This window comes from Haliea sp. E17, from assembly GCF_048323675.1.
Taxonomy (GTDB): Bacteria; Pseudomonadota; Gammaproteobacteria; order Pseudomonadales; family Halieaceae; genus Mangrovimicrobium.
The window spans coordinates 626,523-741,865 of the sequence record NZ_JBLWFK010000002.1; the positions used below are offsets into that span (position 1 = coordinate 626,523).

93 protein-coding genes and 3 tRNA genes (2 of these 96 cut by a window edge) are annotated in these 115,343 nt (G+C 62.4%); 42 read left to right on the top strand and 54 right to left on the bottom strand.

Annotation, left to right across the window (positions count from 1 at the left end; all coding sequences use genetic code 11):
- From ACNKU3_RS05950 to ACNKU3_RS05960, 3 genes are all read left to right on the top strand, one after another.
- Positions 1 to 1,212, top strand: the 3' portion of a protein-coding gene (locus ACNKU3_RS05950) for an OmpP1/FadL family transporter (protein ID WP_418258499.1). The gene continues 6 nt to the left of window position 1, outside the view; 1,212 of the gene's 1,218 nt are visible here — the last part of the coding sequence; its start codon lies beyond the left edge, outside the window; it ends in the stop codon at positions 1,210 to 1,212.
- Between the two features lie 110 nt (positions 1,213 to 1,322).
- Positions 1,323 to 2,201, top strand: a complete 879-nt coding sequence (locus ACNKU3_RS05955) for a hypothetical protein (RefSeq protein ID WP_418258500.1) — start codon at positions 1,323 to 1,325, stop codon at positions 2,199 to 2,201.
- Positions 2,198 to 3,373 carry a BamA/TamA family outer membrane protein gene (locus ACNKU3_RS05960; RefSeq protein ID WP_418258501.1) on the top strand — a complete coding sequence of 392 codons (1,176 nt, stop codon included), beginning with the start codon at positions 2,198 to 2,200 and terminating at the stop codon, positions 3,371 to 3,373. Before ACNKU3_RS05955 ends, ACNKU3_RS05960 begins: the two co-directional genes overlap by 4 nt.
- A 72-nt stretch (positions 3,374 to 3,445) precedes the next feature.
- Here the strand turns inward: ACNKU3_RS05960 and ACNKU3_RS05965 are convergent, their stop codons facing one another.
- The 3 genes from ACNKU3_RS05965 to ACNKU3_RS05975 all read right to left on the bottom strand — a co-directional run bounded on the left by ACNKU3_RS05965 (position 3,446) and on the right by ACNKU3_RS05975 (position 6,272).
- Positions 3,446 to 4,468 (bottom strand): HAD family hydrolase, encoded by a 1,023-nt coding sequence (locus ACNKU3_RS05965; RefSeq protein ID WP_418258502.1) that lies wholly within the window; start codon positions 4,466 to 4,468, stop codon positions 3,446 to 3,448.
- Positions 4,469 to 4,526: 58 nt separating this feature from the next.
- Positions 4,527 to 5,222 (bottom strand): hypothetical protein, encoded by a 696-nt coding sequence (locus ACNKU3_RS05970; protein ID WP_418258503.1) that lies wholly within the window; start codon positions 5,220 to 5,222, stop codon positions 4,527 to 4,529.
- 132 nt (positions 5,223 to 5,354) lie between these two features.
- Positions 5,355 to 6,272 carry a LysR family transcriptional regulator gene (locus ACNKU3_RS05975; RefSeq protein ID WP_418258504.1) on the bottom strand — a complete coding sequence of 306 codons (918 nt, stop codon included), beginning with the start codon at positions 6,270 to 6,272 and terminating at the stop codon, positions 5,355 to 5,357.
- A 123-nt stretch (positions 6,273 to 6,395) separates the two neighbouring features.
- Here ACNKU3_RS05975 and ACNKU3_RS05980 point away from each other — a divergent pair, with 123 nt between their 5' ends.
- From ACNKU3_RS05980 to ACNKU3_RS06000, 5 genes are all read left to right on the top strand, one after another.
- On the top strand, positions 6,396 to 7,619 hold the full coding sequence (locus ACNKU3_RS05980; protein WP_418258505.1) for an acyl-CoA dehydrogenase family protein: 1,224 nt from the start codon (positions 6,396 to 6,398) through the stop codon (positions 7,617 to 7,619).
- 4 nt (positions 7,620 to 7,623) lie between these two features.
- A complete protein-coding gene (locus tag ACNKU3_RS05985) occupies positions 7,624 to 8,409 on the top strand; it encodes an SDR family NAD(P)-dependent oxidoreductase (protein ID WP_418258506.1) in 786 nt (261 codons plus the stop codon).
- Positions 8,410 to 8,572: 163 nt separating this feature from the next.
- Positions 8,573 to 8,992 carry a hypothetical protein gene (locus ACNKU3_RS05990; RefSeq protein WP_418258507.1) on the top strand — a complete coding sequence of 140 codons (420 nt, stop codon included), beginning with the start codon at positions 8,573 to 8,575 and terminating at the stop codon, positions 8,990 to 8,992.
- Positions 8,993 to 9,422: 430 nt separating this feature from the next.
- Positions 9,423 to 10,388 (top strand): FHA domain-containing protein, encoded by a 966-nt coding sequence (locus ACNKU3_RS05995; RefSeq protein WP_418258508.1) that lies wholly within the window; start codon positions 9,423 to 9,425, stop codon positions 10,386 to 10,388.
- 117 nt (positions 10,389 to 10,505) lie between these two features.
- On the top strand, positions 10,506 to 12,875 hold the full coding sequence (locus ACNKU3_RS06000; protein ID WP_418258509.1) for a protein kinase domain-containing protein: 2,370 nt from the start codon (positions 10,506 to 10,508) through the stop codon (positions 12,873 to 12,875).
- A gap of 21 nt (positions 12,876 to 12,896) precedes the next feature.
- Here the strand turns inward: ACNKU3_RS06000 and ACNKU3_RS06005 are convergent, their stop codons facing one another.
- Complete coding sequence (locus ACNKU3_RS06005; RefSeq protein WP_418258510.1) at positions 12,897 to 13,376, bottom strand: hypothetical protein; 480 nt, start codon at positions 13,374 to 13,376, stop codon at positions 12,897 to 12,899.
- Positions 13,377 to 13,591: 215 nt separating this feature from the next.
- Complete coding sequence (gene sohB, locus ACNKU3_RS06010) at positions 13,592 to 14,647, bottom strand: protease SohB (RefSeq protein WP_418258511.1); 1,056 nt, start codon at positions 14,645 to 14,647, stop codon at positions 13,592 to 13,594.
- A gap of 175 nt (positions 14,648 to 14,822) precedes the next feature.
- On the opposite strand from sohB, the gene nhaB reads away from it, so the two are divergent.
- The gene (gene nhaB, locus ACNKU3_RS06015; RefSeq protein ID WP_418258512.1) at positions 14,823 to 16,325 is read left to right on the top strand and encodes a sodium/proton antiporter NhaB; all 1,503 of its coding nucleotides are present in this window, start codon (positions 14,823 to 14,825) and stop codon (positions 16,323 to 16,325) included.
- A gap of 16 nt (positions 16,326 to 16,341) precedes the next feature.
- Here the strand turns inward: nhaB and dnaQ are convergent, their stop codons facing one another.
- From dnaQ to ACNKU3_RS06030, 3 genes are read right to left on the bottom strand one after another with little or no spacing between them, the layout of a single operon-like run.
- On the bottom strand, positions 16,342 to 17,079 hold the full coding sequence (dnaQ, locus tag ACNKU3_RS06020; RefSeq protein ID WP_418258513.1) for a DNA polymerase III subunit epsilon: 738 nt from the start codon (positions 17,077 to 17,079) through the stop codon (positions 16,342 to 16,344).
- Between the two features lie 23 nt (positions 17,080 to 17,102).
- Positions 17,103 to 17,534: a ribonuclease HI gene (gene rnhA / locus ACNKU3_RS06025; protein ID WP_418258514.1), complete on the bottom strand. Its 432-nt coding sequence runs from the start codon at positions 17,532 to 17,534 to the stop codon at positions 17,103 to 17,105.
- The gene (locus tag ACNKU3_RS06030) at positions 17,531 to 18,337 is read right to left on the bottom strand and encodes a class I SAM-dependent methyltransferase (protein ID WP_418258515.1); all 807 of its coding nucleotides are present in this window, start codon (positions 18,335 to 18,337) and stop codon (positions 17,531 to 17,533) included. Before ACNKU3_RS06030 ends, rnhA begins: the two co-directional genes overlap by 4 nt.
- A gap of 92 nt (positions 18,338 to 18,429) precedes the next feature.
- Between ACNKU3_RS06030 and gloB the strand changes: the two genes are divergently transcribed.
- On the top strand, positions 18,430 to 19,203 hold the full coding sequence (gloB, locus tag ACNKU3_RS06035) for a hydroxyacylglutathione hydrolase (RefSeq protein WP_418258516.1): 774 nt from the start codon (positions 18,430 to 18,432) through the stop codon (positions 19,201 to 19,203).
- 168 nt (positions 19,204 to 19,371) lie between these two features.
- Positions 19,372 to 20,673 carry a LysM peptidoglycan-binding domain-containing protein gene (locus ACNKU3_RS06040; RefSeq protein ID WP_418258517.1) on the top strand — a complete coding sequence of 434 codons (1,302 nt, stop codon included), beginning with the start codon at positions 19,372 to 19,374 and terminating at the stop codon, positions 20,671 to 20,673.
- Here the strand turns inward: ACNKU3_RS06040 and ACNKU3_RS06045 are convergent.
- From ACNKU3_RS06045 to ACNKU3_RS06055, 3 genes are read right to left on the bottom strand one after another with little or no spacing between them, the layout of a single operon-like run.
- Positions 20,655 to 21,377 carry an NAD-dependent deacylase gene (locus ACNKU3_RS06045; protein ID WP_418258518.1) on the bottom strand — a complete coding sequence of 241 codons (723 nt, stop codon included), beginning with the start codon at positions 21,375 to 21,377 and terminating at the stop codon, positions 20,655 to 20,657. The two genes, ACNKU3_RS06040 and ACNKU3_RS06045, sit on opposite strands and share 19 nt — an antisense overlap.
- 15 nt (positions 21,378 to 21,392) lie before the next feature.
- A complete protein-coding gene (locus ACNKU3_RS06050) occupies positions 21,393 to 24,713 on the bottom strand; it encodes a UvrD-helicase domain-containing protein (RefSeq protein WP_418258519.1) in 3,321 nt (1,106 codons plus the stop codon).
- Positions 24,710 to 27,397 carry a PD-(D/E)XK nuclease family protein gene (locus ACNKU3_RS06055; protein WP_418258520.1) on the bottom strand — a complete coding sequence of 896 codons (2,688 nt, stop codon included), beginning with the start codon at positions 27,395 to 27,397 and terminating at the stop codon, positions 24,710 to 24,712. Before ACNKU3_RS06055 ends, ACNKU3_RS06050 begins: the two co-directional genes overlap by 4 nt.
- Before the next feature lie 123 nt (positions 27,398 to 27,520).
- Between ACNKU3_RS06055 and ACNKU3_RS06060 the strand changes: the two genes are divergently transcribed.
- On the top strand, positions 27,521 to 28,588 hold the full coding sequence (locus ACNKU3_RS06060; protein WP_418258521.1) for a 3-deoxy-7-phosphoheptulonate synthase: 1,068 nt from the start codon (positions 27,521 to 27,523) through the stop codon (positions 28,586 to 28,588).
- A gap of 72 nt (positions 28,589 to 28,660) precedes the next feature.
- Here ACNKU3_RS06060 and nfuA read toward each other — a convergent pair whose 3' ends face one another.
- A complete protein-coding gene (gene nfuA / locus ACNKU3_RS06065; protein WP_418258522.1) occupies positions 28,661 to 29,236 on the bottom strand; it encodes a Fe-S biogenesis protein NfuA in 576 nt (191 codons plus the stop codon).
- Positions 29,237 to 29,673: 437 nt separating this feature from the next.
- On the opposite strand from nfuA, the gene metH reads away from it, so the two are divergent.
- Both metH and ACNKU3_RS06075 read left to right on the top strand, forming a co-directional pair.
- Complete coding sequence (gene metH / locus ACNKU3_RS06070) at positions 29,674 to 33,363, top strand: methionine synthase (RefSeq protein WP_418258523.1); 3,690 nt, start codon at positions 29,674 to 29,676, stop codon at positions 33,361 to 33,363.
- A gap of 14 nt (positions 33,364 to 33,377) precedes the next feature.
- Entirely contained in the window at positions 33,378 to 33,608 is a 231-nt protein-coding gene (locus ACNKU3_RS06075) for a DUF2970 domain-containing protein (RefSeq protein WP_418258524.1), read from the top strand.
- A gap of 29 nt (positions 33,609 to 33,637) precedes the next feature.
- On the opposite strand, the gene ACNKU3_RS06080 is transcribed toward ACNKU3_RS06075, so the two are convergent.
- On the bottom strand, positions 33,638 to 33,760 hold the full coding sequence (locus ACNKU3_RS06080) for a methionine synthase (protein ID WP_418258525.1): 123 nt from the start codon (positions 33,758 to 33,760) through the stop codon (positions 33,638 to 33,640).
- A gap of 195 nt (positions 33,761 to 33,955) precedes the next feature.
- Here ACNKU3_RS06080 and ACNKU3_RS06085 point away from each other — a divergent pair, with 195 nt between their 5' ends.
- Genes ACNKU3_RS06085 through ACNKU3_RS06095 form a run of 3 tightly spaced genes read left to right on the top strand, consistent with a single transcriptional unit; the run spans position 33,956 to position 37,266 of the window.
- Positions 33,956 to 35,611, top strand: coding sequence for a nitrite/sulfite reductase (locus ACNKU3_RS06085; RefSeq protein WP_418258526.1), 1,656 nt, complete (start codon positions 33,956 to 33,958; stop codon positions 35,609 to 35,611).
- A complete protein-coding gene (locus ACNKU3_RS06090; RefSeq protein WP_418258527.1) occupies positions 35,604 to 36,038 on the top strand; it encodes a DUF934 domain-containing protein in 435 nt (144 codons plus the stop codon). Before ACNKU3_RS06085 ends, ACNKU3_RS06090 begins: the two co-directional genes overlap by 8 nt.
- Before the next feature lie 55 nt (positions 36,039 to 36,093).
- Positions 36,094 to 37,266: a cation:proton antiporter gene (locus tag ACNKU3_RS06095; protein ID WP_418258528.1), complete on the top strand. Its 1,173-nt coding sequence runs from the start codon at positions 36,094 to 36,096 to the stop codon at positions 37,264 to 37,266.
- A gap of 432 nt (positions 37,267 to 37,698) precedes the next feature.
- Here the strand turns inward: ACNKU3_RS06095 and ACNKU3_RS06100 are convergent, their stop codons facing one another.
- On the bottom strand, positions 37,699 to 38,628 hold the full coding sequence (locus ACNKU3_RS06100) for an electron transfer flavoprotein subunit alpha/FixB family protein (RefSeq protein WP_418258529.1): 930 nt from the start codon (positions 38,626 to 38,628) through the stop codon (positions 37,699 to 37,701).
- A complete protein-coding gene (locus ACNKU3_RS06105) occupies positions 38,628 to 39,377 on the bottom strand; it encodes an electron transfer flavoprotein subunit beta/FixA family protein (protein ID WP_418258530.1) in 750 nt (249 codons plus the stop codon). Before ACNKU3_RS06105 ends, ACNKU3_RS06100 begins: the two co-directional genes overlap by 1 nt.
- 269 nt (positions 39,378 to 39,646) lie before the next feature.
- On the opposite strand from ACNKU3_RS06105, the gene ACNKU3_RS06110 reads away from it, so the two are divergent.
- The gene (locus ACNKU3_RS06110) at positions 39,647 to 41,299 is read left to right on the top strand and encodes an electron transfer flavoprotein-ubiquinone oxidoreductase (RefSeq protein WP_418258531.1); all 1,653 of its coding nucleotides are present in this window, start codon (positions 39,647 to 39,649) and stop codon (positions 41,297 to 41,299) included.
- A gap of 75 nt (positions 41,300 to 41,374) precedes the next feature.
- On the opposite strand, the gene ACNKU3_RS06115 is transcribed toward ACNKU3_RS06110, so the two are convergent.
- The 20 genes from ACNKU3_RS06115 to ACNKU3_RS06210 all read right to left on the bottom strand — a co-directional run bounded on the left by ACNKU3_RS06115 (position 41,375) and on the right by ACNKU3_RS06210 (position 60,462).
- The gene (locus tag ACNKU3_RS06115) at positions 41,375 to 41,887 is read right to left on the bottom strand and encodes a DUF1285 domain-containing protein (protein ID WP_418258532.1); all 513 of its coding nucleotides are present in this window, start codon (positions 41,885 to 41,887) and stop codon (positions 41,375 to 41,377) included.
- Between the two features lie 28 nt (positions 41,888 to 41,915).
- Positions 41,916 to 43,100 (bottom strand): phosphoglycerate dehydrogenase, encoded by a 1,185-nt coding sequence (locus ACNKU3_RS06120; protein WP_418258533.1) that lies wholly within the window; start codon positions 43,098 to 43,100, stop codon positions 41,916 to 41,918.
- Positions 43,101 to 43,119: 19 nt separating this feature from the next.
- Entirely contained in the window at positions 43,120 to 45,003 is a 1,884-nt protein-coding gene (locus tag ACNKU3_RS06125) for a SurA N-terminal domain-containing protein (RefSeq protein WP_418258534.1), read from the bottom strand.
- A 139-nt stretch (positions 45,004 to 45,142) separates the two neighbouring features.
- Positions 45,143 to 45,418, bottom strand: a complete 276-nt coding sequence (locus ACNKU3_RS06130) for an HU family DNA-binding protein (RefSeq protein WP_418258535.1) — start codon at positions 45,416 to 45,418, stop codon at positions 45,143 to 45,145.
- Positions 45,419 to 45,613: 195 nt separating this feature from the next.
- Positions 45,614 to 48,025 (bottom strand): endopeptidase La, encoded by a 2,412-nt coding sequence (lon, locus tag ACNKU3_RS06135; RefSeq protein ID WP_418258536.1) that lies wholly within the window; start codon positions 48,023 to 48,025, stop codon positions 45,614 to 45,616.
- 129 nt (positions 48,026 to 48,154) lie between these two features.
- On the bottom strand, positions 48,155 to 49,447 hold the full coding sequence (clpX, locus tag ACNKU3_RS06140; protein WP_418258537.1) for an ATP-dependent Clp protease ATP-binding subunit ClpX: 1,293 nt from the start codon (positions 49,445 to 49,447) through the stop codon (positions 48,155 to 48,157).
- A 110-nt stretch (positions 49,448 to 49,557) separates the two neighbouring features.
- Positions 49,558 to 50,199, bottom strand: coding sequence for an ATP-dependent Clp endopeptidase proteolytic subunit ClpP (gene clpP / locus ACNKU3_RS06145; RefSeq protein WP_418258538.1), 642 nt, complete (start codon positions 50,197 to 50,199; stop codon positions 49,558 to 49,560).
- Positions 50,200 to 50,270: 71 nt separating this feature from the next.
- Positions 50,271 to 51,596 carry a trigger factor gene (gene tig, locus ACNKU3_RS06150; RefSeq protein ID WP_418258539.1) on the bottom strand — a complete coding sequence of 442 codons (1,326 nt, stop codon included), beginning with the start codon at positions 51,594 to 51,596 and terminating at the stop codon, positions 50,271 to 50,273.
- Between the two features lie 84 nt (positions 51,597 to 51,680).
- Positions 51,681 to 51,765 (bottom strand) — tRNA-Leu (locus tag ACNKU3_RS06155).
- A gap of 531 nt (positions 51,766 to 52,296) precedes the next feature.
- Positions 52,297 to 52,650 carry a PilZ domain-containing protein gene (locus tag ACNKU3_RS06160; RefSeq protein WP_418258540.1) on the bottom strand — a complete coding sequence of 118 codons (354 nt, stop codon included), beginning with the start codon at positions 52,648 to 52,650 and terminating at the stop codon, positions 52,297 to 52,299.
- A gap of 18 nt (positions 52,651 to 52,668) precedes the next feature.
- Complete coding sequence (holB, locus tag ACNKU3_RS06165) at positions 52,669 to 53,661, bottom strand: DNA polymerase III subunit delta' (protein WP_418258541.1); 993 nt, start codon at positions 53,659 to 53,661, stop codon at positions 52,669 to 52,671.
- Positions 53,658 to 54,305 carry a dTMP kinase gene (gene tmk / locus ACNKU3_RS06170; RefSeq protein WP_418259025.1) on the bottom strand — a complete coding sequence of 216 codons (648 nt, stop codon included), beginning with the start codon at positions 54,303 to 54,305 and terminating at the stop codon, positions 53,658 to 53,660. Before tmk ends, holB begins: the two co-directional genes overlap by 4 nt.
- An 11-nt stretch (positions 54,306 to 54,316) precedes the next feature.
- Positions 54,317 to 55,354 (bottom strand): endolytic transglycosylase MltG, encoded by a 1,038-nt coding sequence (gene mltG, locus ACNKU3_RS06175; RefSeq protein WP_418258542.1) that lies wholly within the window; start codon positions 55,352 to 55,354, stop codon positions 54,317 to 54,319.
- Positions 55,348 to 56,193: an aminodeoxychorismate lyase gene (pabC, locus tag ACNKU3_RS06180; RefSeq protein ID WP_418258543.1), complete on the bottom strand. Its 846-nt coding sequence runs from the start codon at positions 56,191 to 56,193 to the stop codon at positions 55,348 to 55,350. The genes mltG and pabC overlap by 7 nt, the downstream gene beginning before the upstream one ends.
- On the bottom strand, positions 56,193 to 57,434 hold the full coding sequence (fabF, locus tag ACNKU3_RS06185) for a beta-ketoacyl-ACP synthase II (protein ID WP_418258544.1): 1,242 nt from the start codon (positions 57,432 to 57,434) through the stop codon (positions 56,193 to 56,195). Before fabF ends, pabC begins: the two co-directional genes overlap by 1 nt.
- 102 nt (positions 57,435 to 57,536) lie before the next feature.
- Positions 57,537 to 57,773: an acyl carrier protein gene (gene acpP / locus ACNKU3_RS06190; RefSeq protein ID WP_135443995.1), complete on the bottom strand. Its 237-nt coding sequence runs from the start codon at positions 57,771 to 57,773 to the stop codon at positions 57,537 to 57,539.
- A gap of 151 nt (positions 57,774 to 57,924) precedes the next feature.
- A complete protein-coding gene (fabG, locus tag ACNKU3_RS06195) occupies positions 57,925 to 58,668 on the bottom strand; it encodes a 3-oxoacyl-ACP reductase FabG (protein ID WP_418258545.1) in 744 nt (247 codons plus the stop codon).
- Positions 58,669 to 58,695: 27 nt separating this feature from the next.
- Positions 58,696 to 59,637 carry an ACP S-malonyltransferase gene (fabD, locus tag ACNKU3_RS06200; protein WP_418258546.1) on the bottom strand — a complete coding sequence of 314 codons (942 nt, stop codon included), beginning with the start codon at positions 59,635 to 59,637 and terminating at the stop codon, positions 58,696 to 58,698.
- A gap of 190 nt (positions 59,638 to 59,827) precedes the next feature.
- Complete coding sequence (gene rpmF, locus ACNKU3_RS06205; protein WP_418258547.1) at positions 59,828 to 60,010, bottom strand: 50S ribosomal protein L32; 183 nt, start codon at positions 60,008 to 60,010, stop codon at positions 59,828 to 59,830.
- A gap of 2 nt (positions 60,011 to 60,012) precedes the next feature.
- On the bottom strand, positions 60,013 to 60,462 hold the full coding sequence (locus ACNKU3_RS06210) for a YceD family protein (RefSeq protein ID WP_418258548.1): 450 nt from the start codon (positions 60,460 to 60,462) through the stop codon (positions 60,013 to 60,015).
- A 188-nt stretch (positions 60,463 to 60,650) separates the two neighbouring features.
- Here ACNKU3_RS06210 and ACNKU3_RS06215 point away from each other — a divergent pair, with 188 nt between their 5' ends.
- Positions 60,651 to 61,244 carry a Maf family protein gene (locus ACNKU3_RS06215; protein ID WP_418258549.1) on the top strand — a complete coding sequence of 198 codons (594 nt, stop codon included), beginning with the start codon at positions 60,651 to 60,653 and terminating at the stop codon, positions 61,242 to 61,244.
- Here the strand turns inward: ACNKU3_RS06215 and ACNKU3_RS06220 are convergent.
- A complete protein-coding gene (locus ACNKU3_RS06220) occupies positions 61,241 to 61,882 on the bottom strand; it encodes an HAD family hydrolase (RefSeq protein WP_418258550.1) in 642 nt (213 codons plus the stop codon). The genes ACNKU3_RS06215 and ACNKU3_RS06220 overlap by 4 nt on opposite strands.
- A 7-nt stretch (positions 61,883 to 61,889) precedes the next feature.
- Complete coding sequence (gene rluC, locus ACNKU3_RS06225) at positions 61,890 to 62,840, bottom strand: 23S rRNA pseudouridine(955/2504/2580) synthase RluC (RefSeq protein ID WP_418258551.1); 951 nt, start codon at positions 62,838 to 62,840, stop codon at positions 61,890 to 61,892.
- A 610-nt stretch (positions 62,841 to 63,450) separates the two neighbouring features.
- Here rluC and rne point away from each other — a divergent pair.
- The 10 genes from rne to trmA all read left to right on the top strand — a co-directional run bounded on the left by rne (position 63,451) and on the right by trmA (position 74,783).
- Positions 63,451 to 66,378 carry a ribonuclease E gene (gene rne / locus ACNKU3_RS06230; protein ID WP_418258552.1) on the top strand — a complete coding sequence of 976 codons (2,928 nt, stop codon included), beginning with the start codon at positions 63,451 to 63,453 and terminating at the stop codon, positions 66,376 to 66,378.
- A 137-nt stretch (positions 66,379 to 66,515) separates the two neighbouring features.
- A tRNA-Ser gene (locus tag ACNKU3_RS06235) sits at positions 66,516 to 66,603 on the top strand.
- A gap of 357 nt (positions 66,604 to 66,960) precedes the next feature.
- Positions 66,961 to 70,362 (top strand): ammonium transporter, encoded by a 3,402-nt coding sequence (gene amt, locus ACNKU3_RS06240; protein ID WP_418258553.1) that lies wholly within the window; start codon positions 66,961 to 66,963, stop codon positions 70,360 to 70,362.
- 161 nt (positions 70,363 to 70,523) lie between these two features.
- On the top strand, positions 70,524 to 71,198 hold the full coding sequence (locus ACNKU3_RS06245) for a Bax inhibitor-1/YccA family protein (protein WP_418258554.1): 675 nt from the start codon (positions 70,524 to 70,526) through the stop codon (positions 71,196 to 71,198).
- Between the two features lie 63 nt (positions 71,199 to 71,261).
- Entirely contained in the window at positions 71,262 to 71,654 is a 393-nt protein-coding gene (gene tusD / locus ACNKU3_RS06250) for a sulfurtransferase complex subunit TusD (protein WP_418258555.1), read from the top strand.
- Position 71,655: 1 nt separating this feature from the next.
- The gene (tusC, locus tag ACNKU3_RS06255) at positions 71,656 to 72,027 is read left to right on the top strand and encodes a sulfurtransferase complex subunit TusC (protein WP_418258556.1); all 372 of its coding nucleotides are present in this window, start codon (positions 71,656 to 71,658) and stop codon (positions 72,025 to 72,027) included.
- Between the two features lies 1 nt (position 72,028).
- Complete coding sequence (tusB, locus tag ACNKU3_RS06260) at positions 72,029 to 72,319, top strand: sulfurtransferase complex subunit TusB (RefSeq protein WP_418258557.1); 291 nt, start codon at positions 72,029 to 72,031, stop codon at positions 72,317 to 72,319.
- 3 nt (positions 72,320 to 72,322) lie between these two features.
- Positions 72,323 to 72,640, top strand: a complete 318-nt coding sequence (locus tag ACNKU3_RS06265; protein ID WP_418258558.1) for a TusE/DsrC/DsvC family sulfur relay protein — start codon at positions 72,323 to 72,325, stop codon at positions 72,638 to 72,640.
- A 5-nt stretch (positions 72,641 to 72,645) separates the two neighbouring features.
- Positions 72,646 to 73,674, top strand: a complete 1,029-nt coding sequence (locus ACNKU3_RS06270; RefSeq protein ID WP_418258559.1) for a glycosyl transferase family protein — start codon at positions 72,646 to 72,648, stop codon at positions 73,672 to 73,674.
- Positions 73,674 to 74,783 carry a tRNA (uridine(54)-C5)-methyltransferase TrmA gene (trmA, locus tag ACNKU3_RS06275; RefSeq protein WP_418258560.1) on the top strand — a complete coding sequence of 370 codons (1,110 nt, stop codon included), beginning with the start codon at positions 73,674 to 73,676 and terminating at the stop codon, positions 74,781 to 74,783. Before ACNKU3_RS06270 ends, trmA begins: the two co-directional genes overlap by 1 nt.
- Position 74,784: 1 nt before the next feature.
- Here trmA and ACNKU3_RS06280 read toward each other — a convergent pair whose 3' ends face one another.
- On the bottom strand, positions 74,785 to 75,684 hold the full coding sequence (locus ACNKU3_RS06280; protein ID WP_418258561.1) for a hypothetical protein: 900 nt from the start codon (positions 75,682 to 75,684) through the stop codon (positions 74,785 to 74,787).
- Between the two features lie 3 nt (positions 75,685 to 75,687).
- Positions 75,688 to 76,314, bottom strand: coding sequence for a dUTP diphosphatase (locus ACNKU3_RS06285; RefSeq protein WP_418258562.1), 627 nt, complete (start codon positions 76,312 to 76,314; stop codon positions 75,688 to 75,690).
- Between the two features lie 215 nt (positions 76,315 to 76,529).
- Between ACNKU3_RS06285 and corA the strand changes: the two genes are divergently transcribed.
- From corA to ACNKU3_RS06320, 7 genes are all read left to right on the top strand, one after another.
- A complete protein-coding gene (gene corA, locus ACNKU3_RS06290; RefSeq protein ID WP_418258563.1) occupies positions 76,530 to 77,483 on the top strand; it encodes a magnesium/cobalt transporter CorA in 954 nt (317 codons plus the stop codon).
- Positions 77,484 to 77,704: 221 nt separating this feature from the next.
- On the top strand, positions 77,705 to 78,706 hold the full coding sequence (locus ACNKU3_RS06295; protein WP_418258564.1) for an ABC transporter permease: 1,002 nt from the start codon (positions 77,705 to 77,707) through the stop codon (positions 78,704 to 78,706).
- The gene (locus tag ACNKU3_RS06300) at positions 78,706 to 79,776 is read left to right on the top strand and encodes an ABC transporter permease subunit (protein ID WP_418258565.1); all 1,071 of its coding nucleotides are present in this window, start codon (positions 78,706 to 78,708) and stop codon (positions 79,774 to 79,776) included. The genes ACNKU3_RS06295 and ACNKU3_RS06300 overlap by 1 nt, the downstream gene beginning before the upstream one ends.
- A gap of 14 nt (positions 79,777 to 79,790) precedes the next feature.
- On the top strand, positions 79,791 to 81,737 hold the full coding sequence (locus tag ACNKU3_RS06305; RefSeq protein WP_418258566.1) for an ABC transporter substrate-binding protein: 1,947 nt from the start codon (positions 79,791 to 79,793) through the stop codon (positions 81,735 to 81,737).
- 7 nt (positions 81,738 to 81,744) lie between these two features.
- Positions 81,745 to 82,722 (top strand): ABC transporter ATP-binding protein, encoded by a 978-nt coding sequence (locus tag ACNKU3_RS06310; protein ID WP_418258567.1) that lies wholly within the window; start codon positions 81,745 to 81,747, stop codon positions 82,720 to 82,722.
- Positions 82,719 to 83,693 carry an ABC transporter ATP-binding protein gene (locus ACNKU3_RS06315; RefSeq protein ID WP_418258568.1) on the top strand — a complete coding sequence of 325 codons (975 nt, stop codon included), beginning with the start codon at positions 82,719 to 82,721 and terminating at the stop codon, positions 83,691 to 83,693. The genes ACNKU3_RS06310 and ACNKU3_RS06315 overlap by 4 nt, the downstream gene beginning before the upstream one ends.
- 37 nt (positions 83,694 to 83,730) lie before the next feature.
- Entirely contained in the window at positions 83,731 to 85,434 is a 1,704-nt protein-coding gene (locus ACNKU3_RS06320; protein ID WP_418258569.1) for a DUF885 family protein, read from the top strand.
- A 197-nt stretch (positions 85,435 to 85,631) separates the two neighbouring features.
- On the opposite strand, the gene ACNKU3_RS06325 is transcribed toward ACNKU3_RS06320, so the two are convergent.
- Positions 85,632 to 85,719, bottom strand: a tRNA-Leu gene (locus tag ACNKU3_RS06325).
- Between the two features lie 128 nt (positions 85,720 to 85,847).
- Between ACNKU3_RS06325 and ACNKU3_RS06330 the strand changes: the two genes are divergently transcribed.
- Positions 85,848 to 88,808: an AsmA-like C-terminal region-containing protein gene (locus ACNKU3_RS06330; protein ID WP_418258570.1), complete on the top strand. Its 2,961-nt coding sequence runs from the start codon at positions 85,848 to 85,850 to the stop codon at positions 88,806 to 88,808.
- 85 nt (positions 88,809 to 88,893) lie between these two features.
- On the top strand, positions 88,894 to 90,246 hold the full coding sequence (locus tag ACNKU3_RS06335) for a sodium-dependent transporter (RefSeq protein ID WP_418258571.1): 1,353 nt from the start codon (positions 88,894 to 88,896) through the stop codon (positions 90,244 to 90,246).
- Here ACNKU3_RS06335 and ACNKU3_RS06340 read toward each other — a convergent pair.
- Positions 90,243 to 90,701, bottom strand: a complete 459-nt coding sequence (locus tag ACNKU3_RS06340; RefSeq protein ID WP_418258572.1) for an LEA type 2 family protein — start codon at positions 90,699 to 90,701, stop codon at positions 90,243 to 90,245. The two genes, ACNKU3_RS06335 and ACNKU3_RS06340, sit on opposite strands and share 4 nt — an antisense overlap.
- A 156-nt stretch (positions 90,702 to 90,857) precedes the next feature.
- Here ACNKU3_RS06340 and ACNKU3_RS06345 point away from each other — a divergent pair, with 156 nt between their 5' ends.
- Complete coding sequence (locus ACNKU3_RS06345; RefSeq protein ID WP_418258573.1) at positions 90,858 to 91,823, top strand: YbgA family protein; 966 nt, start codon at positions 90,858 to 90,860, stop codon at positions 91,821 to 91,823.
- On the opposite strand, the gene ACNKU3_RS06350 is transcribed toward ACNKU3_RS06345, so the two are convergent.
- On the bottom strand, positions 91,820 to 92,713 hold the full coding sequence (locus ACNKU3_RS06350) for a TIGR01777 family oxidoreductase (RefSeq protein ID WP_418258574.1): 894 nt from the start codon (positions 92,711 to 92,713) through the stop codon (positions 91,820 to 91,822). The two genes, ACNKU3_RS06345 and ACNKU3_RS06350, sit on opposite strands and share 4 nt — an antisense overlap.
- Positions 92,714 to 92,804: 91 nt before the next feature.
- On the opposite strand from ACNKU3_RS06350, the gene ACNKU3_RS06355 reads away from it, so the two are divergent.
- On the top strand, positions 92,805 to 93,626 hold the full coding sequence (locus ACNKU3_RS06355) for an NAD-dependent protein deacetylase (protein ID WP_418258575.1): 822 nt from the start codon (positions 92,805 to 92,807) through the stop codon (positions 93,624 to 93,626).
- Between the two features lie 23 nt (positions 93,627 to 93,649).
- On the opposite strand, the gene ACNKU3_RS06360 is transcribed toward ACNKU3_RS06355, so the two are convergent.
- On the bottom strand, positions 93,650 to 94,525 hold the full coding sequence (locus tag ACNKU3_RS06360) for an MBL fold metallo-hydrolase (protein WP_418258576.1): 876 nt from the start codon (positions 94,523 to 94,525) through the stop codon (positions 93,650 to 93,652).
- A 183-nt stretch (positions 94,526 to 94,708) separates the two neighbouring features.
- Between ACNKU3_RS06360 and ACNKU3_RS06365 the strand changes: the two genes are divergently transcribed.
- The gene (locus ACNKU3_RS06365; RefSeq protein WP_418258577.1) at positions 94,709 to 96,100 is read left to right on the top strand and encodes an MFS transporter; all 1,392 of its coding nucleotides are present in this window, start codon (positions 94,709 to 94,711) and stop codon (positions 96,098 to 96,100) included.
- Positions 96,101 to 96,167: 67 nt separating this feature from the next.
- Complete coding sequence (locus tag ACNKU3_RS06370; protein WP_418258578.1) at positions 96,168 to 96,785, top strand: nuclear transport factor 2 family protein; 618 nt, start codon at positions 96,168 to 96,170, stop codon at positions 96,783 to 96,785.
- Positions 96,786 to 96,794: 9 nt separating this feature from the next.
- Here the strand turns inward: ACNKU3_RS06370 and ACNKU3_RS06375 are convergent, their stop codons facing one another.
- The 11 genes from ACNKU3_RS06375 to ACNKU3_RS06425 all read right to left on the bottom strand — a co-directional run.
- Entirely contained in the window at positions 96,795 to 98,054 is a 1,260-nt protein-coding gene (locus ACNKU3_RS06375) for a lipase family protein (RefSeq protein WP_418258579.1), read from the bottom strand.
- 87 nt (positions 98,055 to 98,141) lie between these two features.
- Positions 98,142 to 99,101 (bottom strand): hypothetical protein, encoded by a 960-nt coding sequence (locus ACNKU3_RS06380; RefSeq protein WP_418258580.1) that lies wholly within the window; start codon positions 99,099 to 99,101, stop codon positions 98,142 to 98,144.
- A 26-nt stretch (positions 99,102 to 99,127) separates the two neighbouring features.
- A complete protein-coding gene (locus ACNKU3_RS06385; protein WP_418258581.1) occupies positions 99,128 to 101,530 on the bottom strand; it encodes a hypothetical protein in 2,403 nt (800 codons plus the stop codon).
- A gap of 60 nt (positions 101,531 to 101,590) precedes the next feature.
- Positions 101,591 to 103,441: a GMC family oxidoreductase gene (locus ACNKU3_RS06390; protein ID WP_418258582.1), complete on the bottom strand. Its 1,851-nt coding sequence runs from the start codon at positions 103,439 to 103,441 to the stop codon at positions 101,591 to 101,593.
- Between the two features lie 23 nt (positions 103,442 to 103,464).
- Positions 103,465 to 105,981, bottom strand: coding sequence for a c-type cytochrome (locus ACNKU3_RS06395; RefSeq protein WP_418258583.1), 2,517 nt, complete (start codon positions 105,979 to 105,981; stop codon positions 103,465 to 103,467).
- Positions 105,982 to 106,531: 550 nt separating this feature from the next.
- Positions 106,532 to 107,257 carry a DNA/RNA non-specific endonuclease gene (locus tag ACNKU3_RS06400; protein ID WP_418258584.1) on the bottom strand — a complete coding sequence of 242 codons (726 nt, stop codon included), beginning with the start codon at positions 107,255 to 107,257 and terminating at the stop codon, positions 106,532 to 106,534.
- A 157-nt stretch (positions 107,258 to 107,414) separates the two neighbouring features.
- Positions 107,415 to 108,122: a hypothetical protein gene (locus ACNKU3_RS06405; protein ID WP_418258585.1), complete on the bottom strand. Its 708-nt coding sequence runs from the start codon at positions 108,120 to 108,122 to the stop codon at positions 107,415 to 107,417.
- A gap of 592 nt (positions 108,123 to 108,714) precedes the next feature.
- Positions 108,715 to 109,908 (bottom strand): hypothetical protein, encoded by a 1,194-nt coding sequence (locus ACNKU3_RS06410; protein ID WP_418258586.1) that lies wholly within the window; start codon positions 109,906 to 109,908, stop codon positions 108,715 to 108,717.
- A gap of 105 nt (positions 109,909 to 110,013) precedes the next feature.
- Positions 110,014 to 112,305: an arylsulfatase gene (locus ACNKU3_RS06415; protein WP_418258587.1), complete on the bottom strand. Its 2,292-nt coding sequence runs from the start codon at positions 112,303 to 112,305 to the stop codon at positions 110,014 to 110,016.
- Positions 112,306 to 112,725: 420 nt separating this feature from the next.
- A complete protein-coding gene (locus ACNKU3_RS06420) occupies positions 112,726 to 114,558 on the bottom strand; it encodes a DUF3604 domain-containing protein (RefSeq protein WP_418258588.1) in 1,833 nt (610 codons plus the stop codon).
- Between the two features lie 229 nt (positions 114,559 to 114,787).
- On the bottom strand, positions 114,788 to 115,343 hold the 3' portion of the coding sequence (locus ACNKU3_RS06425; RefSeq protein ID WP_418258589.1) for a hypothetical protein. 278 nt of this gene lie beyond the right edge of the window; only the last 556 of its 834 coding nucleotides appear in the window; its start codon lies beyond the right edge, outside the window — the gene reads right to left on this strand; it ends in the stop codon at positions 114,788 to 114,790.

Consider the following 115,343-nt stretch of genomic DNA (forward strand, 5'->3'; position numbering starts at 1 on the left):
AAATACCACCTCACGGCCGCCATGGCACTTGCCAGCCTCGCCAACATTCCGCACAGCCTGGCCGGTGGCCTGTGGCTCAATGAATTCGGCGATTTCGCCGGTGGTCGCGCCTCTGCGGGCGCCGCCGCGGGCGTCGACGAACCGAGCACGCTCCTGCACAACCCCGCCAGCGTCACCCGCCTCAAGGGCAGCCAGTTACAGGTGACCGGCGCGGCACTGCTGCCGTCGCTCAAATTCGACCAGACCAGCGATCCCGCCGGCGGCCCGGGCGGTGGCGATGGCGGCGATGCCGGGGTTCTCTCCCCCGCCGGAGGCCTGTTTTACGTGCACGATACCCAGAGCGACAGGTGGGGCGCAGGCATGTATTTCAGCGGGCTGGCGGGCATTGGCCTGGACTACGACAAGGACTGGGTGGGCCGCTACCAGGCAATCGACAGCAGCCTGCTGATCGCAACCTTCGCCCCCACCGCCGCCTATCGCGTGACTGACCGGCTGTCCCTGGGCGCCTCGATGCAATGGTATTTTGCGTCACTGGACACGGGCCTGCGGATTCCCAACCCGTTGCCTGGGCGCGAGGATGGCACCGCCCGTCTCGACGGCACCGACAGCGAGGTCGCCTACACCCTGGGCCTGCTGTACCAGTTTTCCGACAGCACCCGCCTCGGCATCAAGTACCAGAGCGAAATGAGCCCGGATTTTGACGGCAATCTTTCTCTCAAGAAACTGCCGGTTGAAGTAGACACCAATACCAGCCTGACGATGGCGCAGTTTGTCCGCGTCGGGCTCTACCATCAGTTCACTGACAAGCTGGCGCTGGACCTGACCCTGGGCTGGGATGACTGGAGCGCCATGGACGAGGTATTTGTCAGCGTCGCCAACACCGGTGCCGGCCTCGACCGCAACGCACGGGACACCCAACAGGTGGCCGTGGGCATGGAGTATGTGGTCACCGAGCGCTGGACCATGACCGCGGGTGTCTCCTATGATACCAACCCCATGGATGCCGATTACCGCACTGCTGATATGCCGCTGGACCGCCAGATACACGTCGGGCTGGGTAGCCAGTACATGTACAGCGATGAACTCAGTCTCTCCGGGTATCTCAATTACGCCGATCTCGGCGAGGCCCGTATCACCACCCCCACTTGGCAGGGCAAATACGACACCTCAGTTATCTACCAGGTAGGCGTCAGCGCGCGTTGGCATTTCTGATTTCCCCCGCCTCTCCTGCCATCGGGATCAGGAATGCCATAACCGGATGCCTGTGGTTTGCGGCTGCCGCGCTGTTCCTCCCTTTTCAGGCCGCAGCCGATGACGGCCTGATGGCGCGGCAGACCAGGGCCTTCGAGGAAAGTGAATTCATCTTCGCGCGCTCCGGTTCCAACGTACCGTTTCCGCCGCTGGCCTTCGCCGGCGTCAGCCACTACGGCGATGCCCGGGTGGAAAGTGACTCCCGTGGCACGAAGTTCGATTACGACCTGACCACCGCGACCCAGGCCGCGGCCCTGCCCCTGCTGCTCGGGGAGCGCGATGCGCTGATCATCGGCGAATACGTGAGCTGGTCGGAGTTCCGCGTGCGCGACGGCGGTGACGGCAAATTCAATGTCGCCAGTGTCGGCCTGCCGCTGGGCTGGCTGCGCCAGGTAAACAACGACTGGCAGGCCGCCGCCTTCGTCTTCCCACTGGCGCACAAGGCGGACTTCGACGACGCGGAGTGGAGCTGGCAGTACATGGGCGGCGTGTTTGGCCGCTACGTACAGAGCGAGCGGCTGTGGTGGGCCTTTGGCTTCTACGCCGACATCGCGCCCGATGACAATTTCTACATTCCCTACCTGGGAGCGACCTGGGCCTTCGACGACCACTGGACGCTCAGCGCCATCATGCCCTGGCCGGCGGTACTCTACGCGCCCAGCCAGGACTGGCTGTTCCGCATTGGTGTCTCCCCGTCGGGCGCTTCCTGGTCGGTCTCGCCCCAGGGAACGCAGGACGACGTGGCCCTCAACCTCGACGCCTGGGACCTGGGAGTGAGCGTAGAGCGCCGCCTGACCGGGGGTATCTACGCCAGCCTGGAGACAGGAATCGGCGGTTTTCGCGGCCTGCGCCTCGATTCGGGCAGCCTGGAAGATACCGATTTCAGCGTGCATTCCAGCCCGTATATCCAGCTCGATATCAAATTCCGGCCCGGGGTGTGGGCACCATGAAAAAATACTTCCCGCTGGTCATTGCGGGCATCCTCGGCGCGGCCATTGCGCAGGCAGACTTTTCCGGGGACTACCTGACCGACCCGGAGGACGGCAACGTCGATGTCAGCCGTTTCCTGACCGATGTACCGCTGGGGTTCCTGCCGATTCCCAACCTGATTACCGAACCCGCGGTGGGTACCGGCCTTTCCCTGGGCGCCCTGTTCTTTCATGAATCCGCGGAACAGCGGCAGCAGCGCACTGCCCACCAGGCCATGCTGCCGGCCAACATCACACTGGCCGGCGGGGCCTATACCGAGAACGGCACCTGGGGCGCGGGGCTCGGCCAACTGGGCTTCTGGCGCAGGGATACCATCCGCTACCGCGGCTTCCTGGCCTATGTTTCTCCCAACCTGGACTTCTATTCCTTTCCCGGCATAGGAAACCTGCCGCGGCCGATCGAACTCAACCTGGAGGGACCGATCGTCTTCCAGGACATCAAGTTCCGCGTCCCCGACACCCGGATTTTTGTCGGTGCGCGACAACTGTACCGCAAGGTGGAAGCATCCCTGGCCAGTTCCCCGGATCTCTCGGCGCTGCCGCCGCCAATCCTGGACTATTTCAGGACCCACCTGAAAACCAGCTTCACCACCTCGGGGCTGGGCGCGGTCATCGACTACGACAGCCGTGACAATCCCTTCAACCCCCAGCACGGCTATTACTACAGTGCCAATTACACGATTTTCGACGGGTCAATCGGCAGCGACGTCGACTACGACAGCTACCAGCTGAGCGGCCTGAACTTCTGGGAACTCGGCGACAAGTGGAACCTCGGGCTGCGGCTTGACCTGGAAGGCGTTGAGGCGCCCGGCGGCGAACGCCTGCCCCCCTATGTGCCGCCTTTCATCGACATGCGCGGCATTCCGAAATCCCGCTACCAGGGCACCGCCATCGCGGTCACCGAGGTGCAACTGGATTACAAGCTGAGTTACCGCTGGAAGGTCGGTGTCTTTACCGGCCTCGGGCGCGCCGCCAACAGCTGGGGGGACATCAGCAATGCCGACAACGTGGACAGTTACGGCACCGGCTTTCGCTACCTGATTGCCCGCCGCTACGGCTTTGTCATGGGTATCGACGTCGCCCGCGGCCCCGAGGACACCGCGGTGTATATCCAGGCCGGCTCCACCTGGTAAGCCGGCCGCGGCGTCAGCCCGGCCGACCATGAACGGCGCAGCGTCTTGTGCGCCAAACCCCGCATCATCGGCTCAGTCCGCTTGCGCGGGCGGATAGACCTGCTTCCAGTCCTTCTTCATGTCCACCACCAGCCAGCCCTGCTCCGGCGCCGCGTCCAGCGCCTTGTCGAGCTTGCCCATGGCGGATTGGCGGTCATAGGCGAATTCGCGCTCCCCGTCGGTGTGGTGGACGATCAGGCCAAAGCGCGGGGTTTTGTCGTCGGGTCCTTCGGCGATGGTCGTGTATTCGAGCATCTGCATGTCCCCATCGGAGTTTCCCGCGGCGAAAATCGGACGGCGGCCAATGTGCCGGTAGATGCCGACCGGCTTGCCCGCCTTGTCGTCGACCAGGGTGATCTTGCCTTCCTTCACGATGGTGGGAACCCCGTCGCGCATTTCAAAACGGGCGTCGGCGGTTGAACCGATGACCTGCTCGGGCGGCACACCGTAGCGCTGCTCCGCAAACACCCGGATAAAATCGATACCACCGCCGGAGACTATGTACACCTTGAAATCGTTGGCGCGCAGGTAGTCCATCAGCTCCAGCATGGGTTGGAACACCATGTCCGTATATTGCATGCCTGTGGTGGGGTGGCGCGCTGAAACCAGCCATGCCGATACCTCGCTGGCAAAGTCATGGGCAGTGACGTTGGCGTGCGGCACCATCAGCATTTTCAGCAGCGGCCCTTCGCCGCCGGCCAGCATCCCGTGAATATCCCCGGCCAGCGCGCTTTTGAAAGGTTCCTGCTGCTGCCATTCCGGGTGGGACGGGGCCATCTTGCGAATCTGGTCGAGGGCCCAGATACCCTGGAAGTACAGGGGCTGTTCGCTCCACAGGGTACCGTCGTTATCGAACGTGGCGATACGCTGTTCCGCAGGCACGAAACCCGGTGACGCTGTATCGGATACTTTCTCCACGAAGGCAATGATGGCAGTTTTTGCACCGCCATCCTGCCAGGAAGCCAGCGGTTCGTCTCCCCAGGCCAGGACCGGCAGCAGCAGGCACAGTAATGGCAGGATACGTATTTTTCTGACAAGGCTTGCAAACACTGACATGGGGAAATTCCTCGACTCCTGAAAGGAACCCGGGCGCCGGTCTCGGCGCCCGCAGGTGTTACTGGGCAGCAGCGGTGACCTTGTCCAGCCCGTCGCGCAGTTCTTTCCCCCAGCGGTTGAGAATGCGCTGGGCATCGGCGCGGTTGGTGACCGAGTTGGTCCACTGCAGTTGCATGTCGTCGAAGTCCTTCTGCCGATCGACGATACGGTAGAGCACATCCCCGGTGGTGGCGTCTTTCAGCTCCAGCAGCAGGGTCATTTCCCCGGACTGCGTGGTATAGCTGCGACTGATTCCCGGGCTCATGATGTCCGGCGCGTTGATATCCAGGTTGATGATGGCCGGCGCCAGTACGAGAACTTCCTCGCCTTCGGTGAACTCCTCCACCAGGGTATAGGGCGGCGGCGCCTGCAGTGCCTTGGTAAAGGTCTCTGTGCACATCTCGCCCAGCTGGGTCTTGATCCGGTCGACGTCTTTCTTGGTGACCCTGTTGGTGAGGTCAATGCGGTTCTGGTTCTGGTCGCGCAGCCAGTTCTTGCGGAAGGCTACTTCACAGGGGGCGACGCCGTAGGTTTTGTAGATGCTGAGATCCGCGCCCGGCTTTTTATAGACGGTGGCAAATTTCGCTTCCGGCACCGGCTCCAAGCCGTCAAAGGTGACACCGGCCGGCGGCTTTTGCTCCGGAGCGGCACAGGCAGTGACACCGACACAGACCGCCAGTGCCAACGCCTTCAAGTTGAAAATGGTCTTGTTCATGTAGCTTCTCCTGATTTTGGTGGCAGCAAGGCTGCTGCGATGGCCGAATGCTGCAGGGCGAGGTGCCAGAAGATTAGACTACGCCGGATATACCGGCAATTTACCTCTACTCGATACCTCTTCCACACCAACTCAGGCAGCGCCTGTACCAAAGACTCCGGTCCTGCCGCCAAGTTCAACCAGGCACTCGCGCATCCAGCGGTTGCCGGGATCATCTTGTGCCCCGCGGGTCCAGTAGAGGTTCAGCACCAGGGGATCGATAGTGAAAGGTGGCTCCAGCATCGGCCAGCCGGAGCCCGCCAGCACGACCTCCGGGACTGTCCACAGCAGGTCGCTGTCCTCGGCGATGGTCCGCGCCGCGGCGTAGTGCTGCACCCGGATCGGCACCCTGCGCCGCTGCCCCATGGCGTGCAGCGCAATGTCGGCGTGGCCGCGCCCCCGCGGGCGACCGGAGACATGCACATGCCCGGCGGCGAGATAGGCCGCGAGGGAAAGTTTCCTCCCGGCCAGGGGGTGACCGGGGCGCATGGTCACCACGTAGCGCAGGCTCGCGAGGCGCTGTTGCTCCAGTTCCCGGGCATTGACCTGGGGCGAATCCACCAGCAGGTCGATATCGCCGGCCTTGAGGGCCTCCACGGCCTTCTCCCGGCTGGCATAAAAACTGGTGATAGTGACGCCGGGAGCCCTGGCGGCAACCAGGCGGTAGAGTTCCGGCAGCCAGAGAGTCTGGCCGAGGTCGTTCAGGCCCAGGCGAAACTGCTTTTCCGACCGCGCCGGTTCGAAGCGCGCCCCCGCCCCGGTGGATTTCTGCAGCAGGGCCAGGGCGCGCCGTACATCGCCAATCACATTGTCGGCCACCGGGGTCGGCTGCATGCCCTGGGGGGTGCGAACAAAGAGCTGGTCATCGAAGTTGCGCCGCAGGCGCCCCAGCGCGTTGCTGACCGCCGGCTGGGTCAGGTGCAATAACTGGGCGACCCGGGTTACGCTACGCTCCCGGTAGATGGCCTCGAAGACCACGAACAAGTTGAGATCCATCCTGTCCAGACGCATGGCACGGGCCCCTATTCATTAACTCAATCTATGTTAATGCATTAGAAAAATAAATTGGAGTGATTTAGAAGCGAGGCCTATCCTCTATCCCAAGAGCCTGATCGCAACCAATGGAGACATCCCATGTACCAATTCAGCGACCGTTCGTTAGAACTGCAAGAACAACTGCAGGCATTCATGGAAGAAAATGTCTACCCGAATGAAAAAGCCTACGCAGACTACCTGCACCACGCAGACAACCGCTGGGCCCCGATTCCCCTGATGGACGAGTTGAAGGACAAGGCCCGCAGCGCCGGCCTGTGGAACCTGTTCGTACCGCCCTCGCTGGCGCAGTTCGTTGATCACGAGGGACTCAGCAATTTCGATTATGCGCCGCTGGCGGAAATCATGGGGCGGGTACTGTGGTCGCCGGAAATCTTCAACTGCAACGCGCCCGACACCGGCAACATGGAAGTGTTCATGAAGTACGCCACACCCGAGCAGCAGGCGCGCTGGCTGACGCCACTGCTGAATGGCGAAATCCGCTCCTCCTACGCCATGACCGAGCCGCAGGTCGCCTCCTCCGATGCCACCAACGTCGAACTGAGCATCGCCCAGGAAGGTGACGAGTGGGTGCTCAACGGCCGCAAGTGGTTTATCACCGGCGCCATGAACGAACGTACCCAGATCTTCATCGTGATGGGCAAGTCGGACCCGGACAACGCCAGCCGTCACCTGCAGCAGAGCCAGGTGCTGGTGCCGCGGGGTACGCCAGGGCTCGAGATCGTCCGGCCCCTGACGACTTTCGGCTACGACGACGCGCCGATCGGCCACGCCGAACTGCGCTTCGACAATGTCCGTGTGCCGCTGGAAAACATTCTCCTGGGAGCTGGCCGGGGCTTTGAAATCGCCCAGGGGCGCCTCGGCCCGGGACGTATCCATCACTGCATGCGCCTGATCGGTATCGCCCAGCGCTCGCTGGAACTGGCCTGCGCCCGCTCGGTCAGCCGCACCACCTTCGGCAGGACACTTGCGCAGCACCAGTCGGTAAAGGAAGATATTTCCCGCTGTTATTCCGAAATCGAAATGGCGCGACTGCTGGTACTGAAAACCTGCGCGCGCATGGACGAGGTCGGCGCCAAGGCCGCGATGGACCTGATCGCCGCGAGCAAGACCAGCGTGCCGCTGATGATGCAGCAGGTGATCGACCGCTGCATGCAGATCCACGGCGCCGGCGGCTTCACCGAGGACTACTGCATGGCCGAAGGCTTCAACTACGCCCGCTGGTGCCGCCAGGCGGACGGCCCGGACCAGGTACACCAGATGGCGCTGGGCAAGATGATCATCCAGCGCTACGCAGGAGAATAGGCCGATGAGCCCCGACACCACTGCCCTGCCCGACATGCGGCTCACCGGCAAGACCGTTCTGGTCACTGGCGCATCGAGCGGTCTGGGCGCGCATTTCGCCCGGGTCGCCGCCGCGGCGGGCGGCCGGGTAGCGGCCGCTGCGCGGCGCAAGGACCGGCTGGACGCCCTGATCGAGTCGATCGAAGCCGCCGGCGGTGAAGCGCTGGCTGTGGCTATGGATGTGACTGACCCGGCCAGCGTGGACGCCGGGCTGGATACCATTGAAAAGGCTCTCGGTGGCATCGATGTCCTGGTCAATAACGCCGGCGTAGCCGCGCCCGCCTACAGCCTGAAGGTCGAAGAGGCCAGTTGGGATTTCATCATGGATACCAACCTCAAGGGTGCCTGGCGCGTCGCCCAGGCGGTGGCCAAACGGGCAGTGGCCGGGAAGCGCAGTTGCAGCATCGTCAACATCGCTTCCATCCTCGGCCTGCGGGTCGGATTCGGGGAGTCCGTTTACGCAATATCCAAAGCCGCCGTGGTGCAGATGACCCGCACCCTGGCGATGGAACTCGCGCCCAAAGGGGTGCGGGTCAACGCCCTGTGCCCGGGTTATTTCGCCACCGAGATGAATACGGAATACCTGCACTCCGAGGCCGGCCAGGCCTTCCTCAAGCGCACACCGGGCGGTCGGGTCGGCGAATTACACGAACTGGACGCGCCCCTGCTATTGCTCGCCAGCGACGCCGGCTCCTTCATCAACGGGGTCGCGCTGCCAGTAGACGGAGGGCATCTCGTCAGTTCGCTCTAGAGGGTACGCTACTCTGGAAAAACTGCGATTCCGGGTCTACAGTTACGCAATGTAATCTCCGGTAATTGAGCGCCAGGTGTTGGAGAAGGACACTTCGCACTGAGGACGACTGATGTGCCGGAGATAATAGCCCCGAGTACGGATACTGGAGGTGGGGAAAGCAATGATCATCAGCCTGGATATTCCATCCGACAAACATGTTGAGCATATGTTTCGCCGTTATCCGCGTGCGGTTTACGGCCTGGCCTTTGCTTACGTCCCGGACAGCGACTACTGCGGTTACCTGGCCCAGGGCGAGGATCTCTACCTGACCGGTCACGGCACACCCCAGTCCATCGGCCATCCCGAGGGCAGGCCGCGATTCGAACCCGGGGACCTGTGCCACTGGCTGCGCCAATCCGTGCTGCCCTGCGGCTACTTCGGCGACCTGTATATCGCGGCCCCCGGATGCACCGCCGGATTCCTCGCCGCGCTGCGGGATTCCCTGGGCTACCGGCACGAGGGCCGCGTATTCGGCCACTTCGACCCGGCACTGTCCTCCCTGCCAACCCCCGTATCCTCGAACTGGGTCAGCGCTGCCTGATCCCGTCGTCCGGCGGGATCAGGCGCACCCGCCCTGCTCGCCAGGCGCCAACCCCTGACTTCACTCCGCAGCGTGTATCCAGCAGTGGCGCTCCTCGCCAGGCAGGCGCGAGGACAGCTCTCCCGGACTGCCACTTCCCACCATATCGGGTAAACCTCAATACGCTCGCGGGACCACCAGATTGCAGGCAAAAAAAAGGCGGCCAATCCGGGCCGCCAAATTCCGCGTGAAGTGCAATCCCATGCACAGGTGTAATGTGCCCCATCTGGCCTGAAACTTCGATTACCACGAATTACACAAATGGCTTGCGGGATAGATTCATTTGATCTATTTTTTCCAAGTCCTTGAATATTTGAGCATTTAACCTTACCACGACTGGGTGCCACCGGCTTTGCAGCGGTGCCTCTACCCGTCCGGCAGCAGTGCATCCATGGCGCAAATTCACGATCTACAAACCCGTCAGCTCCACCCCCTGCGGTCGCACCATACATTTGGCCGCTGCCCGCAGCGCTCGGATACCGTCATCAACAACCCGATCACCTCGCGCATCCACATCGCGCTGGAATGGGATGGCGAGCGCTGGAACGCCAGGGACCTGAGCAAGAACGGCACCTGGCTGGGACGCCGGCGCCTGGTGGCCAACGAAAGCACGCCCCTGGCCCGCGGCGATATCCTGCACCTCGGCGCTCCGGAATTGCCGGGACTGCAACTGGTGGACGACGCCCCGCCGGAATCGCAACTCGTCGGGCTCAACGGGGCACCCTCCCGCCCGCTGAAGTCCTATACCTTCCTGCCCGACGCCGATTCCCCGGAAGCCGTGGTTTTCTACTCATTCCAGCGCCATGCGTGGATGGTGCACCCGGTGCAGCAGGACGGTGCCCAACAGGAAGAACGAACCCTGGGACACGGGGACGAGATCAGTTACGCGGGCGAATGCTGGCAGGTCTTCCTCACCGATACCGGGCAGATGACCGAGTTGAACATCGCCCCGCTGAATCACCTCGACGATATCGAGTTTGTGTTCAACCTCAGCCAGGACGAGGAAAACACTGCGCTGCGCCTGCTCATGGGCAACCAGCAGATCGACCTTGGCGAGCGCTCCCACCACTACCTGCTGGTGCACCTGGCGCGACTCAAGGCTACCCAGGCTGAAGCGGGTTTCGACAGCGACAGCCTGGGCTGGGTGGATAACGAGCAACTGCGGCGGGACCTTGGGCTCGACATGTCCCATATCAACATCATGATCTTCCGCGCCCGCAAGCAGATCGCGGAAAACCTCGCCAGCGAACTCGACTCCGAATTACTGGTCGAGCGCGGCAAGGGGCGCGTGCGCTTCGGCGGCTCCCGCTTCAAGATTTTCAAGGGTTCGAAACTGGCCTACAGCCTGCCCGGTTGAGGTTCCCCCCCCCGGTCACTGAAGAATCTCCTGTTATTTCAATTGCCTGCACGGCCGTTCGATGAAGCAGCCGGAAATTTCGGTTACTATGCCGCGTATACCGCGTGAGAGTTGCAGATGAACGACCAGGCTATCCCGCCGCAAATCGGGAAGTACAGGATTGTACGCCCGCTCGGTAGGGGGGGGATGGGACAGGTCTACCTCGCTGAAGACACCAGGCTTGAACGCCAGGTAGCCATCAAGTGCCTGCGGCCGGAACTCAACCAGGCCCACTGGCAGGAAAACCTCAAGCGGGAAGCCCTGGTGCTCGCCCGGCTCAACCACCCCAACATCGTGCAGATTCACGACATTGTCGAATTCGATGATTCCGTGGCAATCGTTACCGAATACGTAGAAGGCCGGAACCTGCACATCACCCTGCGCGAACGCAATCCGGGTTATGCCGAACGCACCCGGTGGCTGGCGGAAATTTCCGCTGGACTGGCCGCAGCGCACGCCCAGGGTATCAGCCACAACGACCTGAAACCGGAAAATATCCTTATCGGCGCGGGGAACGATGCCAAGATCAACGATTTCGGCATCGCCAGCACCGATTCCGACCTCAGCGAGGACATCCTGGCCCTCGGGCACCTCGCCCAGGAGTTGGTAGCGGATAGCGCCGACACCAGCCCGCTGCTCGGCAATCTCGTGCAGCGGATGCTCTCGCGGCGCAAGGGTCAACGCCCCGGCGCGGAAGAAGTGGCAGCGGAACTGCGCTACATCTGGCTGGAAACCACCCAAACCGAAACCCCCTTGCCCCCCAGCATGATCCGGCCACCCCGCTCCCGCGGCAGGCGCTGGTTTGCAGTGGCGCTGGCGACTATCCTGTTAATCGCCCTGGCGGCCTACCTTGGGGTACATGAGCAGGCCGGAGCCGGCAAGAGCACCTACGTCGCGGTGCTGCCCGCCCGCCTCGATATCGACGCGGAGAGCGATTCCCGGCAATACGCCCTGCTCGCTTCCAGTGTGCAGCAGGGACTCTACCAGGCAGTGATGCAGACGCCGGGGTACTCGCTGGTGAGTCCCTCCGAGGCGGGACGGCAAACCGGCTCGCCCGCTGAAACCGCGGCCGCCCTGAATGCGGACGAAATACTGGTGCCCCAGTTGAAGTGTGTCTTCAAGCACTGCGAACTCAGCACGGAGCGCCTGATAGGACCGGAATTCCAACTGGCGAACCAGCGCACTACGGCCCTGCTGCCGGAACTGACACTGGAGGCCTACCAGATTGCGGCGCGACAGTGGAATTACCTGACCGGATTAACTGCAACCGATGGTAGTGACAGCCAGTCGATCAGCGAAGAGGACTATCGGCAATTCCTGCAACTGTACGAGGGTTCGCACTATGGCGAAATGTCGCTGGAAAACGTAATCACGTCACTCGATACACTTTTCAGTGGGGGGGTACGATTTATGCCCGCCACAAACCTTTATGTCTATGCCGCACTGGAACTCTTTCACGATACCGGAGAATCCACTTACCTGGCTCATGCACAGGATGTCCTGAGAGACGCGGAACGCTGGTCAGGCGACACCATCCTGCTGCATCGTTCCTGGTTCCATGTGGCGCTGGAAAGCGGTGACTTCACAGCAGCAGAACACGAAATCGTGCAACTGAGAAGGTTGGGCGCCGATGAAGCTTATGTGCTTGCACTTGAAGGCGACCTGTTCATGCGGCGGGGACAATTTGCAACTGCGGCCGAGTACTACAGCTCAGTACTGAAGTTACGCCCTACCAAAGTGATGTACCATACCGCAGCTCTTGCGTTCTACTACACCGGAGACGACGAAACCGCGCTTGCACTGATCAACAGTGCGCTCGATGAATACATCGATGACGGGAAGTTTACTAACCTGAAGGGACTGATCCTGCTGGATCGGGGAGAACTCGACGCGGCCATAGCAGAATTCGAAACCTCCATCGACAGACGGCCACGGCCTGCTGGTTATTCAAATCTCGGCCTGGCCCACCTGCTGCGCGGTGACTACCGCGAAGCTTACGAGAATTTCACGCGAGCGGTCGACATTGGCGATGACGGCAGGACGCTAACACTTACTTTAAACCTGGCCGATGCGTTAATGCTGTTGGGCGAGCAGGAAGAAGCAAAGGCCCTCTACTACTCCCTGGTAACAGATTACAGGACAGAGCCGGATTCGGTCCGGGTATCCGATGTCGCCCAGGCTCTTGCACATCTGGGCGAATTCCAGGCAGCCATCCAACTGATCGATGACATCAATGAAAAGAGTTCGGAGACCTATTTTTCAGCTGCACTGGTCTACTCACTGGCCGGCCAATCCCTCGCGGCAATTGCCAAGATCGACCAGGCATTGCAGGCGAACATGGGTTTTGTCTGGTTCAGCTTTCCCTGGTTCGACAAGCTGTGTGCCGAACCTGCGTTTGCGCAAATGATGACAAACGCAGGCGATCCATCTCGCTGCACTGACCTGTGATCATTCCAGCTGCCTTACGGCTTAATTGCCACCCCGGTTGGTACTGCCACCGGGATCCTCTGACGAGAAAATCTGGCATTCACCACTGACCTTGTCCTGGCGAATGGCGAGGAAGGAAAAAGCGAAATCCTCCGCCTGATCGCCCAGGCAGCTCACTGTCAGGGTGAGTGTCTTGCCGTTATTGGAAATCGCCGGCGAGATGCGATCCAGGTAATCTTCCTTGCCGTCGCAATACATCAGGCCATCGCCGAAGAAGCGCCAGTTGTAGCCACCGGCGTTGGATGAGGGAGGAATGCTGAAAACCAGTACCATCTTCTCGATCTGGCGTTCAGCCTTGCTCGAATTCTTGGAGAAAATCATGTCCAGCGTATCGACCTCCACGGGAGGCTTGGCGGTGACGTTGGTCATTTTCCACGGTTGCGCTTTGCTGTTACCGGGGGGCAACGGCTCCACGTTGATTTCACAGACGCTGCTTCCGCCCTGCGGGATAATAAAGTCCATTTAGTCAGACTCCTGAGTCAAAGGTAAAAGTGATGCGGAATGCGCGGCGAACGGTGTTGTGGAAGCAAACGCATTCCACTGCACTCTCTGGCGGTGCTTGCCGTTTCGACACAGGAGTTACTTTGTAGCCAAGAATGGGGAGCTTGGCAAACCGGACCGCCAGATACCGGGAGCTGAATCACACTTCCGGTCCGGGACGACGCCATGGCGGGAACTTACAGCGGCGGTCGCTCCCTGCCCTGCTGCCATATTTTCAGGAAGCTGCGCTCCAGGGCGTTCTCGGTGGCCATACCGAGCTTTTCCTGCCAGTTCTTTTTCTGCACGAAGCGCAGCTCAAAGACATCCCGGTCTTTCAGCTGGGACTGGATAAAGTCGTCGGAGGTCTGGATTGCATCGACCAGGCCGTTTTCCACCGCCTTCGAGCCGTACCAGGTTTCACCGGTGGCCACGGCGGCGATGTCCAGTTGGGGGCGGTTGCCAGACACGAAAGTCTTGAACAGGTCGTGGGTTTCCTCCAGTTCCTGCCTGAACTTCTCCCTGCCCTGTTCGGTGTTCTCGCCGAACATGGTCACCGTGCGCTTGTATTCCCCCGCGGTGAACAACTCGAAATCGATATCGTGTTTCTTCATCAGGCGGTTGAAGTTGGGCACCTGGGCCAGCACGCCGATCGAGCCGATGATGGCGAAGGGCGCGGCGATAATCCGGTTGGCCACACAGGCCATCATGTAACCGCCGCTGGCGGCGACCTTGTCCACCGCGGCGACCAGGGGGATGCCCGAGTCGCGCAGGCGCTGCAACTGGCTGGCGGCGAAGCCGTAGCCATGGACCATGCCGCCGGGGCTTTCCAGCCGGACCACGACCTCATCGCCTTCACGGTACTGGGCAATAACGGCGCTGATCTCTTCGCGCAGGTGCTCAGCGGCGCTGGCCTTCATGTCGCCATCGAAATTCAATACAAAGAGGCGTTGGCGGGCCGGCGTGGCGTCGCCATCACCCTTCTTGCCGCCCTTCTCCTTGGCTTTTTTCTTCTCGGCTTTTTTCTCCGCCTTGTGCAGGGTTTTCAGCTCCTGCTCCTCGAGCACCACTTCGCGGATGGCGTCGCCAATCAGGCGGTACTTTTCGTTCAGCTTGTGGACTTCAATATGCCCTTCGTGCTGCTCCGCCTTGCTGCGCTGGCCGATCGCGACAATACCGCCGACGAGGATAAGTACTGCTGCGACCAGGGTAACAGCCTGGGCCAGAAACAGCCCGTATTGATAGATGTAGTCCAAGCTCCACTCCATGTTTACGCTGACACCACCCCCCTCCAGGGGGGCGACCGGCTATGGTAAGTGGCCACAGGGCCATGGGCAAGCGCGTGCCGCGGCAAATAATTCGCGCGGAATTGTTAACACGCGGGCTTTTTCGCGTATTATCCGGGGCGGGGTTTTTTGAATTTCGGCAGTCATGAAAGAAAGCATAATCAGCGCCCTGTGGCGCAACTTCCTGGGCCCGTCGCCCGTCTGGTACAAGCAGACTATCGTCGCCTTCCTGGTACTCAACCCGCTGCTCCTGTGGACAGCCGGGCCGTTTATCACCGGCTGGGTGTTGATCGCCGAGTTTATCTTCACCCTCGCCCTGGCGCTGCGCTGCTACCCCCTGCAACCGGGTGGCCTGCTGGCGCTGGAGGCCGTGCTCCTGGGGATGACCTCCCCCGAGTCCGTCTACCACGAGGCGGTACTCAATTTTGAGGTGATCCTGCTGCTGATGTTCATGGTGGCCGGCATTTACTTCATGAAGGAGCTGCTGCTGTTTGTCTTCACCAAGATTCTCCTCAAGGTGGAATCGAAGATCCTGCTGTCCCTGCTGTTCTCGCTGGTCGCCGCATTCCTGTCCGCCTTCCTCGACGCGCTGACGGTTACCGCGGTGCTGATCAGTGTCGGTGTGGGCTTCTTCTCGGTCTATCACAAGGTGGCCTCGGGCAAGGGGCTGCCGGACGAGCACGATCACTCCCAGGACGAAAGCGTCCAGGACACCCACCGGGCAGACCTCGAACAGTTCCGTGCCTTCCTGCGCAGCCTGCTGATGCACGGTGCGGTTGGCACGGCCCTCGGCGGCGTCTGTACCCTGGTCGGAGAGCCGCAGAACCTGCTGATCGCCACGGTCGCGGGCTGGGATTTCGTTACCTTCGCCAAGTACATGGCGCCGGTCACCATGCCGGTACTGTTCTGCGGCCTGAGTACCTGCATGCTGCTGGAATTGACCGGCAAGTTCGGCTACGGCGCAAAACTGCCCTCCAGCGTGCGCACGGTGCTCGCTGATTTCGAGGCCCGTCAGTCGTCCCAGCGCAACCCGCGCACCAATGCCCGCCTGGCGGTGCAGGCGGTAGTGGCGGTACTGCTGGTGGTTGCCCTGGCCATGCACTGGGCGGCTGTCGGCCTCGTGGGCTTGATGGTCATGGTGCTGCTCACCGCATTCAACGGGGTCACCGAGGAGCACCAGATCGGCCATGCCTTCGAAGAGGCCCTGCCGTTTACCGCGCTGCTGGTGGTGTTCTTCGCCATCGTCGCGGTGATCCACGACCAGCACCTGTTCCACCCGGTGATCGAGGCAGTGCTGGCGATGAACGCGGAAATCCGGCCGACCATGTTCTTTATCGCCAACGGCCTGTTGTCGATGATCAGCGACAACGTGTTCGTGGCCACGGTCTACATCAGCGAGGTCAAGGCCGCGCTGGACGCCGGCACCATCACCCGGTTGGAGTTCGACCACCTGGCGGTGGCGATCAACACCGGCACCAACCTGCCGAGTGTTGCTACCCCCAATGGCCAGGCGGCATTCCTGTTCCTGCTGACCTCCGCACTGGCCCCGCTGATCCGGCTGTCCTATGGGCGCATGGTGATCATGGCCTTCCCCTACACCATCGTCCTCGGCGGCGTGGGCTTGCTCTGCGTCAAGCTTTTCCTCTGAGTTGATCCCCTGAACTTCAGGAACTGGCCGGCTCCGCCGCCAGTTCCTGCCACAGTACCCTGCCACTGCCGGCGCGAATCGCATCCAGCTGGGCCTGGTGGGCGGCGAGTTCCTCGGCGCTGGCGCGCAATACCGGCAGGGGCGCGCGCCCGGCGTCCAGGCGCCGGATGCCCTCCCCGCCCGCGGCTCCGCCCTCGGCACCGTTATCGGCCCCCTCGGAGAGCTGCAGGGTGGTCTGGCCGCCGGTCATTGCCAGGTAGACATCGGCAAGGATCTCGGCATCGAGCAATGCGCCGTGCAGGTCGCGCTGGGAATTGTCCACCCCGTAGCGCCCGCAAAGGGCGTCGAGGTTGTTGCGCTGGCCCGGGTGCCGGCTGCGCGCCATCACCAGGGTGTCGATGACCTCGCAGAGGCCCTCCAGTGCCGGCTGACTGCCGTCCCAGCGCTGCAATTCGCTGTTGAGAAAGCCCATATCGAAGGGCGCGTTGTGAATGATCAGTTGGGCGCCGCGGACGAACTCGAGAAAGTCCAACGCCACCTGGTCAAAGCGCGGCTTGTCGGCGAGGAACTCGTTGGTGATGCCGTGAACCTCGATGGCGCCCTGGTCGATTTCCCGATCGGGCCGGATATAGCGATGGAAGTGGTTGCCGGTCAGGCGCCGGTTATCGATCTCGACACAGCCGATTTCGATGATCCGGTGTCCCTGGGAGACCTCCAGGCCAGTGGTTTCTGTATCCAGTACGATTTGTCGCAACGACGCGTTCCTTATCCGGTGTCCTACAGTTCGTCTATGCCGCGGTTGGCCAGTTGGTCGGCCAGTTCGTTTTCACGGTGCCCGCTGTGCCCCTTCACCCAGTGCCAGTCCACCCGGTGCCGCTGGTTCTGTTCGTCCAGCAGTTGCCAGAGGTCGGCGTTCTTGACCGGTTTTTTCGCGGCGGTCTTCCAGCCGCGGCGCTTCCAGTCCGGCAGCCAGCTGGTGATGCCGTTGCGCACGTAGACCGAGTCGGTGGTCAGGACCACCTCGCAGGCCTCCTTCAGGGCCCGCAGGCCCTCGATGGCCGCGCGCAGCTCCATGCGGTTATTGGTGGTGTGCTGTTCGCCGCCGTAGAGGGATTTTTCATGCTCGCCAAAGCGCAGCAGTACACCCCAGCCACCGGGGCCGGGATTGCCGCGACAGGCCCCGTCGGTAAAGATTTCGACCCGTTTCAATGCAGTACCGGCCCGCTTTTCTTGCGCGAGGCCGTTTTGCCCGCCTGGGTAAGACCTGTGGTGGCGCCCGGTGAAGACACCGGGCTGGTTACGCCAAGACCGATAAAGCGCTCGCGCCGGCGGGCGAGCCGCGGGCGCTGGCTGGCGCCCACCTGCTTGATGGCGTGAACGAGGTAGATGCCACCCATGGGCAGGCCCACCTGGGCACACCAGTCGTTCAGCCCCTCCAGCGCCGCGCGCAGGCGCCCCTGGCCGGCCGGCGCCAGGTGATAGTGGTAACTGGTGCTTTCGACCTCACAGCCCAGCAGGTTCAGCCAGTCAGTGAGGCGGCGCACGCTGACCGGGCTCTGCTCGCGCCAGGGCGAACGCGGCGCAAGTGCACGCAGGCGCTGTAGCAGGCCCGACCCACTGTAGGGGTTCCAGCCGGTGAGGAAAAGCTGTCCCTGCGGGGTCAGCACCCGGTGCAGCTCGCGCAGTACCTGGTGGGGATTGGGGGAAAATTCCAGCGCGTGGTGGGCGATGATCACATCCACGCTGTCGCTTTCCAGCGGCAGTTCGTCGCCGGCGCAGACCAGCCCGATGTCTGTGCCGCCCTGCTCGCTGGCGCGGATACGGTGGTGAATGCGGCACTCGCCGAACAGCGGGCCGCACTGCACGGGCCCGGTCTGCAGGATATGGTAACCGAAGGCGGTATCGAGCCGCGCATCGAGGCTCGCCTGCAACCGGGACAGCAGGTAGGCGCCGCGTTCGCCGCGGTACCAGGTTTCCAGCGCTGCCGAAATCTCGCTAAACTGTTCTGTCATATCCGTGGTGGCTGTCGTTGCGGGCGCGAAAATTACGCCGCGAATTCCAGCCGCCATGTTACTGCATTCCGACATGATTGAAACGCCTGACCATGCTCCAGATTCGACCAATTCCCGCGTTTGACGACAACTACATCTGGCTGATTACCCGCGAGGGGCACACAGGCGCCTGCGTCGTGGACCCCGGGGATGCCGCGCCGGTCGAGGCCGTGCTGCAGCGTGAGGGCCTGCAGCTGGACACAGTGTTTATCACCCACCACCATTTCGACCATGTCGGCGGACTAGCGCGTTTGATCGAGAGGTACGCGCCGCTTGTCTACGGGCCGGACAACCCCGCCATCGCCGGCATCGGGCAGGCGCTGCATGCCGGTGACGCGATCACCCTGTTCGGCGCCGAATTCCGGATTCTCGAGGTTCCCGGACACACCCTGGACCACATTGCCTATTTTCACCCGGGTAACGCCCCGGTCCTGTTCTGCGGCGACACCCTGTTCGCCGGCGGCTGCGGGCGCCTGTTCGAGGGAACCCCGGCCACCATGTACGCATCTTTGCTGTCCCTGGCGAAACTTCCCCCGCAAACCCGGGTCTATTGTGCCCACGAGTACACTCTGGCCAACCTGCGCTTTGCGCGCGCCGTGGAACCGGGCAATTCAGCCCTGGCCGATCGCGAGCGCAGGGCCCGGCAGTTACGCGAAAACGCGGAGCCCACGGTACCGTCGACGATTGCCGAGGAGCTGGCTACCAATCCGTTCCTGCGCTGTGAGGCCGCATCGGTCATCGACAGCCTGCGCACAGCGGCTCGCCTGCAGGGCACTCGCGCCGAGGAGGTGTTCGCCAGCGTGCGGGCGTGGAAGGACAGTTTCTAGACTTTTTCCCAGGCATTGCTGGCCGGGTATTACCCGGGGGACTAAAGTACTTCAGTCTAGAAATTACTTGAACAAAGCAAGAAGAGAACTAGACCTATTAATATCAGATACTTAAACAAGATATTTGCAGTAATTTCTATTGCGATTCTGGCCGTAGGTTGCCAGTCTGTGCCGCAGTCCAAGTCGCCCCCGGTGGCCCAGGCGGCGCAAACCCGGGCACCGGCGCGGGTACAGAAGACGGCGCCGCGCAGCGCCGGCTCGAAGAACGGTGACAGCACCAGCCCCGAAGTGGACACGCCCGGGGATGACCTGTGGGACCACGTGCGCGACGGCCTGACCTGGCAGGACATCGAGGGACCGGGAGTCGAACAGGCGCGCAGTCGCTACCTGTCCCAGGACCAGTACCTGCCGATGATCAGCGAGCGCGCGGCGCTCTACCTGCACTACATCGTCGCCCAGGTCGAAGCCCGCGGCATGCCGATGGAACTGGCATTGCTGCCGATCGTCGAGAGCACCCTCGACCCCTTCGCAACCTCTGCCTACCGCGCCGCCGGGCTCTGGCAGATCATGCCCGCCACCGGGGAACATCTCGGCCTGGAACAGGACTGGTGGTTTGACGGCCGCCGCGATATCCGCGCTTCCACGCAGGCGGCGCTGGATTACCTCGAATACCTGCATACCAACCTGGACGGCGACTGGCTGCTGGCGCTCGCCGCCTACAATGCCGGCCAGGGCCGTGTCCAGGCGGCCATGGAAAGCAACCGTCGCAAGGGCAAGCCCACCGACTACTGGTCGCTCTCGCTGCCGCGGGAAACCCGCAAGTTCGTACCCCGCCTTATCGCCATCAGCCAGATCGTCGCCGACCCGGACCACTACGCGGTGGAACTGCCGGCACTGGACAATGCCCCGGCGTTCCGCGTGGTGGCGACCGGCGGCCAGATTGAAATGGCCCAGGCGGCCGCGCTGGCCGACGTCGACCTCGGCACCCTGCGCGCCCTGAACCCCGGGCAACTGCGCTGGGCCACCTCACCGAGCGGCGCACAGGAACTGCTGCTGCCGGTGGACGCCGCGCCCGGCTTTGAATCCCGGGTCGCCGAACTGGATACCGGTAGCAGGGTGCGCTGGCGCCACTACCAGATTCGCCGCGGCGACAGCCTCATCGAGATAGCCCGCCGCTTCGATATCCAGGTCGGCACCCTGCGCGCCGCCAACCAGCTCAAGGGCAGCTTCATCCGCGCCGGTGACACCCTGCTGATTCCCTACGGCAACAACTGGGCCGGCAGCCTGGCCATGCAGGCCGACCAGGGCCGCACCCGCAGGGGATACCGGGTAAAACGCGGGGATTCCCTCTACCGCATCGCCAGCCGCTTCCAGGTGAGTATCGACGACATCATCGACTGGAACTCGCTGGACCCCGGGGCCTACCTGCAGCCCGGGCAGCAACTGACTCTCTATGTCGAGGGCGGTTGAACCAGTATCTCCTCCACCAGTTCCCCCACCAGTTCACCCGCCAGCCCTACCCGGTGCTGGTGAAATACCGATGAGGTCTCGCTGCTGTCGCGGTTGACCTCGATGGTGTAAGCGCCGAAGGCGCGCGCCCCCCGGACAAACCCCGCCGCCGGGTAGACCGTGCCGGACGTTCCGATCGCAATGAACAGGTCACAGGCAGCGAGCTTGCGCTCGATCAGGTCCATTTCGTAGGGCATTTCCCCAAACCAGACGATGTCCGGGCGCAAGCCGCCTCTGCCGGCGCAGCGCTCGCAGGCGGTCGCGGCGTCAAAGGCCTCCCGGGTGGCATAGCGCGACCCGCAGGCCAGGCACCAGGCACTGCGCAACTCGCCGTGCATGTGGCAGACCTGGCTGCTGCCGCCGCGCTCGTGCAGGTCGTCCACGTTCTGGGTCACCAGGAAGACATCGCCGCGGTGTTCCCTCTGCAGGCGGGCGATGGCGCGGTGTGCGGGATTGGCGTCCACCTCGTTCAGCTGCAGGCGGCGGGCGTTGTAAAAGCGGTACACCAGTCCCGGGTCGCGGGCGAAGGCTTCCGGCGTGGCGATGGTCATCGGATCGTGGTTTTCCCACAGGCCGCCGGAATCGCGAAACGTCGACAGCCCCGACTCGGCGGACACCCCCGCCCCGGTCAGGATGACAATATTCCCGGCGTGATCCAGGCGCATAGGGTCTCCTCCCCCTCAGGTATCCAGTTCCGGCAGGTGCTGCAGCAGCCCGAGCCGGGTGAAGTACAGTGCACAGCGCAGGGGCTCGCTGCCGAGCTGGGCGAGACAGTCCCGGTAGCCCTGCAACTGCGGCAAATAGCGCGACTTCTCGTGGGCCAGGAAATCCTCCAGCGAAGCGCCCTCCCCGGGAACACTGCTCTTGTAGTCGATCACCCAGCGCTCGCCGCTGTCGCGATCGATGAAGGTGCGGTCGATGACAATGTCTTTCACCCCCTCGCAACTGCGCCAGGTCAAGGCCAGCTCACACTGCGCGTCGCGCTGCCCCGCGTCCAGCAGCCAGCGGCCCCAGCGCTGGTCCCCGAGGGTGCGCTGCAGGCTCTCGCTGACCCGCTCTGCTGCCTGTTCGAGCAGGACGCCGTGCAGGCCCGCCTGGGCGAGGTGATAGCGGCCGAGTGCCAGCAGTTCCCCGGGCAGGGTTGCGGGCAGTGGCGAACGCTGCGCGAGGTGTTCGAGCAGCAGGTGGGTAACCGTACCGACATGCCGGTCGCTGCGGTTGCGCGCCGCGGCCGGCAGGTTCGGCAGCGCCAGCGGCGTCACGCGCGGCGCCTGCGGCGGATTCTGCAGGCGCCGCAGCGGCAGGCTGCGGGCTTCCTGCCCGCCGACCTGGATGCCGCTGTGGACCTGCATGGCGGCCTCGAACTGCGGCCAGATCGGCGCCAGCAGGCTGCCTTCCGCCGGGGGCCGGAGCTCCACCGGACCGCCCGCTTCCGCGGCGTCTTCCCGCAGGGTCGCGGTCAGGGTGAGGCGGCGGATGGCCCGGGTCGTGCCCACGTAGAGCAGGCGGGCGATTTCGTGGCGGTTCTTTTCCCTGCGGGCCTGCTTGAGGTAGTTGTACAGCCCGGGCGCAGCGCTCGGGCTGTGGTCGTCGGCGGCCAGCAGGAAGCCGCTGTGCCCGTCGCGGGCGTTGAATTCGTCCCACAGCAGGATCTCCCGCGCTTCGCCGCGCTGCAGGCGCGACAGGGCCGGCATGATCACCCAGTCGAACTCCAGGCCCTTGGCCTTGTGCAGGGTCATCACCTGGAGTTTGGCCTCCGCCGCCGCCCCCGGTGCGAACAGCCGCGCGATGCGCTCCTCCAGCCACGCCGGATCGAGTCCGACGCCTTCGCGCTCCGCTGCGTCCATCAGCTGGAAAAAGTGCGCCGCATCGTAGAGGTGGCGGGCATCCGGCAGGCAGGCGGGGCCGCCGAGATACTGCCAGAGCTGCTCCAGCCAGACCCGCAGGGCCAGCCGGTCGCGTTTTTCCCAGCCCCACTGCAGGCAGCGGGCAACCCGCTCCAGGCGCTCCCGCCCCTGCGCGGAAAGCCCGGCGGGGAGCTCGCCGCGCAACAGGGCGGCGGGAAGATTGTCGGCGGCCTCGGCGAGACAGCGCAGGTCGCGCAGTTCCAGCGCGCACCAGGGCGCGCGCAGCAGGGCGAACCAGGCCAGCCGGTCCCCCGGGTTGGCGAAGGCGCGACACAGGGTCAGGAGATCGACCACCGCCGGCGAGTTCGCCAGCGCGTCCATATCCTGCGCCGCGAAGGGAATCCCCCGCTGGCGCAGCTGCTGCACCAGCGGGCCGAGCTGGGCGCGGGTGCGGCCGAGCACGGCGATCGAGCGGATACTGTCGTCCTCCAGCGCACCCGCGATCTGCTCCGCCAGCCACTGGGCCTCCTGCCCGGCGGCATCCTCGCCGTGGAACGCGTGCATGTCGGTGGCCGGACCGGCTCCGGGCGGGCGCACCGCAGTGGCGGGGCTGAAGCCCACGGTGCCGCGGCGCAATTCCCCCTGCGCCGGGAACACCTCGGCGAAAGTGGCATTTACCCAGTCGACCACGCCCTGTTCCGAGCGGAAATTGCAGCGCAGCGCCAGCGGTTCCGGCAGCAGGCCGTTGAAGCCCTGTTCAGCGGCCTTCTGGAACAGGCCGACATTGGCGTTGCGGAAACCGTAGATGGATTGCATACCGTCACCGACGATGAACAATGTGCGCGGGTTGTCCGGCCGCTCGCCATTGTGCTGGGCCCAGTCGCGGGTCAGCCGCTCGACCAGCCGGTACTGCAGATTCGAGGTATCCTGGAACTCGTCCACCAGGATGTGCTCGATCCGGTAGTCCAGCCGCAGTGCCAGTTCGGTCGGCGCATCGTCCTCGCCAAGGGCGTCGAGGGCGGACACTGCCACCTGGGTATGATCGACCACACCGCGGCGCGCAAACACCAGCAGCAGGCAGGCGGACAGCAACGGCAGTACGTGGGAGAGGTGCAGCACCAGCTGCCAGGAGTCCGCGTTCTCGTCCATGCCCGGCAACCAGGCCAGGCGTTGCAGGACCTGCGCCAGGCCGGGCGCGGCCTCGCCCATTTCCTCCAGCATGGCAGTGAAGTCATCCTTGTTGGCCTTGTTGAGCCCGCCGCCAGCGGGGAAACCGTTGCGCTTGTCCACCTTCTGGCGCAAATCGCCGTCGGCCTTCAGCAGCATGCGGCCGAGCGCACGCCAGCTCTCGAGCTGGTCGGCGGCGGCCGCGGGAAACGCCGCCGGCACCGGCTGTTCCAGGTTGCCCTGGGCGAACTGGAACAGGGGAAACAGCCGGTCCAGCCAGGGCGCCAGGGCGTCGCCGATATCCGCCAGTTCCTCCGCCACCAGCACCGCCACGGTTTGCCGCAGGCGCTGTTCGGCATCGCGGGCGCCGCGACCGGTCTCCACGTACTCCAGCCACTGCTCCCGCTTGCCCAGCATGCTGGTCAGCAGGCCGGCCAGCCGGTCCCAGTTGTTGTCGAAATGCAGCAGCAGGGCGTCGAGGTCGGCGCTCTCGGCGCGCGCACTGCCCGCCAGGGAAAACAGCTCGGTTACTGCCTCGCGGTACAGGGGGGATACGTCATCCTTGACGCTGGCGCGGCCGCCGAAGCCACTGAGCACCGGCATGTGCTGGGACAGCGAGGCGCAAAAACCGTCGATGGTGCGGATATTGAACCGGCCGATATCCCGGGTCAGTTCCAGCCCCAGTGCCCTGCCGTGCTGCAGCGCGGCCAGGGCGAGATCGCGGGTCTGCTGCTGGTGGGGGCTGTCGACGGGCACATTGGCCTGCGCCGCTTTCAGGGCGTCGACCACCCGCTCCAGCATCTCGGCCGCGGCCTTGCGGGTAAAGGTGATGGCCAGAACCTGCTCCGGTCGGGCGACCGTCGGCAGCAGGGCCAGGAAGCGCTGGATCAGCAGTTCGGTCTTGCCGGAGCCGGCGGGCGCGGTGACCCGGAAACTGCGCCGGGTATCCAGCGCCTGCAGGCGCTCGGGGCTGTCGATAACGCTCACGCCAACTCCTCCGGTTCCACCGCAATCCGGCACAGGGGCTGTAATCCGCAGAAGTCGCAGGCGCGGGGCTGCGGGTCGACCGGCGCTGCGCCGGCGAGGAACTCCTCCAGCAATTGCTCCAGCCGGGTGTGCCACTGGCCGGTGAGATCGGACCAGCCGAATTCCGGGTTGTCGTTGCCGGCCAGCTTGCCGGCATCCTGGCTGATCCCGGGGACACCCTCCACGGCGCCAACCCCGGCGATCTTGCAGTCCCGTGCCCGCACCTGGGCGAAGGCAATGGCTGCGGCGCCGGTGGCGATGCTGTAGAGCGGCAACTGCGGTTCCCGCGGGCGCTCGCCCGACCAGTCACTCACGTTACAGCGCCCGGACTTGTAGTCGAAGACGACCCGACTGCCATCCGCCAGCAGGTCGACCCGATCCACGCGCAGGCGCAGCGTCGTGCCGCCGAGGGTAAATTCGCAGGGGGTTTCACTGGCTTCCACCCGGAATTCGCCGCGGCTGCGCTCGACCTCCAGCCACGCCAGCAGCAACTGTTCCAGCCGCTGTCCTTCCAGCGACAGGCAGTGCAATCCGACATGTAGCCTCTGGGACTCGGAAATACTGTCCAGTGCCGCCTGGACGGCAGCGCCGACCACCTTGGCCAGCGCCCCGGCATCGGCGTTTGCCAGGGCCCGGCTGTCGCCCAGTTGTTCCCAGAGCGCCTGCAGGGCGGCGTGCAGCAGTTTGCCGCGGTCGCGCGGGGAAAGTCCGTTATAGCGTTCACCCAGTGGCTCCAGGCGCAGCCGGTGGCGGGTAAAGGCGCGGAAGGGACAGGCTGCCTGGTCCCGCAACACCCCGGAACCGCCCGGCAGGGGTTGCCGGGGGCCGCTGTATTCACCGGCCGCCACGTCCTCCACGAACTCGATCGCGGCACCCTGGAAGGCGTCCAGCCAGTCCGGGGGAAGCGTATCGTGGGCTTGTTCATCGACCAGCGGCAGGCCGTCGAGCAGCGGACTGGCCAGTTGCGGCGCATTGTCCAGCTGGCGGGCGAAACTCGCGGTCAACGCGCTGCAGCTGGCCCGGTATTGGCGCCACAGGCTTTCGGCGTAGCACCACTGCTGCTCGCTGGTGGCATGGGGCAGGTTGCGTTCACGCTGCAGGCGCTGGGGGATAAAGGGGTTCGGCCGGGGCCGCTCCGGCCACTGGCTCGCCTCCAGCCCACAGATCCAGAGGGCGTCGAACTGCAGGCCCGCGGCTTCCAGGGGACCGAGCACCTGGATCGGCGAGTCCGGCGTCTGCGGCTGCGACAGGCTTGCCTGGCTGCAGCGGCGCAGCAGCGCCAGGGCGCGGCTGAAATCGAGTTCACCGATTACCCGGTCCAGTGCGGCGAAATCTTCCAGCAGTCGGTACCAGCGTTCCACCTGCTGGTATTCCAGGGAATCCAGCGCGCCGCTGCCGGGCCAGCCCCAGAGGCCCAGGAAATCGTGAAAACAGTCGGCCCAGGCGGAGGGCAATTTGTGCCCGCTGTGCAGGCGCAGGGCCTGAGTCGCGGACAGGCGCTGCCACAGCAGCGGTTCGGCGTCATCTCCTGGCCGGCCACTGGCCCGGGCGTGAAAGCGCAGGCGGCCGCTGGCCACGGTCTCGAGGCCATCGTCGAACAGGCGTTTCACCAGCGCGCCCAGCGCCGGGGTTTCCGCAAGCTCGGGAAAACTGTAGCGCGAGCGCAACAGGCCGAGAATATCCGCCAGGGGCATTTCCCGCTCCCCGGTCGCAAGTATGCGCAGCGCGTCGCGCACCACCGGGGCCTGGTCGAGGTTGATCGCGGTGGAAAAATTCACCGGCAGCGCGGTGTAGTTCTCGCCGAAGCAGTCGAACTCGCGGCGCAACTGGTACTCCAGCAGCGCGCGATCGGCCTGCATGTCCTGCAGGATGATACCCACCCGCGAGGCCGGCTGCGCCCGCTGCAGTTGCGCCGCCCAGCGGGCTACCGCAGCGAGTTCGGAGGACCTGTCCGGAAAGCTGCGGGCTGCGAGCTCCGCCGCGTTGTGCAGCGAGGAAACCGCGGTAGCCGACGCGGCGAACTTGTCGATGCAGGCCTGCTGCAGGGGGCTTATCGAGGTGAAATCCACCAGGACGACGGCGGGCGGCACTGGTTTCGCAGTGACCTCCGCCTGCAACAGGGCCGCGTAACAGTCCGCGGCCGTGGCGCTCGCCTGGCGCTCCAATTCGGCGTTGAATGCCTGCAGCCAGCGCAGGAAGGTGGCGCAATCCGCGTCGAGGTTGAACTCGGCACTAACTGCCGCAGCGTTCGTATCGATACGGGCATCGGCCAGCACCGCGCGCGCCCGGGCGGCGATCTCCGCGGCGCCACCGGTCTGCAACAGTGCATAATTGCCGTGGCGGGCGCAGTCTGCCTCGATGGCCCGCTGCCAGATTTCCAGTTCCTCGATCCTGCCCAGGCGGTGGCGGCGGGCACAGCCGCCCGCGTCCAGGGCTGCGCGCCAGAGGCTGTCGAGCCAGAATTCCAGCGCCTGCACCCGGGCCGGCTGCCAGGCTGTCGCGCCCTGCTCCAGCTGCCGGCTGTCCCAGGCTGACTTGATCGCGCGCGCCAGCCGCTGGTTGGGCGTCAGCAGCAGGGCTCCCTGCGCCAGCAACGGTTCCAGGGGGCCCAGGTCAAACCTCGGGGAATATTCGTTCGTGGGCACTCGACCTCCCGTCGCGCCTGCCGGGGGGCGCCTACCCAAATCCTGTCTGCTGCTATAGAATGGCGCGCCCTCCCCGGCCAGGACGGGCTGCGGAGCCGCGAGTTAATGTATCAGGTAAGGCCCATGAGCAACAATGAAGTCCACGACGTGAACGTCGCCTCACAGGGAATTCTGGTTACCCCGGAAGAATTGTGGGCAGCGCTGCCGATGAGCGAATCGGTAAAAAATACCGTGGCGGAAAGCCGTCGCGTGATCCGCGACATCCTCGATCGCAAGGATCACCGCCTGTTCGTTGTGGTGGGACCCTGTTCCATCCACGACACCAGGGCGGCCATGGAATACGCCCGCCGCCTCAGGGCGCTGGCGGACGAACTCTCCGATACGCTGTATATCGTGATGCGGGTGTATTTCGAGAAGCCGCGCACCACCGTGGGCTGGAAAGGCCTGGTCAACGATCCCTACCTCGACGACTCGTTCAAGATAGAGGAAGGCCTGCACATCGGTCGCCAGCTGTTGCTCGATATCCTCGACCTCGGCCTGCCCACCGCCACCGAAGCCCTCGACCCGATTTCCCCGCAGTACCTGCAGGACCTGATCAGCTGGTCGGCGATCGGCGCGCGCACCACCGAATCCCAGACCCACCGGGAAATGGCCAGCGGCCTGTCCTCCGCGGTGGGCTTCAAGAACGGAACCGACGGCGGCCTCACCGTGGCCACTAACGCCCTGCATTCCGTGTCGAGCCCGCACCGTTTCCTCGGCATCAACAGCAAGGGCCAGGTATCCGTGTTCACCACCCGCGGCAACGCCTACGGTCATATCGTCTTGCGCGGCGGCAGCAACGGGCCGAACTACGACTCGCTGCATATCCGGCTCTGCGAAGAGGCCCTGGACAAGGCGAAGCTGGCGAAGAACATCATGGTGGACTGCTCCCACGCCAACTCCAACAAGCAGCCGGAGCTACAACCGCTGGTCGTGGAAAATGTCGGCAACCAGGTCATCGAGGGCAACAAGTCCATTGTCGGCCTGATGATCGAAAGCCACCTGCACGGCGGCAACCAGCCCATTCCGGAAAACCTGGCGGACCTGCAGTACGGTGTGTCGATCACCGACGGCTGCATCGGCTGGGAGGAAACGGAGACCTGCCTGCGCGAATTGCGCGACAAGGTGAAGGATGTTTTAAAGGCGCGTTAAGCGCCTTTTTCATTTGCGGGGTAGCGATTGGCGCCAGCGCGGGCCTGCACCCGCCCCGGCCGCGACGGCCTGTCAGTAATAGGCCTGTGAGGTGTCCGAGTGGTCGGTAAGGTCGCGCACACCGGCGAGCTGCGGCAGCTGTTCCAGCAAAGTTTTCTCCACACCCCCTTTCAGGGTCTGGTCCACTGCCGCGCATCCCTGGCAACCGCCGCCGAAGCGCAGCACCGCGAACAGGTCCTCGGTGATCTCCACCAGGCTGACCTCACCGCCGTGGGCCGCCAGCGCCGGGTTCACTTCGTTGTACAGCACGTAATTGACGCGATCCTCGAGGGGGCTGTTCTCGTCCACCCGCGGCATCTTCGCGTTCGGGGCCTTGATGGTGAGCTGGCCGCCCATGCGGTCCTTGGAGTAGTCCACCAGCGCGTCCTCGAGGAAGGGCACGGAGCGCTGGTCGATCCACACGGTAAATTTCGCCAGTTCCAGGGTCTCGTCGGCTTCCTTGGTGTCGCCCTCGCGGCAATAGGCGATGCAGGTCTCGGCGCGCGGGGTTCCCGGCTGGTTGATGAACACCCGTACCCCGAGCACGTTTTCCTGCTTGGCCAGCAGTTCGGCGAGGTAGTCCTGGGCGGATTCGGTAATGGTGATCATGACATCTTCTATCCGAGTAAATTACTCGGGTATTCTACCAATCTGGTGGTGAAAGTGCGAGTTCAGCGTGCAACCAGATGCGGTAGCCAAGCCCCTGGACACATTACGGCACGTCGAGCGTGAACCAGCACATCCCCGCTGGAACACGCCAAAAAGCGCACGTCCCTGTGCAGGCTCGGGTGGCGACGTCCTGTCGCCACACGGTTCCAGCGGGGATGTGCTGGCCCACACTCTACCTTCAGTACAATTTCCAAACTGAACAGTGGCCCTATGGCTTGTGGGTATCGACTTCCGCCAGTTCTCCCCCGGACCCACAGATCTAATGAGACTAAAAAGTCACGCACGCCAAAACACACAGTACGGGCCAATTCTGCTAAAATGTCGGGCTTTTTGCGGCCGCGACCTTCTTGCGGCGGCGCGTTGAATCGGGAACCAGCATGGCAAGTCAAGGCGACACAGCAGTATTACTGGAACAGGCCCTCCAGGAGCGCATCCTCGTTATCGATGGTGCCACCGGGACCATGATCCAGAAAGTTGGCCTGGTCGAGGCCGACTACCGCGGTGAGCGCTTCGCGGCGCACGCGGTCGACCTCAAGGGCAACAACGACATACTCTGCCTGACCCGCCCCGAGGTGGTCGAGGATATCCACCGCGCCTACCTGGAAGCCGGCGCGGACATGATCGAGACCAACAGTTTCAACGCGACCTCCATCGGCCAGGAGGATTACCGGCTGGGCGAACTCGCCTACGAACTCAACCTGGCCTCGGCGCGCATTGCGCGCAGGATCGCCGACGAGGTGTCTGCACAGACGCCGGACAAGCCGCGCTTCGTCGCCGGGGTCCTCGGCCCCACCCCGAAGACCGCGTCGATTTCACCGGAAGTCAACGATCCGGGCGCGCGCAGCATCACCTTCGAGCGCCTGCGCAAGTCCTATCTCGAGGCGACGCTGGCGCTGGTCGAGGGCGGCGCGGACCTGATCATGATCGAAACGATCTTCGATACCCTGAACGCCAAGGCGGCGATTTTTGCGGTGAAGGAGGCTTTCGAGCAGATTGGGCGCGAATTGCCGATCATGATTTCAGTGACCTTCCCGGACGTCAGCGGCCGGGTGCTGTCAGGGCAGAACCCCGAGGCTTTCTACAATGCCATCGCCCACGCCAGGCCGCTGATTGTCGGCAGCAACTGCGGGCGGCGCTACAAGGAAATCCGTCCTTTCCTCGAGGAACTGGCCAGCGTGGCACCCTGCTATTTCAGCGCCCACCTCAATGCGGGATTGCCCAATGCCTTTGGCGAGTTCGATGAAACCCCGGAAATCATGCACGAGGATTTCCGCGAATTCGCCAGCCGCGGCTTCCTCAACCTCGCTGGCGGCTGCTGCGGCACCACGCCCGAGCACATCCGCGCGATCGCCCAGGCGGTCGAGGGCGTGCCGCCGCGCCCCCTGCCCGAGCCACAGGCTGCGTGCCGGCTGGCGGGCCTGGAACCGCTCAACATCACGGCGGACAGCTTGTTCGTGAATGTCGGCGAACGCTGCAACATTACCGGCTCTGCCGCCTTCAAGCGGCTGATCCTGAACGATGATTACGACACGGCGCTGAACGTGGCACGTACCCAGGTCGAGGACGGCGCCCAGATTATCGACGTGAACATGGACGAAGGCATGCTCGATGCCAAAAAGGCCATGGTTACCTTCCTCAATCTGGTGGCCTCGGAGCCGGATATTTCCCGGGTACCGGTGATGGTCGACTCCTCCAAGTGGGAGGTAATCGAAGCGGGGCTGCAGTGCATTCCCGGCAAACCGGTGGTCAACTCGATCAGCCTGAAAGCGGGAGAGGAGGAATTTCTCGAGCAGGCGCGCCTGTGCCAGCGCTACGGCGCCGCGGTGGTAGTCATGGCCTTCGACGAAAACGGCCAGGCGGATAACCTCGAACGCCGCCAGCAGATCTGCAAGCGCAGCTATGACCTGCTGGTGGGCGAACTCGGTTTCAATCCGCAGGACATCATCTTCGACCCGAACATCTTCGCCGTGGCCACCGGTATCGAGGAACACAACAACTACGCGGTGGATTTCATCCAGGCGACGGATTACATCAAGCAGCACCTGCCCGGGGCGCTGGTCTCCGGTGGCGTGTCCAACGTGTCCTTTTCCTTCCGCGGCAACAACGCGGTGCGCGAGGCGATCCACTCGGTCTTCCTCTACCACGCGATCCGCGCCGGCATGGACATGGGCATCGTCAACGCCGGCCAGCTGGCGGTCTACGACGAACTGCCGCCGCAACTGCGCGACGCGGTCGAGGACGTCATCCTGAACCGCCGCGAGGACGGCACCGAGCGCCTGCTGGAACTGGCGGAATCCTTCCGCGACAGCGGTGCCGGCGAAGGCCGCACGGAAGATCTGTCCTGGCGCGAGCAGGATGTGGCCAAGCGCCTCGAATACGCACTGGTGAAGGGCATCAACACCTATATCATCGACGATGCGGAAGAAGCCCGGCACCAGTTCGAGCAGCCGATCGAGGTGATCGAGGGGCCGCTGATGGACGGCATGAACGTGGTCGGCGACCTGTTCAGCGAGGGCAAGATGTTCCTGCCCCAGGTGGTCAAGAGCGCCCGCGTGATGAAACAGGCGGTGGCCCACCTGCAGCCCTATATCGAGGCCGGCAAATCCGCGGGCTCGCGCAGCAACGGCAAGATCCTGCTCGCCACGGTCAAGGGCGACGTGCACGACATCGGCAAGAACATTGTCGGGGTGGTGCTGCAGTGCAACAACTTCGAGGTCATCGACCTCGGGGTCATGGTGCCCTGCGAGGAAATCCTGCGCGTGGCGAAGGAAGAACAGGTCGACATCATCGGCCTCTCCGGCCTGATCACGCCCTCGCTCGACGAGATGGTGCACGTGGCCGCCGAAATGCAGCGCATCGGCTTCGAGGTGCCCCTGCTGATCGGCGGGGCGACCACCTCCAACGCCCACACCGCGGTGAAAATCGAACCGCAGTACCAGAACGACATCACCGCCTACGTGCCGGATGCCTCGCGCAGCGTGTCGGTGGCGACCCAGTTGATGGGGAACAACAAGGCCGTGTTCGTTGCCCAGCGCCGCGAGCAGTACGAGGAGGTGCGCGAGCGGATCGCCAAGCGCGAGCCGAAGGCGAAACAGCTTGCCTACAGCGAAGCCGTCGCCCGGGCGCCGGAATTCGACTGGGCGAACTACCAGCCGCCCCGCCCTGCCTTTACCGGCATTCGCGTGTTCGATGATTTCCCGCTGGAAAAACTCGTGGAAACCATCGACTGGACACCCTTCTTCATCACCTGGGAACTGGCGGGCAAGTACCCCAACATCCTCAGTGACGACAAAGTGGGCGTCCAGGCCACGGACCTGTTCAACGATGCCCAGGCCATGCTCAAGCGCATCGTCGAGGAAAAGTGGCTGACCGCCCGCGCGGTAATCGGTTTCTGGCCCGCCCAGCGGCTCGGCAGCGATGACATCCAGCTTTTCGCCGACGAATCTCGCAATAGCGAACTGGCAGTGCTGCACCACCTGCGCCAGCAGACCGAAAAAGCCGACGGCAAACCCAACCTCTGCCTGGCGGACTATGTCGCCCCGGCGGGCAGCGGTGTCGAGGACTATGTGGGCGGCTTCTGTGTCACCACCGGCCACGGCGTTGACGAGCGCGTTGCGCAGTACCACGCACAGCACGACGACTACAACAGCATCCTGCTACGGGCCCTGGCCGATCGCCTCGCGGAATCCTTCGCGGAATACATGCACCGGCTGGTGCGCACCGAACTGTGGGGGTATGCACCGGAAGAGTCACTGGCGAACGAGGACCTGATTCGCGAGCGCTATCGCGGAATCCGTCCGGCGCCCGGCTACCCGGCCTGCCCCGACCACACGGAAAAAGCCACGCTGTTCCGCCTGCTAGATGCCACCGCCAACAGCGGCATCGAGTTGTCGGACAATTTCGCCATGACCCCGGCGTCTTCGGTCAGCGGTTTCTACTATTCCCACCCCGAGGCACGCTATTTCGCCGTAGGCAAGATCGGCCGCGACCAGCTCGAGAGTGTCGCCGCACGCAAGGGCATGTCCATCGAAGAAGCCGAGCGCTGGCTGCGGCCTAACCTGGCCTGAAGGAGCCACTGGCAATGAGTGAACAGCAGGACGAAACGCCGAAAAAACGCGGACTCAACCCGCTACAGGTCGTCGGCAGCGTATTCGCGGCGATGTTCGGCGTACAGAGCAGCAAGAACCGCAAGCGGGATTTTGAACAGGGACGCGCGGGCACGTTCATTGCCGCGGGTATCATTTTCGGGATTCTGTTCGTAGTGACGATTTACACGGTGGTGCAACTGGTGTTGAGCAGCGCGGGCAGGTAAGACCTCCCGCGCCGGGGTAAGGGATAACCTCAGGTAGGCATGCCGGAGAGCCAGAGATACATGGTCAGCACGATGATGGAAATAATGGCGGTGGCCGCAATCGCGTCTGCAGCTCCATCGCCGGCGTCTTTATTGGTATGTTCTTCGCTCATGGCACTCTCTCCTGTGCGTCGGGGTGGATGACGCCCACATTATACCCATAGAAGCGCCCGGCCCAAGTGCCAAAATCGCTCCTAATTTCTGGTTCTAACCTTATGAATAAACTCACTATTTACGCGCGGGCCATTTCTGGTAAGGTAGCGCTCCCGCGGCCTGCGGCCGGGGTTTGGAAGCGACAGGAATAATCGATGTACATCTACGACCAGTACGACCAGCAGATCGTGAACGAGCGCGTCGCGCAGTTTCGCGACCAGACCGCACGTTACCTCGACGGCAAGATCACTGACGAGCAGTTCCTTCCCCTGCGCCTGCAGAACGGCCTGTATATCCAGCGCCTGGCGCCCATGCTGCGGGTCGCGGTGCCCTACGGCCTGCTGAGCAGCCGCCAGCTGCGCAAGGTGGCGGAGCTCTCGCGCAAGTTCGACAAGGGTTATGTCCACGTCAGTACCCGCCAGAACTTCCAGTTCAACTGGCCGGAACTGGAGGACGTGCCGGAAATCCTCGCGGAACTGGCCACCGTACAAATGCACGCCATCCAGACCTCCGGCAACTGTATCCGCAATACCACCACCGACCAGTACGCCGGCGTGGCTGCCGATGAACTGGAAGACCCGCGCCCCTGGTGCGAGCTGATTCGCCAGTGGTCGACCCTGCACCCGGAATTCGCCTTCCTGCCGCGGAAATTCAAGATCGCGGTGTGCGCCAGCCAGGAAGACCGCGCCGCCATCCACGTCCACGATATCGGCCTGGAAGTGCTGCACAACGCCAGCGGTGACACCGGTTTCCGCGTACTGGTGGGCGGCGGTCTCGGCCGCACCCCGATCATCGGCGAGGAAATCTGCCCCTTCCTCGAAAAGGAACACCTGCTGAGCTACCTGGAAGCGATCCTGCGTGTCTATAACCAGCACGGCCGCCGCGACAACAAGTTCAAGGCCCGCATCAAGATCCTGGTTAAAGCCATGGGCGTGGACGCCTTCCGCGAGGCGGTGGAAAAGGAGTGGGTAGCCCTCAAGGACGGCCCGACGACCCTGACCGATGCGGAAATTGCCCGCGCCAAAAGCTACTTCACCGCGCCGGACTACGCCACGGGCGACGCTGCCGCGAGCGCCGCTGCGCTGCAGGCCCAGTGTGTCGAAGACGCGATCTTCGCCAACTGGGTGAAGCGCAACACCGTGGAACACCGGGTTGCCGGCTACCGCATCGTCAACGTTTCCCTGAAAGTCACCGGCTACCCGCCCGGCGACATCACCGACCGCCAGCTGGAGCTGGTCGCCGACCTGGCTGACCGTTTCTCCTTCGGCGAGGTGCGCAACACCCATGAACAGAACATGGTGCTGGCCGATGTCCGCCAGGACGAACTCTACGAACTGTGGCAGGCCCTGCAGAAAGCCGGCATGGCCACCCCGACCATCGGCTACCTGACAGACATGATCTGCTGCCCGGGCGGCGATTACTGCTCGCTGGCCAACGCCAAGTCGATCCCGGTGGCCGAGGCCATCCAGAACCGCTTTGACGACCTCGACTACGTCTACGACCTCGGCCCGCTGGACCTCAACATCAGCGGCTGCATGAACGCCTGTGGCCACCACCACGTGGGGCACATCGGCATTCTCGGCGTGGACAAGAAAGGCCAGGAGTTCTACCAGATCAGCCTCGGAGGCCACCAGGGCCGCGACGCATCCCTCGGCAAGATCCTCGGCCCCTCCTTCAGCCAGGAAGATATGGCCGATGTCGTCGAAAAACTGATCCACACCTTCGTCGACCTGCGACAGGATGAAGAAACTTTCCTCGACACCTACCGCCGGGTGGGTATCGACCCCTTCAAGGAGCGCGTTTATGCCTAAGTTGATTCGCGACGGCGCCATCGTCGAGGACGATGACAAACTCGAGGTCCTCGACCTCGAAACCTGGCTGGAATGCAGCGATCGCGCCTCCCGGGCGGTGGTACTCGAGCCGGGCGAAACCCTCGAGCCCCTGTTGGCACATATCGATGAACTGCCCCTGGTGCTGGTGAACTTTCCCACATTTACCGATGGCCGCGGCTTCTCCTACGGCCGCGAACTGCGCCAGCGCGGCTATACCGGCGAACTGCGCGCAGTCGGCGCCTTCATCCGCGACCAGTTGACCTACCTCGGCCGCTGCGGCTTCAACGCCTTCCAGATGGACGACGAATCGCAACTGGAAGACGCCCTGGAGAGCCTCCGGGATTTCAGCGAGTACTACCAGGCCTCCATCGACCAGCCCCTGCCGCTGTTCCGTCGCCGCGCCTGATTCCAATGCCGGTGCCACTTGATTACACTCCCTCTTCACGAGGGAGTTTTTCGTTGTGGATGGCTCGATAACCTATTCTTTTTTCCTGATCTTCTCCGGCGCCGCCGTGTTCGCCTCACTGGCGCTGGCAACCCGGCAACCGCTGATCATCGCGTACATCGCGCTGGGTGCCTGCCTCGGCCCCTACGGCATGTCGCTGGTCACCAGCACCCAGTTGCTGGCAGACATCGGCCATATCGGCATAATCTTCCTGCTGTTCCTGCTCGGCCTCGACATGCAGCCGCAGGCGCTGATTTCCACGCTGAAAAAATCCACCGTGGTCGCCCTGCTCAGCTCGGGGCTGTTCTTCCTGATGGGCGCCGGCGTCGCCATCCTGTTCGGTTTCAGCACGACCGACGCGCTGGTGATCGGCGCGGCCATGATGTTTTCCTCCACCATCATCGGCATCAAGCTGCTGCCGACCACTGTGCTGCACCACCGCCACATCGGCGAACTGATGATCGGTCTCCTGCTGCTGCAGGACCTGCTGGCCATCACCGTATTGATCGTCCTGTTCGGCGTGTCCGCCAACGAAACCGGCGGCATGGGCCGGCAACTCGCCATCTCCTTCCTCGGCCTGCCGCTGATGGTGGGCGGCGCCTGGCTGGTAGTGAAGTTTGTCATGCTCCCCCTGCTCGCCCGTTTCGACCGCTTCCACGAGTACATTTTCCTGCTCGCCATCGGCTGGTGCCTGGGGCTGGCTGAAACCGCTGCGGCGATCGGCCTCTCGGAGGAAATCGGCGCGTTTATCGCCGGTATCACCATCGCCACCAGCCCGATCTCCCAGTACATCGCGGTCAACCTTAAACCCCTGCGCGACTTCTTCCTGATCCTCTTCTTCTTCGCGGTCGGCGCGCGCTTCGACCTGCGCCTGTTGGGGGATATCTGGCTGCCGGTGCTGGTGCTGTCGGTGCTCGTACTGACCGTTAAACCGACGGCGTTCCGCTTCCTGCTCAAGGGGGTCAGCGAGAAGCGCATCCTCGCCTGGGACCTGGGGTTCCGGCTGGGCCAGGGTTCTGAATTCGCCCTGTTGATAGCCTATGTCGCCGCTGGCGCAGCGTTGATCTCGGAACAGGCCTCGATCCTGATCCAGGCGACTACGATTGTGACGCTGCTGGCGTCGTCGTATATCGTGGTGCTGAACTACCCTACTCCGATTGCGATTTCGGATCGGTTGCGGCGGGATTAATTCGGTAGTCGTTCCCCTGGTGCTTCGGAAACCGGGGAGACAAGCAGTAGTTGCTCCCCGGGACCGCCAAAAAGCGCACATCCATGTGCAGGCTCGGCCTCGGACATCCATGTCCTCGGACGCCCCGGGGAGCAACTACTGCTTGTCTCCCCTCGCACCGTGCCAATCCTGAAGCTCGAAACTGCCACAGCTGGAATCTCCACTGAGTTAGGACTGTATGCGTGAAGGCGCCGCACGAAAACGTCTGAGGCCATGGAGGGCCCGACCGGCGCTCCGGGAAGCCGAGCTGCCATGGATGGCGCTTTTGCGTTTTTCGGGCGGCGCCTTCACGTATACAGGCCGACCCAAGTACTCCCAAAGCTCGAATTCACCAAGCCCGGAAAACAAAAAAGCCGGCATTAGGCCGGCTCTTTTGAGAATTGTGCGAAAAGCTTACAGCTTGGACTCAAGCTCCGGCAGCGCGTCGAACAGGTCTGCAACCAGGCCGTAGTCGGCAACCTGGAAGATCGGGGCGTCTTCGTCCTTGTTGATCGCGACGATCACCTTGGAGTCCTTCATGCCCGCCAGGTGCTGGATCGCACCGGAGATACCGACGGCGATGTACAGGTCCGGGGCGACGATCTTGCCGGTCTGGCCGACCTGCATGTCGTTGGGGACGAAGCCCGCGTCGACAGCCGCACGGGATGCGCCGATCGCGGCGCCCAGTTTGTCGGCAATGCCGTCCAGCAGCTTGAAGTTGTCGCCGTTCTGCATGCCGCGGCCGCCGGAGATGACCACCGGGGCGGCGGTCAGTTCGGGACGGTCGGACTTGGCCAGCTCTTCACCGACGAAGCTGGAGATGCCAGCGTCGTGGACGGCAGCGACCGCTTCGATAGTGGCTGAGCCGCCTTCGGCGGGGGCTGCGTCGAAACCGGTGGTGCGCACGGTGATGACTTTCTTGGCGTCGGCGGTCTGCACGGTAGCGATGACGTTACCGGCGTAGATCGGGCGCTTGAAGGTGTCCGCGGACTCGACACCGATGATGTCGGAGATCTGGGCGACGTCCAGCAGCGCGGCGACGCGCGGCATGGTGTTTTTCGCGGTGGTGGTGGCCGGGGCGACGAGGTTGTCGTAGGCAGCGCCGACTTCGGCGATCAGCTGGCTGGTGTTCTCTGCCAGCTGGTGGGCGTAGGCGGCGTTGTCGGCGACCAGCACCTTGCCGATGCCGGGGATGGCCGCGGCGGCTTGCGCCACGCTGTCACAACCGGCGCCGGCAACGAGGATATCGATGCCTGCACCCATGGCCTGGGCTGCAGTGACGGCGTTCAGGGTCGCGCCGGACAGGGCGCTGTTGTCGTGTTCTGCAATTACCAGAGTGCTCATCAGATTACCTTCGCTTCGTTTTTCAGTTTGTCGACCAGCTGATCCACGTCAGCCACCTTGATGCCCGCCTGGCGCTCGGCCGGCGGCTCGACCTTGAGCAGGGTCAGGTGGGACTTCACTTCCACGCTGAGGTCGGCGGGGGTGAACACGTCCAGGGGCTTTTTCTTGGCCTTCATGATGTTCGGCAGCGACGCGTAGCGCGGCTCGTTGAGGCGCAGGTCGGTGGTGACGATTGCCGGCAGGGTCAGTGCAACAGTTTGCAGACCGCCGTCGACTTCACGGGTCACGTTGACTTTATCGCCGTCGACAACCACTTCGGAGGCGAAGGTGCCCTGGCCCATGCCGGTCAGTGCGCCCAGCATCTGGCCGGTCTGGTTGTTGTCGCCGTCGATGGACTGCTTGCCGAGGATGACCAGCTGCGGCTGCTCTTTCTCGACCACGCCCTTGAGCAGCTTGGCAATCACCAGCGGCTCGACGTTGCCTTCGACTTCGACCTGGATGCCGCGGTCGGCGCCCAGCGCCAGTGCGGTGCGGATCTGTTCCTGGCAGGCCTTGCTGCCAACGGAAACGACAACCACTTCGCTGGCTACGCCTTTTTCCTTGAGGCGTACGGCCTCTTCGACAGCAATTTCACAGAAGGGGTTGATGGCCATCTTGACGTTGTTCAGGTCAACGTCGCTACCATCGGCTTTGGCGCGGACCTTGACGTTGTAGTCAACGACGCGCTTAACGGCAACAAGAACCTTCATGGATTCTCCATTCGATTATTCAGGGTGGATTGGCGGTGCCGGAGCGGTGTTTGCGCCGGGACGAGTAGTTCGGCGGGGTATCTTGCCGATTCTGCCCGCCGGGGTCAATAGCGGTTTCGCCCAGCAAAATTGACCCCAACAGACAGTTTCAGGGTGCTATACAGGCCCGCTATTATAGTTTTTTATCTTTCAAAATTATATACTTGCGCCCCTTTGGGGACAGTGTCCCGCCCGCCCCCTGCCCCAGGCAACAAGAAGAGGATATCGCTGTGGAACGTGAATCAATGGAATTCGATGTGGTCGTTGTCGGCGCAGGCCCCGCCGGTTTGTCCGCCGCCTGCCGCATCATGCAACTGGCCCAGGAGAAGGAACAGGAAATCACTGTCTGCGTCGTGGAAAAAGGTTCCGAGGTCGGCGCGCATATCCTGTCCGGTGCAGTGCTCGAACCGCGCGCCCTCAACGAACTCTTCCCCCAGTGGCAGGAGCAGGGCGCGCCCCTGAACACCAGGGTCACCGGCGACACCTTCTACCTCTATACCAGCGCCACCGGTGCCATCACCCTGCCCAACTTCATGATCCCCAAGCCCACCCATAACGAAGGCAATTACATCGTCTCCATGGGCAACGTCTGCCGCTGGCTGGCGGAACAGGCCGAAGGCCTGGGCGTGGAGGTCTACCCCGGCTTCGCCGCCGCGGAAGTGCTGTTCCACGAGGACGGCTCGGTCAAGGGTATCGCCACCGGCGACATGGGTATCAGCGCAGAGGGCGAGCACAAGGACAGCTACATGCCCGGCATGGAACTGCACGCCAAGTACACCCTGTTCGCCGAGGGCTGCCGCGGTCACCTCGGCAAGCAGCTGATCGAGAAATTCGGCCTCGCCGACGGCAAGGATGCCCAGCACTACGGCATCGGCATCAAGGAAATCTGGGAAATCGACCCGGCGAAGCATGAAGAAGGCCGCGTCGAACACGGCCTCGGCTGGCCGCTGTCCGAAAATGGCGCCACCGGCGGCGGTTTCCTCTACCACGCGGAAAACAACCAGGTATACCTGGGCCTGATCACCGACCTGAGCTACGACAACCCCTACCTCAGCCCCTACGAGGAATTCCAGCGTTGGAAGCACCACCCCACCGTCAGCAAGTATCTCGAAGGCGCCACCCGTATTGCCTACGGCGCGCGGGCCATCACCAAGGGCGGCTTCAACTCCCTGCCGAAAATGCACTTCCCCGGCGGCCTGTTGATCGGCTGTGACGCCGGCACCCTGAACTCGGTCAAGATCAAGGGCAACCACACTGCCATGAAGAGCGGCATGCTCGCGGCGGAAGCGGTGGTCGAGGCGATCGGCCAGGGTGATTCACGCCCCGCCGACCTGGCCAGCTATGCCAGCAAGGTGGAGAACTCCTGGCTGCACGAGGAACTCTACAGCACCCGCAACTTCTCCGGTTTCATGCACAAGTTCGGTTTCCTGATCGGCTCCGCGCTGGTGTGGATCGACCAGAACATCTTCCGCGGCAAACTGCCCTTTACCGTGCACGACACCAAACCGGACTACGCGGCCCTCAAACCCGCCAGCGACAGCAAGCAGATCACCTATCCCAAGCCGGACAACAAGATCAGTTTCGACCGCCTGTCATCGGTATTCCTGTCGAATACCAACCACGAGGAAGACCAGCCCTGCCACCTGACCCTCAAGGACCCCAGCGTGCCGATGGAGGTCAACTATCCCAAGTGGGCGGAACCGGCGCAGCGCTACTGCCCGGCGGGCGTCTACGAGGTAGTCGAGGACGAAAACGGCAAGCGTTTCCAGATCAATGGCCAGAACTGTGTGCACTGCAAGACCTGCGATATCAAGGACCCTTCGCAGAACATTGTCTGGGTAACCCCGGAAGGCTTTGGCGGGCCCAACTACCCGAACATGTAATGTAAAAAGCACGAGCAAAAAAGGCGGGGAACTCCCCGCCTTTTTTCTGTCTGTCACTTTTGCGATGTGCCCGGTTCAGGCCAGGCTGTAGCTGTAGTCGCCGCTGTGCACGCGGTTGTCCTCATCCGCCAGTTCCACCAGTCGGTACCAGGCGCTGCGACTGAACAGCGCGGTGAGCCCGTGCCAGAGCGACAGGACGGCCACACCCTCCAGGCTGGGTTCCGGCTGCAGCGGATGGTCAGGGGAAATGGTCACCGTTTTACCAGTGTTCAGGGTGGCCTGCAGGTATCCATCCCGGGAACTGACGTCGGTGACCAGCAGCGGGTGCAATTGAACCTGGATGCGCCACTTTTCCACCGGCGTCACCAGGTAGTACTCGCCATCCTCCTCGCGCCGCAGGATGCTGGCGAACAGGTTGCGCAGGGATTCGCGCTCTATGGCGGTACCCTCGTGGTACCAGCTACCGTCCGCGGCGATCTGGATATCGATATCGCCGGACAATTCAGGGTGCCACAGGTGCAGCGGCGGGCTGTCGAAATCCCGCTTGCGCTGCATCTGCTGTTCTATCTGCTCCAGTGGGTCCGCCATCGCTTCCCCCTCCGGGTTTTGGCCCCTCTCAGGCGCAATTCCCGATCAGGCGCACATTGATTACCCCGTTCAGGGCGCGCATGGTGTCGAGCACGGACTCGGTGACGTCGCCTTCGATATCAATCAGATTATAGGCGATCTCGTCGCGGCTCTTGTTCAGCATGTCGATGACGTTGATGTTCTCGTTGGCCAGGATCGACAGCACGCTGCCGAGGATCTTCGGCACGTTTTCGTTGGTGACGGACAGGCGACAGCCGCTTACCCGCTCCAGCACCAGGGTCGGGAAATTGACCGAGTTGCGGATATTGCCGTTCTCGAGGAAATCCCGCAGCTGGTCGGCGGCCATAATGGCGCAATTGTCCTCGGCTTCATCGGTACTCGCGCCGATATGCGGCATGAGGATGACGTCATCGCGGCCGATAAGCGCGGGCGACGGGAAGTCGGCGATATAGCGGCGCAGGCGATCACCGTTGAGAGCATCCACCAGTGAAGGTTCGTCGACAATCTCCTGGCGCGCGAAGTTAAGCAGGCAGGCGCCCGGTTTCAGCGCGGCGAACAACTCGGCGTTGATAAGGCCGCGGGTGCTGTCCAGTACCGGCAGGTGCAAACTGATGTAGTCGCAGCGGGCGAACAGCGCGGACAGGGTCTCGGCGCGGCGCACCTGGCTGGAAAGTCGCCAGGCGGCCTCAACCGACAGTGCCGGGTCGAAACCAACGACGTCCATGCCCATGGTCAGGGCCATCTCGGCCACCAGTGAGCCAATCGCACCGAGGCCGACGACGCCGAGGGTCTTGCCCACCAGCTCGCTGCCCTTGAACTGTTTCTTCTGCGCTTCGAGGGTGCGGTGCATCTCACCCATGTCCTGCATACCGGCCAGCGTATCGACGTAGCGAACGCCCTCCAGGATGCCGCGTGATCCCAGCAACAGGCCCGCCGCCACCAGTTCCTTGACCGCATTGGCATTGGCCCCGGGGCTGTTGAACACCGGAATACCGCGCTTGCTGCAGGCGTCGACGGGAATGTTGTTCACCCCGGCGCCAGCGCGCCCGACCGCGAGCACGGAATCCGGAATGTCCTCCGGCGCCAGTTTGTGGCTGCGCAGCAGGATGGCGTCCGGATGGGCAAACTCGCTGGCTATTTCGTAGGTTTCCCGCGGCAGGCGCTCGAGGCCGCGCACGGAAATCTGGTTGAGAGTAAGGATCTGACGTGCCATGGGGACCTCAACAGGAAAATTACATTACTTCGATGTCGGCGTTTGCGCGCAGGCCCTGGCGGTACTCGCTGTCCACCAGCTGGCCGAATTCACCACTGACCAGGCGCCGCAGCCCGGTCTTGTCTGCCTCGGGCAGGCCCTGGGCAGATCCGGGGGTAACCCGGGTGAGTTGATACACGTAGTAATCACCGGAGCGGGAGGCCACGAAGTCCACGGCAGATTCGCCTTCAGCTGGCGGTTGCAGCCGGAAAGCGTCGAGGGCCAGGTCTGCCGGCATGGTATTACTGCGGCGGGTCACGCCGATTTCGACCTGCCATTCGAAGTCATTGCCCTTGGCGAAATCCTCCACGGATTCGCCTGAGCGGAGCGCAGCTACCGCTGCCTGTGCAGCAGCTCGAACTGCGGCCTCGGCGTTCTGCTCGTTGATGCTGGCGACGATCTGTTCACGCACGTCAGCGAGGGGAAGGATTTCCGGCTTGTTGTGCTGGCGGGCATGCATGACTACCCAGTGCCCCTGCCCTACCTCGATAACATCGCTGTTCATGCCACCATCGAGAACTTCTTCCGAAAACGCTGCGTCGAGCAGCGCGGCACTGGCGAACAGCCCATCGGCCTGGTTGCGCACAATGGCATCGCTGCGCTTGATTTCCAGGCCCAGTTCCTTCGCCGGCATCTCGAGGCTTTCCGCATTGAACGTCAGGTCCTTGAGGCTTTCGACAACGCCGAGCAGTTCAGCATCGGCCTCCAGCAGGCTGAGACGCTCCTGCAGTGCAGGGCGCAGTTCCTCGAGGCTGGGAGGTTCGCCGGCCTGGTGTTCGGTCACGCGGATAAAATGGGTACCGGCGTCGGTGACCACCGGGCCGGAAACTTCGCCGACCGCGAGGGCCGCAATGGCCTCTTCCATCGGCTCGGGGAAAACGTCGCCGCTGGTGAAACCCAGGTCGCCGCCGTTCATGGCAGAGCCAATATCATCCGAGTATTCACTGGCGACATCGGCAAATGACTCGCCCGCGTCCAGCGCGCCCCGCACGCTGGCAATACGCTGCTGGTAATCGCTATCGGATTCGCCGCTCTGCTGGCTCAGGAGAATATGGGACACCCGGTTCTGGGCCTGGTACTCACCGTGCGAAATCTCCTCGTTATAGGCTGCCTGGATCTGCTCCTCGGAAACCGGCTGGGCGAAATCGCTGTCCCTCAATTCGATATAGTCCACCACCACGGATTCGGGTGAGCGGAAGGATTCCTGGTTGGCCTGGTAGAAAGCTTCGACGTCGCTCTCCGCGACGTCGGCAGCTTCGACACGGAAACGGTCAAGCGGCAGGGTCATATAACGCAGGTCACGTTGCTCCTCGACGATTGCCGCCGCCAGGGCCAGTTCATCGGGAGTGGCAAATTCGCTGCCGGCCAGGCCGGTACGCGCCTGGTTCACCAGCATGTCATCAACCATGGACTGCTTGAACGAGGCCGGCGAATAGCCGGACTCTGAGAGCAGCGCGCGGTACATCTGTTCAGAAAACTGCCCGTCAACCTGGAACTGTTCCATGCTGCCGATCACCGCGCCGACCTGGGCGTCGGAAATCTGCAGGCCCATATCCTGCGCCGACTGAAGCAGCAGCCTGCGCGCTATGATGCCCTGCATGGCCCGCTGCGAGAGCGCCTGGTCCTCGAGCATGGCCGGGTCGAAATTATCTCCCATCGCCGCGATCAGCCTGCGCTGTTCGATATTTACCGATTGCTGCAATTCGGCGGGAGAGATTTTTTCTCCGTTCACCTTGGCAACCGAGTTATCGGAACCACCAAACAGAAGCGTCTCGACGCCCCAGAAGGCGAAGGCGACAACGATCAGACCGATGATGATTTTGGCGGTGGTACCCTGGGTACTCTTGCGAATATCCTGAAGCATGGAAGTTGTTCTCTAACGTGATACAAAGGTGCGCTGTAAAAAAAAAGCGCACCCTGCAAAGTGCGCCTTTTCGTTTTTGCGTTTTTGCTTGCGTCTCGCCTACAACTGTTTTGCAGTGCGCAGCGCCAGCCGGCAACGCTTAGGGGTTAACCGCATCCTTCAGCGCTTTACCCGCTTTGAAACCGGGAACATTGGATGCTGCAATTTCGATGCTGGCGCCGGTCTGCGGGTTGCGGCCGGTGCGCGCAGCGCGGTGTTTTACCGAAAAAGTGCCGAAACCGACCAGGGAAACCTGGTCACCTTTTTTCAGTGCATCAGTGATGCTGTCAACCACTGCGTCCAGCGCGCGACTGGCAGAAGCTTTGGGCAGGTCGGCGGCTGCGGCAATGGCGTCAATCAATTCAGTTTTGTTCACACTTATCCCCTTGGAAGGTTGGTCTGCAGGACAGTTACTGTAATCACCCGGTACGGGCAAAATTCCGGAGGTGCCCCATTTTTTAGTCGATCCGGCGCGGGCTGAAAGCCCAGTAACGCCGCGGTTTTGGGCACCTGTGGCTGACGGACGACTCTATAACAGAGGAGGAAGGCCCGTCAACAAAGAAGCCTTCCATCAATGCGTATTAATCCGGTTTTTTTCTTCCTCTGAGGGCTCTTTCGACGCCGTTACGCTACTGGCGAGATAATCCTCGTCACTGAGCGGTTCAGGTGCAGTTTCAAGCGCAATCGACAGCACTTCGTCGATCCACTTGACGGCCCGGATGTTCAGATTCTTTTTTATATTTTCCGGAATTTCCTTGAGGTCCCGCTCATTCTCTTTCGGAATAATCACGGTCTTGATGCCACCGCGTCGCGCCGCCAGCAGTTTTTCTTTGAGACCGCCGATGGGCAGTACTTCACCGCGCAGCGTGATCTCACCGGTCATCGCGACATCCGCGCGCACGGGTATCTTGGTCAGTACCGAGACCAGTGCCGTACACATGGCGATACCCGCACTGGGGCCGTCCTTGGGCGTAGCGCCTTCGGGCACGTGGATATGCACGTCGTGACTCTCGTGGTAATTGGCGGGAATCCCGAGCAATTGCGAACGGCTGCGAACAACGGTCGTGGCCGCCTGGATCGACTCCTGCATGACATCGCCGAGGGATCCGGTTTTCACGTAACGTCCCTTGCCCGCAACCGCAACTGCCTCGATGGTCAGCAGTTCGCCGCCGACGGAGGTCCAGGCCAGGCCGGTAACCTGCCCTACCTTGTTCTCCTCCTCGGCGATGCCGAAGTTGTATTTGCGCACACCCAGCAGGTCGGGCAGCATGGCCGCCGTGACTTCGGTGCCACTTTGCGCTTCACCGATGGTGATGGCCTTGACCATCTTGCGGCAGACCTTGGCGATTTCGCGCTCGAGGGCGCGCACGCCCGCTTCGCGGGTGTAGTAGCGAATCACGTCGATCACCGTCTCCGGCGAGAACACGATCTCATTTTTCTTCAGGCCATTGAGCTTGATCTGCTTGGGAATCAGGTAGCGCTCGGCGATATTGAGCTTCTCGTCCTCGGTATAACCGGGAATCCTGATCACTTCCATACGGTCGAGCAGCGGCCCGGGAATGTTCATGGTGTTCGAGGTGCACACGAACATCACGTCGGACAGGTCGTAATCCACTTCGAGGTAGTGATCGTTAAACGCGTGGTTCTGTTCCGGGTCCAGCACTTCCAGCATCGCCGACGCCGGGTCGCCGCGATGGTCCATGCCCATCTTGTCGATTTCATCGAGCAGGAACAGCGGGTTGCGCACACCGGCCTTGGCCATTTTCTGCAGCAGTTTGCCGGGCATGGAGCCGATATAGGTGCGGCGGTGGCCGCGGATTTCCGCCTCGTCGCGCACGCCGCCGAGGGCCATGCGCACGAACTTGCGGTTGGTGGCGCGGGCCACGGACTCACCGAGGGAGGTCTTGCCGACGCCAGGCGGACCGACCAGGCACAGTACCGGCCCCTTCACCTTGCGCACGCGCTTCTGCACCGCGAGGTATTCCAGGATCCGGTCCTTGACCTCCTCGAGTCCGTAGTGGTCTTCTTCGAGGATCTGGGCCGCGCGACGCAGGTCGTGCTTGACCTTGCTGCGTTTCGCCCAGGGTACGCTGACCATCCAGTCGATGTAGCTGCGCACCACCGAGGCCTCGGCGGACATCGGCGACATCATCTTGAGCTTGGACAGTTCGGCCTCGGCCTTCTGCTTTGCTTCGGCGGGCATATTGGCGTTGTCGATGCGGGACTGCAGTTCGTCCAGTTCATTGGGCGCCTCGTCCATCTCACCCAGCTCTTTCTGGATAGCCTTCATCTGCTCGTTGAGGTAGTACTCGCGCTGGCTCTTCTCCATCTGCTTCTTGACCCGGCCGCGGATGCGCTTTTCCACCTGGAACAGGTCGATTTCGGCTTCCATCAGGCCCATCAGGTGGTCGAGGCGATCGCGAACACCGGCGATTTCCAGGATGCGCTGTTTCTCCGCGAGGTCCACGCTCATGTGCGCGGCAATGGTGTCAGCCAGCCGGCCGGGTTCGTCGATGCCGGTCAGGGACGTCAGTACCTCGGCGGGGACTTTCTTGCTCAGGTTGACGTATTTCTCGAACTGGGTATTGGTGGAGCGCAGCAGGGCTTCCGCTTCGCTCTCGGGAATCAGCTCACCCTCGATTTCCCGCACCTCGGCGACGGCGAAGGGGCCGTCATCATCGACACTGCTGATCACCGCGCGATAGCCGCCCTCCACCAGCACCTTGATGGTGCCATCGGGGAGTTTCAGCAGCTGCAGGATGTTGGACACCGTACCGACCTGGTAGATGTCGTCGGCACCGGGGTTGTCGTCGGCGGCGTTGCGCTGGGCAACCAGCAGAACCTGCTTGTCGTTCGACATGGCATGTTCGAGGGCTTCGATGGATTTCTCCCGGCCCACGAACAATGGCAGCACCATATGCGGGTAGACCACCACGTCGCGTAGTGGCAGGAGGGGAAGCGCGTTGGCAGAGGGTGAACCCATAGCAATCTCCGGATTAGGCAAAACTGGGTGTTGCACTCCGGATATGGGGTCGACAACCGGAATTGCAAGCACCACTGGCCAGGAAAGATAAGGCCGGGTGCGACGTTCGGGGCGAGCCCGAACGCCCGGTTAATCGTCGGTCGAAGCGGCGCGAGCGGCGGGCTCGTGGTTCTGGTACACCAGCAGCGGCTCGGAATCCCCGCGGATGACCGACTCGTCTATCACGACCTTGCTGACATCATTCCGCGAGGGAATGTTGTACATGGAATCGAGCAGTACGCCCTCGAGGATGGAACGCAGGCCGCGGGCGCCGGTCTTGCGCTCCATGGCTTTCTCGGCCACCGCGCGCAGCCCGTCCTCGCGGAAGTCCACTTCCACCCCTTCCATTTCGAACAGCTTGCTGTACTGCTTGGTCAGGGAGTTCTTGGGCTCGGTGAGGATCTGCACCAGGGCGTCGATGTCCAGTTCTTCCAGGGTTGCGATGACCGGCAGGCGGCCAACGAACTCGGGAATCAGGCCATACTGCACCAGGTCCTCGGGCTCGAGGTCCATCAACAGTTCGCCGGTATTGCGCTTTTCATCCTTGCTTTTGACTTCGGCGTTGAAGCCGATTCCGCCCTTTTCAGAGCGGTTGCGGATGACCTTGTCGAGGCCGGCAAAGGCGCCGCCGCAAATGAACAGGATGTTGGACGTGTCCACCTGCAGGAACTCCTGCTGGGGATGCTTGCGACCGCCCTGGGGCGGAACCGAGGCCACGGTGCCCTCGATCAGCTTCAACAGTGCCTGCTGCACCCCTTCACCGGACACGTCGCGGGTGATCGAGGGGTTGTCCGACTTGCGTGAAATTTTGTCGATCTCGTCGATATAGACGATACCCATCTGGGCCTTCTCGACATCGTAATCACACTTCTGCAGCAACTTCTGGATGATGTTCTCGACGTCCTCACCAACGTACCCCGCCTCGGTGAGGGTGGTGGCGTCGGCGATGGTGAACGGCACATCGAGCAGGCGCGCGAGCGTCTCGGCGAGCAGGGTCTTGCCGGAACCGGTAGGACCGACCAGCAGGATGTTGCTCTTGCCCAGCTCTACGTCGTCACCGCGGCCCTGCCCGTGGCGGAGCCGCTTGTAGTGGTTGTACACAGCGACCGACAGCACTTTCTTGGCGCGCTGCTGGCCGATGACGTACTCGTCGAGGATTTCCTTGATTTCCTGGGGTACCGGCAGCTTGTCCTTGTTGCCCTCGCCTGCAGTCTCCTGAACCTCTTCGCGAATGATGTCGTTACAGAGATCGACACACTCGTCGCAAATGAAGACCGAAGGCCCGGCGATCAGCTTGCGTACTTCGTGCTGGCTCTTTCCGCAGAAAGAGCAGTACAGCAACTTGCCGCCATCGTCTCCGGATTTACTGGATTGGTCACTCATCAAGCTGCCCTACACCAAAATATCTGATTCATCTTTGACTCAGGGTCAAAGATGATGTTTTTTACCGTGTTTTGCAAGCCCGGCAGGGCTGAAAAGCACTTAATATCACCCTACTGTGTGGCACTTCCCCTTTTGCTCACGACCTCGTCGATCAAGCCATAGGCCTTGCTTTCCTCGGCGTTCATGAAGCGGTCGCGCTCGGTATCGCGCTCGATGACCTCGATCGGCTGGCCTGTGTGTTCCGCCATCAACTCGTTGAGCTTCTTGCGGATGATCAGGATTTCGCGGGCGTGGATTTCGATATCCGTGGCCTGCCCCTGGGCGCCGCCGGAGGGCTGGTGGATCATGGTCCGGGCATTGGGTACACAGAAGCGCTTGCCCTTGGCTCCACCACTGAGCAGGAAGGCGCCCATGGAGGCGGCCTGGCCGATACACATGGTGCTGACATCCGGCTTGATAAACTGCATGGTGTCGTAAATGGACAGGCCGGCGGTGACGCTACCACCCGGGGAGTTGATGTACAGGTGGATGTCCTTGTCCGGGTTCTCGGATTCGAGGAACAGCAACTGGGCAACGATCAGGTTGGCCATGTGGTCTTCAACCGGGCCGACACAAAAGATCACACGCTCTTTCAACAGGCGCGAGTAGATGTCGTAGGAGCGCTCGCCGCGGGAGGTCTGCTCGACCACCATGGGAATGAGGCCGAGATTGTTGATGGCATTGGAATTACGCCCGTCTGGCTGAAATGGCATAGATGCTGTCCCTTATGGCATGAGTTGGGTTGGGCCGACAGGAACTGCCGGCCACGGAGTGTGGGTACAGATCAGCCCTCGTCCTGCTGGGCCGGCGCGATGGCCTCCTGGTAGCTGCACTCCTTCTCTACAATATTCGCACCCTCAAGCAATTTTTCAACCACCAAATCCTCAAGAACCTTGGATTCGATCGATGCCAGCTGCTCGCGGTTGGAGTAATACCAGTTGATAACCTCTTCCGGCTGCTCGTAAGTGGAAGCCAGGTCCTCGATGGTGGCTTTCACGCGCTCGGCGTCCGCCTTGATCTCGAACTTGCCAACCAGCTCCGACAGCACCAGGCCCAGGCGCACACGGCTCTCGGCATTCTCCGCGAACATGTCGTCGGGCAGCAGGGAGCGGAGGTCGGGCATCTGGCTGGCGGCGCCGCCAAACTGCTGCACCATCTGCCGGCGCAGGGCGTCGATTTCCTGGGCAATCAGTGCCTTCGGCAGCTCGACCGCACTGTGGGCCGCCAGGACTGCGTCCATTACCTGCTGCTTGACCTTGTTCTCCACGGCGTTCTTGAGCTCGCGGGCCATGTTCTCGCCCACTTCCTTGCGGAACTGCTCGAGACCACCGTCGGTCACGCCATATTTCTTGAACAGTTCCTCGTCCAGTTCGGCCGGAACCAGTTCCTTGACGGAATTCAGCTTGACGGTGAACTCCACGGCCGCACCTTTGAGTTCCTCGGCGTGGTAGTCCTCGGGGAAGCTCAGGGACAGGACCTTCTCCTCGCCCGCGCTCATGCCGACGATACCGTCCTCGAAGCCCGGAATCATACGACCGGAGCCGAGTTCCAGGGTCGCGCCTTCCGCACTGCCGCCCTCGAAGGCTTCGCCGTCGCGCACGCCCTTGTAGTCGATGTTCACGGTATCGCCTTCAGCGGCGGCACGCTCGACGTCGGTCAGGACGCCCTGCTGCTTGCGGAATACTTCGATGATGTTGTCGATATCCGCATCGGTGACGTCGGCGACCGGTTTCTCGATATCGAAACCCTTCATCTCAGCCGGTTCGACTTCCGGGAAGACTTCAAACGTCGCGATGTACTCGAGGTCCTTGCCTTCATCCAGCGATCGCGGCTCGATGCTGGGCTGGCCGGCGGGGCGCAGTTTTTCCTGGACAACCGCTTCCTGGAATGACTGGCTCATCACTTCGCCCACCACTTCCTGGCGCACACCGGCGCCAAAGCGCTGGCGCATTACCTTCATCGGCACCTTGCCGGGGCGGAAACCGGGAAGGCGGACATTTTTGGCCGCCTTTTTCAGGCGCTCGTCAACCTCGCTGTCGATGCGGATCGCGGGTACGCCCACGGTCAGTCGACGCTCCAGTCCTGAAGTCGTCTCAATGGAAACCTGCATGGTCATTCCTCGTAAATATCCAGGTTATGTGACGGCACCCTGTGCTCATGAGGCTGTACGGCCACCGCCATCGGTGTTGGAATCTGGTGCGGAAGGAGAGACTCGAACTCTCACGCCTAGCGGCACTGGAACCTAAATCCAGCGCGTCTACCAATTTCGCCACTTCCGCATTGCAAACTGCCCTTTCTGAAGTGTCTCGAAATCGCTCGAGCTTTTTCCAGATAAGCTATTGAAATTTCAGAGCTATATCCTGCCAAAAAGTCACAAACAGAAGTGGCGCAAGGGCGCAGATTCTGCCACAAAGCACGGGTCGATTCAACTCGCAGAAAGACCGCCTGCGGCGACTCCCGCGGGGGGTATTCCCAGGGCGCTGCCCGGGCGACGGAAAGGGGTGCCAACGGACCACAATCCAATTAGCTAGTAATAAATAATTTTTTAGTTATTTCGAAATGTGCTAAAAACGATAGCTGGAACTGTGGAAAATTACCGCGAATGCGCTGATACTAAGAATGTGGCCACCTGTCCCCTAGTTCAGCCTGGTGGCCATGAGAGCAAACCCAATGCTCTGTGAAGGAAGAAATTCCTTTATGTTTCACTCCTAATGGTCTTCTTGGGTCCCTTTTGGGACCCACTTTTATTTCTGCAATACAATAATAAAAACAGATAGTTACCCCCAGCCCCGAGACTTTACTTCAAGCATTCACATGGTGTGGGTGGGACGGTCGGAATTGAGCGACCCCGCCAGGTAGTTCTCGATCTTGGCGTTCGCCGCGGCGTCCTGGTCACTGAACTGCACGCCGATGCCCGCCGTGCGATTACCCTGCGCACCGCGTGGCGTAACCCATACCACCCTGCCCGCGATCGGTATCTTTTCCGGCTCTTCCATCAGTGTCAGCAGCATGAAGACTTCATCGCCGAGGGAATACGGCTTGTTGGTGGGCACGAACAGGCCGCCGTCGGCCAGAAAAGGCATATAGGCGGAATACAGGACGGCCTTGTCCTTGATGGTCAGGGAAAGAATCCCGTTACGACTGTTCTGCCGCCCGTCATTCATGTACGTGGCTCCACGAAATCATGGGCTGATACTAGCATCGCGGCCCTGACCTCCCAACAGAAAATGCAGTTTTTCGAGAATTACCTCGCACAGCAGCTGGCGATTGGGATTGGCCCCGCTGTTGACCGCCCGCTGGGCATCGCCGACTTCATCCAGCAGGGCGAACAGTGCGCGCGCACGCCTGCCCCGCAGGGTCGGCGCATCACAGGACGCCAGCCAGGATCGCAATGTCGCGGCCACCTGTTCCAGCACCTGGGGAAGTTCGCTGGACTCGACCATGGCAACCGCCCGGCCGACGTCGATTTCACCGGCGAGCAGGGCGGCACAGGCGAGTCGCGGTGCGACCAGGTTGTCGGCTTCCGGATCGCTGTAGAGCTGCTGCGCCAGCAGCGGCCTGCCGTCCGCGAGATCGAGCCACTTTTCGCTCTCGCCGCGCGCGCCGGTGGCGCTGTCCAGCCAGGCGAGGCTCTGCTCCCGCTGCGGTGCCGGCAGGCGCAGCTGCTGGCAGCGCGAGCGAACGGTGGCGGGAATCCGGTGCGGCTGCGCCGCCAGCAGCAGCATGTAGGTTTCCGGGGTGGGCTCTTCAAGGCACTTCAACAGGGCATTCGCCGCATTGACGTTCATCGCCTCCACGGGAGAAAACACGATAACCTTGGCGCGCCCGTGGGTGGCGGTCTTGCTGGCGAGACTCACTGCATGGCGCACGCTGTCGACCTTGATCACCTGGGCCTTGCCCTCGGGACCCAGCCAGTGGAAATCGCCGTGGCTGCCCGCGGCGGTCAACTGGCAGGCCCTGCAGCGGCCACAGTTGAGGCCCCCGTCCGGCTGCTCGCACAGCAACAGGCGGGCCAGCGCAGTGGCAAAACGCTCCTTACCGGTATAGCGCGGCGCAACCAGCATTAGTGCGTGGGGCAAGGTTGCACCCTCGATCTGCCGGGCCAGCTGTTCCCACGCGGGATACTGCCACGGCAGCGGCGGACTGACTTCCGGGAGTTGTACCGGGGCACTCACGGGCGGCGTGCCTGCCAACAGCCCGCCAGCTCCTGGCAGATTTTGGCCAGTTGCGCCTCCACCTCGGGCAGGGATTGCGCGGCGTCCACTACCCGGTAGCGGCCGCTGCTCTCCCGGGCGAGCTGCAGGTAGGTGGCGCGCACGCGCTCGAAAAACGCCACCTGCTCGTTCTCGATCCGGTCGAGGTTACCGCGGTCGCCGGCGCGGGAGAGGCCGATTGCCACCGGCGCGTCCAGCAGGATGGTGTAGTCCGGGCGCAAATCGCCCTGCACCAGTTGCTCGAGTTCCCGCACCAGCGGCACCGGCAGTTGGCGGCCCCCGCCCTGGTAAGCGTAGGTTGCATCGGTAAAGCGGTCGCAGAGTACCCAGTGCCCGGCGTCCAGGGCCGGCAGTATCACCTCGGACAGGTGCTGGGCGCGGGCCGCAAACACCAGCAGGAGTTCCGCCTCCGGCGCGACCAATTCCTCGCGTGGCTGCAACATCACCTCGCGAATCTGCTCGCCCAGGGCGGTGCCGCCCGGCTCGCGGGTCACCACCAGATCCACGCCCGCGGCGCGCAGGCAGTCTTCGAGGAAGCGCATGTTGGTGGTCTTGCCAACGCCCTCCCCGCCTTCGACGGTAATGAACAAACCCCTGGACTCCATCATCTGCCCCGTTACTGGCCCCCGCCCGCCTGCGGACTGGAGCGGTAATCCTGGCGGCGCCGCAACTGGTACTCGCGCACCGCCTTTTCATGTTCGGCGAGGGTGCGACTGAAGTAGTGACCGCCGTCGCCCCGAGCCACAAAGTACAGCGTATCACCCTGGTCCGGGTGCAGGGCAGCCACGATTGCCGCGCGGCCGGGCAAGGCGATCGGTGAAGGCGGCAAGCCAGCGTGGCTGTAGGTATTGTAGGCATTGGCCGGGTCCCGCAGGTGCGCCCGGCGCAGGTTGCCATCGAAGTCCTCGCCGAGGCCGTAAATCACCGTCGGGTCTGTCTGCAGGCGCATACCCCGCTGCAGGCGGCGGACAAACACGCCGGCAATCTGTTCGCGCTCCTCGGGCACGCCGGTCTCGCGCTCGACGATACTGGCCATGATCAGGGCCTCGTAGGCGTTCGCGTAGGGCAGGCCCTCTGCCCTTTCCTCCCAGGCTTGCGCCAGCACCTCGCGCATCGCGGTATGGGCGCGCTGCAGTATTTCGAGGTCGGTGGTGCCGCGCTGGTAGTGGTAACTGTCGGGGAAAAACCAGCCCTCGGGGTTCTCGTAGGGCGCAACCAGTGCCAGCAGGCGCTGGTCGCCGGCGCCATCGAGCACGGATTGCAGGCTTTCGGCTGCGGCCAGGCGACGAACAGCCTCGGCGAGCGTGATACCTTCGGGAAGCGTCACCTGGTAGCTGATCACCCTGCCCTCGTGCAGCAGGTACAGCAGGTCCCGCGCGGTGGCACCACGCTCTACCCGGTACTCGCCGTGCCGGATCTGCTGGTCCAGGCCCGTGATTCGGCCGTAGATCCGCAATAACAGGGGGTCCGGATACACCCCCTCCTGCTCCAGGCGACCGGCCACACTACGCAGGCTGTCGCCCGGCTCGACCACCAGGATATAGTCGTCGCCCGGCAGGTTGAGGGGGCGCTGCCACCTCTGCTGCAGTTCAGCCGCGGCCAGCAGGCCGAGGAGTAAAAGCACAAACAGCGCGACAGCCAGTGACCTCAGCATGGCAGCTCCCGAACATAGCGGGCGTGAATCGCGGAACACAGGGGAAACTCCGACCAGCGACGCGCGCCGATACGGCCCACGGGTTGCACGCCGCGCAGGCTGCTGGTGCAAAAAACCTCATCCGCAGCCAGCAGGCGGGCCAGCGAAAAGTCCTGCTCGAGCACCGCAATACCCAACTCCACCGACCAGCGCTCGACCAGCAGGCGCCGCCGGGTACCGAGGATACCGCAGTCGCGCAGGGGTGGTGTGACCAGGGTCGCGGACTCCAGCATGAAGATATTCGCCGCACTGAGCGAGCGCACCTGGTCATTCAGGTCCAGCATCACCACCTCGTCGAGGCCCTGGGTGCGGGCTTCCGCTGCGGCCATCACCTGCTCCAGCCGGTTGAGGTGCTTGATACCCGCAAGCAGGGGCTGCACAGAATAGCGTATGTCACACAGCCCCACGTCAAGGGGCCGGGGCAACTCTGCAGAGGGCAGGTCCAGGGGGCTGGCACTGGCGATCACACGGGGAATGGCCAGTTCCGGCGGCGCATAGCCGCGCGGGGCGCTGCCGCGGGTCAGGGTCAGGCGCAGGGCCGCGCAGTCCCAGGCTTCGCCGACAGCGGCCAACGCGGGCGCCAGGCATGAGTGGACACCGGCAAGCGCATCCTGCGGAAACCCGAGGCGCCGGGCCCCCAGCGCCAGGCGCTCGAGATGCAGGTCGGCAAACAGGGGTATTCCGCGCACCACCAGCAGGGTTTCGAACAGGCCGTCGCCGAAATCCAGCCCCCGGTCCGGCAGCGGCAGCGCGTTAGCCCGTTCTCCGTCGATCCAAATCGCGGGCGTGGAGAGCGACATCAGACCTGGCTGAATACCAGGGACCCGTTGGTTCCGCCGAAGCCGAAGGAGTTGGAAAGCACATTGCGAATGGGGCGTTCCTGGGCGGTGTGCGGCACAAAATTCAGCGGCGCCGCGTTCTCGTCGACGTTGTCGAGATTGATCGTCGGCGGACAGACCTGGTCGCGCATCGCCAGTACTGAGAAAATGGCTTCAACCGCACCGGCGGCGCCCAGCAGGTGGCCGATCATCGACTTGGTGGAACTCACCGCAACTTGCCCGGCGGCACTGCCCATAACCCGCGCCACTGCGAGGCTTTCAGCCACGTCACCGGCATTGGTTGAGGTGCCGTGGGCATTGATGTATTGAATGTCGGAGGGGTCGACGCCGGAATCGCGAATTGCGCCACTCATGGAGAGCGCGGCACCGCGACCGTCAGCCGGCGGCAGGGTCATGTGGTAGGCGTCGCCACTCATACCGAAACCGGTGATTTCGGCGTAGATTTTAGCCCCGCGGGCTTTGGCCCCCTCGTATTCCTCGATCATCAGCACCCCGGCGCCTTCGCCGAGGACGAATCCGTCGCGGTCGCGATCCCAGGGACGGGAAGCCGCCTGCGGGTCGTCGTTGCGGGTCGACAGCGCACGCGCCGCGGCAAAGCCGCCGAGGCCGACCGGCGTAGTGGCCATTTCCGCACCGCCGACCAGCATCGCATCGGCGTCGCCGAGGGCGATCAGGCGCGCGCCGAGGCCGATATTGTGGGTTCCGCTGGTGCAGGCCGTGACCATGGCAAGGTTGGGACCCTGCAGGTTATAGCGCACCGACAGGTTGCCGGAGATCATGTTGATAATGGAACCGGGCACGAAAAATGGTGAAATCCTGCGCGGCCCCGAGGTCTGCAGAATCTCCGCGTTTTTCTCGATCTGGCCTATGCCGCCGATGCCGGAGCCGATGGCGCAGCCGACGCGGGGGGCATTTTCCTCGGTAACGGTAAAACCGCTGTCCTCAAAGGCCTGGATACCCGCGGCCATGCCGAACTGCACGAAAGTGTCCATTTTTCGCGCTTCTTTCGGTTCGAGGTAGGGGGATACGTCAAAATCCCGCACGCTGGCGGCAAAGCGTGTTGTATAGGCGGATGCATCGAAGAAATCGATGGGCGCCGCGCCGCTCTTGCCAGCCAGGATATTCTCCCAGGTCGTCGCGACGGTGTGCCCGATCGGACTGACCATACCCAGCCCGGTTACTACCACTCTTCTGCCTATCAACGCGTTGCCCTCTACAACTACAGGATTATTTTGGCGTGCCCCAAAAGAAGAAAAGCCGCTCTATCCAGAAAATAGAAACGGCTCTACGTACGTCAGCTGAAATCAGGCGAGGTTTTCGTTGATGTAGTTGATAGCCAGCTGAACGGTGGTAATTTTTTCTGCTTCCTCGTCGGGGATTTCAGTTTCGAATTCCTCTTCAAGTGCCATTACCAGTTCTACCGTATCCAGAGAGTCGGCGCCAAGGTCCTCGACGAAGGAAGCCTCTGTAGACACTTCTTCCTCTTTTACACCAAGCTGTTCCGCGACGATTTTCTTAACGCGTTCTTCGATGCTGCTCATGATTCTATGTCACTCCTGAGTTTAGTGCTGTATCAAACCGGTAAACCTGGTTTTACGGCCTGAGCCGGCATTTTACTAGGTTTTGTTTGATTGTTAGAAGGTTTTTTTCCCGCTGAAGCGGCCAAACTGGCACCCCAATCATATCAGCGAATCAGGACATGTACATGCCGCCGTTGATATGAATGGTTTCGCCCGTAATATAGCCCGCCGCGTCGCTGCACAGGAAGTTGACCACGGCCGCGACCTCCTCGGGCGCACCGAGCCTGCCCAGGGCGATCTGCCCGAGCATCAACTCGCGCTGCTGGTCGGACAATTCGCGGGTCATATCGGTATCGATAAACCCCGGCGCCACGCAGTTCACGGTGATCGAGCGCGAACCCAGTTCCCGCGCCAGCGCGCGGGAAAAACCCTCTGCGCCGGCCTTGGTGGCCGCGTAGTTGGCCTGCCCGGCATTGCCCATGGAACCGACCACTGAGGTTATGTTGACGATGCGTCCCCAACGGGCCTTGGTCATGCCCCGCAGGCAGGCCTTGCTGACCCGGTACAGGGCATTGAGGTTGGTGTCGATAACGTCATTCCACTCGTCGTTTTTCATCCGCATCATGATGTTGTCGCGGGTGATACCGGCGTTGTTCACCAGCACCAGCGGCGCACCGAAGCGCTCGCCAATGGCGTCCAGCACCTCGCTGACAGATGCCTCATCGACGACATTCAGGCGCATGCCGCAGCCGGGATTGCCCGCTGCGGCCAGGTAGGCGCTGATCGCCTCGGCGCCGGTGTCACTGGTCGCGGTACCGACCACCACGAAGCCGGCGGCCGCCAGTTGTTCGGCGATGGCCTTGCCAATACCACGGCTCGCCCCGGTGACCAGGGCTACTTTTGCTGATTCGCTCATTCCCCTTCCCTACTCCTTATTGCTGACTCAGGCAGTTTTCAATGCGTCGAGTGCCGCCGCAAGTTCGGCCGGCTCCTCGATGGCATAACACTCTATGGTCTTGTCGATCCGGCGCGCGAGGCCGCTCAGCACCTTGCCGGGGCCGCACTCGACGCTGTTCGTCACACCCCGCTCAAGCATGGTCTCTACACAACTGGTCCACTGTACCGGGCTGTAGATCTGCTGTACCAGCAATGCGCGAATCTTTTCCGGATCTTCCTCGGTACGGGCATGCACATTGTGTACCACCGGAATAGCGGGCGTGGCAATCGCAATGTCCGCTATCGCCTCGGCCAGTTTTTCACCGGCGGGTTGCATCAGTTCGGTATGGAAAGGCGCGCTTACCGGCAACGGCAGCGCCCGCTTGGCGCCCGCCGCCTTGAGCGCCTCGATGGCTGCGGCTACCGGCCCGCTGTGCCCGGCGATCACTACCTGGCCCGGGGAATTGAAGTTGACCGCGGCGACCACGCCGTCGGTTTCCTCGCAGATGCGGTTGATGGCGTCGTCATCGAGGCCGATGATCGCCGCCATGGCGCCCTCGCCCACCGGCACCGCAGTCTGCATGAACTGGCCGCGCTGGCGCACCAGCTTGACCGCGTCCGCGAAACCCAGCGCACCGGCGCAGACCAGCGCAGAGAACTCACCGAGGCTGTGCCCGCCCATCAGGCCGGGCAGCGGACCGCCCTCGGCCTGCCAGGCCCGCCACAGCGCCACTGACGAGGTCAGCAGGACTGGCTGGGTTGTCTCGGTCAGGTTCAGCGCTTCCTGTTCACCGTTCTGGATCAGGTCCCAGATGTCGTAGCCGAGTGCCTCAGCGGCCTCCGCAAAGGTGTCGCGCACGGCAGCGTAACTGGCGTACGCAGCGGCGAGCATGCCCACTTTCTGCGAGCCCTGGCCGGGGAAAACAAATGCTGTATTGCTGTCGGTCATTTTCGGTACACCTTATTGGAGGATCTATTGCCGAAAGTCTAGAGTTCACGCCGCCCCGACGCCAGACAAAATCAGGCCGTCGACCGCGCGGCGACAGGGCCGGCGATTCGGTGGGAGTCGTTTGGGGGTACTGCGGGGAGGAGAAATACGGGCGCCACCTGCGTGGCGCCGCGAAGGATACGAGGAAGGATCAGTCTTCCGCGCCTGTCTCTACGACCTTCTTGCCGCGATAGAAACCATCGGCGGTCACGTGGTGACGACGATGGGTTTCGCCAGAGGTCTGGTCAACGGACAGGGTGTTGCCGTTGAGAGAATCGTGGGCACGACGCATGCCGCGACGTGAACGGGTTTTCCGGTTTTGCTGAACTGCCATGACTAACTCCTGGGTTCCTTATCCGGTTTTAACCGGGCCAGTACCTCGAAGGGGTTGGGGCGTTCGGGCGCCGCTTCCTCTTCAGGTTCCTGACCGGAGTAGCCGGACAGTATCTGTTTACAATCCTGTGTGTCGTGATAGCTGAAGGCCGGCAACATCAGGATCAACTCCTCTTCGACCATGTCCCACAGCTTGCCACCCTCCTCCGGCACCACGATCGGGTCCAGGTGCTTCGGCAGGTGTTTGGCCTGCTCGTCGGTCCATACGATACCGAGCGTCGTGTCACCGGACACCGTGAGCGGCATGGGCCCGAGGCAGCGCTGACAGGCCACCGATACCTGGGCGGTAGCCGCAAGGGCTACGACCGGCCGGTTTTCCTCGTCGCGCGAGAAGTCCAACTGCACTTCGACCTGCCCCTCGTCACTGGCCAACAGGGACCGTAACTGGGGCAAATCGCGGACTTGCAACACGCCGCTGACACTCACGCCACGCGCTGCGGCCTTACGGACGTCCAGCGCATTCGGGAGGGGGTCGCTCAACATAGGCGCGCATCATAGTGAGAGGTCCACCCTTTGTCAAAGAAATTTCTATAGAATACAAGCAGTTCGCCCACTTATTCACATTCCCTGGCAAATTGACGATGACATTGATCCTGGCGTCCACCTCGCGCTACCGAAAATCGCTGTTACAGCGCCTGCAAATTCCCTTCGAATGCCGCTCCCCGGAGGTCGACGAGAGCCCCCTGCCCGGCGAGCCCGCGGAGGCGCTGGCCCTGCGCCTGGCCGGCGCCAAGGCCTCCGCCATTGCCTCGCAGGCCCCGGAAGCATGGGTGCTCGGCAGCGACCAGGTAGCAGTGGTAGACGGTGAAGTTCTGGGCAAGCCGGGCAACTTCGAACGCGCCTTCGCCCAGTTGCAGTCGAGCAGCGGCAGGGAAGCCCGCTTCCTGACCGGGGTCGCCCTGCACCGCCACCGGACCGGCGAGGCCTATGCCGCGCTCCACAGCACCACTGTGCGCTTTCGCGATCTCTCCGCCGCGGACATCGAACATTACCTGCGCGCCGAGGCGCCCTGGGACTGCGCCGGCAGTTTCAAGTGCGAGGGACTGGGCATCGCCCTGTTCGAGGCCATCCACAGTGACGACCCGACCGGCCTCGAAGGCCTGCCGCTGATCACCACCTGCCGCCTGCTGCGCCAGGCGGGCATCGACCCGCTGGCCCCTGCGGCAGCAAACTAGCGGGAGAGGATCGCCAGGTCCAGCAATTCGGGCAGGCTGTCGACCACCACCAGCGGATTGTGGGCCAGCAGGCGCTCCCGCTCATGGGCGCCGAAACTGACCCCGACCGAGGCAATCCCGGCATTGGCCGCCATCTCCAGGTCGTATTCGGTATCACCCACCATGATCACCTCGGCCGGATCGAGCTGTCGCTCCTCAATGATTTCCAGCAGCATCAGGGGGTCGGGCTTGGAGCGGGTCTCATCCGCGCAGCGGCTGGTATCGAAAAAACTGCCCATATCCAGCGCTCCGAGCACCCGGTCGAGCCCGCGCCGGCTCTTGCCAGTGGCCACCGCCAGGCCGAGGCCGCGCCCCCTGAGCGCGTTCAGTGTTTGCAGCGCCCCGGGAAACAGGCGCGGCCGGCCCGTGTCATTGGCCACGTAATGCCCCGAGTAGACCCGCGCGATCTCCTGCCGCAATTCAAGCGGCTGGGAGGGAAACAGCACCTCGATCGCCTGGGGCAGGCCGAGCCCGATAATGTTGGCGGCGGCGGCCTCCGAGGGCGGCTCCAGGCCGATCTCCAGCGCCGCGGAGCGCACGCTGGCCACGATTTGCGCGACCGAGTCGCACAGGGTTCCATCCCAGTCAAATATAACCATATATTAATTACTTACGAAGTCTTTGGAGAATTTCGTTTAACTCGTCATCGAGGGGTGCCTGAAGCTCCAGGCGGCCGCTTTCGGGCAGTTTCAGGGACAGCCGGGCCGCGTGCAGGAACAGGCGCCTCAACCCGAGCTGCTTGCACAATACCTCCCCCTCCCGGGAGCCGTACTTGTCGTCGCCGAGCAGCGGATAGCCCGCGTGCAGGGCGTGCACCCGGATCTGGTGGGTGCGGCCAGTCACCGGCTTGGCCTCCACCAGGGTGGCACCCTTGAAGCGCTCGACCACACTGAACTCGGTCACCGAACGCTTGCCTTCGCGGTCCACCCGCACCATGCGCTCACCGGACTTCAATACGTTCTTCTGCAGTGGTGCCTCGACCCGCGACAGCGCCTTCGGCCAGCTACCCTGCACCAGCGCGAGGTAGCGCTTGTCCACCTCGTCGCCGCGCAGCTGCCGGTGCAGCTCCCGCAGCAGCGCGGGCTTGCGGGCGATCAGGATCAGCCCGGAGGTGTCGCGATCCAGCCGGTGCACCAGCTCGAGGTAGCGATCCTGCGGGCGCATCTGTCGCAGGCACTCGATCAGGCCGTAGTTCAGGCCGCTGCCCCCGTGCACCGCCAGCCCCGAGGGCTTGTTGACGACCAGCAGCGACTTGTCCTCATAGACGATGCCGGCCTCGACGCGCCCGACCCACTGACGGGAAACCACCGGCGCCTCGGTCGGCGCCGGGGTCCGCAGGGGCGGCAGGCGCACGTTATCGCCCGCCTCCAGGCGGTAATCGGGCTTCACGCGCCCCTTGTTGACGCGAATCTCGCCCTTGCGCAGGGCCTTGTACAGCCGCGTGCGCGGCACGCCCTTGAGCTCGCGCAGGAGAAAATTGTCGAGTCGCTGTCCGGCGGAGTCTTCATCGACCGCCAGATGCCTGACCCCTTGTCTGGCACTTTCAGTTTCTGTCATAAATTACGGAATTCGTTTAACTTTCTTTAAACATACTGGTAGTATACTCCGGCGTGTGGCTGTACCCACCGGGCAAAATGCCGCGGCGAGGTAACTTCCAGCGACTGGCGACGATTGGGCCTGCCGAAACAATTGCAAGGTACCGCCAGCCAAACCACACGCTCAGGCGCTGATTCGAAAGGCACTGCGGGCACATCCCCAACGGGCGAGTCCCCCACCAACACCTCTACGCGATCAGCATTGTAACTAACCGGGCAGCAGAATCTGCCGGGACACCGAATCAGAATGTGACTTTTCTGTGGTGTCGCCCTCTCCAGGTGCGGCGACACTACCAAAAAGGCGGAATGCGCACCATTCCCCCTTCATCCAGCAACCGGCAAAGTACCGCCGAAGTGCTGGAGATTGATGCCAATACGCATCGACAAAGTGCACCTGGATGCCGGGAGGCGCGATTTTCGCGACAGGCGCCGGACACCAGCCCACAACTACCCGGGCTTCCGAAGGCCTCGCCCTCGCCCACTCCCGTTGGCCCCGCTCCTGATATGGGGCCACGCATAGTACTGATTCCTGCCCCGCCAGGCCTGACCGCCCTCAGGTTTATGGCACATTTATGAAGAAAATGCTTATCAACGCAACTCAACCCGAAGAGTTGCGCGTCGCGCTGGTCGATGGCCAGCGTCTCTACGATCTCGATATCGAGAACCGCTCCCGGATCCAGAAAAAATCCAACATCTACAAAGGCAAGATCACCCGGGTTGAACCCAGCCTGGAAGCCGCCTTCGTCGACTTCGGCGCCGAGCGCCACGGCTTCCTGCCGCTGAAGGAAATCTCCCGCGAGTACTTCCAGCGCAAACCCGACGGCGACGGCCGCGGCAAGATCAAGGAACTGGTCAAGGAAGGCACAGAAATCATTGTCCAGGTGGAAAAGGAAGAGCGCGGCAACAAGGGTGCCGCCCTCACTACTTTCATCTCCCTGGCCGGCCGCTACATGGTGCTGATGCCCAACAATCCCCGCGCCGGTGGCATCTCCCGCCGCATCGAGGGCGACGACCGCTCCGAGTTGCGCGAGGCGCTCTCCGCCCTGGAAATCCCCAACGGCATGGGCGTCATCATCCGCACCGCCGGTGTGGGCCGCTCCGCCGAGGAACTGCAGTGGGACCTCAACTACCTGCTGCAACTGTGGGAAAAGATCACCGCCGCCAATGAAGAGGTGAAGGCCCCCACCCTGCTGTTCCAGGAAAGCAACGTCATCATCCGCGCCATCCGCGACTACCTGCGCGAGGATATCGACCAGGTAATGATCGACCAGCCGGAAGCCTTCCAGCAGGCGAAAGACTTCGTCAGCATGGTGATGCCCAAGTTCAGCAACCGGCTGAAGATGTACGAGGACAGCATTCCCCTGTTCAACCGCTTCCAGATCGAGAGCCAGATCGAGACCGCCTTCCAGCGCGAAGTGCGCCTGCCCTCCGGCGGCTCCATCGTGATCGATCCCACCGAGGCACTGGTCTCCATCGACATCAACTCCGCCCGCGCCACCCGCGGCTCGGACATCGAGGAAACCGCGCTGCAGACCAACCTCGAAGCCGCCGACGAGATCGCCCGCCAGCTGCGCCTGCGCGACATGGGCGGCCTGGTGGTCATCGACTTCATCGACATGCTGGCGGCCCGCAACCAGCGCGCGGTAGAGAACCGCGTGCGCGACGCCCTCGCCATCGACCGCGCCCGGGTCCAGGTCGGCCGCATCTCCCGCTTCGGCCTGCTGGAGATGTCCCGCCAGCGCCTGCGCCCCTCGCTCGGCGAGACGTCCAACATCGTCTGTCCGCGCTGTACCGGCCAGGGCACCATCCGCGACACCAAGTCGCTGGCCCTGTCGATTCTGCGCCTGCTGGAAGAGGAAGCCATCAAGGAACGCAGCGCCGAGGTCCGCGCCATCGTGCCGGTCGATGTCGCCGCTTTCCTGCTCAACGAAAAACGCGTGGCGCTGAACGAAATCGAGCGGGTTACCCGCGTGCGGGTACTGGTACTGCCCAACCCCAACTTTGAAACACCGCACTTCGAGGTGCAGCGCCTGCGCGATGACGAGGTCGAAGGCAACCATGAAGTCAGCTACGACGTCGATATCACGCCGCCGGACATGGAAGCAATCACCGACTCCCAGCAGTCTGTTGTCAAACAGCCGCAGGCTGTGGTCCAGGGCGTCAAGCCCGAGGCCCCCGCACCGGCAAGCGTCGACAAGCCGCCCCGCGCGGAGCGTCCCCAAAGCCCCAGGCAGGCTGCCGCACCGACCCCGGTTGCGCCCGCCCGCCCCGGCCTGTTTACCCGCCTGTGGAGTGCCATAGTCGGCGAAGCGGAAGTCGAACCCGCCCCCGTAAAACAGGGCAAGAAAGCGCCTGCCGGGGAAAAAACCGGCGCCGGCAAAGGCCAGGGCGATCGCAACCGGCAACGCAGCACCGCCGACGCCAGTGCCGAAGGCCAGGGCAAAGGCAAGGGCAAGCAGCGCAAGCCCCGCAGTGATCGCGGAGAGCGCGGAGAGCGCGGAGAGCGTAAAGAGGACAACCGTTCCGAAGATTCCCGCCAGGAGTCCCGGCAGCCTCGCGAGCGCGGTGACGACAACCGCGGCAAGCCGCGCGATGACAACCGCAAACGCCGCAGCGGCGGCGGCCGTCGCCGGCAGGAAGCCGAGGCCCAGGAGGCGGTTACCGAGGAAAACCTGTTCCAGGCGGAACCCCGCAGCGAAGACGCCAGCGACTCAGTTGATGGCCAGCAGCCGCGCAAACGTCCCTCGGACATGAAACGCGAGCAGCCCGCCCGCCGCCGCCGCAACCGCGGCCGCAAGCGCGATGGCGAAGCGACCTCCCCGGAAGCCACCAACGCCGTAGAAACCGGTAACGAAGTCTCTCCAAGCAAGCCCGCTGGCGAGGTCGAGTCCGAACTACTGCAGCCCAGAGAACCTCGCGAGCAGCCTGTTCCGGCACCGGTTCTCGAGGACAGCCCGGCCAGCAATGCGGCAGCACTGGCCGAAGCCGAGCAAATCCAGGCCGGCCTCGCCGCGGCCATCGCCGAGGCGCCAGCCAACGAGCCTGCACTCGTCTTCGAGCCCCAGTCCGCCCAGCAAACCGGCGCAGCGGAGGACTCCCAGCCCACCCAGGTGGCAGCGGAAATCCCCGCACAGCAAGCACCTGCTTTCGAGGAAAAAACCCCAGTGGCAGAGGCACCAGCGTCCGAGCCGGTATGGGAAACACCCGCTCCCGAGCCCGTCATCGAAGCCGTCGCTGAACCCGAGCCGGTAGCGCAAGCGCCGGCCGCACCGGCGCAAGCGCCTGCGGGCGTCACTGCCGACGGACGCGCAGTCAACGACCCCCGTGTCGCTGCAAAGCCCATCGACAACCTGCTGATCGATACTGCGTATCCGACGCTGTTTGGCGACTACGTAGCCCCGCCCGCCGCTCATAGCGGCCGGGTCGTTGCACGCGCGGCCAACGATCCTCGCGGACCGCTGGCGGTAGCTGCCCCGGTATCCGAAGCGGCTATTTCGTAAGCGGTTGCAGGGAAAATCGCGGCGTTCTGTATGAACGCCGCGAATATTCAGCCGGCTTCCCTTGCCTCGTTATTGGTTACAGGTATAATGCCGCCTGCTTCGCAACACCACGGCGCGAAGTGACAATTCAAGTTTACGGTGGGCTGGCTGAGTGGTCGAAAGCGGCGGTCTTGAAAACCGTTGAGGGGAGACCCTCCCGGGGTTCGAATCCCTGGCCCACCGCCATACAAAAAAGGGCTTACAGCAATGTAAGCCTTTTTTTTGGCCCTGCTCCACGCACTCTTCCTGCGGCTTTCCCTGTACGCGAGCCGTCTTTTCGGGTCTATTCGATGCTGCTGCCCGACGGCGGTGGGCGCCGGCACCATGACTTCGGCTGGCGACATCGCCCTCGAAACATCTCGGCGTATCCCCTGAAAAGCCGCAAAAAGTGTGACCCGCATTACAAACCCACGCTAAAACAGCGACTTACCACTTCCGCCGCACACCCCGGCTGTATAAAGTTTAGACAGGTACCCGGCCCGCAGAGACCGGGGCGGCACAATCTGACTTTCCCGTATTGTCACATAGAGCGAATCGAGAGCGATGGGTGACAAGAGCACACTGGATATTCTCTGGGTACTGCTGGCATCGGTACTGGTCCTGCTGATGCAGGGCGGCTTCCTGTGCCTGGAAAGCGGGATCACCCGCACCAAGAATTCGATCAACGTGGCGCTGAAGAACGCCGTCGACCTGGCGGTAGTCTGGGTGCTGTTCTGGTGTTTCAGCTTCGGCCTGATGTTCGGCAACAGCAATACCGGCTTGTTCGGCACGCACCTGTTCGCGCCGGATCTCGGCCGCGGCGGCACCTGGCTGGTCACTTTCTTCCTGTTCCAGGTGATGTTCTGCGCCACCGCGGCGACTATCGTCTCCGGCGCCGTCGCGGAGCGCATGCGCTTTCGCGCCTACATCCTGATTTCCATCCTGATCGCCGGCCTGGTGTACCCGATCTTCGGCCACTGGGCCTGGGGCGGTGCCTTTACCGGCAGTGCCGGGTGGCTGCAGGAACGTGGCTTTGTCGATTTCGCCGGCTCGACCGTGGTCCACAGCGTCGGCGGCTGGGTAGCCCTCGCCGCCATCATCTGCATCGGCCCGCGCATCGGGCGCTTCAATCCCGGCCCGGTCGCCATTCCCGCATCCAACCTGCCCATGGCGATGATCGGGGTGATCCTGTTTTTCGTCGGCTGGGTCGGCTTCAACGGCGGCAGCACTCTCGGGATGACCGAGCGGGTGCCGGGCATCGTCGCCAATACCCTGCTCTCAGGAGCGGTCGGTATGCTGGTGGCGTACCTGGTTCGCCCCCTGTTCTCCCCCGACTGCGACGCGATCGGCTCCGCGCTCAACGGGGCACTCGCCGGGCTGGTGTCGATTACCGCCAACTGCCACGCGGTTTCCAGCCAGTCGGCGGTACTGATCGGCGCCGGTGGCGCAGTCGCCATGCTGCTTACCGACCGGGCGCTGGCACGCTTGCGCCTGGACGATGCGGTGGGCGCCATCCCCGTACACCTGGGCGCGGGCATCTGGGGCACCCTGGCGGTAGCACTGTTCGGCGACCTGGAACTCCTGGGGACAGGACTCAGCCGCGGCCAGCAGTTGCTGGTGCAGGTCGAGGGCATCGTGGCCTGCGCGCTGTGGAGTTTTGCCGTCGGCTACGCCGCGCTGCGCCTGCTGGCGTCTGCGGTGCCCTTGCGCGTGTCCGCCGAGGACGAAGCCCAGGGGCTGAACGTTTCCGAACACGGCGCCCGCACCTACCTCAGCGATCTGCTGGGCTGCATCGAGGAGCAGCAGCGCAGCGCGGACCTGACCCTGCGGGCGCCGGAGGAGCCGTTCACTGAAATCGGCCAGATTGCCTCCAGTTACAACCGGCTGATCGGCGCGCTGCAATCGGCCACGGAAAAAACCGCGGAAATCGTTCGCCAGGTGCGCGACGGCATCTTCACCTTCGATGAACAGGGCATCCTCACCAGCCTGAATCCCGGCGCCGAGAAACTCCTGCAGGTGCCCGCCGGCGCCGCCGTCGGTCGTTCGGCACTGGATGTATTCCAGCAGGCGCGCTTTGAATTGCAGCTGGAAAACGGCCGCCGCGCGAACAGCGCGGCATCCCTGCAAAGTATTACCCAGTGCGAGTTCGTGCGCGAGGAAGACAGCGGCAAACGCACCGTGCTCGCCTTCGAAGCCAATCACGGCAGCGGGGTTGGCGGTGTGGACTACACCGCGACCCTGCGCGACATCTCCGAGCAACGGCGCGCGGAAGAACGGCTGTTCGAGGAAAAAGAGCACGCCCAGGTCACCCTCGCCTCGCTGGGTGAAGCGGTCATCACCGCGGACGCCCACGACCAGATCCTGTATATCAACCCGGTGGCCGGGGACATCATCGGCCTCAGCGAGAACGAAGCCGTGGGCCGCAGCCTGGCGGAGGCATTTACCCTCTACGAGGAAAACAACAGCGACATGGTGCGACTTGGCCTCTCCGCCCTCGGGCAGGAAGGCACCCGCATCCGCCGCCACGACCCGCTGGTCCTGCACCGCGCGGACGGCACCGAGGTCACCATCAAGCTTACCGCGGCGCCGATCCGCGACCGGCAGAGCCGGATGATCGGCACCGTGCTGGTATTCCAGGACATCTCCACCGCACGGGCGCTGGAGCGCACCCTCTCCTACCAGGCCTCCCACGATGCCATCACCGGCCTGTTCAACCGCCGGGAATTCGAAAACCGCCTGCACGCGCTGATCAACCACACCGTGGAAGCCCACCAGCACCACGTGATCTGCTACGCCGACCTCGACCAGTTCAAGATCGTCAACGACACCTGCGGCCATCACGCCGGCGACGAACTGCTGCGCCAGTTGGGTGTGTTGCTCGGCGAAAGCGTGCGCGGCAGCGACACCCTCGCCCGCCTGGGCGGCGATGAGTTCGGCATACTGCTGCATGATTGCTCGATCGAACAGGGCTGGAAAATCGCCGACGAGATCCGTCGCCGGGTGGAGGAATTCCGTTTCAGCTGGCAGGGCCGCACCTTTGCCGTGGGGGTGAGCATCGGGCTGGCCGGCTTTACCCGCGAAAATCGCAGCGCGGCGGAACTCATGACCATGGCCGACGCCGCCTGCTACACCGCCAAGGACAGCGGCCGCAACCGCGTGCACCTGCACCAGGAGCAGGATGAGCAGGTCGCCGAACGCCGCGGCCAGATGGCCTGGGCCACGCGGATTCGCGAGGCGATCGACAGCGACCGCCTGCGCCTCTTCTACCAGCCCATCGTCGCCACCCAGGACACCAGCCGGGTCGACCACTACGAGATCTTCGTGCGCATGCTCGATGAGGACGGCGTACCGGTCCTGCCCGGCGCCTTCATTCCCGCTGCGGAACGCTACGGCCACATGAGCGGGATCGATCACTGGGTGGTGCGCAACATGCTCGCCTGGATGGGTGCGACCAACGACCGCGACAGCGCCTTCTCCATCAATCTATCCGGCGCCTCGGTGGACAACAGCGAACTGCTCAGCGATATCAAGCGGGGGTTCCGGGACTACCGGGTCAACCCGGAACAGGTCTGCTTCGAGATCACCGAGACCGCGGCGATCGCCGACTTTGCCCGCGCCCTGCAATTCATCGAGGAGCTCAAGGCCCTCGGCTGCCGCTTCTCGCTGGACGATTTCGGCAGCGGCCTGTCCTCCTTCGGCTACCTCAAGTCCCTGCCGGTGGACTTCATCAAGATCGACGGCATGTTCGTGCGCGACATTCTCGCCGACCCCTTCGACGACGCCATGGTGCAGTCCATCAACCGCATCGGCCAACTCATGGGCCTGAAGACCATCGCCGAGTTCGTGGAGAACGAACCGATCCTGCAACGCCTGCGTGAAATCGGCGTTGACCTCTGCCAGGGCTACCACTTCGGCGAACCGCAGCCGCTGGAGCAGCACTCCCTGGCCTGCCTCTGGCCGCGCTGAGCACTTGCCAAAAAGGGCCTTGAATGGCCCAAATCACCTACTGCGCATACGGTTTTTACGCCGGTGAACAGCCTCCGGTTTTGCTTGAAATTGAACCCCGAGGCCGTATCATCTGTCACAGGAATGTACGCGATAACGCGCAACCACTGACGGAGAAGTCGATGCAAGAGACAAGTATGTACAACGTCCACAGCGCTGGTATGGACAGTGTGCTGGCCACCAACAAGGTGCTGAAAAACACCTATTTACTGCTCGGCATGACCCTCGCTTTCAGCGCCCTGTGCGCGGGGATTTCCATGGCCATCGGCCTGCCCCACGGCGCCGCCCTCATCCTGAGCCTGGTCGGTTTCGGCCTGCTGTTCGTGGTCCACAAGATGGCCGACACCAGCAAGGGCCTGCTGGCCATTTTCGCCTTCACCGGCGTACTCGGCGCTTCCATCGGTCCAATGCTCAACGCCTACCTCGCCATGCCCGGCGGCCCGGCGCTGGTCATGCAGGCCCTCGGTGGCACCGCCATCGTGTTCTTTGGCCTGTCCGCCTACGCCCTGACCACCCGCAAGGATTTCTCCTATATGGCGGGCTTCCTCACGGTGGGCCTGCTGGTGGCCGTCGTGGCCATGATCGCCAACATCTTCCTGGCGATCCCCGCGGTATCGCTGGCGATTTCCTCGGCGATGGTACTGATCATGTCCGGCCTGATCCTCTTCGACACCAGCCGGATCATCCACGGCGGGGAAACCAACTACATCCGTGCGACGGTGGCCCTGTACCTGGACATCTACAACCTGTTCGTCCACCTGCTGTACCTGCTCACCGCCCTTGGCGGCGATGACTGAGCACGGCTGCGCAGTAACCAAACCCCGGTTTGCGCCGGGGTTTTTTATTTTGCGACCCGCCCCATGATCTACAGCCTGCTCGTCCTCTCCCCGCCGCTTTCCAGCCACGGCGCCCGCGCAGCCGTGGCTTTTGCCGGGGCGGCCATCGCCCGCGGCCACAGCGTGAACCGGGTGTTCTTCCTCGATAACGGCGCCGCCACCGGTGACGGCAACGCGGTACTGCCCCAGGATGAAACCGATATCGCCGCGGCCTGGCGCGAGTTCGCTGACACCCACGGTGTCGAGCTGGTGCTGTGCATTTCCTCCGCCCTCAAACGCGGCATGCTGGACGCGGGCGAAGCCGCTCGCTACGGCAAGGCCGGCGCCACGCTGCAGCCGGGCTTTGAAATCGCGGGGCTCGGCCAGCTTATCGACGCCGCCAGTGCGGCGGACCGGTTGCTGACCTTCGGGGGCTGAGATGACGGAAATCACCCGGCACAAACAACTGGTGGTGCTGCGCCAGCCGCCCTACGCATCCACCCTGTCGCGCTCCGCGATCGACCTCGCGCTCGCCATGGGCGCCTTTGAACAGGATGTCCAGTTGCTGTTCCTCGGCGACGGTGTCCTGCAACTGCTGCAGGACCAGCACGCGGAGGCCATCGGGCAGAAGTCAGCGGGGAAAATCCTTTCCTCCCTGCCTCTCTACGATGTCGAGTCCGTCTACGTGGACGCCGCCGCCATCGCTCGCTATGGCCTGCAGGCCGATCAACTGGTGGTGCCCGTCGAACTGCTGGACGCCGCTGACATCCGCTCGATAATGACGCAGTGTGACCACCTGCTGAGCCTGTGACATGATCCTGCACACACTCAATGCCACCCCCTCCAGCGCGCCCTTCGCCCAGTGCCTGGCGCTGGCCACGGCGCAGGACTGCATCCTGCTGATGGGCAGCGGCGTGTATGGCGCCCTCGACGCCAGCGAGGGATGGCGGCAACTGAGCGCCAGCCCGGCGAAAATCTGCGCCCTGCGCCCGGATGTGCAGGCAGCGGGCGTGGAAGCGCGACTCGCGGCGGTGGAACTCGTCGATTACGACGGTTTCGTCGCCCTGAGCGAACGCTTCCCTCGCCAACTGGCCTGGTACTGAGCCGTGCTTCCGCCGGAGGCATTCGACCGGGAAGGATTCCTCCACGACCTGGACAGCTGGTCGCCGGAGGTCGCGCGGCAGATCGCCGCCGGCGAAGGCATTGAACTCGGCGATGAGCACTGGGAAGTTATCCACCTGCTTCGCGAGTATTATTCCAGCTTCGACAGCTCACCTGCGATGCGTCCTCTGGTAAAATACTGCGCATTGAAGCTCGGCCCCGACAAGGGCAGGAGCATCTACCTGCTGAAACTGTTCCCCGGCTCACCGGCCAAGCTCGGCAGCAAGATCGCCGGCCTGCCGAAACCCGACAATTGCCTGTAACCGCTGTGACCAGACCCCTGTCATTCCAGATACCCGCCACTGAGCACCCCTTCGCGCCCTATGTCCGCATTCTCGGCAAGGGCAAGACCGGCAGCCGCTCGCTGAGCCGCGAGGAAGCCGCCAGCGCCTTCGCCATGATCCTGCGCGGCGAAGTGGAAGCCCTGCAGCTCGGCGCCTTTCTCATGCTGCTGCGGGTCAAGGAGGAAACCGGGGAAGAACTGGCGGGCTTCGTCGACGCCTGCCGCAGCGAGATGCTGCAGCCGCCGGCCGGGCTCGCTGCGGATCTCGACTGGTCCAGCTACGCGGGCAAGAACCATCACCACCCCTGGTACCTGCTGTCGCTGCTGCTGTTGTCCGGGGCCGGATACCGGACCCTGGTGCACGGCAGTGACGGCCATACCGCCGGCCGGCTGTACACCGAACAGGCGATGCAGCAGCTCGGGCTGCCGGTTGCGGCAAACTGGCTGGAAGCGCAACAACAGCTGGACCGCGACAACCTCAGCTACCTGCCGCTGCGGGCCTTCTGCCAGCCGCTGCACGAACTGGTGCAATTGCGCCCGCTGCTCGGCCTGCGCTCCCCGGTCAACACCCTCACCCGGATGCTCAACCCGCTGGGCGCCGCCGCCAGTATCCAGAGCATATTCCACCCGGCCTATGGCAGCCTGCACCAGGACGCGGACCGCCTGCTCGACCAGCCCTGCTCACTGGTCTTCAAGGGCGAGAGCGGCGAAGTGGAGATCAAGCCCCACGCGGACACCCGGCTGCAGCTGCTGCAGGCCGGCGAGTCGCGGGAAATCCTGCTGCCGCGCAGTATCCAGGGCCGGGTCGCGGATGTGGAACAACTGTCCGTAGAGCCCCTGCGCGCGCTGTGGCGCGCTGAACAGGATGACGACTATGGCAGGGACGCGGTTATCGCCACCACCGCCAGCGCGCTCTACTGCCTCGAGGCAGGCAGCTCAGGCAACACCATTGATCACTGCCTGGAGCGCGCCCGCGCACTCTGGGATTCCCGCGACCGCACACGACTCGACTGATGCCCCTTTCCAGAATACAACCAACGCAGTACGCAAGCCTGCTGCGCGACAAGGTCGCGGCCACCTGCGCCCTGCTGGCGCCCTTCGCCGCACCGGCACCGGAGGTCTTCCCCTCGCCGCCCACCGGCTTTCGCATGCGCGCGGAGTTCCGCATCTGGCACGAGGGCGGCGACCTCGACTATGTGATGTTCAATCCCGCGGACCCGAAGACACCGGTGCCAATAGCGGAATTTCCCATCGCCTGCGCCACCATCCAGCAGCTGATGCCGGCGCTGCGGGACCGGCTGCAGTCGAGCGACACGCTGCGTCGCAAACTGTTCCAGGTGGAGTTTCTCTCCACCCTGGCCGGCGATAGCCTGGTCACCCTGGTCTATCACCGCAAACTGGACAGCGCCTGGGAGAACAGTGCCGAACAACTGCGCGCGGAACTGCAGTCGATCGCACCGCAGCTCTCGGTCATTGGCCGCAGCCGCAAGCAGAAACTGGTTCTCGGCCGGGACTGGGTCCTCGAGGAATTGCCCATCGCCGGGCGCGATTTCACTTACCGGCAGTACGAACAGGCATTCACCCAGCCCAATGCGCTTGTCAATATCGCGATGATCGGCTGGGCCTGTGAGCGGGCCGCGGGACTGGGGGGCGACCTGCTGGAACTCTACTGCGGCAACGGCAACTTTACCCTGCCCCTGTCGCGGCAATTCGATGCGGTAATCGCCACCGAACTGGCCAAGGTCTCGGTGCGCGCCGCGCAGCACAACATCGAAGCCAACGGCACGGACAACGTGCAGATGATCCGGCTGGCGGCGGAGGAAGTCACCCAGGCCATGAACGGGGTGCGGGAGTTCCGCCGGCTGGCCAACCTGCCCCGGCCACTGGGCGACTACGACCTGCGGACGATTTTCGTCGACCCGCCCCGCGCCGGGCTGGACGAGCACACCGTGGCCATGGCCGCGGGTTTCGACAATATCATTTACATTTCCTGCAACCCGCACACGCTGGCCGACAACCTGCAGCAGCTGGATAAAACCCACCGCATCGAAAAGTTCGCACTGTTCGACCAGTTCCCCTACACGGATCACATGGAATGCGGCGTGTTCCTGCGGCGCCGCTGACTCAGCAGCGAATCCCGAAAGCCAGCAGCCCCCTGCCCAGCACCTCGTCGAGCCGGTCTACATCGTCCTCGTCCACCTCCAGCGAACGCAGGTTCATGCTGCTGTAGATATCCCGCTTGCGCAGGCGCTGGCGCATCTCCGCCGGGCCGGAGGCCTGTTCCCAGCAGTCGATATAGACGTTGCCGACAGGCAGGTAGAAATCCGCGTAGATCAGCTCCTCCACCGGCAGCGCCCGGTGACAGGCGTGGGCGAGCTGCGCCAGGTACAGCCAGTTGCAGACCAGCATCTGCAGCGGGGTCTTGAGGATGTGGCCATCCACACCTTCGCACTGGGCGGGCCTGGAGGCACTGGCGAACAGGTCGGGCGCCGAATCCCCCTCGGCGGCTTCCGCTGCGGGAAACTGGTCCGACTGGCGACTGAGTTCCCGGTGCACCACCGGGTTGTCGACTATCTCGTGGGGCCAGGTCACATAGAAGGCGCCGGTGGCCTCGCTCTCCGACTGCTGCCCGCCCATGGTCTTGCCCAGCGGGGTGAGCTCCCAACCGATGATGGTGTGCTGCTGCAGGCCGATTTCCGCCAGCGCCCGGTTGATCTGCCGGGTGTGTAGCCGCGGGTAGTAACGGCGCATGGCCGCGGCAGTGATGCGCTGGTTGGATTCCAGTGCGGCCAGCAGGGGGTGATGGCCGAGGTTGGCGGGCCAGACGATGTACCGGCCAAAGCGTTTGCTCTGCTGGTAACTGCCGCCCTCGAACTCCCCCTTCGGCAGCAGCACCCAGGTATCCCCCCGGCGCTGAATCCAGCCGTAGTCGCGCAGGGTGGCGAACAGTTGCTGGACCGGAATCTCCAGCTTGCGCGCCAGCGCGGTAGTCGAGAGTTTGCCCTCGCCGTCCTCGTCGCTCATGGCTTACCCGGAGACGTGCTCGCGGTAGCGGATTTCCAGCGAACTGTAGACCTGCTCGGCAAAATCCGGGGTGCTGGCGTCGAGTTCAGCCTGCACTTCCACCAGGTGTTCGTTGTCCTCGCGGCCGCCCCAGTTCTTGATGTAGGTGCCCTCCTTGTAGCCGTGGTCCTGGCGGAAGAAATTGAGCACGTTCTTGCCGACGTAGGCACGGTACAGGTCGTCGAAATCGAGCTCCGCCGCGTACATCAGGTCGCGAAACAGGACCGGCGAAAACGAGTGGGTCTGCAGGCAATCCAGCGCCAGCGCCTCGGTGGCCTCGCGCACGCCGAGTCCGGAGAACTCATGGCCGCTGAGCGCGCGGTCGATATCATCGGCGATGTCCTCGATGCTCTTGCCGTCGCGGAACAGCGCGGAGAGGCCGAAATGCCAGATATCGATCACTTCCAGCCGCACCTGCTCCAGGTCGGGTTCCTGTTTCTTCCACCACTTGAAGCCGTAGTGGTCGATCAGTTCACCACACTCGATCCAGGCCGCCCGGTACCACTCGAAATTCTGGCTGACCCATTCAGGGTGCACTCGCGTATTCATGCGATCCTGCATGGTAAGCATGTTGATCAGGGCCTGTTTCAATGTATTCCTCGCTGATAGATAGACCTGTGACAGTCTGCAGAGCATAGCAGCGCAGGCCGGGGGGAAGGAAGCTCGCCGCGGCCGTAGCGCCCGCATCCAGAGCGGATAGAATGAGGTGGCGCGGTGATCACCGGAGACGGAACCGCGCTACAATGTCGGCGAATAATACCGGACCGGGCGGACGCATCCAGCCTGGCGGGCACAGGGGCGCAAGCATGATACGACTGTTCAACATCCGCAACGGGCTGATTCGCGAGTTTGACTACCCCGAAGGCCAGATTGCCATGCACCTCCGGGAGGCGGACTGGATCGACGCCCACGAGCCCGACGAGGAAGAGCGTGCCCTGTTGCAACAGATGCTGGCCACCGACCTGCCGGAGTCCGACGAGGTCGAGGAAATCGAAACCTCCGCCCGCTGCTTCGTCGACCAGGCCGGTATCCACATCCACTCCCTGTTCCTGGCCTACTCCGAGGGCCGCCACAACCCGGTCTCGGTGGCCTGCATCCTGCAGAAGCAGCGCCTGATCACCATCCGCGAGGGCGACCTGGCGGACTTCCGCCTGCTGCGCATGCGCGCCCGCCGCGGCCAGGTGGAAGCCCAATCACCGCAGGACCTGCTGGTTACCGTGATGGAACAGAAGGTGGAAAACCACGCGGACTCGCTGGAGGACCTGCACCGGCAACTGGAGAACGTCAGCTACCTGGTGCTCGAGGACGAAACCGCGGAACTGGAGGATGCCATCAGCAAGCTGGCGCGCCTGGAGGACAGCAACGGTAAAATCCGCCTGTGCCTGATGGATACCCAGCGCGATATCTCCTTCCTGCTGCGCCACCTGCGCGCGCAGCCCGAGCAGCAGGAAACCCTGCGCGAGATCATGCGCGACGTGGAAACCCTGATGTCGCACACCACCTTCCTGTTCGACAAGATCAACTTCCTGATGGATTCCACCCAGGGCTTTATCAATATCGAGCAGAACCAGATCATCAAGATTTTCTCCATCGCCGCGGTGGTGTTCCTGCCGCCGACCCTGGTGGCGAGCATCTACGGCATGAACTTCACCTACATGCCGGAACTGCAATGGCTGCTCGGCTACCCGGGGGCGATTGGCCTGATGGTGCTCTCGGGCATGGCGCCCTACTGGTACTTCAAACGCAAAGGCTGGTTGTAGCGCTGCGGGATGCCTCGCATTCATTACCGGCGCACGCGGGACTGTCGCCAGCGGACGCGACGTGACACGGACTTGCGCACTTGCCTTTCAAGCACCCCCCGATTGTGGGAACATGCAGTACATGAGTCCGGCCCCGGCAACAGGCGCGGTCATCACCTGGTATCGAAGGACACACTGAATGGGTAGCCGGCTTCCCGGTGCGTGATTATTTCCTCCGCAGATTGCTGCTGATACCCCCGACCCTGCTCGGGGTAACCCTGATCGTCTTCGCCATCACCCGGCTGGTGCCCGGCGGACCGCTGGAACGCGCCCTGATGGAAGCCCAGCAGGTGAACGCCCAGTCGGGCATGAGTGCAAGCCAGGACGCCGGCCAGGGCATGGCCCTGTCCGCAGAGCAACTGAACCAGCTCAAGGCCTACTACGGTCTCGACAAACCGATGCTGCAAAGCTACGTCCAGTGGCTGTGGAAGGTGGTCCGGGGCGACCTCGGCACATCCTACCGTTACAACGAACCGGTCTGGGATGTCATCCGCGAGCGTTTTCCGGTATCCCTGTTCTATGGGCTTACCACGCTCATCATTACCTACGCAGTGTGCATACCCCTCGGCGTCCTCAAGGCCATCAGGCACCGGACGCTGGTCGACAACGTCACCTCCATACTGATCTTCATCGGCTATGCGATTCCGGGTTACGCGCTGGGCTCGCTGTTATTGCTGTATTTCTCGGTGCGGCTGGACTGGTTTCCCATGGGCGGCTTTGTCTCGATGCAGTACGTCGAAAAAGACAGCATTGGCAAACTCGCCGACCTGGTCAGCCATTCCGTGCTGCCACTGACCTGCTACCTGGTCGGCAGTTTCGCGCTGGTCACCCTGTTGCTGAAGAATCACCTCATGGACAACCTCGCCGCGGATTATATTCGCACCGCGGTGGCCAAGGGCGTGTCCTTCCGTCAGTCGGTCACCCGCCACGCCCTGCGCAATTCGCTGATCCCCATCGCCACGACCTTTGGCCAGAACATCGTCCTGCTGGTGTCCGGCTCTTTCCTGATCGAGTCCATCTTCGATATCGACGGATTTGGCCTGCTCGGCCTCACCTCGATCATGGATCGCGATTACCCGGTGGTCATGGGTGTATTCCTGCTGGCCAGCCTGTTGCTGCTGATCGGCAATATCATCTCCGATGCACTGGTCGCACTGGTCGACCCCAGGATTCGCTTCCACTGATGCTGCGCTTCAATCCCCAGACCCTCAAGAAATTGCGGCGCTTCCGGGAGATCAGGCGCGGTTACTACAGTTTCCTGATACTGGCGGGATTGCTGCTGGTCAGCCTGCTCGGTGAGCTGCTGGTCAATAACCGCGCGGTCGTCGTCAGTTACCAGGGCGAGCTGTACTTTCCCACCTATGGCGCCTTTCACCCGGGCAGCGACTTCGGCTTCGATTACAGCTACGAAACCAGTTACCGGGAACTGCAGCGGGTACTGGCGGCGGACGACGATCCGGACAGCTGGGTGATAATGCCCCCGGTGCCCTACAGCCCCTATGAAAACCACACCCGGTCCGGCGCCTTCAAACCGGAACCGCCGAGCGCGGCCAGCAAACACTACCTGGGTACCGACACCACCAGCCGCGACATTCTGGCCAGGCTGTTTTACGGCACCCGCATCGCGCTGTTTTTCGCCATCGCCTTCCTGGTATCGGTGTACGTGATCGGCATCAGTATCGGTTGCGCGATGGGCTATTTCGGCGGGGTTTTCGACCTCCTGTTCCAGCGGATCATTGAGATCTGGTCGAACGTGCCCTTCCTCTACATCGTCATCATCGTGTTTTCGGTGACGCCCGCGACCTTCTCGATCCCCCTCAGGATCGCGATCCTGCTGACGGTGCTGGTGCTGTTCAGCTGGACCGGCATGACCTATTACATGCGCACAGAAACCTACAAGGAAAAGTCCCGGGACTATATCGCCGCGGCGCGCACCATTGGCGCCTCCAATACGCGGATTATTTTCCGCCATGTGCTGCCCAACGTGCTCGCGACGCTGGTGACCTTCATGCCCTTCACCATAGTCTCGGCGATCACCTCGATCACCGCGCTCGACTTCCTCGGTTTCGGCCTGCCGCCACCCACGCCCAGCCTGGGCGAACTGCTGAAACAGGGGACGGCGTCGCTGCGCACAGCCCCCTGGATCGTGACCTCGGCATTTGTCACGCTGGTGGGGCTGCTGACCCTCGTCACGTTTATCGGCGAGGCAATCCGCGAATCTTTCGATCCAAAAAAATTCACCATGTACCGATAGCAATGGGGAAAACGATGAAATTACGCTTGATCTCGGGGCTCACACTGTTACTGATAACGGCACTGAGCGGCTGCGGCGGATCGGAGGACAAGGCGCCAGCCGAGGTCGCGAAGGACAATACCGCCGAAGTGGAAGCCTACTACGCGGAGCACCCGGACTTTTTCTCCTTCAAGACGCCGGCTGACCTGCCCGCGGACCTGCACTGGGAAAACGGCATGGACCTGCCGGACATCGGCTCACCCGAGGCAAAAAAGGGCGGCACCCAGTACATGGCCCTGCAGGACTTCCCGCGTACACTGCGCCTGGTGGGGCCCGATGCCAACGGCAGTTTCCGCACGTATATCCTGGACTACAACCACGTCAACCCCGCCCACCGCCATCCTGACAAGTTTACCTTTTACCCCGGCACCGCCGAGTCCTGGGCGGTCGATATGGAAAACAGGACCGTCTACGTTAAGCTCAATCCCAAAGCGCGCTGGTCGGACGGGGAGCCGCTGACCTCCGATGATTTCCTGTTCATGTTCTTCATGTTCCAGTCGAGTTACATCGTCGCGCCCTGGATGAACAACTGGTACAGCACCCAGTACACCAATATCACCCGCTACGACGAACACACCTACTCCATCACTGCGGTCGAGGCGAAGCCGGACCTGGATTTCATGGTCCTCAACCTCCCCGGAATGCCACAGCACTTTTTTCGCGAACTGGGCGAGGACTATGTTGATCGCTACCAGTGGCGCAATGTCCCGAGTACCGGCCCCTTTGTTATTCGCGATGAAGACATCCAGAAGGGGCGCTCGATCGCCCTGACCCGGATCAAGGACTGGTGGGCCAGGGACCTGAAGTACTGGCGCAACCGCTACAATCCGGACCGCATCCAGCTTTCGGTCATCCGCGAAACGCCCAAGGTCTTCGAGGCCTTCAAGCGCGGCGACATCGACGTGTTTGGCCTGGGGCTGGCGGAATACTGGTACGAGAAACTGCCCGACAGCGACCCCGATGTACAGCAGGGCTATATCCACAAATCGGTGTTCTACAACGACCGGCCGCGCGCCACCTGGGGCCTGTGGATCAACTCCTCCAAGCCGCTGCTGGACAATCGCGACATCCGCGTGGGCATCCAGCACGCGTCCAACTGGGGCCTGGTGATCGAGAAATTTTTCCGCGGCGACTATACACGGCTCAACACCGCGTCGGACGGTTTCGGCGAATTCAGCCATCCGACCCTGAAAGCCCGGGATTTTGATATCGATGCAGCCCTGGCCGCCTTCGCCCGCGCGGGCTTCACCCAGCGCGGGCCCGATGGCATCCTGGTCAACGACCAGGGCCAGCGCCTGTCATTTACCCTGACCACCGGTTACGAGGGCCAGAAGGACATCCTCACCATCCTCAAGGAAGAAGCCGCCAAGGCCGGGCTGGAATTCCGTCTCGAGGTTCTGGACTCAACGGCTGCCTTCAAGCTCGCCCGGGAGAAAAAGCACGATATCCAGTTCACGGCTTTCAGCACCTTCCTGGAGATGTACCCGCGCTACTGGGGGACCATGCACTCGGATACGGCCTATGACGATGCCTTCCTCGACGATGGCAGTGTCAATCCACAGCGCAAGGTCAAGACCCAGACCAATAACCTGGAAGAGTTTGCCGACCCGGAAATGGACCGCCTGATCGACGCCTACCGGAAGTCCAGCGACAAGGACGAGATGATTGAGCTGGCCCACCGCATGGACGAGTTGCATCACGACTATGCCGCCTGGGTGCCCGGCTACTACGATCCGTTCTATCGCATCGGGCACTGGCGCTGGGTGCGTTTCCCGGAGTTCTTCAATCACAAGCACTCGGAAAATTACCTCGAGTACTGGGTGCACTGGATCGATACGGACCTGAAGCAGCAGACACTGGATGCCAGAAAGACAGGAGAGGCCTTCGAGCCGGAAATTACCGTTTACGAACAGTTCAGGTAATTCGCCCGTGAGCCAGCCACTGCTCGAGGTCGAGGGCCTTGTGACCGAGTTCGACACCGACGAGGGCCGCGTCTGCGCCGTCGACGGTGTCAGCTTCTCGGTTGGCGCCGGGGAAACGCTGGGTATTGTCGGCGAGTCCGGCTGCGGCAAGAGCGTCACCGCGCTGTCGATCATGCGCCTGCTGCCACAACCGATGGGCCGGATTGCAGGCGGCCGGATTCAGTTCGATGGCCGCGACCTCGCGACCCAGGACATCGCCGCCATGGAACGCATTCGCGGCAACGACATCGGCATGGTGTTCCAGGAACCGATGACCGCCCTCAACCCGGTGCACACCATCGGCCGGCAACTGACGGAAGTGCTCCTGCTGCACAAGCCCCTGGACAAGCTCGAGGCGACCCGCGAGGCGGTGTCGATACTCGACCAGGTCGGCATCCCTTCGCCGGAAGTGCGCATGGGCGAATACCCCCACCAGTTGTCCGGCGGCATGCGCCAGCGCGTGGTCATCGCCATGGCGCTGGCCTGCAAGCCGCGCCTGCTGATCGCCGACGAACCGACCACCGCGCTGGACGTGACCATCCAGGCGCAAATCCTCGACCTGATCAAACAACTGCAGGGGGAGATGGGCATGGCGGTGATTCTCATCACCCACGACCTCGGGGTGATTGCGGAGACCTGCGACAAGGTGGTGGTCATGTACGCCGGCAAGGTCGCCGAGACCGGTTCCGTCTACCGCCTGTTCGACGCGCCGGGGCATCCCTATACCCGCGGCCTGCTGGCCTCGATCCCGACCCTGGAGACGCCGCCCAAGTCGCGCCTCAACACTATCGAGGGCATGGTGCCGGGCCTGCTCGACCTGCCCCCCGGCTGCCGCTTCGGCAACCGCTGCGCCTGGAAGCAAGACCCCTGCGCCACTGCGCCGCCCGGCCTGGAGACGATTGAAGCCGGACACGAGGTCGCCTGTTACCGCTGGCGTGAATTATGAGTGAATCCCCCTTACTGCGGGTCAGGGACCTGCGCATGCACTTCCCGGTACGCGAGGGTGTCCTGCTGCGCGCGCGGCGCGCCAATCGCGCCGTGGACGGCGTGTCCTTCGACATCGCACCGGGCGAAACCCTCGGCCTGGTCGGCGAATCGGGCTGCGGCAAGTCCACCCTCGGCCGCTGTATTGCACGGCTCTACAAGCCCAGCGCTGGCAGTATCGAATTCGATGGCACGGATATCGCCGGACTGTCGCAGCGCGCGCTGCTGCCCTTCCGCCGCGATATCCAGATGATCTTCCAGGACCCGATGGAATCGCTCAACGCCCGCCACACCGTCGGCGACATTCTCGAGGAGCCCCTCATCATTCACCGCATGGGCGACCGCGCCTGGCGCACCCGGCGGGTGGCGGAACTGCTGGAGATCGTCGGCCTGCCCGCCCGTTCGGTCTCCCGCTACCCCTTTGAGTTCTCTGGCGGCCAGCGCCAGCGCATCGGCATCGCCCGCGCCATCGCGCTGAACCCGCGCCTGATCATCTGCGACGAACCGGTATCCGCCCTGGACGTATCGATCCAGAGCCAGATCCTCAACCTGCTGGTCGATCTGCAGCGGGAATTTGGACTATCCTACCTGTTCATCGCCCACGACCTCGCGGTGGTGAAACATGTGTCGGACCGCATCGCGATCATGTACCTGGGCAAGTTCGTCGAAACGGCAGCCGGAGCAACGGTCTACCGCAACCCGCGCCACCCTTACACCCGCTCGCTGATCGATGCGATACCGGTGCCCGACCCCCACCGGGTGGCACAGCGGCAGATCATCGTCGGCGACGTGCCCTCGCCCATCGATCCGCCCCCGGGTTGCGCCTTTCATCCGCGCTGTCCCCGGGCCGTGGCATCCTGTGCGGCGACGGCGCCACAACTGGGCGAATTCGCCCCCGGCCACCGGGTCGCCTGTATCCGGGAATTCGAATAGATATCACTGGCTGACGCCAGCCAAAGGAGGAAGCCCGATGCCATCGGAGCACTATCGCGAAATCACAGACAAGCTGCTGCAACTGGTCGGCGAATCGGTGGACCTGAGCGTCAGCGTGGGGCTTCCGGATCACCTTCATCGCCTCGGCGATCCCTCGCTGGAGGCCAGGGACCGGGAACTCGAGAAAGTCAGGCAACTTATCGCGTCCATCGATACCTCGCAGGGAGAGGGATTCTACGAACGCCTGGACCTGGAACTCACCAGGCTCTATCTCGAACAATGGCTGTTTGCCGATACCCTGCAGCTCAACGGCCAACCGCTACGCCGCCAGAAACCCGCCGGTGTAGACGGCGTGAGCGAAGGCATTTTCCAGCTGTTCGTGAACGACGAACGGGCACCTGCGGCCCGTCTCGACGACATCCTCTCGCGGCTGCGCATGGTGCCGGAGTACCTGGAGCGGGAACTGGCGGTGCTGACCACGCCAGTGCGCCGCTGGCGCGATATCGAGCTGAACCAGGCCGGTGAGATACCCGAACTCTTCGAGACGGTCCTGAACTGGGCCCGGGAGAGCGGGTTTACGCGTATCGACGAACTGGAGGACGCCACGCAATCGGCGGTTGCCGCCCTGCAGGATTACAGCCAGCGATTGGCACAACTTCCCACCACCGACGCCTTCAGTATCGGCCGCGAGCAGATGGAAGACCTGCTGGCGATCAAGCGCCTCGGCAAGACGCCTGAGCAATTGCGCCAGATGGCGGCGGACTATATGGGCGGCCTGCAATCATCCCTGCAGGAGTTGCGGGAGCGCCTCGTAGCTAAATATGCACTGGATCCGGCCACCAGCCTGGAGCAGCTCCACGAGTTCCTCAACCAGCGCTTTGCGGTGCAGATCGAGGACGGCCAGCTGGCATCTGTTCTCGACCACTACATGCTCGAAAAGGAAAAGATTTTCCGCTGGAATCAGGAGCGGAATCTTTTTCCCGTCCCCGAGGCCCAGGACATGGTCATCATGCAGACCCCGGGCTTCCTCGAACCGGTGATTCCCGCCGGCGCCATGTGGCCGCCACTCGCCCTGCGCGAAGGCGTACGCAAGAGCATGGTACACCTGACCCTCAAAGCGGACGAACTGGCGGAACACACCCACCTGGGCATTCCCATGATGATGGTGCACGAGGGCATTCCCGGTCACCACCTGCAGTTCGCCTGCGCCTCCCTGCAGGACAGCGTAATCCGCCGGCTGTTCAGCGCCAATGACCACGCCGAGGGCTGGACCACCATGCTGGAGGACTACATGCTGGATAACGGCTACGTTGATGATGCAATCATCGACGAAGTGCGCTTTGTCACCAAGCGGGACATCGCCCGCCTGGTCGCGCGGGTCGGCATCGATCTCTACTTCATGAGCGGCGACAGCCACTTCCTCGATGTCGGCCTCGACCTCGAGTTCACCTCGCAGGCCCCGTTTGAAAATGCGGCGAAACTGCTCAAGGCGGCGACCGGCTTCACCGACGGCCGGGTGCAGTCAGAACTCAACTGGTACTCGAAAGAACACGGCTACCCGCTCAGCTACCTCACCGGCAACCGGCTGGTCTGGGAACTGAAGAATGACATTATCGAAGCCAATCGCCGCGAACTGGAGGCTGCTGATCTCGACCGCGAGTTTCACCGCGTTTACCTGCAGTCAGGCTGCATGCCGGTAACGGTTTTGCGCGAGGTCTACCGGCACGAAGGGCTGCTGTAATTTGGCTCAACCACCAAAACCGGAAGCCCGGGTTTTGCCGGGACACTGACCAGCAGACCAGAATCTGGCGGACCGGCACCGGCCGGGTTGGCGCTTTAATGAAAGGTGTTTTTGTCGTGGTGCCCGGAGCCGGAATCGATGGTCCGACACTTCGGCCGGCGCGGCGTGCCGGTTCGATCACCTGTGGATTTTTCGTGTGGTGCCCGGAGCCGGAATCGAACCGGCACGCCGTATAAGGGCGGGAGATTTTAAGTCTCCTGTGTCTACCAATTTCACCATCCGGGCGCATTCGGGGAAGGAGGAATCCACCCCGTGGAAGGCGGCGGCATGATAACACAACGCAGCCGCCTTACGGCAATGCATACCCCTCCCCGTGCTACACTGCTGTGAAACAATGGGGTCGAAGGCCTGCAATGCGTAAACTGCTGTTTGCCGTAGTGATTCTGGCAGTTATCCTGCTTGCGCCATTACTGGCGATGCGCTCGGAAACAACACTCCTGGTGCTCAGCGACTGGGCCGTGGATTCCTTCACCGACCTGCGCCTGGTGCTGCGCGACCCCGTCCTGCGCCCCCTCGAGGGGAAGGTTTCCGCCAGCGAGATACACCTCTACCCCAAGGCTGACGACGGCCCACCTTTTCTCAGTGTGCTCGGCTTTTCCGGCAATATTACTGCGATGGATATCTACCGCGGCGACCTCGACCATACCTCGCTGCAGGCTTCGGAGGTGATTGTCTATGTTTCGAACCGGGACCAGACCAGCGACCCTGAGCCAAGGGACTGGCTGGGCTACGCCGGCTGGCTGCCGGAAAACCTGCATATAGGCAAGGTTCACCTGGTCAGTGCGTCCGAAAAGACCTATGTGTTTCCCCTGCGGGATGTCAGCGGCCGGCGGACGGATCACGATCACTATCGACTGACCACTACGGCCCAGTACGATGGTGAACCGCTGACGCTCGAGATCGGTATCGCCGCCCTGCGCAGCGGGCGCGATTTCAAGGGACTGGGGATCGATGCCCACATCGTCGCCGGCGACAGCAACTCCGTGGTCAACCTCCGGGGGGATCTGCGCGGCACCGCCGCCGACCTGACCTACAACCTGCAACTGGACGGCAAGTACACCGAACTGGCGTATTTCACCCGGGGATTCTCGGCAACCGCCATGCTGGAAGGGTCACTTGATGTACATGCCACGATGAAGGGCGACAGCAAGGGATTTCTCCTCTCCGATGCCACCTTCGAACTGGACAATGCCCCGGAATACCGCCTCGACGCCCGCGGAGAACTGCAGTACCAGTTCGGCGGCGAGAACCAGTTGCAACTGTCCGCCACTGGCGAGATGGAATCGATGGCGCTGTTGCTGAATTGGCTGAAATTTGACCTCACCCCCCTCGGCCGCGCCCGCGGTTCCGCACAAGTCAGCGGCAGCCTGCAGGACACCAGGGTCGAGACATTCACTCTCGAAAGCCAGGCGGATAGCGGATTGCTGGTGAAGGTCACCGGCAATTTCGACCCCCTCGATGCGGACGCGCAACAGAACGAAATTTCCCTGCAAACCTCGGCTCCGGCCCTCGCTGCCCTGCAACAGTGGACTGGGAAATTGCCCTTTGAACCGGGCCCCTTCAAAGCCTCCGCCAAACTGCGAGCCGACCAGAAGCCCTATCGCCTGAACGACCTGGCGATTGAAATCGGGACTGCGGATTCGGCGCTACTGCACCTGACGGGAAGCGTGGGTGCGCTCGGCGCGGACGGCAAGCAAGGGCTCGCCGCCCTCGAAGACCTGAAACTCAAGCTGGCGTTGAGCGCCCCCGACAGCGAACAGCTCAGGCCTTACCTCGGCGCATGGGTCCCCGCGGGCTTCAAGGTGGATGGCAACGCCGCGGTTGCGGGGAACGGCGAGCGTCTGCAGATCCAGGGCGGCACCATTCACGCGACGGGCCCGGGCCTTGCCCTGTCCATGCGCCCTTCCGCGGGCACCTTCAAACCCGCGGCGGATTTCCCCCTGGACGGTCTCGCGGCGGCCATTGCGATGCAGGTCGCGGATACCGCCAGTATCGGGAATATCACCGGCAAGCACGTTCCCCACCTCGGACAACTCGCGGGTACGGCGCAACTCCAGCAGTCAGGAAAACGCTTTTCCCTCGAGGATATCGACCTCAGCCTCGGCGGCGCGGGTCTGGACGCGACAGGCACTGGCCGCATCCCCGATCTGGCCATGCCCGCGGCAGCGGACCTGGCGCTGAGCGTGAAACTCGACAACCCGGAGGCCCTGTTCAAAAGCACCGGGTTACGGCTGGCCCCGGGCGGCGGTACGTTCACCCTGAATACCGGCCCGCGGGACACGCAGTTCAAGGGCGATTTCACCCTTGGCAAATCCAGCTTCAGCGGCAGCGGCGCCCTGGCCTACCGGGACGGGGCCATGCAGCAGCTGCAGGTGGCCGTCGACAGCCCCATGTTGTACCTGCGCGACCTCGGCCTGCAGGCGGAAATCAAGGAGCAGGAAGCCTACAAACCGGCGGACAAGCTCAACCAGCTGGAGTTTGGCAACCGCCTGGAAAAACTGCTGCGAAAAGTGCCGGACCACGACACGGATATCCGTATCAACCTCGGCGGGGTCGAAGGTGAGAATACCCGTATCCAGGCCTTCCAGCTGCACATGACGGGGGCGGAAAAACGCTACACGCTGCGCCAGTTTTCCGTCACTTATGACAACTCCCAGGCCGAAGTGCGCGGCATCATCGACCTCAACGCGAACCCGCCCTTCGCCAGTCTCGCGGTGGAGGCACTGTCCCTGCCGCTGCAGACCCTCACCCGCGACCTCGGCATCGATTACCCGGTCAAGGGCTACGCCAATTTGCGCGGCGGCCTCACCGCGCAGGGCACCACCAGCAGCCAGTTGCTGGGCCGGCTCGATGGCAGCCTGGCTGTCGCACTGGAGGACGCGGAGATAGCTGGCGCCGCCTACGACGTGCTGGCCACCGACCTGCTCGCCTGGTTTTACTCCGGCGCGGCGCTGGAGAAATCCACCCACATCGACTGCACAATGGCGGAGTTCAAACTGAACCAGGGGGTCGCCGATGCCGACGACCTGTATATCGAGACCAGCCGGATGGTGGCCACCGGCAAGGCCAAAATCAACCTTGGCCGCGAGCAGTTGAACGTCACCATTACGCCGCGCTCGAAGTCCCGGGATATTCAGGTTCCGTCCGAGATTCATATCAGGGGGCCATTCAAGGACCCCTCGATCACCGTATCCCCCATGGCCGCCGCCTTTGACGCCACCGCGGAACTCATCACCCTGGTACCGCGGATGGCGCGCAAACTGTTTGGCATGGAAAAACATGAGGGCGAAAAGCGCCCCTGCATCGCCGGATAAAGCGCCGCGGGAGTGCATGCAACGGGGCTGAAGGCCAATTCGCCGTGATACACTGGGTGCGAATAACAGGGTTTCGGGGAACGTGATGGCAGCTTCTCGTGGGGAATTTTCCTCCCGCTTCGGCTTCGTGATGGCGGCGGCCGGCTCCGCAGTCGGGCTCGGCAATATCTGGGGCTTCCCGACACAGGCCGCAAGCAATGGCGGCGCCGCATTTCTGCTGGTCTACCTGGTGCTGGCCTTTACCCTCGCCTACCCCGCGCTGATGGCCGAGCTGATCATCGGCAGGCATGCCCATGCCAACGCCACGCGCGCCCTGCGCAGCCTTTCCAGCAGGCCGCTGGTGAGCCGGTTCGGGGCCTTCACCGGTATTTTCGGGCTGGTGGTGGCCAGCCTGATCCTCAGTTTCTACGCGATTGTCGCCGGCTGGATGATCGCGTTCGGCCTGGGCTCACTAGCCCAGTTGCTGGGGATCGAGTCCGTCGCCAGCTGGAGCACCGGGTTCAGCCTGCCCCGCAACCTCCTGTTCATGCTGCTGTTCATGGCACTTACCATCGGCATTATCTCCGAGGGCGTTCACCGCGGCATCGAGCGCTGGTCGGAAAGGCTGATGCCCGCCCTGCTCATCACCCTGTTGCTGTTGATGGCTTATGTGCTGACCCTGGACGGCGCCATGCAGGGTCTCAGGGTCTACCTGTTGCCGGACTTTCACCGCGCCTTGTCCCCGGACCTGATCATCGCCGCGCTCGGCGCCGCTTTTTTCTCGCTTTCCCTGGGGGTCGGCACCATGCTGATCTACGGTTCCTACCTGCCGGACCGCGAAAACCTGCCGCTGGTCGGCGGCATGGTGACCCTGGTGGATATCTTTATCGCCGTGTGCGCGGGCTTCCTGATCCTGCCCGCCATGTACGTGGCGATGCACAACGGGGTGGAGATCTTCTCACCCAGTGGCAGCCTGCTGTCCGAGGACACGCTGATCTTCACGGTATTGCCGGAACTGTTCGCCACCATGGGCGTACCCGGGGCGCTGGTCAGCATTGTGTTTTTCTTCCTGATGAGTATTGCCGCGCTCACCTCCTCGATCTCCATGCTGGAAGCGCCGGTGGCCTACGCGATAGAAGAGCACGGGATCGAGCGGCGCAAGGCTGCGTGGTTTATCGGCGGTATCATTGCGCTGGTCAGCGCCGGCATCCTGCTGGATTTCGGTACGCTCTTCGGTCTGGTGGTAAGCCTGACAACCCGCTACAGCCAGCCCCTGCTGGGCATCATCCTGTGCATTTACGCCGGTTGGGTCATGCAGCGCAACGCCCTGCTGCAGGAACTGAAACAGGGCAACCCGCGCGCCGAGCACGGGCTGTTCTGGAAAATCTGGCCCTGGTATGTGCGGGTGGTCTGCCCGGCGATCATCCTGGCGATCTTTACCCGCTCGATCCTCGGCTAGCGCAGTTTCAGGGTACCCGACTCCGCCACCCGCTGGGTCGGGATGAAGCCGCGGAAATCGATCTTGGCGCTGAAGCTGTAATCCAGGCTATCAGTAGCCTCCATTCCGAGATCCGCGAGCAGGCGCAATAACTGGAACAGCTCCAGTCCCGCCTGCATGGTCACCGTCTCCTCGCTGTAGCCCTCGATACGCGGCACCTCGTTACTGACCCCGCTGATCAGCTTGCGCTCGCGCACACTGACTGTGTAGGCGATTCCCGCGATATCCAGGGCTTCCTTGTTCGGGTTGGCGATGCGCAACACGATTTCAAAGCGCGGCGCGCCGCCTTCGGAGGGCAGAGCGCGGAAGTTCTCCAGCGACACGATGGGGGGATCGCGCTCCGCGGTCAGGCTGGTGCATCCCGCCAGCAGGACTATCAACAGGAGCGGCAGGAAGAGGAAGCGTCGGCAATACATGGGCAGGGTCCCCGGGGTTGTCGAAATGGTCGTTGGCAACAGGATTCTAGCCGCTGGACCCTCCGCTGTAACCCGGCGTGAACCTGTAGCGGCGATCTTGCGTATCAAGGGGGAGTTTCACTTGCCTCATGCCAGCCCCGGGAGTAATTTGGATTCATGTCGACAACCAGTTCCAGTGAGCGCCCCGTTATCGGCATCGGCGCCTGTCTCGCCGGTAACCCGGTGCGCTACAACGGCCAGACCAAGTCCGCCAACGCGCATGTCCGCGCGCTCGCCGACCACTTTGAACTGCGGCCATTCTGCCCGGAAATGTCGGCCGGGCTGGGCGTGCCGCGCCCCCCCATTCACCTGGTTGGAGAGACGGACGCCATCCGCGTCCTCGACGTCGATACCCACGCACACGACTACACCGACGCCCTGCGCGATTGCGCGCGCCGCTTCCTCGACGCCAACACCGGCGTCTGCGGCTATATCCTGGTCAAGGGCAGCCCCAGCTGCGGTTTCGACCGGGTCAAGCGTTTCAACGCCGCCGGCAACCTGGTGGCGCGCGATGCACAGGGCATGTACGCCAGTACCCTGGCTGAACTGGATCCGCTGCTGCCACTGGAAGATGACGAACGGCTCAACGATCCCGGCCTGCGCGAGAGCTTCGTTACCCGCGCCCTCACCTACCACGACTGGCAGCAGCTGTGCGCACAGGGCCTGAACGCGGGGCGGCTGGTGGCGTTCTACAGCCGCTATAAATACCTGGTCATGGCACACGACGTCCCGGCCTATCGCCACCTCGGCCAGATGCTGGCGGATGCGGGCAAGCACGATCCCCAGGTCCTCGGTGCGACCTTCATCCGCGAACTGATGCAGGCGCTCAGGCGCCGCGCCACCCGCCGCAGCCACAGCAATGTGCTGTTCCACATCGCCGGCTATCTCAAGCGACGTGTCCAGGGTGAGGAACGCCAGCGGCTTGCCGGGCTGATCGAGCAGTACCGGCGCGGCGAGGTGCCCCTGGTGGTGCCGGTCACGATGCTGAAACACCATTTTGCCAATCACCCGGATGCCTACATCGACAACCAGGTTTTTCTCTATCCCTACCCGGATGAACTGGGGCTGCGCAATTCGCTCTAGGCGGGTTGGTATATGGCCTGCAGGGCGCTTGCGACTGTCGGGTAGCGGAACTCGAAGCCCGCTGCCTGCAGGCGGGCCGGGATCACCCGCTGACCCGTGAGCAGCAATTCGTCGGCCATCTCGCCGAGCAGCAGTCGCGCTGCCGAGGCGGGCACCGGCGCGCTGAACAACAGGCGATAATGCGCGGACAGGGCCTCGGCGAAGGCCCGCGCCGTCACCGGCTGGGGTGCCGTGAGATTGAACGGCCCGGTCAACACCGACTGGTTGAGCAGGAAAATGATTGCCGCTACAACGTCGTCGCGGTGCACCCAGCTCAGCCACTGCTCGCCGGAACCAATCCAGCTGCCGACGCCGAATTGAAAGGAACGGGACATCTCGCGCAGAGCCCCACCGCCCCGCGCGAGCACCACGCCGAGGCGCATCCTGCAGGTCCTCACGCCCAGCGCTTCCGCCTCCAGGGCGGCGGCTTCCCAGTCGGCACACAGTGACTGCGCAAAACCGTGAACCACCGGGGAATCCTCGTCCAGCAGGGTGTCCGGGTGGTGACCGTAATAGCCGACGGCGCTGCCGCTGATAAACACACCGGGTGGAGTTTCCAGCCGGGCTATCAGCCGGACAAGGTCTTCAGTCGTCTCGATGCGGCTGGCGTAAATCTCCCGCTTGTAAGCCGCACTCCAGCGCCGCCCCGCGAGCGAGGCGCCGGCGAGGTTGATGATGGCCCCAACCGCGGTGGTGCCCTCGATTTCGCCCAACCCCCCGATATGGGTCACACCCGGCGTATCCTCCCGGCGTTGCCGGGTCAGCAGCACCAGTTCATGGCCGTGCGCGCGCAGCGCAGGTACCAGCGCCTGGCCGATGAAACCGGTAGCACCTGTCAGTAATATCCGCATTCCGGCATACCTTGCTAACCCTGCCATCACTATAGGCCGGTATGGCGCCGGCAACCAAACCAGCGGCGCTCTTGCAGCGTATACTCAGGCGATGGCAAAGACAGTTGATGAAATTGGGCAATTGCGGGAATTCCTGCGGCGACACCCGCGACTGGTAGTACTTACCGGCGCCGGCATCAGTGCCGCCTCTGGTATTCCCACCTACCGCGATGACAGCGGCACATGGCGCTACCGCACGCCGATACAACACCAGGATTTCCTGCGCGACAAGGCCACCCGCCAGCGCTACTGGGCGCGGTCCATGGCCGGCTGGCCCACCCTGCGGGACGCGCTTCCCAACGCGGCGCACCACGCCATCGCCAGGCTCGAGTCACGGGGCAACATTGAAACGGTCATCACCCAGAATGTCGACCGCTTGCACCAGCGTGCCGGCAGCCGGCGGGTGATCGACCTGCACGGGCGGGTCGACCGGGTACGCTGCATGCATTGCGGTGCGCTCAGTGAGCGGGAAGCACTGCAATCCTGGCTGGAGCAGCACAACTCTCTCGACATCGCGGGTACCCGGGCGCGGCCGGACGGGGACAGCGACATCGCGGCTACCGACCTGGCACAGTTTGTCGTTCCCGACTGCGACCATTGCGGCGGCGACCTGACGCCGGACGTGGTGTTCTACGGCGGCAACGTACCGCGGGCGCGGGTGGACTCCTGCCGACTGGCCATAGAACGCGCGGACGCCCTGCTGGTCGTGGGGAGTTCGCTGCAGGTGTACTCCGGCTACCGTTTCTGCAGGCTGGCTGCCACTGCCGGGAAGCCCCTTGCCATCATCAATACCGGCGTCACCCGGGCAGACCAACAGGCGACGCTCAGGCTGTTTGAACCCGCCGCCAGCCTGTTACATGGCGCGCTGGTTTAAGTCCACCTGCCCGGATCGGGCTGTCAGCAGACCATCGCGTGGTAGTGTGTCCGGCCCCCGGCATGTGACAGGGTGCCGCCGAAGGGGTCGGGAAAATGCGCGGGAATCAGCAGGGCATTCTTCTCCAGGCAGGTAGCGATCAATCGCCGCCGGGTCACCAGGGTATCGGCAAAACACTCACAGGTTCCCGCGTCGATCTCGGGAAAGCGGATTTCCAGCGGGTGATGGAAGGCGTCGCCGACAAAGTAGGCTTCGCGTTCGCCGGTCACCATACGCAGCAGTGAATGGCCCGCGGTATGGCCGTGGGCGGGTTCGACAAACAGGCTGTCGCTGATACGGAAGCTGTCTGGCACCAACTGTACCAGACCGGCGTCGCATACCGGTCGCACACTGTTTTCGAAGGTGCCTGCGTTGGCCCGCACGGGAACATGGTCCGGGTGCCCTGGATCCCAGCGCTCATATTCCCTGCGAGCCATGATATAGCGGGCGTTGGGGAAGGTCGGCACGTAACGGCCGGCGCGTAACTGCGTGTTCCAGCCGCAGTGGTCCATATGCAGGTGAGTGCAAAACACGAAATCGACCTCTTCCGGCCGGAAACCCGTCGCGGCGAACCGTTCAAGGTAAGGGGTATCCAGCATGTGTGCAGGCGGAAAGTCCGGAAAATGGCGTCCGTTCCCCGTGCAGGGATCGACCACCACCAGTTTGCCGTCCACAGTCACTACCCAGCTGCGAATCACGTTCTCCCATTCGCCCTGCGTATCCAGGTACCGGGGCTCCAGCCAGTCGCGTTCAGAGTGCAGTTGCTGGTCACTGAGCCCGAACATCGAAAATGGCATCCTGATCGTGGTTTCCTCGACTTCAAGAATTTCCACCTGCCCGAGTTGCAGCGTATTCAACATGACCTTGGCTCCGCTGTGCTTATTGTGTAATAGCCCGCCAGGACGTTATCGCAATTGACTTTAACAGCACTACCTGCCTTTATAAAACCTTACTTTCTTTATTATTGATCCCTGCGCCGGTACAGTTCCCCGGCACGACTCATAACAACGCTAACGCGATCGCCGCAGGAAAAAGGAACAGGAATGACCACAACGGCCTCTCAGTACGCGCCCGCCGGCAGTGGAAATCCCCCCTCCCGCGAGCGCCAGGGACTGCTCGCCTTCCTGGCGGTTGCCAGTGCCGCCTGCCTGAACGCGGTCAATGGCACGCTGATCGTTACCGCCTTCCCAACCCTGGCCGCGTCCTTTGACCTGCCCTACGCCCACATCTCCGCACTGGTCATGTATTTCCTGGCCGCGACCGCAGCGTCCCAGCCCATCGCCGGGGCGCTGGGCGATTTGCTGGGCCGCAAAAACGTGTTCCTCGCGGGTATTGTCGGCTTCTGTGTGGTGAGCACCGCGGCGGGCTTTTCCTCCAGCTACGGTGAACTGATCTTCTGGCGCGTCGGCCAGGCCATATTTACCGGTACCATCACCGCCAACGCGGCGACCCTCATCTATCGCATCGCCCCGGAGGCGAAAATTGCCACCTACCTGGGATTCCTCAGTTCCGCGATCCTCGGTACCAGCGCCCTCGCCTTTCCCCTCGGCGGCCTGTTGATTCACAATTTCGAGTGGCACCTGCTGTTCTGGTGCAGCGTTCCCGTCGGTGTGGTGTCGCTGGTACTGGTACTGTTGTTTGTACCGCCGGATCGCACGCGTTCGCGGGAATTCTCCGCACTCAGCCTGATGGGCCTGCCCTTCATACCGTTCGCCGCGAGCCTGCAGTGCCTTATCGAGGGACGACCGGTGACGCTGCCGGTTGTCGCGTTCGTGGTCACGACACTGGTAACGGGACTGGCCATCCTGCGCTCCCCGGGTTCCATGCAGCAATTCAGCCGCATCAACAACGCCACATTCAACCTGGGCAGCCTGGTCGCCCTGTTTGCCGCAGGTATTACCTTCGGCCTGATGTTCATGCTGCCGGTCTGGGCGCCGGCGACACTCGGCATGAACACCGCGGAACTCGGCACCTACCTCGCCTTCTATACATTCTCGATGATGCTGGCCAGCCCCCTCAGCGGCCGGCATATCGACCTGCACGGCGACACCCGGTCGCGCCTGGTGGCGCAGTTGTTCATCGTCATCGGTATGTCCCTGCTCCTGCTGCCGCTGGTGCGCAGCACCTTCGTCGCCGCAATGCTGCTGGTGGGCGCCAGTTCGGCGATCTGCCAGATAATCGCACAGCGGGCCACACTGCTCGCCGCGCCACAGGAGGTACAGGCGCTGGCCATGGGTATCTTCAATACCTACCGCTCAGTCGGCTGTATCCTCGGCAACGCGATTCCCGCGATTATCTATACCCTGGTGCCACACAGCGCCGACGCCGGCGATCATACGGTCATCTGGTGGCTGACCGGGACCTACGCCCTGCCGCTGTGTTTCATCCTCCTGTGGATGGGCCGCCATGCCGCGCGCCAGCAGGTACGGGTATAGCCCCGGCGGAGGCAATCGGCTACAGTCTGCCGCTGGTTTTCCTGCAGTCGACCCATAGGATGTGTCCATGCGCCACCGATTTTTCCCGGCAACCCTGCTGCTTTTAGCCGCCCTGTTCGCCAACGCGGCAAAGGCCGATGCTACCGCGGCGGTCAACCAGGTGCTCGACCGATTCCACGCCGCCGCCGCCATGGCGGACCGGGCAGGCTATTTCAGCCTGATGACCGAGGACATGGTGTTCCTCGGGACCGACGGCAGCGAGCGCTGGGCGGGGCAGGACTGGCGCGATTTTGTTACCGAGAATTTCGACCGCGGGCGCGGCTGGACCTACACGGCGCAGACCCGCAACGTGACCGTATCCGCAGACGGCAAAACCGCCTGGTTTGACGAGAGCCTGGAACATGCCGAGTTGGGACCCTGTCGCGGTTCCGGTGTACTGGTACTGGGAAACAGTGGCTGGCAGCTCGCCCAGTACAACCTCAGCGTACCCATTCCCAATGCGATGGTGGATGCCGTCGCGGAAGCCATTCGCAATGACGCTAGCAGCTTCGCCCCGCCGCCCGCGACAGGCGACGCCACCGCTGGCGACAGTGCGCCCGCGGCGAGCGACGAACCGGAGGCGCCGGAGTCCGCGGAAAAACGCTGCCCTATCCGCCACAAGACCGTGCGGGCAGCCCAGTGCTAGCGCGAACGGCTAGGCGGTACTGAGTTCGGCTGCCTCGCCGGCGGTATCGCCCGGTTGGGGCCCCACCTCCGGAATCGGCGACGGCGCCATCGGCATGTGTGACCAGGTTTCGGTAAAGGCCTTTACCAGCAGGCCACCCAGCATCGATACCGGCGACCACACCCCGGCCCGGCTGAGTATTTGCCGGGCCAGCATGCCGCTTTGCTGGCTCAGGCGCCGCCCCAGTGCCGAGCGTTTTTCCGGAAAGGCCACTTCCAGCAGCTCAAAATAGGCCAGGGTGTGCTGGTAGAGTAACTGGCCAACCAGGTTGGCGATGGGCGGGGCCAGGCGGAAGACAATCTCCTGCTTGATCCTGCCCGCCAGTTCCACCGGACTGCTGTCGATCTGCTTGTAATCGATCCCCTTTGACGCGGTAATCAGGAAATCGACTGCACGGTCCCACAGCGGGTCGCGCATCAACTCCGGCGAGTACAGCGCCTTGAGTTCAGAGAGGTCGGCGACATCCCAGGCGTGGGTCACCACATCCTTGGGGTTGTATATCCGGTGCAGGCGGTCGCCAAAGCGTTTCTCGATGTAGTCGGCAAATACGGCATCCCCCGGGGACGGCCCCGCATAGGCATAGACCGAAATCTCCGCGCGCAGGCGCGCATCCCAGTCCGCCTGGGTATCCAGCAGCCACAGCGCGGCCGCCGGGGCCAGGGCGCCACCCAGGCTATGCCCGGCTACCGTCACCGGAACCGCTTTCCTGCGCTTGTTGAAATAGCCTTCGAGAAACCTCGTGAGGCTGAGATTGGCGCCCGGTACCTGGCGGGGCGGCACCATGCCCTGCAGGGCCCGCAGGCCAGTGAGCGTGCCCATGGAAATCGCCCCGCGCTTACCGCCACTGCCGTAGACCCAGTCGCTGGTCTCGTCGACGTGAAAATCCTCGGCGAACCAGGCATAGGGGGAATAGGGATTGGTACCGGCAATGCTGATAAACAGCTCGCCGGTACGCCCGTGTTCCGCGACAAACATGGTATTGGCGGGCACCGCCCCCGGCACCGCCTGGAACGTACCGGGGCCCCAGAGCAGTCGCCAGGGGCCGAGCGGCCCCTGCAGGGCTTCGAGGGCTTCACTCACCAGCCGGCTGGCTTTGCGACTGACCTCCAGGCCGGAAAGCGGTGACCCGAGGTAGGGCAGGAACGCCAGGACCAGGTTGCGCTGCGCCAGGTCGAGGCTGTTCTCGGACATTGCACAAAGCTGCGGATTGAACTTGATTGTGGGGGTCATATCGCGGCTCCCGATAGCTTGTTGAGGTTGGTTTCTCCCTTTCAACTTCCCGTGCACAGGAACGCTCCGCCTGCTCGTTCCCTCAGCCTACCAGGGTTCTGCGAGATACGGCGGTTTGCTCAGGAAGGGTTTGTCGTTGATGGTCTGGCGAGGCCACGCTTCCGAATCCGCATAGGACAGTTCCCACAGCAGGCAGTCACCAGTCTGGCAGGCCAGCGCGGCGATGTCATCCGGAAGGCGCCGACCGTTGGGATAGCCCGGTACCCGCCGCGTGGTGTAGATGGCCACATCCGGAAACAGGTCGTAGTGGCGAATGGCGAACAGCGGCGCCAGTCGCGACATCAGCAGTTTCTGGAAAAACCCCGGGGAATCGTGCCGCTTGCGGATAGCAGCGACATGCTCGCTGGGCGGCAGGGTGTTGAGAAAATCCAGCCGCGGGTTCATGGTGCGCAGTGATCGCCCCACATGGTCAAGCTGTTTGAGCGAGCCCCCCCACCGCGAGGACGCTTCGCTGGTCCCCCAGATAAGGAAATCCTCGCGCCCGCCGAAGGCCGCCATGGGGATACGCACCACGATAGCGATCACGTTGGTGCCGAAAAACTTGGGGAAGATAAAGGGATCGTCGCGCACACCAGTCCAGATAGTGACCGCCCCCGGGTCGAGCCCCTCTACCACGCTCTCGCGGACGCTGACGTCGTCGTTCAGTGAGACGCTGATATGCACGTCGCCAGAGATTCCCTCGGGCTGGTCGATACTGCCGCCATAGCGACGCAGGTCCTGGTCGTCGTCGTAGCTCACCTTTGTGTGCGTGTCGAAAAACAGGTTGTAGCGATAATCCGCGAGATCGAAGGGAGGCTGGGTATTCAGGCCGGGGTGAATATTCAGGATAGCCACCAGCTGGTCACCGTCGGGAAAGATGAACAGTCCCGTCAGCCCCGCGTCCGATTTCTTGTTGAAAATCGGGTCGGCGTGGTCCGATGCGCTCACGCTGGCAGCCAGGAGAAAACCGAGGCTGGCGCAGCACAACCCGAACAGGAACTTCTTCATATTACCTCTCCCCTACTCTAAAAATACTATGGCAAATGCGCCATCGCGGTTGGACTGGAAACACACTGGCGGGCGAGCTGGTAACCCAGTTCGCGATAGGACTCGAACTGGCGCTCATCGAAAAACTGGTCCACGGTAGGATGATTCGGGAAATCCGCGTGGGCGCATTTGTAGGCGTAGAGGTCCTCGGGCAGGCCGCGGGTGAGTACCGCCTTGATGTACACGAGCTTGCCGACGAAACCCGGCGTGTCCGGCAGGTCCGGGTAGACGATGTCGCCGATCGCGAAGCCCCGCTCCGCCAGGTTGAAACGCTGGTCGAAAGCCGTCTGTCCCGCTTCGCCGCGGCTGCTGCCAGGCTGCATGGCGGTGAGGTCCAGGCGCTCGTCCCGAAACCGCACCGTGACGCCGAAATCCACGCGAATACGTTCCAGCGCATTGCCGAAATCCTCGAATTTGGCGTCCGGGTCGGCGGAGCCGTCAGCGAGAATGATGACCGCCAGGCGGCGCCTGACCAGTTCATAGAGCCCGGAATTGTCGAAGTGCCCGCCATCGGAGAGTTCCAGCATCGCACTGCGCTCACTGTGCACGAACACGTTGAGCAGGCTGGGTAGCCCCGGCCAGAGATAGTTGGGACGCATCACCGCGGACATGCCGCCCATCCAGCTTGTGGGGTTGAGTACCCAGAAGCCCAGCCGCAGCCCCAGGAAGGTCATCAGGAACGCAACCGGAGACGTCGTCGAAGCGCCGAGACCCGCAACACCCGCGTTGGGATTGGTAGCGGCACCCGAAATCGCCATGGCCGTGGCCAGCGTCATCTGTCCGTCGATGAATTGGTCCGTGGTCACGTAGCGGGTGGCATCGCTGCCGCAAAAGCGCGATGACAGCAGGAAACTGTCGCCCAGTCTGCCACGGTATTTCGGGTGAAACGCGTTATCGAGGATGATATTGCAGTTCACCAGGTGGTAGGGCGACCAGTGTGGCGTATCGCGCAGGTCGGTGAGCAGGACCTCGTTCGCCATGCCGCCGATCCTTGCCAGCGGTGCGTCTGGCGGCACCTCCGGATCCTTCAGGAAGGTCTCCATGAGGCGGTCCCGGTAGAGCTTGTGCGGCGAAATCTGGTTGACGTTCACGGTCACGCAGATCACCAGCGTTACCAGGAAAAACAGCAGCAGGCTCAGTGAAGAACCGTGGCGGTAGAGGATTTCCCCCAGCGCATAGGAAGTCACCAGCAACAGGAGTATCAGCAGTAGCGATACCAGTGCGGTAAACGCAGCATTGACCACCCCGCTATCCGGCTTGCCGCTCGCGCTCCTGCGCAATTGGTTGAACGACATGATCGCACTGAGCAAGCCGGAACCGGTCGAGGCCCCCAGGAGGAAGTGGTCCTCCACGCCTATGCGCATGCCGATCAGGTGATGGGCGATTACCGGGATGGTTGCCAGGAACAGGGAGGCTACCGCCAGCAACAGCGCGCGGCCGTACCAGAACTGCACCCTGATGCGGTAGGCATAGTGCCGGGTGAAAAATTTGCGAAACTGGCTGCTGAAGGCGTAGACCAGCAGCAGCAGGAAGTACCCCACCAGCGAAAATATCGCCAGCGCGATAAACAGCAGCACCACGTGGGCGCGCAGGGCCAGCACCAGCGCCATGCCGTCGCTCTGGTCCACCGCCTCCCCCGCTCCACCGAGCAGGGCCAGCAGCAAGGTGTGGAAGTAGCCGAACACCTCGCCCAGCCAGGGCAGTTCAAGCAGCCGGGCTACCGGGCCAAAATCGGCAAATACGACGACGCCCAGGAACACCACGGCAAACAGGAGGGTGTAGGCCAGCAGGGAGTGAACGACACTGGAGAACACAGTCGCGATTAGCGATGCGAAACCGAGTTCGTGGGGCGTCAGGTATTTGCCGTGCTGGCGCAGGTAACTGAGTATCTGGTTTTCCCTGTCGCGGCTATTCTGGCTACCGGAGAAGGTATCGAGGTTGCCGAAGGGAAACAGGCCGAAGCGCCGCTGGTACCAGGACAGCGCCGCCCCGGTATAGCCCCCACCGGAAACCGAAGACTGATAACGCAGCTTTGCAAACAGGCTCGGCTTCGCACCGAACAGCCCCGGGTTGTTCAGCGCCTGGATCACACCGATGGCGAACGAGGCGGAGCGGATGCCGCCCCCGGAAATGGCCAGGCCGAAATCCGGGCGCTCGGGAGAGGGATAGCCGGCGGGGTCAATGAAATCGTACTGTTCCGCGACGTAGCGCGGATACTCCACGTCCACGTAGCGGCGGTAATCTGTCTCCAGGTAGTCGGGATACTGCGAATCGAAGAATGCCGCAAATTCCCCACCGACCACGGCGCGTTCCGCGGCGACCACCTGTCCCGCGGAGTAATGCCGCTGCCGGCTATCAGCCGACTCGCCCTGACTGCTGGCCTCGCCCACGTTTGCGTTCCCTCGCAATGAACTGCTGCGGCGCCTCGCGGTCGCCGCACGTTAGCCCTGCTAAGTGTTCAATATGACGTCTGCCGCCTTTTCCGCCGCGGTATAGACGGAACTGACGATGAAGAAGCCCGGAATCCGCGGGAAGATCGACGCGTCGACCACCCGCAGGCCACGGGTACCGCGAACCTGGAACTTGCTGTCCAGGACCGCCATGGGGTCGCTATCTGCGCCAATCGGGCAGGTGCACGACGCGTGGTGCCCCCAGGCATGGTAGCGGACGAAATCGCGCAGTTCCTCGTCGCTCTGCAGCGCCTCGCCGGGCAGTTCTTCCTCGGCAATCAGGCCCTGATCCTTCAGCGGCTGGGTCATGCTGCGCACAAACCTGATACCCTCCACCACGGAATCGAGGTCCTCGTCCCTGTCATCGGTGCCCGCGGCGAAATACCTGAAATTGATGTAGGGCGTATCGCGCGGGTCCGCGGAACGCAGCTTTACAACACCCGCTCGGTTGTTGGTATGCGCCTTGAGAATTGCCCACGTCAGGTAATTGAGGTGCTCCACGATCAGCCGCGAGTAACCGGGGAAATAGCCGCGGAACAGTGCCAGCAGGGCAAAACAGAACAGGTCGGGCAAGGGCCGCTCTGCCACCGAGCGCTTGATCACCGCGAGCACCGCGCCGTTGGTGGTATACACGCCCTCGCGTTTTGTTTCCCACTGGGCGTACTGTGGATCACCCTTGGCGTAGCGCGCACCCTCGAGGACTTCCCAGTTATCGAAGTTCATGCGATTGACGACGCCGACTTCATAGCGGTCCTGGAGGTTCTGCCCTACCCCGGGCAGGTCGATACGCACTTCGATCCCGTGTTTTTCCAGCTCTGCCCGCGGCCCGATACCGGAGAGCATGAGTAACTGCGGGGTATTGAAGGCGCCGCCGGACAGGATGACCTCGCGGCTGGCGCTGGCCACCATGAGCTCGCCCGACGTTCCCGCGGGCAGCGCCGAGGCCCGGTAAAGTTTTTTACCTTTCTGGTACTCCACCCCGGTAGCCACGTTGTCCGCGTCGAACAGTACCCGGGTTACCAGGGCATCGAGCTCGATGGTGAGGTTGTCGGGAAAACGTTTTTTAACGTCGATCAGGCGATCGCGGGTGCTGGTGCGCTGGTGGCCATCGGTTGCAAGTGGCGGATACCTGAGGCCCGTGGAATTATCCTTTACCAGGCGCCAGTCGTTGGGGTCGCCAGCACCCTCGACCAGCCAGACCTTGCGGCGCAGTCTTTCTCCGAGTGACTTGAACGCGGTTTCCACCGAAGAAACAAGCGTATCAACCAGCCCCGCGTCACCCAGCGCCGACACCGGGATGGCCTTTTCGGTCGTGAGCCAGCCGTTCCAGCCGTGTCGTGTCGGGTTAATACCGAGTTTTGCGAGGAAGCGCCAGACCGGACGGTACTGGCAGTTTTCCAGCTTCTGGAAGTAACCGCGCATCTTCTTTGCCGACCAGCTGCTGTCGCCGGTCAGTCTGGCGATATTGTCCCAGTCCGCGTTATGGGGGTAGACCGTGATCATGGCATTGTGGGCGGTGCAACCGCCCAGGCAGCCGGCCCGGGGGTAGAGAATACCCTGCGATTCCGGCACATACTTGGGATCCCGCTCGTCGCGTTCGTCGCCGTAGTGCTTGACGAAATAGTCCCATTTCATCGCGTCGTTCTCGGTCGAGATCGCGTGGAATACCGGGACCTCGTAATCTTCAGGCAGGCGGTTTTCCGTCGACACCGCATCGCCCCCCTGCGAGAGCAGCGGATCGTCGCCGGCCTCCAACAGCAGGACCCGCTTGCCGTTTTCCGCCAGCCGCGCAGCGACGGTACCGCCACCCGCCCCGGATCCTACAACGATGTATTCAAACTCGCTGTTCATGTTTGACTCCCCTTGTTGTCGGCTCAGAACGTCAGCAGGAAACTGATCAGTGCTTCCTTGTCCGCGTCGCTCAGACCGGGGGAATCATCGAACATCGGGTTGAGATAATCGGTACCGAAATAGTGTCCCTTGTTCACCACGTAGTCCGGGCACTTGCTGACGCCCACCAGTGGATCCACCAGGCCGGAGAATGCCTCCTTTAGGTCCTGGTCGCTTTCCGCGCCCTGGGCGGCCTTGAGGTCGTGCTTGGCTTTCAGCAGAACCTTGAGCACGTCCTTTTTCTTGTCCATGTCGATGTTGGAGATCAGGTTGATCGGCGTTCCGGGCGGGATGGGGCCGATGGAGATACCGTCCTCGTCGGCAATCCAGGGCAGCCAGCGAGCGAAGAAACCCTGCAGCGGCGCCAGGAACTCCGGCAGGTAGCCTTTACTGATGCGCAGGAAAGTCCTGCCCTCGGTGCGGTCGATTACCCCCGGGTGTTCCTTGCCGGAGGCAGTGACCACGGTAAAGTCACCACTGCGCAGCTCAGGCCACAGCAGCTTCTCGATGCTGTCGCGGAAGGAATCGACGCGGTCGTCGACACTGCCGCTCCAGTTGAATTTACCGAGTGAGTTGTTGAGCAGGAACGGCGCCGTACTCCAGACACTGACCAGCGAGGCGGGACGGGTATATCCGCGCCCGCCAGCGGGCATCTCGTAGGTGCTTTGCTCGCCGCTGATCGGGTGCTGTACCTTGATCACGCCCACCGAGGGCAGGTCCTTGTAGGAGGTGGAAGAGAAGTTGTCCCAGATGTTGTCCTCGATGGCGTTGGTCGCCAGCGGGCTGCAGGCGTTGGTCTCCAGCAGCGACACCGGAATGCGGAATTCCGTCGACAGGAAGTTGTTGTCGAGGAAGTCCTCCGTTTTGACGATACTGGTCATCTCCTCCTTGAAGGCATCGGACTTGCTCCACTCCCAGTAGTCGCTGAAACAGGCGAGGTAGTTGCTGCCGTTGCAGCCTGCGGGGAATTTCGACTCGACCCCCTCGGGCAGCTTGCTGGAGTGGCAGCGGGCACAGGTTTCGGCAAACACTTCCTTGCCCCGCTCCAGTTGCTCCGGGGGCGCCTGCAGGTACTGCTCACCGCCCGGCGCTGCGGACAGGTGATCCGGGCGCGCGGAGGCCAGGAAGAACAGCGCCAGGTCGGCGGTCTGCGCCTCGGTCGCCTGCCAGTAGCTGGAGTACTCGCGCCCGACCTTGATTTCGATCGGCGAAATTTCCTTGCCGCCGACCAGCGGGCGGAAGTGGGTCAACCACTCTTCGCTGAACAGCCCGATGTTGATGAATACCCGGTTCAATGCGCCAATCGCGCCCACCGAGTCGGCCCCGTCCTTCAGGACGCGGGGGGTGAACACGGTGTCCGGCTCCTTGTAGAAATTGTTCAGGGGGCTGCCGGCCGGTGCGTACTCATTCAACTGCTTGTTGTCCCGTTCGCCGCCGGTCAGCTTTTCCTCGCCAAAGCGGGCAGCCAGTTCCAGCCGCGCGCCGAGGTTGTAGACCGCATTCATTGTGCGCGGGTTATTGATGTAGTCTGAGGAAACCAGCGAGGTATCCAGCGCGCCGGGGCGGGAGGTGTGGAACAACTGGTACACGTAGTTGCTCTCGTCCGCGGCCCACATGAAGATGCGATCGATCCAGAAATACTGCGCCCCCGGGTTGGAATTGAGGTTTGCCCAGGTGGGATTCTCGGGGTCGACCGGCGGGTTGGAGGGGTTGGGGCCGACGTGACAGAAACCGCAGGACATACCTACCCGGTAGGGTTTCACCAGGTCCTTGCTGAGGTAGTAATCCTTGTCCGTGTAATATTTGACGGGATCCCATTTCTTCTGGGCTTCCGCGTCGAAATCCGGGTTGGGGAACAGCCGCAGGCCGACGATGCCGGTGCCATAACCGTAGTAGGAACCCAGTTCAAGGTCGCCCTCGCCGCGGGCGCCGATTTTCACGCCGGGATATTTTTCCTCGTTTTCAAAGGGATCAGGGCCGCAGTTTTCGTCGCGCACGTCGAGGTAGAGTCCCCAGCGATCCTGGCGCGGTTCCGCGCCTTTCTTGTAACAGGGCTCGTTGACCAGGCCGAAATACTGCCAGCGGTTGTCGCGGCTGAAGCGGGTTCCGGGATAATTGGAGATCGTTTTCAGGAAGTCGAGATTGCCGAAACTGGCCTTGGACAATTCATCCCAGAGGCGATCGTTGCCGGCGGTCCAGACAATCCAGTTGTTGCGCCCGACCGCAAAGGCCTCGACTGCCTTTTCCTCGGTAATTCCGGGGACATAGGGGGACAGGCGCCTGACCAGTTCTGCCGGATCCTTGCTGACCCCGTAGTCCATGTCGGCGAAGTAATCCACCGCGGACCCTTCGAGCGATTCGGCTTCGCGGCCGATACACATTGCCTCGTCGCGGAACTGGCCATCAATCTGGCAGGGATCTTTCTCGCCGCAGCCGCTCAGGAAACCGACATAAGCCAGAAGTAGAAAAATCGAAAACTGCGCACACCCCAAGCCTCTCATCGGCCTATCCTCCCGGGTAGCGACAGGTGTACTGGATTAACGCAGGATCGGTTTCATCCGGTGCTTACCCTGAACATCCCTGTCTGGTAAATCACTCCATTGAACGTGGTTGGCGCGGTAATCAGCCAGGACGGCGCGCGGGTCAACCAACCTGCGATAAGCATAGTGGCGGCAAATGATTAATCAAGACGGCGCCAGGGCCAAAGCAACAATAACTGTAGTTTTTTAAAAAAACCCAGGAAATGTTGCCAGTGCCAACTGCCCTTCCAGTCATTCCGTGAAATTGGGGCCGGGTAGCTAATTCACTGTTTTCAAGCAGGTTTTACTGCCTGGAATCAGGACTGATTGTCTTTTTCAGCCTTTCGCGAAGCTCCCGGAATACCCTGCAAGCGCAGCTTGTACAAAGATTACAGAGACTTACACGACCGCGGGTTCCACCTGCCCACACAACAGGACAGCGAAAAATCAACTGCATTGGCTATCGGCCAGGTTTCCCGATTTTTGCACTGGTACACTTTGACTCAAACGGGTCATACCGCAAAGGCAACGGTCAGCTGCCGAAATATTTCCGGGTCCTGCCGCGTTCCTGTTCGACCTGTTTGCCGACCAGGGTCTCCCACAACTTGATGCCGGCGTACTTCTCAACCTTGGCCGTAGGGACCTGGTAATCGGCTACTGGTTTGTCAGCCGTATCGTTGGGAAAGATGAAAGACCACATGTGCAGGCGCCCCTTGCGGTCCTCCGTGAGCACCGACTTGAAGTAGGCGTTGGGTACCGGGATGCTCACGTCGTTACCGTCGTCGCCTTCACCGATTGAGATGACCGGTTTATCGAAGTAGAAAATCGGGCCGCAAATCACGAAGGTTTCGAGAATGTCGTCCCGGTTGTTGAGCGCACGAATGGCATTTTCGAGCTCCCGCCAGATGCCGCGGTTAAAGCCCGGAGCCTGGGGTGACATGTTCGACAGCAGGAAGGTTTCACTGTTCTGCAGTTCCGTTTCCCGCTGATTGGCGCTGGCGATCAGGTGCCCGCGATCGAAGCCGGAACCGATATAGTCCACGAGATCCGGCCTGAATTCCTCGGGAATCCGGAAGTCCGGACGAAAATTATCCATACGTTCAAGCCCTGGATTATCGGGGTCGACGATTTCCAGCGCCCACTTGGCCTGGCGGAAATAAAAGGAATACCCGAGGACGTAATGACGGTTGAAGAGGACCTGGTCTGCGGCGGGCACACCGTAGCGTACTTCCCGGCGCCCGGAAAAATTCAGGTTCATGGTGCGGTGACTTCCCTGTCGAGTGCTCAGTTAGGGATAGATCACCCCGGGCAGAGTGTCAAGGAGGCAGCCTTCCGGCAGAACTTCCAGCATCGTGGTCGCAGTGTTTGCGCCAAACCGGGAGGCCGCCAGGCAGTTGGTCACATCCCGCCCGCGGCTATTTGCCGAGGTACAGGTCGATTTCCCCCCGCACATCTTCCAATTGCTGCTGCAGAAACGCGAAGCGCTCTTTCATTGTCTGGCTGGAGGCGATAAAGCCGAGTAAATCGTTGGTCATCGTTGGCGACCGGGGAAATTCGTTGAGGGGTACGGCAAACGCGATGTGTGATTTTCGCGTCGTGGAAAAATCCGCATCGGGCACACGTTGCAAATCACGGTAGATAGTGTTCATGAGATTGTCATAGCGCTCGATATGCCTGATATTCAGGGAATACACCCAGGGTTTTTGCAGGGTAAAGAAATTCCGCAAATGTACCGTGAGTTCGGGATTGTCGACCCCGGCGAATCTCCCCGCTTCCAGCAGGCCCTCATAGGCGGTCCTGTCCTGCGCCTCGCCAATCAGGTAAACATGTATACCGAGAATACTTTCGAGGTACTTATTCTCGTCGGTGTTTTCTGCGGCAATCAGCTGTACCAGATCCGATGCGCTTTCAGTCGCAGCATCCAGCGAGCCCGCCGCCTCCGCTATCGCCTTCTCAATATTGTCAAGGTCTCCAAGCACCTCCCGGAAGGCCCTGGTCTCCATGGCCTTGTCCTCGTGCTGCTGCCGCCACTGCTCCACCTGGAAGGCAATCGAGATACCGAGGACAATCACCAGCAATTCGGCAAACAGCCAGCGCAGCGACTTGACTTGGGTTACGTGCATGGATCACCCGGTGGGCATTACGCCGTCAGTAGCAATGAAGAAGCTACTGTCCACGAAATCCGGCACACTGTAAACGTCAGCCGGCGCTTTACTGGAGCCAGTTCGGGACAGCGATCGCGCAATTGCCGCCCGCGATCGGCGGGAGATCAGAAGTCAGCACAATTCAGGTCACTAGCGCAGCGTGCTGCTGCGCACAACGGCCATGGCAATCGGCTCAGCCGATGTGACAACACGGGTACTGGCACGGTTTCTTGCGCGTGGGATTTTGCCCGGAAAAATGGATCAGCAGAACCCGGGAGAATACGCGGGAGTGCGAGTTATTCAGCGTACTGTTGCATTTTAAGGGGGTGGGTCATCCCCGAATAAGGTTTTAATCCAGTTTGTAGTTATATATTTTTACACAATAGAATTTGCATTTTAGTCACATATACCCCCATTTTGATATTCACCCCATCATGACCAGCAGGCTTTCGATGCTCTAGCGCCTGGTCCCCTTCCACCTCATTTCTGCCGTGCTCTTGTGGAACTGAAAAGGCCGCTCTACAGCAAGCGTGACCTGGTAACTGCTCGGATTACATACGGACGAGCTTTGTTACCAAGGCAGCGCTACCACCGGGGACACGATGAAACGAAGTTGGTAATCCGGCCCGAAGTCGTCCGGCGATTCCAGGTAGTGCCAGTACTGCACACCGAACTTCCACGGGCGCCCGCCGAGGAACATGGTGCGGGAAACGCCAATCGCCAGCGGGAGCGTCAGCTTGTTATCGCTGTTGCGCGCCTCGTGGTTGTAGGAAAACGTTGGCGAGCCATTGATTTGCCAGCCACCGCCGAGGTTGAAAGCGTAGAAGTATTGCCCGCCCGTCACATTGGTGTCGTAATCGTTCTTGCCGGCAACATCCCATTGTTGGGTGACCAGCACGCCCAGCACGCCCCAGGGGCGCACCATGGCGACGGCGGCTTCCGGACCCAGCAGCCACTGGTCGAGACCGGCATTGTCGTCGGTCGCCGTCGGCAGTGTGCCCGTCACGCCGCCCAACAGAACGATGCCGCCGGGGAGTGTCTTGCCCAGCGAGAGGTCGAAACCGATGTCGCCCAGCTCCCAGGTAACATCGTTGAATTGGCCGGCCCCCGAAGGCACATCCTGCTTGACGATCACCGGGATCGCCGGCCGCACGAATACGTTCGTGGTCTCGTCCAGGGGATAGGGCAATGAGGGCTGGAACAGCAGGCGGGTAGCCTCCTGGCTCCCCGCACCGGGGAGATCACCCTGGTAAGCGACGTAATCGAAATTGAAATTCATTGTACCCATGGCGGTGTTGGGGTTGGACAGCTCCGCAGCGACTTCTTCAGCCGAGGGCCTGGCCAGCCCGCCCGGTGCCGCCTCTTCGCCGCTGGCCAGCTTGTCGCCGACCAGGTGAAAATGGGTGAATTCGCCGGTACCGGTATTGCGCACACGGTAATGCTGGAGGTCGTCCCGATCCTGCTCGAAGGTGAAGCAATTGGTTTGCTTTTCAGCCGAGGTGTAACAGACACGGTCCTCGCCCTCGACCTGCCAGGTCCGGCGAAAAACTTCGCCCCAAGCCTCGATACGCGCGGTACCGTCAGGTGCGTAGTAACCAGTTACCGTGCGGCCTGGCTTTACCTCAATTTCCGCGGTGGCGCCGCTGACCAGGTCGATCAGGTTCTGGCGGCCGGTGACGGCTGTCCAGTCCTCGGCATGCAGTGCAGGTGTTACCGCGGCCAGTAAGGAAAGTCCTGCAAGCTTATTGGTGAGTCGATTCGACATGTGCTAAAGCCCCCATTGAGGATCGGTGCTGGTTACCAGGGGGTGGCCCCAAACTTTATTCATTCATTGAATCCGGGCAGTACCAGCCCGGAGTAGCCCCCAACATCAGTCATCGTCTGGCGAACGCGCATACTCTGGAGATTTTTCCAGGAGGTTCGCAAAATGCAGGCGCTTCAGGGTTCCCTCGAAAGCGAAAGGTGCATTGTCGAAGTAGGCATCCGCGACAGGCGAGTTTGTGTCCCGACCTACATCGAAGGTTTCCGAGGCTGTGAAGGTGCCTGGAATCGTGCGTTCAACAGTGCCACTGGCCGCTTCCTTACCGTTGATCCAGAACTTCAGTTTCGCAGGCGCCGCCCGCTCAAGCGGTGTGCGCATCTCGAACGCGATCTTGACCTCACCCGCCGGCAGCTTCCCGACCTTTATCTTGTCGCGTTTGAGCATGAGTGCACTGTACTCGTAGTACAGATAGCCATCGAGCGCGTACAGAGTCACGCCGCCGGCATAACCGCCCATGGCGAAGATTACGCCGTTGACGTTTTTCGGCACCTCGGCGTCGATCTCTGCGCGGAGATTGCCGTTGCGTACGTTGGGCGCCTGACTCTCGGGTATGCGTGTGAGTCCGTCGAAGAGGGTCCATTCGGTATTGCTGCTGCGCTTCATTTCATGTGGGTTGAAGGGGCTGAACAGGCCGCCACCGATTGGCAGAACCTTGTTTTCCTTTGCTACCTCCAGGAAGAGCGCTTTCATCTCAGCGAGTTTTTCAGGCTTCTCGTCGGCAAGGTTATGCATCAGGGAGTAGTCGTGTCGTGTGTCGTACAGCTCCCATTTATCCTGCATCGGGTCCCAATTTCTAATGTCGGGCAACTTGGCAATCCAGGGCGCCCGGGGGCCGAAGGTGCTGGCCATCCAGCCTTCATGGTAGATGCCGCGACTACCCATGATGTCGAAGTACTGCGTTTTCTTTCGTTCTGGCGCGGTAGCTGAGTCGAATGTATAGGCGAAGCTCTCCCCGTCAATCGGGTCCTGCTCGAAGCCATCCACTACCTTGGGCAGAGTAATGCCGAGAATCTCGTAGATCGTCGGGACCACGTCGTTGACATGGGCGAACTGGGGGCGGGGGGTTTTGTCAGGCTTGATGCGCTTCGGCCAGGAAATCACCATTGGGGTACGTGTTCCACCCCAGTCGGCAGCAATCAGCTTGGTGTAGCGGAAGGGGCTGTCGCCGGCCCACGCCCAGCCGGAGTGATACATGTTATCCGTCTTCGGACCGCCGATCGCATCGAGTCCACCCAATGTATCCAGTACGGCGATGTGTTCAGCAACCGTGCTGGGGATACCATTTTGCGCGTTCAGTTCGGCAATGCTGCCGCTCATTCCCTCGGCGGAGGCACCGTTGTCAGAGAAGATGTAAATCACCAGAGTATTGTCGCGAATGCCCCTGGCCTCCAGTTCGTCGATCAGTCGACCAACCTGAACGTCGGTATGCTCCAGAAAGCCGGCATAGACCTCCATCAACCGCGCCTGGAAAGCACGCTCGTCTTCAGGGATATCCTTCCAGGCGGGCATGCCTTCAGGACGCGGCGCCCGTATTGTATCTGCCGGAATCCATCCCATCGTTTTTTGCCGCTCGAAGACCCGCTTCTGGTAGGCATCCCACCCGTCGTCGAACTTGCCTTTGTACTTGTCCGCCCAGGCTTTCGCGACCTGGTGCGGGCCGTGAACGGCGCCAGGGGTCCACCACATCAGGAAGGGTTTATCGGGCTGCAGGGCCAGGTGGCGGCGCATCCAGGTGATCGCCTTGTCCGCCATGGCCTCAGTAAGGTGGTAGTCCTCGTAGTTGTCGACATGCGGCGCCGAGATCGGCGTAGTGTTCTCCCACAACGTGGGCTCCCATTGGGATGTCTCGCCCGCGATGAAACCATAGAAATAATCAAAGCCGCGTCCCGTCGGGGTTCGATCATAAGGGCCGTTGGCGATCTGGTCGACCGGCGTATTGTGGTCCTTGCCGAACGCCGCGGTGGCGTATCCGTAGTAGCCCAGCACTTCAGCGATGGTTGCCGAGGATTTTGGAATTACGCCCGTGTAGCCGTCCCAGTCGTTCGCCAACTCGGCAATCTGTCCGAATCCAACGCGATTGTGATTCCTCCCGGTCATCAACGCCGCCCTGGTCGGCGAACACATGGCGGTAGTGTGAAAGGCATTGTAGGCAATGCCTTCATTGGCCAGGCGGGATAACGTCGGCGTGTTGATATCGCCGCCAAAGGTGCTCGCTTGTCCGAACCCGGCATCGTCGAGCATGACAATGAGTATATTGGGGGCGTCCTCGGGCAGGTGGCGTGGTTGCTGGCGCCACTTATGCACGGACTCCTGCATGGTCAACCCAACCTTGCCGCCCATAGGGGGAGTCGGGAAGGGCAAAACATCCTGAGCGGTCACGAAACCGGCAGCAAGAGACAGGACAGCAGCAACGCTGAGTATAAGGTATCGATGGACGCAACGATGTATTGTATTCATGCCGACCCCGGAATTTAAGCTCGATAGGATCTTCTTAGCTGCAGTAAACTTAGCAAAAAATTCGTCTTGCGGGACGGCAACCTGCTGAGGAAGTCCGGAATCACGTGGTGATTTGACTCAGATCAATATTTTGAAGCCAGGGGCGGCCTGTATATTTCACTAGCGGAATGATTCGGAACGAAAACCGCTTGCTCCAGTGGGCGATGTGATGTCCCCGAATAGGCGAAAGCGGCCAGGTCCGCTTCCACCTCAAAGCGGAAGGTAGCCCTCACGATCGCCACTACGGCGGGGTAACCTGACTCCCTATGGTGAATACCAAATGGGACTGGACCATGCTCTCTCCTGAATCGATTCAGGCAAATCTTCCGGAGTCTCCACCCCCAGTCTGGCGCTGTCATACGTCGACCAGCGAGGGGTTGGTATCTGCAGTACCCGCACATAATAGACAGAGTAACGCTTGGGATCGAAGTCAGGGTCACTCCACACGGCACTCAACTCTGCAGCGCCTATCGTGTTGGTATAAGTCGCGGTTTTGACGTCGACAGTACTTCCAACAGACGGAATTTTTCCGTCCTTGTCAGCCTTGCGGTCGTCGGACACTGCCACATTGTAGATTTTTTCGTGAGTCTGCCCATTGCCGTCAACCCAGCCCTTGATGACCTGGACCCGGTCGAGGTTGGCGCCGTTCGCCTCCTTCATCGCCGCGATCAGGAAGGTCGGAGACTTCCCCTTGGGCGCTTTTGCAAGATCTCCACCCATCGGTACACCGCTAGCGTAGGCCGCATCCAACCAGCCAGATTTGGCGAGCGCATCCTGTTCAAATCCATAGCCGCCAAAAAAGCGCACTTTCATTCGCGGGCCGGACGTGGCGTAGGTTTCCTTGCGCGCGATAGCGGCGAAGACTTCCTCGCGAGTATTTGCTTTGGCCCAGACAGCCGCAACCCCTCCACTGCTGAACTGCCTTACCTGTTTGGCGGCAGCCTTGCTGACTCCGGGCGGGCCATACAGCCTGTGTTTGGGGTCATTCTCAAAACCGAACTTGCCAGTGTAATTGTCTTCCTCGATGGCGCTGGCGGAATTGTGTGTATCGGAGTCACCGATAAAGCCGTACTTGAAGGGATTGCCCTTGCCGTCCTGCTGCAATTGCAGCCCGCGGATCAGTGCTTCACGCATATAGCCCCCGCGCTTGTGCTCAGGAGGTGTCGCGGTGGAAGCCAGCGTGTAATCCCAGATTTCAAAGCCGGCGAACTCGTCATTCGGTGACAGCGAAGGGTGAACCTCCGATGTTCCTTTTATCTGGGAGATTTCATACAGCGTTTCATTGTGCATGCGTGCCTCGGCGTAGGCCTTGTTGAGGCTGCTTCCGCCGTAGGAGGTTTCGAGCGGGAACATCAGTCCATCGCTGGCATTGCCGTTGTGGGGGATTGCAAGTAGTTTCGCACCCCCGGCGCGCTCCTGGTCCATCCACTTCCACAAGTCTTCCGGCACGTCGGAGTCGATCGCGGAGAACGGCTGGGCGGGCAGATTATCCGTGTCGGCAAAGAAGACCACGCGGTGCAGATTGCGCCAGCCCGGGTTCGAGGTCCATTCGAAGCCTGCAAATGTGGTGAACTTGCCCGGTTCATAATGCTTGTTTGTTATATCGACGACCTGCTTCCAGAGCGATGCCGCAACTGCCGGATCGCCGAGGATTTCGTCCTTGCGGCGGTTGGAGATGCCATCCAGGATTTCGGTGTAGGCGTCGAAGGAGGCCTTGGGGTCGTCTCCTGTGATCGCCGCGGCGAGGGGATGCTTGCTCACCGGGCTGTCGGGATCGCCCATCAGCGGCAGTGCCCCGAGATATTCGGCGTGGTCCGACACGACGTACCAGTCCAGGGGAACTTTGATCTGCAGTGGCGTTCCATCGCCGCCTCCGGGGATCTCCTCGCCCTTGGCCCAGCGGTACGCTTCGTCCGGGCCGGATATGGCTCCGTTGATATAGGCATCAAAAGACCATGCGGTATGAATATGAAAATTGCCGAAATACACCTCGCGGGTTGGAATGAGGGGAATCTGATTGTCGGCGTGCGCGACTGGCAAGATGAACGAGGAAAGCACAATCGACATTAAAAAGACGTTATTTACGAAAGTCTTCATATCATAGCCTCTGTTATAGAGGGAGGTGCCGAGGGAAGCAGCTCGGAAAGCGCTCATTAGATTTGCTGGGATTATAGTCAAAGAATCCTGCAAGCGGAGAATTGATAAACGAATAAACGGTCGGCTAATAGGCGAAGGCGGCCAAGTCCGCTTCCACCTCAAAGGAGTCCTCGCTGTGTGACTTGGTCATCATGCAGATTGGCAACCGGTGCGCGGCCGTGACAATTGTTCAGGGCTGCACACCCCTGGCGACTGCCCGCAAGGGGTTTTTTTTAGCTGATGGATGCAATAGAAAACCCAATACTGCTCCGAACGCAATGTAGGACGCCACAATTTCGAAGCCATGCACCAGGCGAACTTCAGGGGGCATCACCGGATTAGGCAGCAACAGGGGAGCTATTCCACCCAGTATCGGGAACACCAACGCAAATACCCCGACAGCAGCGAGTGGGCCGGCGGAAAAACTCGCTATCAACGGGATCGTCGATACGGTGAATACCATCCCTCTCAACCACTGCCAGAGCATCAGTTCAGGCAGGGGTGGAATGATCCCTGCGTAGAAGCCCTGTACGAAGGGCAAAATGGCGATACCCGCCAGGAAATACAGTATGGGAAATGTCGTTGCGCAAACCGTGACACGTAACAGATATACAGGGCAAAGAACCAGCCTGGAAAAGGTCCCCTTTCGCAGGTTCGACCTTGTGTCAAAGAAGTGGCTTGCCACTACAAATGGAGCCGCCACGCCGACGGCAAGCAGTGATAACCCCACGACTGCAGCCGAGTCG

Bases quoted from the DNA above. Each gene is read 5' to 3' on its own strand.
- ACNKU3_RS05955 (WP_418258500.1), top strand. From the start codon at position 1,323: ATGGCGCGGCAGACCAGGGCCTTCGAGGAAAGTGAATTCATCTTCGCG.
- ACNKU3_RS05960 (WP_418258501.1), top strand. From the start codon at position 2,198: ATGAAAAAATACTTCCCGCTGGTCATTGCGGGCATCCTCGGCGCGGCC.
- ACNKU3_RS05965 (WP_418258502.1), bottom strand. From the start codon at position 4,468: ATGTCAGTGTTTGCAAGCCTTGTCAGAAAAATACGTATCCTGCCATTA.
- ACNKU3_RS05970 (WP_418258503.1), bottom strand. From the start codon at position 5,222: ATGAACAAGACCATTTTCAACTTGAAGGCGTTGGCACTGGCGGTCTGT.
- ACNKU3_RS05975 (WP_418258504.1), bottom strand. From the start codon at position 6,272: ATGCGTCTGGACAGGATGGATCTCAACTTGTTCGTGGTCTTCGAGGCC.
- ACNKU3_RS05980 (WP_418258505.1), top strand. From the start codon at position 6,396: ATGTACCAATTCAGCGACCGTTCGTTAGAACTGCAAGAACAACTGCAG.
- ACNKU3_RS05985 (WP_418258506.1), top strand. From the start codon at position 7,624: ATGAGCCCCGACACCACTGCCCTGCCCGACATGCGGCTCACCGGCAAG.
- ACNKU3_RS05990 (WP_418258507.1), top strand. From the start codon at position 8,573: ATGATCATCAGCCTGGATATTCCATCCGACAAACATGTTGAGCATATG.
- ACNKU3_RS05995 (WP_418258508.1), top strand. From the start codon at position 9,423: ATGGCGCAAATTCACGATCTACAAACCCGTCAGCTCCACCCCCTGCGG.
- ACNKU3_RS06000 (WP_418258509.1), top strand. From the start codon at position 10,506: ATGAACGACCAGGCTATCCCGCCGCAAATCGGGAAGTACAGGATTGTA.
- ACNKU3_RS06005 (WP_418258510.1), bottom strand. From the start codon at position 13,376: ATGGACTTTATTATCCCGCAGGGCGGAAGCAGCGTCTGTGAAATCAAC.
- nhaB (WP_418258512.1), top strand. From the start codon at position 14,823: ATGAAAGAAAGCATAATCAGCGCCCTGTGGCGCAACTTCCTGGGCCCG.
- ACNKU3_RS06030 (WP_418258515.1), bottom strand. From the start codon at position 18,337: ATGACAGAACAGTTTAGCGAGATTTCGGCAGCGCTGGAAACCTGGTAC.
- gloB (WP_418258516.1), top strand. From the start codon at position 18,430: ATGCTCCAGATTCGACCAATTCCCGCGTTTGACGACAACTACATCTGG.
- ACNKU3_RS06045 (WP_418258518.1), bottom strand. From the start codon at position 21,377: ATGCGCCTGGATCACGCCGGGAATATTGTCATCCTGACCGGGGCGGGG.
- ACNKU3_RS06060 (WP_418258521.1), top strand. From the start codon at position 27,521: ATGAGCAACAATGAAGTCCACGACGTGAACGTCGCCTCACAGGGAATT.
- nfuA (WP_418258522.1), bottom strand. From the start codon at position 29,236: ATGATCACCATTACCGAATCCGCCCAGGACTACCTCGCCGAACTGCTG.
- metH (WP_418258523.1), top strand. From the start codon at position 29,674: ATGGCAAGTCAAGGCGACACAGCAGTATTACTGGAACAGGCCCTCCAG.
- ACNKU3_RS06075 (WP_418258524.1), top strand. From the start codon at position 33,378: ATGAGTGAACAGCAGGACGAAACGCCGAAAAAACGCGGACTCAACCCG.
- ACNKU3_RS06080 (WP_418258525.1), bottom strand. From the start codon at position 33,760: ATGAGCGAAGAACATACCAATAAAGACGCCGGCGATGGAGCTGCAGAC.
- ACNKU3_RS06085 (WP_418258526.1), top strand. From the start codon at position 33,956: ATGTACATCTACGACCAGTACGACCAGCAGATCGTGAACGAGCGCGTC.
- ACNKU3_RS06090 (WP_418258527.1), top strand. From the start codon at position 35,604: ATGCCTAAGTTGATTCGCGACGGCGCCATCGTCGAGGACGATGACAAA.
- ACNKU3_RS06100 (WP_418258529.1), bottom strand. From the start codon at position 38,628: ATGAGCACTCTGGTAATTGCAGAACACGACAACAGCGCCCTGTCCGGC.
- ACNKU3_RS06105 (WP_418258530.1), bottom strand. From the start codon at position 39,377: ATGAAGGTTCTTGTTGCCGTTAAGCGCGTCGTTGACTACAACGTCAAG.
- ACNKU3_RS06115 (WP_418258532.1), bottom strand. From the start codon at position 41,887: ATGGCGGACCCACTGGAGCAGATAGAACAGCAGATGCAGCGCAAGCGG.
- ACNKU3_RS06120 (WP_418258533.1), bottom strand. From the start codon at position 43,100: ATGGCACGTCAGATCCTTACTCTCAACCAGATTTCCGTGCGCGGCCTC.
- ACNKU3_RS06125 (WP_418258534.1), bottom strand. From the start codon at position 45,003: ATGCTTCAGGATATTCGCAAGAGTACCCAGGGTACCACCGCCAAAATC.
- lon (WP_418258536.1), bottom strand. From the start codon at position 48,025: ATGGGTTCACCCTCTGCCAACGCGCTTCCCCTCCTGCCACTACGCGAC.
- clpX (WP_418258537.1), bottom strand. From the start codon at position 49,447: ATGAGTGACCAATCCAGTAAATCCGGAGACGATGGCGGCAAGTTGCTG.
- clpP (WP_418258538.1), bottom strand. From the start codon at position 50,199: ATGCCATTTCAGCCAGACGGGCGTAATTCCAATGCCATCAACAATCTC.
- tig (WP_418258539.1), bottom strand. From the start codon at position 51,596: ATGCAGGTTTCCATTGAGACGACTTCAGGACTGGAGCGTCGACTGACC.
- ACNKU3_RS06160 (WP_418258540.1), bottom strand. From the start codon at position 52,650: ATGAATGACGGGCGGCAGAACAGTCGTAACGGGATTCTTTCCCTGACC.
- tmk (WP_418259025.1), bottom strand. From the start codon at position 54,305: ATGGAGTCCAGGGGTTTGTTCATTACCGTCGAAGGCGGGGAGGGCGTT.
- mltG (WP_418258542.1), bottom strand. From the start codon at position 55,354: ATGCTGAGGTCACTGGCTGTCGCGCTGTTTGTGCTTTTACTCCTCGGC.
- pabC (WP_418258543.1), bottom strand. From the start codon at position 56,193: ATGTCGCTCTCCACGCCCGCGATTTGGATCGACGGAGAACGGGCTAAC.
- acpP (WP_135443995.1), bottom strand. From the start codon at position 57,773: ATGAGCAGCATCGAAGAACGCGTTAAGAAAATCGTCGCGGAACAGCTT.
- fabG (WP_418258545.1), bottom strand. From the start codon at position 58,668: ATGAGCGAATCAGCAAAAGTAGCCCTGGTCACCGGGGCGAGCCGTGGT.
- fabD (WP_418258546.1), bottom strand. From the start codon at position 59,637: ATGACCGACAGCAATACAGCATTTGTTTTCCCCGGCCAGGGCTCGCAG.
- rpmF (WP_418258547.1), bottom strand. From the start codon at position 60,010: ATGGCAGTTCAGCAAAACCGGAAAACCCGTTCACGTCGCGGCATGCGT.
- ACNKU3_RS06215 (WP_418258549.1), top strand. From the start codon at position 60,651: ATGACATTGATCCTGGCGTCCACCTCGCGCTACCGAAAATCGCTGTTA.
- ACNKU3_RS06220 (WP_418258550.1), bottom strand. From the start codon at position 61,882: ATGGTTATATTTGACTGGGATGGAACCCTGTGCGACTCGGTCGCGCAA.
- rluC (WP_418258551.1), bottom strand. From the start codon at position 62,840: ATGACAGAAACTGAAAGTGCCAGACAAGGGGTCAGGCATCTGGCGGTC.
- rne (WP_418258552.1), top strand. From the start codon at position 63,451: ATGAAGAAAATGCTTATCAACGCAACTCAACCCGAAGAGTTGCGCGTC.
- amt (WP_418258553.1), top strand. From the start codon at position 66,961: ATGGGTGACAAGAGCACACTGGATATTCTCTGGGTACTGCTGGCATCG.
- ACNKU3_RS06245 (WP_418258554.1), top strand. From the start codon at position 70,524: ATGCAAGAGACAAGTATGTACAACGTCCACAGCGCTGGTATGGACAGT.
- tusD (WP_418258555.1), top strand. From the start codon at position 71,262: ATGATCTACAGCCTGCTCGTCCTCTCCCCGCCGCTTTCCAGCCACGGC.
- tusC (WP_418258556.1), top strand. From the start codon at position 71,656: ATGACGGAAATCACCCGGCACAAACAACTGGTGGTGCTGCGCCAGCCG.
- tusB (WP_418258557.1), top strand. From the start codon at position 72,029: ATGATCCTGCACACACTCAATGCCACCCCCTCCAGCGCGCCCTTCGCC.
- trmA (WP_418258560.1), top strand. From the start codon at position 73,674: ATGCCCCTTTCCAGAATACAACCAACGCAGTACGCAAGCCTGCTGCGC.
- ACNKU3_RS06280 (WP_418258561.1), bottom strand. From the start codon at position 75,684: ATGAGCGACGAGGACGGCGAGGGCAAACTCTCGACTACCGCGCTGGCG.
- corA (WP_418258563.1), top strand. From the start codon at position 76,530: ATGATACGACTGTTCAACATCCGCAACGGGCTGATTCGCGAGTTTGAC.
- ACNKU3_RS06300 (WP_418258565.1), top strand. From the start codon at position 78,706: ATGCTGCGCTTCAATCCCCAGACCCTCAAGAAATTGCGGCGCTTCCGG.
- ACNKU3_RS06305 (WP_418258566.1), top strand. From the start codon at position 79,791: ATGAAATTACGCTTGATCTCGGGGCTCACACTGTTACTGATAACGGCA.
- ACNKU3_RS06315 (WP_418258568.1), top strand. From the start codon at position 82,719: ATGAGTGAATCCCCCTTACTGCGGGTCAGGGACCTGCGCATGCACTTC.
- ACNKU3_RS06320 (WP_418258569.1), top strand. From the start codon at position 83,731: ATGCCATCGGAGCACTATCGCGAAATCACAGACAAGCTGCTGCAACTG.
- ACNKU3_RS06330 (WP_418258570.1), top strand. From the start codon at position 85,848: ATGCGTAAACTGCTGTTTGCCGTAGTGATTCTGGCAGTTATCCTGCTT.
- ACNKU3_RS06335 (WP_418258571.1), top strand. From the start codon at position 88,894: ATGGCAGCTTCTCGTGGGGAATTTTCCTCCCGCTTCGGCTTCGTGATG.
- ACNKU3_RS06340 (WP_418258572.1), bottom strand. From the start codon at position 90,701: ATGTATTGCCGACGCTTCCTCTTCCTGCCGCTCCTGTTGATAGTCCTG.
- ACNKU3_RS06345 (WP_418258573.1), top strand. From the start codon at position 90,858: ATGTCGACAACCAGTTCCAGTGAGCGCCCCGTTATCGGCATCGGCGCC.
- ACNKU3_RS06350 (WP_418258574.1), bottom strand. From the start codon at position 92,713: ATGCGGATATTACTGACAGGTGCTACCGGTTTCATCGGCCAGGCGCTG.
- ACNKU3_RS06355 (WP_418258575.1), top strand. From the start codon at position 92,805: ATGGCAAAGACAGTTGATGAAATTGGGCAATTGCGGGAATTCCTGCGG.
- ACNKU3_RS06360 (WP_418258576.1), bottom strand. From the start codon at position 94,525: ATGTTGAATACGCTGCAACTCGGGCAGGTGGAAATTCTTGAAGTCGAG.
- ACNKU3_RS06365 (WP_418258577.1), top strand. From the start codon at position 94,709: ATGACCACAACGGCCTCTCAGTACGCGCCCGCCGGCAGTGGAAATCCC.
- ACNKU3_RS06370 (WP_418258578.1), top strand. From the start codon at position 96,168: ATGCGCCACCGATTTTTCCCGGCAACCCTGCTGCTTTTAGCCGCCCTG.
- ACNKU3_RS06375 (WP_418258579.1), bottom strand. From the start codon at position 98,054: ATGACCCCCACAATCAAGTTCAATCCGCAGCTTTGTGCAATGTCCGAG.
- ACNKU3_RS06380 (WP_418258580.1), bottom strand. From the start codon at position 99,101: ATGAAGAAGTTCCTGTTCGGGTTGTGCTGCGCCAGCCTCGGTTTTCTC.
- ACNKU3_RS06390 (WP_418258582.1), bottom strand. From the start codon at position 103,441: ATGAACAGCGAGTTTGAATACATCGTTGTAGGATCCGGGGCGGGTGGC.
- ACNKU3_RS06395 (WP_418258583.1), bottom strand. From the start codon at position 105,981: ATGAGAGGCTTGGGGTGTGCGCAGTTTTCGATTTTTCTACTTCTGGCT.
- ACNKU3_RS06400 (WP_418258584.1), bottom strand. From the start codon at position 107,257: ATGAACCTGAATTTTTCCGGGCGCCGGGAAGTACGCTACGGTGTGCCC.
- ACNKU3_RS06405 (WP_418258585.1), bottom strand. From the start codon at position 108,122: ATGCACGTAACCCAAGTCAAGTCGCTGCGCTGGCTGTTTGCCGAATTG.
- ACNKU3_RS06410 (WP_418258586.1), bottom strand. From the start codon at position 109,908: ATGTCGAATCGACTCACCAATAAGCTTGCAGGACTTTCCTTACTGGCC.
- ACNKU3_RS06415 (WP_418258587.1), bottom strand. From the start codon at position 112,305: ATGGGCGGCAAGGTTGGGTTGACCATGCAGGAGTCCGTGCATAAGTGG.
- ACNKU3_RS06420 (WP_418258588.1), bottom strand. From the start codon at position 114,558: ATGAAGACTTTCGTAAATAACGTCTTTTTAATGTCGATTGTGCTTTCC.